Here is a 112492-nt window from a genome sequence, read left to right on the forward strand (position 1 = left end):
CGGGGAACGACAAGGACGGCAGCAACGGCAGGGAGAGCGCCCGGGCCAGGGCCCGAGCCTCGAGCTCAACCGCCGTCAGGACCAGGATCGCGACCAAGCCGGTCGGCGCCGGACGCCGCGGCCCGGAGCGCCCTCTCCTTCTCCTTGCGCTCGACCCAGGCCTTCCAGCTGTTGCCGGCCGCGGGGTCCTTGCCGGTGAACTTGATGGTGGCAATGTCACGGTAGGGGATGGTGAAGGGGCCGTCTCCCTGCTCGTCGAAGAGCTGGATGAAGGCCTCGGGCGCGTCGGCCTCCCGGTTGAAGATGTAGCCGACGATTTCGCCGCCGTCCCTCTTCACGACCGTCGTGTTGCCGCGGTAGTCAAAGGCGAAATCGACCACCTCTCGGAGGGACGTGTAGTCGTTGATCTGCGGCACCCACCCCTCGAAACTCATGGGACTACAGCTTTCCGGAGAGCGTGACCGAGACGGTCTCGGCGAAGCCCTTGAGCGAGCTGAACGTGTGGTCGACCGCGGTCGCCTCGTACCCGCAGTGGACCATGCAGTCGCGGCACTTCTCGTTGCCGCTCTTCTTGCCGTAGTTTTCCCACTTCGTGCCGTCCATCAGCTCCTGGAAGCTGGCGGCATAGCCTTCCTGGAGCAGGTAGCAGGGGCGCTGCCAGCCGAACATATTAAAGGTGGGGTTGCCCCAGGGCGTGCACTCGAAGTCCTTCTTGCCCATGAGGAAGCGCAGGAAGAGCGGCGACTGGTTGAACTTCCAGCGCCGCTTCGGCTTCGAGAGCATCTCGCTGAAGAGCTGATTGGTGCGCGTCTCGTGCAGGAAGTGCTCCTGGTCGGGCGCCTTCGAGTAGCTGTACCCGGGCGAGAGCATCATGCCCTCGACTCCCAGGTCCATCATCTCGTCGAAGAACTCGCGCATCCTGAGCGGCGAGGCGCCGTCGAAGAGCGTCGTGTTCGTCGTCACGCGGAACCCGCGCTGGAGCGCGGCCTTGATTCCCTCGACCGCCTCGTCGAAGACGCCGTCCCGGCAGACCGCCTCGTCGTGCTCCTCCCGCAGCCCGTCCATGTGCACGCTGAACGTCAGATACTTGGACGGCGTGAAGAGGTGGAGCTTCTCCTTGAGCAGGATGGCGTTGGTGCAGAGGTAAATGTACTTCTTGAGCTTGACGAGCTCGGCCACCAGCTTGTCGATGTCGGGGTACATGAGCGGCTCGCCGCCCGGAATGCTCACGATGGGCGCCCCGCACTCCGCCACGGCCGCGAGGCACTGCTCCACGGTCAGGTGCTTCTTCAGGATCTGGGCCGGGTACTGGATCTTCCCGCAGCCCGCGCACGCGAGGTTGCACCGGAACAGGGGCTCGAGCATCAGGACGAATGGGTAGCGCTTCCGGCGGCGGAGCTTCTGCTGGAGGACGTAGCTCGCGACGGTGTACATCTGGGAGACCGGCACGCTCATCTGCTTAGTAACCTCTTTCGTCTATCGTTGTCGTGATCACGGCAGCCCGCTCCCCCGCGGGCCGCTCAACCGTCCAGCCGCGTGTCACCGATATGGCCTTGAGAGCATAGACTAGCAGAAAAACGGCCACATGCACGAGGATTCCGGCCCCCAGCAGGACCCTCTCTCCGATCCAGCCGGTGATCCCGAGGTTGAAGAGGACAACCCCGTAGTAGAGGCCGATACCCCCCAACGGCGAGCCCAGGGCCTGTGGCCGCCTGCCGACCGCCCAGAGGTAGCCGCCGACAATCGCCCAGCCGACAAGGAACCAGCCGGCGAAGTTGGACAGCGGCACCCCGAAGTAGGTGCCCGGCTCGGTATAGTAGAAGATGCGGCCGAGGAACCAGGACTTCCCGCGGACCGCGAGCGGGTCCACCACGACGTCCAACAGCATCATCAGCGCCCCGGTGAGCGCGGCCGGCGCCCAGCCGCGGGCCTGCCCCAGCGCCCAGCGCGCCACGCAGTACGAGGCGTAGGCCAGGAACGGGAAGGACAGCGGGTCGAAGAACGGCACGTTCGAGACGAAGAGCTCACGCCACGCGGTCTCGCCCGTGTAGTGGAAGAGGCCGAACGGGATGCCGATGCGGGTCGACGCGTACTCGGCCGCGAAGGCGACGGCCCAGCCCCAGCCGAGCCACCCGAAGGCCCGGCGCCACCCAAGATCGCGCCCTGCCAGAACGAGGAAGGCGGCGAGAAAGATGAAGACGTACGGGCGCAGCAGAAGCGTCCCCGCGAGCAAAATCGGCCAGCCGGGGGCCTGGTGGGCCATGGCGGCGCCCTTAGCGGACTTCCTGCGGGTTTTCAACGCGTTGCGGGTGCCGACCAGGCGAGGGCTGTGCTAGTATCGGGCGATGTGCGCCACCCACAACTCACGGAGCCAAGCGTGACTCCGCCCACCATCGTCCAGTCCGAGATCGACACCGCCATCGACCGGGCCCAGTCGGCCCTCCTCGCGGCCCAGTCGCCGGACGGCCACTGGCTCGGCGAGCTCGAGGCCAATAGCACCATCACCAGCGAGTACCTGCTCTTCTGCCATCTCCTGGACCGGGTGGACCGCGAGCGGGAAGCCAAGATGGTGCGCTACCTGCGGGAGTGCCAGGTCGCGGACGGCGGGTGGAGTCTCTACGAGGGCGGACCGGCCAATATCTCGGCGACCATCAAGGCCTACTTCGCTATGAAAGTGGCGGGCGTGGGGGTGGACGACCCCGCCATGGCGCGGGCGCGGGCGCTCATCCAGGACTGGGGCGGCCCCGTCGAGGCCGACGTCTTCACCAAGATCCTCCTCGCGCTCTTCGGCGAGTACGACTGGCGCGGCGTGCCGGCCATGCCGGTCGAGATCATGCTGCTGCCCCGCTGGTCCTACTTCAACCTCCACGAGGTCTCCTACTGGTCGCGGACGGTCATCGTCCCGCTCCTGATCCTCATGGACTCCAAGCCCGTCAAGCGGCTGGCCGAGTCCTGCCGGCTCGACGAGCTCTGGCCCGTGCCGCGCGAGCGGGCGAGCCTGCGGCTCAGGCGCATCCCGCGCCCCTTCTCTCCCAAGCGCTTCATCTGGAAGAACCTCTTCATCGGCGTGGACGACGCGCTCAAAGGCTGGGAGCGGCTCGGCCCCCGTCCCTTCCGCGGGCGCGCTATCGAGGCGGCGCGGCGGTGGCTCGAGGAGCGGCTGGCGGTGCCGGGCGGGCTCGGCGGCATCTTCCCGGCCATGACGAACGCGGTCCTGGCCCTCCGTACGCTGGGCTACTCGGACGACCATCCGCTGATCCGCGGCCAGGTCAAGGAGATCGAGAACCTGGGGGTGGAAACCCGGGACGCGCTCCACTACCAGCCGTGCGTGTCGCCCGTCTGGGACACCTCGCTCGCGGTCAACGCGCTCATCGAGTCGGGGCTGCCCGCGGATCACCCGCAGCTCGTGCGGGCCGGCGAGTGGATGATGAACAAGCAGATCATGGTGCCGGGCGATTGGCAGGCCAAGCGGCCCCACGTGCCGCCTGGCGGCTGGCCCTTCCAATACGACAACGACTTCTATCCCGACCTTGACGATTCGGCCATGGTCATGATGGCGCTGGCCAAGACGCACGGGCTCGACCCCGAGCGCAAGGCGCGCTGCATCGACCGGGGCCTGACCTGGTTCCTCGGCATGCAGGGCGGCGACGGCGGCTGGGGCTCCTTCGACGCCGACAACGACCGGCTCATCTTCAACAACATCCCGTTCGCCGACCACGGCGCCCTCCTCGATCCCTCGACCGAGGACCTGACGGGCCGCGGCCTCGAGCTGCTCGGCACCCTCGGCCACGGGCTCGAGCACCCTGCGGCCCAGCGGGCGCTCGGCTTCATCCGGAAGACCCAGCACGAGACGGGGGCCTGGTACGGCCGCTGGGGCGTCAACTACGTCTACGGCACGTGGTCGGTGCTGCGCGGCCTGGGCGCCATCGGCGAGGACTGCTCCAGGGACTACATCCAGCGGGCCGTCGCCTGGCTCGAGACGCGGCAGAACGCCGACGGCGGCTGGGGCGAGACCCTCGCCTCCTACGAGGACGACGATCTGGCCGGCCGCGGCGAGTCGTTGCCGAGCCAGGCGGCCTGGGCGCTCCTGGCCCTCTTCGCCGCCGGGCGCATCGAGGGGCCGGCTGTCGAGAAGGGCATCCGCTACCTGATCGACCGGCAGAACGCCGACGGCACCTGGGAAGACCCGCTCTGGAACGGCACGGGCTTCCCGCGGGTCTTCTACCTCAAGTACCACCTGTACGCGAAGTACTTCCCGCTCTGGGCGCTGGGCGTGTACCGGAGCGCGACCGCGTGACGGACGGGTCGGCCGGCCCTGACACCTGGCCTCTGCCGGCGCGCTGGGTTGAGGCGCTGGGACGTGTCGCACTCTACCTCGTCGAGTCGCTCGGCCGCTTCGGCCGCTTCCTCGGCCAGGCGGTGGCGCTGGTCTTCATCCCGCCGCTCAAGCTCGGCCGCCTGACCGCGCGTGTGTATTTCATCGGCTTCAAGTCGCTCACCATCGTGCTCCTCACCGGCGCCTTCACCGGCATGGCGCTGGGCCTCCAGGTCTTCCTCACGCTGCAGCGGGTAGGCTCCGAGGCCTTCGTGGGACCGGCCGTGGGCATCGCCCTCGTGCGGGAGCTCGGGCCCGTGCTGACCGCGGTCTTCGTCACGGGCCTGGCCGGCTCGGCGCTGACCGCCGAGCTGGGCATCATGCGGATCACGGAGCAGATCGACGCGCTCATGGTCATGGCGCTCAACCCGATGCGCTACCTCGTGGTGCCGGCGATTCTGGCGGGGATCATCACCTTCCCGATGCTCACGGCGATCTTCGACGTCGCCGGCATCTACGGCGGCTACCTGGTCGCCGTCATCCTGCTGGGCATGTCGCCCGGCACCTACTTCGGCCAGATGCAGGCCTTCGCCGAAATGAACGATGTCTGGGTCGGCTTCTGGAAGTCGCTCTGCTTTGGCGCCCTCGTGCCCTGGGTGTGCACGTACAAGGGCTTTCACTGCGGCCACGGCGCCGAGGGCGTGTCGCGTGCGACGACGGAGGCGGTCGTCCTCTCCTGCGTGCTGATCCTCGTCTTCAACTACTTCCTGGGCTCGGTGCTGCCGTGATCCGCATCCAGGGCCTGCAGAAATTCTTCGGCCGGCAGCCTGTGCTGCAGGGCGTGGACCTTGACGTCGCCACCGGCGAGATCATGATCATCATCGGCCGGAGCGGCGGGGGCAAGTCGGTCCTGCTCAAGCACCTGCTGGGGCTCCTGCGCCCGGACGCGGGCGCCGTCCTCGTCGACGGGACGGACATCACCCGGCTCCGGGGCGCCGCGCTCGAGGCGGTGCGCCGGCGCTACGGCGTCGTCTTCCAGGGCGGGGCGCTCTTCGACTCGATGTCGGTGTTCGACAACGTCGCCTTCCCGCTGCGCGAGAAGACGAACCTGGGCGCCGGCGACATCGCCCAGCGCGTCGAGGAGAAGCTCGTCCAGGTCGGGCTCGTGGACATGGGCCACAAGAACCCGGCCGAGATCTCGGGCGGCATGCGCAAGCGGGTCGCCATCGCGCGGGCCCTCGTGACCGAGCCCGAAATCGTCTTCTTCGACGAGCCCACGACGGGCCTCGACCCGATCCTCGTCAACACCATCCACCACCTGATCCAGGATCTGCACCGCAAATTCCGATTCACGGCAATCATGGTCAGTCACGAGATCCCGGAGATCTTCGAGATCGCCGACCGCGTGGCCATGCTGCACGAGGGCGTGATCATCGAGACCGGGGATGCTCGCAACATCCAGAACTCGACGAACCCGATCGTGCAGCAGTTCATCCACGGAGCGGTCGAGGGCGCCAACCATGTCGCGTGAAACGAAGGGGGAAGCCGCATGAAACGTTCGGCGCTGGATCTGGCCGTCGGGGTATTCGTCCTGCTGGGAATTTTGGCCTTGGGTTGGCTTTCGGTTAGACTCGGGAAAGTCGATTTCTTCAGAGGCGAGAGCTATACGGTGACCGCGGATTTCCCCACGACCGCCGGCCTCAAGAATGGGTCGAGCATCGAGATTGCGGGCGTGGAGGTCGGCCGGGTGACTTCGATCCAGCTGGCGAACTACCAGGCCCGCGTGGTCATGTCCATCCGGAACGGCATCAAGCTCACGGAGGACTCGATCGCGTCCATCAAGACCCGCGGGCTCATCGGCGAGAAGTTTCTCCAGATCAGCCCCGGCGGATCGGAGCGGATCATCAAGCCCAACGGCAAGATCACCGAAGTGGAGCCGCCCATCGATCTCGAAGAGCTGCTGTCGAAATACGTCTTCGGGAAAGTCTAATGAGCCCCGAACCAGCGCCCAGAATCAGTGGAGGATCAGCAATGATTGGTCGTCATTTGTGCCGGCTCGCGCTGGCCTGCCGGCCTGCGCCGGCGTGGGGAGTCGCGCTCGCGGGCCTCCTCATTTTGTCAACGGCCCAGGGCGGCTTTGCCGCCACGGCCCAGGAGCAGCTCAAGGGCGCCATCGACCGCGTCGTCAGCACGCTCGATAGCCCCGCGCTCAAGGGCGACGGCAAGGCCGGCGAGCGGCGCAGCGCGGTCCGCAAGATCGCCAACGAGATCTTCGACTTCGCCGAAATCGCCCGCCGGTCGCTGGGCCGCTACTGGCAGCCCCTGACCGAGGCGCAGCGGACCGAGTTCGTCGGGCTCTTCGGCGATCTCCTCGAGCGCTCGTACATCTCCAAGATCGAGCTGTACGGCGGCGAGAAGATCATCTTCAGCGGCGAGCGCGTGGATGGCGATCTCGCCACCGTGAGCACCAAGATCATCACCAAGAACGGCACGGAGGTGCCCGTCGACTACCGGCTCTTCCGGCGGGGCGAGAACTGGATGATCTACGACGTCAACATCGAGGGCATCAGCCTCGTGTCGAACTACCGCACCCAATTCAACAAGATCATCCAGACGAGCGGCTACAACACGCTCGTCGATCGCATGAAGACCAAGCAGACCGAGTTCCTCGAGGAAAGCGGCCGGAAGAAGAAGGTCCAGAACTAGGGCGCCGCCCGCCGCGCCGGCTCCCAGTTTCCGTGGGGCCGGCGCGGCGCCCCGGCCGCCCAGGCCGCAGCCATGACCGGCCACCAATTCGCCGATCTCCTCGACGCACAGGGCTTCGACTTCTTCACCGGCGTCCCCTGCTCGCTCGCCGAGGGCGTCATCGCGGCGCTCGAGCGCCGGCCGCGCGGCCGCCGGACACCCTATGTCCCGGCTGTCCGCGAGGACGTTGCACTCGGGCTCGCCGCTGGCGCCTGGCTCGGCGGCCGCGTGCCGGCCGTGATCATGCAGAATTCAGGGCTCGGCACGAGCGCGAACGCGCTCGTCTCGCTCTCGCTGCTCTACCGGCTGCCGGCGCTCCTGCTCATGACCTGGCGCGGCTTCGAGGGGAAGGACGCTCCTGAGCACATCGTGATGGGCGAGATCACCCGGCCCCTCCTCGACCTCATGGGCGTGCCGCACCGTGTGCTCGCGCGCGGGAGCGAGGAAGCCGACCTCGCCTGGGCCCGCGCCCTAGCCCTGCGCTCGAGCCAGCCCGTGGCCCTCCTGCTCCCGCCGCGCGTGCTGGAGGCAGACACCCCGGAGCCGGCGGCGCCGGCGCCCGTCACGCCCCAGGCCCCCGTCACGACAGCGCCGCCGTCGGCCTTGCCCTCCTCGCTGTCCCGCTTCGAAGCGCTCCGCGCCGCCGTCGGGGCTCTCGGAAGCGAGCCCGTCGTCCACGCCAACGGCTACGTCTGCCGCGAGTCCTTCGCCGTGCGCGACCGGCCGGAGAACTTCTACATGATCGGCTCCATGGGGCTCGCCTCGTCCATCGCTCTGGGGCTCGCGCTGGCCCGCCCGGAGCGGCGCACCGTGGTCTTCGACGGCGACGGCAATCTCCTCATGAACCTGGGCATTCTGCCCATGGTCGGCGGTGGACCGGCGATCGGCCGCGGCCGCCCCGCCAACTTCGTCCACGTCGTCTTCGACAACGGCGTCTACGGTTCGACGGGCGGGCAGCTGTCGCCGTCGCGCGGCGTCGACCTCGCCGCCGTGGCGGCGGCGTGCGGCTATGCGCGGGCCGAGTCCGTCGACTCGACGGCCGGGGTCGAGAGCGCGCTTCGCGGAGCGCTCGAGGCCGACGGCCCGAGCTTCATCCTCGTCCGCGTCAACGCCGAAGAGCACCCGGCGCCACGCATCCCCTACGCCCCCGAGGAGATCCGCGACCGTTTCCGTCGCGCCATCGGGAGCCCGTGAGCGTCAGGCTGCTGCGGCCGCTGCTCCTTGCGGTCGGCCTCGCGGTCGTCGTGTGGCTCGTCTGGGATCTCGGACCGGCGGCTGTGTGGGAAGCCATCCACACCCTGTCCTGGCGGCTCGGGCTGGTCGTGCTCTTCCCGTTCTGCGTGGCCGTCGTCCTCGACACGCTCGGCTGGCGCGTGCTCCTCCCCAAGTGCCGCGTCCCGTGGGGGACGCTCGCCGCGGTGCGCCTGGCGGGGGAAGCGGTAAATCTCCTAACGCCGACGGCCTCGGTCGGCGGCGAGCCGCTCAAGGCCTACCTCGTGCGCGACCGGCTTCCGCTCGACGAGGGGCTTGCCTCCGTGGTCGTGGACAAGACCACCATGGTCATGGGCCAGGCCGCCTTCCTGGCGGCCGGTCTCGGCGTGGCGCTCCTGGCCCTCGAGCCGTCGAGGACGGTGACCATCGCGATGGCCGCTCTGCTCGCTGTCGAGATCGTCGGAGTGGGCGGGTTCGCCATGGTGCAGATCCGTGGAGGCATCGCCGGGGCGGGCCGCATCCTCCACCGGCTGGGTGTGGGACGGGCCGAGAGCCACCAGGAGCTGCTTCGCGAGGTGGACGGACGGCTCGCCCGCCTGTACCGGGAGCGGCGCGCCCGAGTACTGCTGTCCGCGCTGCTCCACATGCTCGGCTGGGCCGTCGGCGGCCTCGAGATCTACGTGGTGTTGACGCTGGCAGACATCCCGGTGAGCCTCGCAACCGCGCTCGTCCTCGAAGCCGTCGGCTGTGCCGTCAGGTTCGCGACCTTCATGATTCCGGGCTCGCTCGGCGCGCTCGAGGGCGGCAACGTCGCCGTCTTCGCCGCCTTCGGGCTGCCGGGAGCGGCGGGACTTTCCTTCTCCCTCGTTCGCCGACTACGCGAGGCGACGTGGGCGCTGATAGGGCTCGGAGCGCTGGCAGCCTTCAAGTCGCGGCCCGAGGGCCCAGCGGTCGGCGGGTCGAGCCCCGCGGGAGGTTCCGGAGGCGCCTGACGCTGTGGTAATATGGCCCGTCCTCATTAACGACCGTCTGGGAGGTCCACGTGGGATCGGTACGCGTCGCCATCGTCGGAGTCGGCAACTGCGCCTCGGCGCTCGTCCAGGGAGTCCATTTCTACAAGAACGCCCCGGACGACGGTTTCATCCCGGGCCTCATGCGGCCCCGCCTCGCCGGGTACCACGTCGGCGACATCGAGTTCTCCGCGGCGTTCGACGTGGATGTCAACAAGGTCGGCCGTGATCTCTCCGAGGCCATCTGGGCCAAGCCCAACAACACCGTGCGCTTCGGCGAGGTGCCGCATCTCGGGGTGCCCGTCCAGCGCGGGATGACGCATGACGGCCTGGGCCACTACCTGTCCCAGGTGATCACGAAGGCGCCCGGCCCCACGGTGGACATCGCGGGCATCCTGCGCGAGACGCGCACCGATGTGGTGGTCAACTACCTGCCCGTCGGCAGCGAGATGGCCACCAAGTGGTACGTGGAGCAGGTGCTCGACGCCGGCTGCGGCTTCGTCAACTGCATCCCGGTCTTCATCGCGCGCGAGGAGTACTGGCGGCGCCGCTTCGAGGAGCACGGCCTGCCGATCGTGGGCGACGACGTCAAGTCGCAGGTGGGCGCGACCATCATCCACCGGGTGCTGACCAAGCTCTTCATGGACCGCGGCGTGCGGATGGAGCACACGAGCCAGCTCAACGTGGGCGGCAACACCGACTTTTTGAACATGCTCGAGCGCTCGCGCCTGGCCTCCAAGAAGATCTCCAAGACCGACGCGGTCCGCTCGCAGCTCGCCCACGACATGATGGACGACGACATCCACATCGGGCCGAGCGACTATGTACCGTGGCTCCAGGACCGCAAGTGGGCGCACATCCGGCTCGAGGGTCGCTCCTTCGGCGACCAGCCCATCAACGTCGAGCTCAAGCTCGAGGTGTGGGACTCGCCCAACTCGGCCGGGGTCGTCATCGACGCGATCCGCTCCTGCAAGATCGCCATGGACCGCGGCCTCAAGGGCGCGCTCTTCGCGCCGTCGGCCTACCTGATGAAGTCTCCGCCCGAGCAGTGGTCGGACGAGACGGCCCGCGTCAAGCTCGAGCGCTTCATCGACGGCGGCGTCTAGCCCGCTCCGCTCGGCGGGCCACGGCCCGCGCAGGGCTCCGCCAAGTCGGGAATCCGCCAAGTCGGGAATCCGATGGTAAACTGGGATAGTCGCCCCGCTACCATGCCATGATCGCCATCTCGAGAACGGGACGTCTGCTACGCCGCCTGGTCCGGCTCTCCTGCCGCCGGCCGCTCCTTACGACGCTCCTCTCGCTCATCCTGGCCGTCGCCGGCGTCACCTACACGCTCCACGCGCTCAGCTTCAAGACCTCCGGCCGGGACCTCCTGCCCAAGGACGCCGGCTACGTCGTGCGCTACAACCAGTACGCGCGGGAGTTCGGCGAGCTCGAGGACATCGTCATCGTCATCGAGGCGCGCACCTTCGAAGCGGCCAAGGACTACGCCGCGCGCCTCGTCCAGGAGCTTCGCGCGTCACCGCTCAAGTTCCCGCGAGTGGCGTACCGCGTGGATCCGAAGCGCTTCGAAGGCCGCCATCTCCTCTATCTCCCGGAGAGGCAGCTCAAGGAGATCCGCGACAGGATCTTCGACCACCAGGAGTTCATGGAGAGCTTCGCCGGCGACCCAAGCCTGGCGCGGCTGATCGAGGGCGCCAACGCGGCAATGGCCTCGGCCTTCGTCTCGAACCTGTTCGACCTCGGGATCGGCCAGGGCAGCGGGGAGGACACGCGCTTCCTGCGCCTGGTGCTCGATCAGATCGCCGGGCGTCTCGAGCACCCGACGCCCTACCGCTCGCCGTGGGGCACGCTCTTCTCCCTGAGCGAGCGCCCCGCCGACGCGGGCTATTTCCTCTCGGACGACAAGAGCCTGCTGTTCGTGCTCGTGGAAACGCCGGAGAGCGAGAAGGGCAGCTTCATGAGCGACCGCCGGGCCATCGAGATCATCCGCAGCGTCATCGCGGACCTCAAGCCGGCGTTCCCCACCGTGCAGGCTGGAGTGACCGGCGGCCCGGCCCTGTCCAACGACGAGATGACGGCGGCCTTCCACGACAGCAGCGTCGCGACCGTGCTCGCCTTCGGGCTGATGCTCCTCGTGATACTGCTGGCCTTCTGGCGGGCCGGCAAGCCCCTCCTGATGCTGGCTGTGCTGGCGGTGACGCTCGCCTGGTCCATGGGGATCATCACGCTGACGGTCGGGCACCTGACCATCTTCTCGGTCATGTTCATCTCCATCGTCATCGGCATCGGGATCGACTACGGCATCTACTTCCTGTTCCGCTACGAGGAGGAGATCTTCCTCGGGCGCAACCTCAAGGAGGCGATCGAGCTGACCGCCGCGCGGGCGGGGCCCGGCATGCTCATCGGCGCGCTGACGGCCGGTGGCACCTTCTACGTCCTCATGCTGACCGATTTCCGCGGCATCCAGGAGCTGGGCTTCATCGCCGGCACCGCCATCCTGATGGCGTGGCTCGGCATGATGACGCTGTTCCCGGCGCTCGTGGTCGTGGTGGACCGCCGCCACGCCGACCGGCCCCGCAACCAGGCGCCGCGGGCGCACGCGCTCGAGCGCATGCACGTTCCTGTGCTCGACCGCCTGACGCGCTACCCAAAGGCGGTGCTCACGATCGCCGGGGTCGCGACGGCCGCCTCGCTCTGGGCCCTTCCGTACGTCGGCTTCGACTACAACCTGCTGAACCTCCAGCCCAAGGGCACGGAGTCCGTGATCTGGGAGAAGCGCATCCTCGCCAACACCGGGCGCTCGGGCTTCAACGGCCTGGCCTCGGCCACGACTCTCGAGGAGCTCCGCCGGAAGCAGGAGGCCTTCGAGAACCTCCCGTCGGTGTCCGAGGTGGACTCGGTTCTTCGCGTCATCCCCGATAACCAGAAGGAGAAGATCGCGATCGTGCGGACCTTCGCGCCTATCGTCGCCCCGGTGCGCGTCGGCCGCTCGAGCCCGGTTGATCTCGACCGGCTGACGCGGGCGCTCGGCGAGCTCAAGCGACGGCTGGACATCTTCGCCGCGGAGGCGGGGGACAAGCTGCCGGATGACCTCAAGCAGTTACGGACCCGGACGATGGCCCTGATCACGGCGCTCCAGTCGACCAGCCGCGAGGTCTCGGAGCCCGCGCTGACCCACCTGCAGTCCCAGCTCTACGGCGACTTCATCACCAACTTCTTCGATCTGCAGCGCAACCTGAACCCTCGACAGATCGGTCTCGCGGACGTGCCCGACGAGCTCCGGCGCAAGTTCATCGGCAAGCGCGGCGACTTCCTGCTGCAGATCCACCCGAAGGTGGACATCTGGGAGCGCGAGGGCGCGCGGCAGTTCGTGCGCGAGCTCAGATCGGTGGACCCGGACGTGACGGGGGCGCCCATCATCACCTACGAGGCCATCGGCTACATGGAGCGGGCGTACTTCCAGGGCACCGCGTACGCGTTCATCCTCGTGGGGCTGCTCTCCGCGCTGTTGATCCGCCGGGTGAAGGAGACCCTGCTGGCGCTCCTCCCGCTGGTGCTGGCACTCCTCTGGACGATCGGCCTGATGCGTGTCTTCCACCTGCAGTTCACCATGGCCAATGTCTGGGGCCTGCCGCTCATCGTCGGCGCGTCAGCCGAGTTCGGGCTCAACGTGATCGTCCGCTACCTCGAGGGGCGCGACCACGGCGGTCCGCTGATCGCGCGCAGCACGATCATGGCGGTGGCGCTCAACGGTGTGACAACGATGGTCGGCTTCGGCAGCCTGATGATCGCCCGGCATCAGGGCATCTTCGGGCTGGGTCTCCTGCTGACGATCGGAGCCTTCTGTGCCCTGCTCGCCTCGCTGGTGGTCCTGCCGGTCATCCTTCGATTGATCGCCCGGCCCGCCGCGGCCACGGCGGCCCCTGTGGTCGCCCGCTCCTCCGCCGCTTAGCCGGCAGCCGCCTGCTAGAACGCGTCGGGGGCGGCTGCGATGTGCTCCAGGTCGGCGTGGGTGTAGGAGCCGAAGCTCCGGAAGTCGAGCTCGGTGTAGTTCTTGATCCAGCGCATGGCGATCTTGACCGCCTTGCGGTAGCGTACCCCGGTCTCCACGTCCTTACTCAGCGACAAGTAGAGGATGTCCTGGACCTCTTCCTTCAGGATCCGCTTCACCATCGGAAAGTCGTGGACCTGCGACGGATCGGTCGAGTCCTTCGCGTGGTGCCGGATGCGCTGGGCGATCTGGGCCACCGACATGCGGCCGGTGGCGAGATCTTCCATCAGCGCCGGATGGATGCCCGGCCTGCCCGCTAGGCTGTCGATGCCCTTCGCGCCGCGGCCGCCGAGCCAGCCCTCGACGTACTCGATCAGCATGCGCGCGTTGCGCCGCGTCCCCTCGACCGTGACGGGCCCGGCCGGCACCTCGATCTTGACGGGGTAGTTGTCGGGATTCGCCATCTCGGGGCTCGGGTTCCAGCCGGAGAGGACGAGGCGCTTGAAGGGATCGCCCGCAGTCTTCATGTGGAAGATATGCGCGACCCACGCGCGGATGAAGCCCTGCTTGGCCTCCCACTCCTTGTCGGCGCGGATCGCCTCCCCGGCGGCCCGGTTGACCTCAGGGTCATTGCTCGGCAGGGCCGTCGCCATGCCGCCGATGGGCACCGCCCCTCGCTTGAGGCAGATCGCCACCAGCCTCCGGAAGATATTGGCGAGGAAGGGCGTGGTTTTGATATCCACGCCGAAGCGGTCCGGCCAGACCGACGCCGGGTCGGCCATGATGAACTCGAAGATCGAGGCCTTGAGGTCCCAGCGCGCGGCATTGAGGCCGGCGGCGTAGGAACCGAGGGCGTAGAGCATCTCCTCCATCAGGTAGACGGCCGGCAGCGACTCGACCAGCGGGATGCCGCGGATGACCGCGTCCTTGAGGGACGGCAGATGCCGGCGGCTCGCGTCGAAGACATCACGATACCAGGCGACCTCCTCCACGGTCTCGACCTTGGGCAGGTAGAAGTAGATGCCTTGTCCGCGCCCCGCCTGGGCGCGCCCCGCGTAGAAGAGCGTCAGCGCCGTGCCGAGGATGGCCGCCGGCACGGGCCGACCGTCCACGGTGACGTCGTGCTCGTCGAGGTGGAGCCCCCGGTCGCGGTGCATGAAGAACGGCAGCTCGCCGGGCGCGATGCGGTACTCCTTGCCGCGCGCCGCGTCCGTGTAGGCCAGCTCGCGGTTGACCGCCGCCAGCCGGTTCTGCGCCGCCCGCACCGTGTCCACGAGCCGGTGTCCGCCGGAATCCTCGTCGTCGTCGAGGTCGCCCTCGGCGCGCTCGCCCTCGGGACCGGGGTTGAGCGCGTTGATGAACATGCTCGTGATCGAGCAGGGCCCGGAAATCTCGATGCCGGGGCGTCTGAGGTCTTCAGGCACCGGCGGCACCTTCCAGTCGCCCGTCGTGGCGGCGGAAACCGGCTGAGGCCCGGGCAGCGTCCCCTGCTCGAGCGCGCGCCTGAGCACCGCATCGCGCTGGCGGCGGAGCGCATGCACGCGCGGCGTGAAGTCATCGTGCACCGTGCAGAGATACTCGCAGAAGTCCGCGGTGAAGAGCTGGGCCGCGCCCTCCACCGGGGCGAAACGGACACGCGTCGTCGCGCTCGTCGGAGTCATTGGGACGCTCCTGTGGGGGACACTCCTGTGCTCCGTGGTTGGCGGTCTACAGCCTGGCGACCTGGACCAGGTTCGAGTGCAGCGCCGGCCCCCCGCCCATGTCCGCGAGCCGGTCGTCGGTGATCACGTTGACGCCGCGACCGCCCGCCTGGTGCTTGGACCACCAGATGCCCTCGATGACGGCGAGGCCGGGGCGGGTGTCGTCCGTGAGCGTCGCGGTGAACCGCGCCTCACCTCGGGCGCTCCGCACCATCACGGCATCTCCGTCCGCGATTCCGCGCGGGCGGGCATCCTCGGGATGGAGGAACACCGAGGCGCCCCGCTGGCGGCGCCTCAGCTTGTCCGACTGGCTGAAGGACGAGTTCAGGAAGAAGCGGTTGGGCGGCACGATGCACTGGAGCGGGTAGCGCCGCGCCGCGGCCTCGTTCTCGGGCCCCTCGACGAGCGGCACGTACGTCGGCAGCGACGGCAGGCCCGCTCGAGCCATCGACTCGGAGACGAACTCGACCTTGCCCGAGGGCGTCGGCGCGCCGACGGCGAACGGCAGGTACGGCCGGCCGACGCTGAGGCGCACCGACCGCTCCGCCTTCAACCGCTCGTACGTGATGCCCGCGACCGAAAGGTCGCCGGACGCCAGCGCCTCCCGGATGAGAGCGGGCTCGTCCTTGGAGAAGTGCGGGTCGGCGAACCCCATCGCGCGAGCGAGCAGCCGGACCACGCGCCAGTTGGAGCGCGACTCCCCGGCCGGCTCGATGACCGGCTCGGCCAGCTGAAGGTAGAGGTGGCCGAAGGACTTGTACAGGTCCACGTGCTCCATCGACGTCGTGGCGGGCAGCACGATGTCGGCGTAGTCCGTCGTGTCGGTCAGGTGCTGCTCGTGGACGACCGTGAAGAGGTCCCCGCGGGCGAGGCCGCGCAGCACCAGCTCCTGGTTCGGCACGACCGAAGCGGGGTTCGAGTTGTAGACGTAGAGCGCTTTGACAGGCGGGCTCATGCCGGGGTCGGTCAGCGCCTGCCCCAAACGGATCATATTGATCGTCCTGGGTAGGCGCGCGGGCATGAGGTCGCGCCGCTCGAGGGCGGACAGGTCGAGCCCGAAAGAGCGCGTGGAGGACAGGAGCGCCCCGCCCGAGGGATGCGCATACGCGCCCGTGAGCGCCGGCAGGCACGCGATCGCGCGGCAGGTGCCGCCGCCGTTGTCGTGCCGAGAGAGCCCGATCCCCACGCGCAGGAACGACGCCTTCGTCGCCCCGTAGCGGCGCGCGAAGCTCACGATCGCCTCCGGCGTGAGCCCCGTGATCGCGGCGACGCGCTCCGGGTCGTACTGCTTGACGTGCTGCGCGAGCGGCCCGTAGCCGAGCGTGGCGCGGTGGATATACTCGTGGTCCACCAAGCCCTCTTCGATGAGCACGTGCATCATCCCCAGTGCCAGCGCGCCGTCCGTGCCCGGCCGAGGCTGGAGATAGAGGTCCGCCGTCTTCGCGGTCTGCGTCCGGTAGGGATCGATGCACACGATGAAGGCGCCGCGCTTCCGCGCCCGCTTCACGAGCGACATGAGGTTGATGTGCGTGTAGCTCGCGTTGATGCCCCACAGGACAACCAGGTCGGAACCGACCATCTGCTCGGCGTCGCTGCCGGCGACAGTGCCGAGCGTGGCCGTCCATCCGGCGTACGCGGTCGTGACGCAGATCGTGCGGTCGAGCTGCGAGGCGCCCAGTGCGTGGAAGAGCGGGTGCCCGGCCCAGTACTGGAGGAGCCCCAGCGTGCCGCCGTAGGAGAACGGCAGGATGGCTTCCCCGCCCCACTGCGAGATCACGCCCCGCCACCGGCGCGCGATCAGGTCGATCGCGGCATCCCAGCCGATGGGCTCGAAACGCCCCTCGCCCTTGGTCCCGACGCGCCTGAGCGGCGTCAGCACTCGCGTCGGGGCGTAGACCCGCTCGGCGTAGTCGTGAACTTTGCCGCAGACCACGCCGCGCGTGAAAGGGTGCGCGGGATCGCCGCCGACGTCGGTGACGCGGCCGTCGTCCACAGTGACGACGAGGGCGCACTGGGACGGGCAATCGTGGGGGCAAACCGACTTCCGAATTTCATGCATGACGCAACAGAGTAGCACACGTTGTATAGTGCTCAAATGCTCGCCCGGCTCAAGGCGCTGCACCCGTTCCAGACGCCGGACGCCAAGCGCCTGGCCGTGCTCTTCGGCATCGTCTACTTTGCCCAAGGCATGTGGTACCTGCCGAACCAGACCATCACGATCTCGCTGAAGGACGGAGGCCTGTCGGCGGGACAGGTCGCCGGCTTTTTCGCCATCACCACGGTGCCGTGGCTGATCAAGCCCGTCTACGGTCTCCTGTCCGACTTCGTGCCGCTCTTCGGCTACCGCCGGAAAAGCTACCTCTTGTTCACATCGGCGACGGCGGCCGCAGCCGGGCTGTTCCTCGGCGTGACGGGAGATCACGCGTACTGGCGGATGGCGGCGTTCGTCACGCTGATGGCGCTGGGGCTCGCCTTCACCGACGTGCTGGTGGACGCGCTGATGGTCGAGAACGGCAAGCCCATGGGTTTGACGGGCGCCTTCCAATCCGTCCAGTGGGGCGCCATCACGACCGCGTCCATCCTCGTGGGCGAGCTCGGCGGGTACCTCGCCGAGCACCGGCGCCTGCACGCCGCCTTCTTCCTCGCCGCCTGCTTTCCTCTGGTCTCGCTCCTGATGGCCGCCTTCTTCGTCCGCGAAGCCCCCGCGCGGGCGGACCGCGAGGCCTTCGCGACCACCTGGGCCGCCATCCGGGACGCCTTGCGCGAGCGAGAGGTCTGGGTGGTCGGAGGCTTCCTTCTCTTCTGGACCTTCAGCCCGTCCTTCGGGCCGGCGATGCTCTACTACCAGACCGACCACCTGCACTTCTCTCAGCAGTTCATCGGCCACCTGGCGGCGATCGCGGCGGTGGGGAGCGTCGCCGGAGCCTTCATCTACGCGCCGCTGTCGCGCCGGGTGCCGCTCACGCGGCTCATCAACTTCTCCATCGGCGCCGCCGTCATCGGGACGCTGGCCTATCTCGTGTACCGCGGCCCCGTCTCGGCCATCATCATCGACGTCGTCTTCGGCTGCGTGGGCATGATCACCCAGCTCGCCTTCCTCGACCTGGCGGCCAAGTCGTGCCCACGCCGCGTCGAGGCGACCTTCTTCTCGCTCCTCATGTCCGTCTACAACGGCGGCAGCCAGATCTCGCAGAATGTCGGGGGCCGGCTCTACGATTCCTTCGGCTTCACCCCGCTCGTCCTGATCTCGACGACGTTCACCGCGGCGGCGTGGCTGCTGGTCCCGCTCGTCAGGATCGACCGCATCGAGGCCAAGGCGAAGCAGGCCCAGGTGTCCGCCTCCTGATGCGGCTGGTTCGCCTGGGCCTGCTCGTCTGCGGCGCCGCGCTCTTCGTGTGGCTGCTCGCCACCATCGGCCCCGGCGCGGTCGTCCAAGCCTTCGCGGATCTGTCGTGGCGGCTCCTGATCATCCTCGTCTTCCCCTTCGGACTCACCACGCTCCTCGACACGCTCGGGTGGCGCTACGCCTTCCGCCGCGACACGGTGCCGTTCAGGGCGCTGCTGGCCTCCCGCCTCGCGGGCGAGGCCTTCAACCTCACGACACCCACGGCCTCGATGGGCGGCGAGGCCGTCAAGGCCTGGCTCGTGAGACCGTGGGCGCCGCTCACCGAGGGCCTGCCGTCCGTGATCGTCGCCAAGACGACCATCACCATCGGGCAGGCGCTCTTCGTCGTGGTCGGGCTCGTCGCGGCCCACGCGGCCCTGCCGTCTGACTCCCTCGTCGTCCGCGGCATGGAGTGGCTGCTCGTGGTCCAGGTGCTGGCCGTAGGCGGCTTCGTCGCCGTCCAGGCCGGCGGAGCCCTCCGCGGCAGCACGCGGTGGCTCCAGAAGCTCGGATGGCTCTCGGGCAGTCGCCTCGAATCGGTCACCCAGGTCAACGACGAGCTGGCCCACTTCTACCGCCGCGAGCCCAAGCGCCTGGCGCTGTCGATCCTCTTCCACTTCCTGGCGTGGCTCATCGGCGCGCTCGAGCCCTGGCTCATCCTGCGCTGGATCGGGCTGCCGGTCTCGCTCGCCGAAGCCACCGCCATCGAGGCCTTCAGCAGCGGCATCCGCTTTGCGGCCTTCCTCGTGCCGGGCTACCTGGGCGCCCTCGAGGCGGGACACGTGGCGATCTTCGCCGCGCTCGGGCTGGGCGCGCCCGCGGGGCTGTCCTTCACGCTGATACGCCGCGTGCGCGAAGCCGCGTGGACGGGGCTGGGCTTTCTCGCGTTGGCGCCGCTAAGGGCCCAAGCTCCCCCAACCGCCGACAAACTCTAGTCCGCGCTGTCCACGGCGAGCGGACCAAGACCGGGCGGGTGGCGTCGGGGGCGGGGGCTGCGCGGCCGGCTTCGTTCCCCCTTCGCAAGTGCCCGCAGCCCGCAGGGCTGCGATTCACGCCAGCGTAGGGTGACGTAGCCGGCCGCGCAGCCCCCGCCCCCGACGACAGGCCCCGCCCGCCTAGCGCGCGGTTAGCTTATGACCGGACTACGCTAGGACGGACGGCCGGCGAGGTGTTCGCTGATTACCCGCAGAGCCGCCTCGACGGCGCGCACGCCGATGGCGGGATCCATGCTCGGCTGGTCGAGCCCCGAGGCGACGACCATCGCGGGCGAGAGCGGGACGTGCATGAAACCGGCGAGCGTCCCGCTCGACGCAGCGCTCACGGCGTGGAGTGTGGCGTAGAGCGTCTGGTTGCAGAGATACGTGCCGGCCGTGTTGGAGAGATACGCGGGGACGCCGTCCCGCGTGAGTGCCTCGAGGATGGCCGCCAGCGGCAGCGTTGCGAGATAGGCCGCCGGGCCGCCCGGCACGCAGGGCTCGCCGCTCGCCTGGTAGCCGGCATTGTCGGCCACCTCGTAGTCCATCATGTTCACGGCCACCCGCTCGAGCGCGATCCGCGCCCGCCCTGCGGCTAGCCCCACATGCAGCACCGCCAGCGGATCGTGCTCATGGAGGAGGCGCCGGGCCGCGATCCCGGCCTCGACGTGGTGCACCGGCAGGATCGCGGCGCGGACGGGCAGGCCTCCGACCACGCGGCCGTCCACGGCCTTTGCGATCTCCTCGGAGGGGTTGGACGGATGTCCGCCGAAGGGCTCGAAGCCCGTGACGAGGATCATGGCTCCTCCCGGTCCTCCCGCTCGACGATCTTCTTTGCCCTCTCGTAGCTCTTCTTGAGCCAGGACATCGCACGCCCCGCGTCCCGCAGCTCCTGGACGTGGCAGATGACCCACCCCTGCCCGCCCAGGCGCGGGTGCGGCGTGAAGACGCCGGAATCCACCGCGCGGCGCTGGTCCTCCGCCGTGAGCCGGATCCAGAGGTCGGTGTCCTTGGTCCGAAGCGGGAAGCAGGCGAAGAGGCGCGGCCCCACGAAGTAGCCCCAGCGCCCGAACATGGGCGTGATCTTCACCCCGGGCCAGCCGCCGAGGATCTCGTTGAGCGCGCCGCCTGTCCCGGTGCCGCCCTTCTCGAGGCTGCGCCGCGTGCTGCGCCCCGCGCCGAGCCCGCGTACTCTCCGCGGAGGCGCTATGGCCAGACCTGTGTGTACGCGAAGCGCGCCCGCTCCGAGACCTTGCCGAACCAGCGGTCGTAGTCTCGCCTGAGCGCCTTCATGTGGCCCGACTTCATCAGCGCGCGGAAGGTCTTCTCGTCCTGGACCTCGTAGACGGCCATGTAGCGGAACTTGTCCTCGCCCATGATGGCCTTGTAGCGCCGCGCGCTCACCGCCCCGGGGTAGCGCAGGAACTGCGGGCAGTGCTTGTAGTTGTACCAGCGGTTGAACGCGGCTTCCTTCTTCCGGGGGATGGTCGCCTTGACGATGAAGAGCACCGTGGCCATGGAGCCTCCTTTTCAGCCCTCGCCTCACCGCTTAGGCACCTCCGGCGGCTCGGCAGCGTTTCGGCTCGAACTTCCTTGGGTTAGCGGTTCACCGCTTGCCGCCCGCGAGCCTGCGGGACTCGGGCAGCGCGCGCAGCCAGAGCATCGAGAGCAGGCCGAGCACGCCGCCCACGCCCAGGACCGAGAAGGCCCAGCCCCATCCGGCGACTGAGGCGCTCCGCCCGCCGTAGAGGTCGAGCACCCATCCGAAGACGAGCGGCGCGACGGCCCCGGCGCCGAAGCCCAACAGGGAACGCACGGCGAGCGCCGAGCCCAGCCGCTCAGGCCTCACCGTCTCGGTGATCCCGGTCGAGTATACCGACGAATCGCCGAGGGCGGAAAAGCCGTAGAGACTGCCGATGGCGACGATGAGAAGCAGCGGCGCCGCCAGCATCCAGCCGAAGCTGAAGGAGCAGGCGGAGCTGACGAGCATCATCGCCGCGATCACGGCAGTGCGGCCCCAGCGGTCGGACAGCGCGCCGCCGACTGCCGAGGCGACGATGCCCATGACGTGGAAGAGGGCCGAGAGCGTCGCCCCGAGGCCCGCGGCGCGCTCGACGCCCGTGCCCTGGACGACCAACGCCGCGGCGACGAAGGCCGGCGTCCACGCCCACATGCCGAGGAGCTCCCACGAATGGAAGACGTAGCCCACGATCATGAGCTGGGCGGGGCGGTTGCCCGAGAGGTCGGCGTCGAGGCTCCACCCCTGGCGCGGGCCCGCGCGCCGCGCACGCGAGCGCTCCCCTCGGAAGAGCGCGAGCGACAGGACGAAGCAGAGCAAGGGCCCCAGCGCCAGCACGCCCAGGGCCGCACGCCACCCCGCCCGCTCCACCATGATGCCGCCGATCACGAGCGCGATCACGTAGCCCATGGAGGAAGCGGCGAGGAACCAACCCACCGCCCGCCCCCGGCGCGCAGGCTCGAAGCGCTCCGCGAGCAGCATGATGCCCGGCGTGTAGATGCCCGAGACCGCGATGGCGACGGCGCCGAAGAGGAGCAGCGCCGAGATGTGCCCTTGGGCCAGGACGGGGATCAGCAGCGACACCACCGCGGTCAGACCCGCCGAGGCGACGAAGACCACGCGCGGGTTCATGTAGTCCGCGAGCGCGGATACCACGACGAGCGCGACGGCAGTGCCGATCTGGTACGCGGAGGAGATGGAGCCCGCGGCCGTCGCCGACAGCCCCCACTCCTTCTGAACGACGGAGAGCACGGCCGGGTAGGCCATGGACATGGTGGAGCCGGTGGCCCGCGCCGCGCAGAGACCCACCAGCCAGAGCGTGTCGCCGAGGGCTCGCGGCCGCGGCGCTGTGTCCGTCTATCTGTCCTTGGGGCGCGAGGCCGGGAGCCCGCCGTCGACGAGCGTGATGGCCCGGTAGAGACCGGTGCCGCCGCCGGTAACCAGCGCAGCCTTGCCCTGGAGAGTCACGGAGAGCTCCCCGATCTAGGGGAAGTGGTAGCGGGAGATGTGGACGTGGACGCTGTTCGCCGCCTCGGGCTTGAGCGTGATCTCGTTCGCCCCGTAGAACATCATGGCGTCCACCTTCTGCAGCCGCTGGACGAGCGGCGCCATCTCGGGCGCGACCATGGAGAGCGCCGCCATGCCGAGCGCGCCGCCCACCTCTGCCGCCGGCACCATCATCAGCGTCCCGCCGCCGGACCAGCCGACCATGCTCCGCGGCCCGTCGTTGACGGCGACCTCGGGCAGCCCGAAGAGCTGCTGGAAGGTCTTCCCCGTCTCCTGCGGATCGCGACAGCCGATGACGAGACGCTTGAAGCGTACGGGTGAGTCCGCGAGGACATCATCATGCTGCGGCGTCGCGAGCTCGACCAGCACGCCGGCGCACGCGGTCGGGCTGAGGAAGACGATGCGCCCCGCCAGCCCCTGCCGCGGCGTCTGGTCGATCAGCGCCACGTTCTGGGCCTTGAGGGTGCCGAGGTCGGTGTCGACGTTCGGCGTCTCGAGGCAGACGTGGTGCAGCCCTTCGCCGTGCTTGGCGAGGAAGCGCGCCACGCCCGTGTCCCTGCGCGTCGGCTCGAGCAGCTCGATCTCGCTGTCACCCGCGGCCAGGAGCGCAGCGCGCACACCCTGGTCGGCGATTTCCGCCTCGCGGACGAGCGGGAGTCCCAAGGCGTCCCGCCAGAAGCGGCTGGCGCGCGCCAGGCTCTCGACCACGACGCCGACGTGATGGATCTTCTTGATCATGCGTTGAGTCATCCGCTGCCGGGCAGCCGGACGATGCGGCTCCGGCGACGACGTACCAACCTAGCCGAGCCACGGTGGAATTTCAAGCGTTTTCCCCGCGCCCGACCCGTCATGCCGGCGCGAAGAACTTCTGGAATTCCGACCAGGGCACGGGCGACACCGCGCACAGGCGCGCGGCCTCGGCGACGTGGGCGAGAGTCTTCATGCCCACGAGCGCCGTGCCCACGCCTGGCGTGGAGCGCACGAACTGCAGCGCCCGCTGCGCGTCGGTGTCAAGGCCCGGGAGGAACCGGGGGATCACCGCCGGAAGGTTCTTCGCGAGCTGGCCCTGGTAGATCGACGCGGAGCTCATGACGTAGACGTCGAGCCGGCGCGCCGACTCGAGCAGCGGGACGGGCTCGCGCCCGGCGCCCTGGTTGGCAAGCGTGAAGGCCTCGGTCATGGCGAGGTTGTACGGCAGCTGGACCACGCGGAACCGGTGCTCCGGCCCTCCGACCTCCTCGGCCAGCGCGACGAGATCCGGCAGCGAGAGGAAATCGCGTGCCGACTGCGGCTGGCGGTACCCGCTCCAGGTCGCCGTGCCGTAGAGCCCGATCCTCCGGTCGCGCGCCGCGCCCTCGAGGAACTCGAAGGCCGCGCGGAGCCGGCGCGTCACCTCGCGCCGCGGCAGCTCGCCCAGCTGAGTTTCCGGGTTGTGGAGGTAGTAGATGTCGATGGTCTCGAGGTCGAGGTTGACCCGGCTGCGCTCGATCTGGTCCTCCAGATAGCGCGGCGTCATGCAGTGGCAGCCGGCGACAAGATCGCCGGACCTCAGCAGCCCCGGCGGCGCGGGCCCGTCGAAGGGCAGGAAGCCGCCCTTGGTCGCGACCACGACGCCCTCGCGCGCCGCGCTGCCGGCGCGCACGAGGCGGCCGAGCGCCCGGCCAACAGCGCGCTCGCTCCGCTGGTGCCGATAGTTGACCGCGGAGTCGACGACATTGATCCCCGACGCGACGGCCTGCTTGACGGCGGCCTCGTACAGCGCGTCCGTGGCGTCGTCGTCAGGGCCCAGGTAGGTCCCGATACCGACCGAGGAGAGCGACAGCCCGCGCCACTCGCGGAAGTGGTCGTCCGCCGCCCCGGCGCCCTGGGCCGCGCGATAGGCCGCAGTGCCCTCGGACGTCGCCCTGCCCTTGAGCATCGGAGAAGTCCGTCGCTACTTCGGCTCGAGCACGGTGAAGCGCAGGGCGCCCTCGGTGATGTGACCGTCGGCCGCCAGAACCTTGTAGCGGACCACGTAGGCGCCGGGGCGGAGCGACCCGAGCGGCAGCACGATCCGGTCCGGCTTCTCGCTGCCGTCGGTCTTGACGACTAAGGGCACCGGCCGGCCGTCTGCGGCGGTGAGCGTAACGTGGCTGAGGCGCTTCTCGATCTTGCTGTTGAAGCGGAGGTAGATGCGCGCGGGCGGCTCGGCGAGCTTCGTGCCTGCCGCGGGCTCGGACTCGAGGATGATGGCATGCGCCCCCGCTGCCCCGGGATCCTGCGCGAGCAGCGCGGCGCAGAGCGCCCAGGCGCGCAGGATCGCGCCCCATCCGCGGATCACCCGCCTCAACGCGCTAGCGCCAGTCGTCGAGCACCAGGTCGTCCGGGTGCTCGTAGTCTTCCTGCTTGCCCCGCTTCATTCGGACCATGGTGAAGTCCGGATGGTAGCCGCGCTCGAGTAGCGTCTGGTACGCGGTCCAGTAGTACGTATAGACCGGCGCCACCACGCGCTGAAGCTGGGCCGCATGCGCCATCTCCTCGACGGCCGCGAGCAGGGCGTGCAGGTTCTCGGGCTTGCGCTGCCGGGAGTCGACCGCGAGGAACTTGACGAAGACGCTGCCGTGCGGGGCCTCGCTGACGCCGGGCATGTGGACGATGGCGAAGCCGATGACGTCGCGCCCCTTCTCCAGCAGCAGGGTGTCGCCGAGCGCCAGGCCGTCGACGATCTCAATCTCTTTGCCCAGGTCCATGCCGCGCCAGATGCCGTTGGTGATGCGCCGCACCCGGAGCATGGCGGCTTTCTTCCTGGCCTCCTCGAGCGAGGAATAGCGACGCACGGCGAGGCCCGGCCTGGGGGGCCGCGTCGCCTGGACGATCTCGCGCCGGTCCATGGGCTTCGCGGCGATCACCACGAGCCCCTTGGGCTTGTATCCGAACTTTTGGTACAGGGTGATGTGCTTCGGGCTGTACGGGTAGGTCGATACGCCTTCGAGTGTCGCCTTGTTCTCGCTGAAGAAGCCCTGGCAGGCCGTGAGCAGCTGTTGGCCGATGTCCTGGTTCTGGTAATTCGTCAGCACGGCGACAGGGCCGACCAGCCCGACCGTGCCCCACATCACCGCCAGCGCCGCGCCGACGATCTTGCCGTCACCCTCCTCGGCGACGAAGCAGCCCCACGGCTCCATGAGCCAGCGGTGATGGACGTACTGGGCGCCGCCGAAGACCTGGCGCGGCCGCGTACCCATCTGCCGCTCGAAGAAGTCGCCGAAGGCCTGCTCGATGACGTCGCGGACCTTTGCGAGGTCGCCCTTGCGCACGCGGCGGATCTTGATAAGCGGCGTGCGTCCCTGGTTGTCGAGCCCCGGCCGATCCACCGTCGCCCTCATGACTGGGCCGGGAGCCCTGCCAGCTCCTCGAGAAGTGTGATCACGCCCGAGTGATCGAGGCCGCCCTTGCCCTTGACTCTCATCGCGTTGAACAGCTCCTGGACGACGGCCGTGCACGGCAGCGGGACGCCGAGCGCCCGCGACGATTCCATGATGAGGCCCAGGTCCTTGAAGTGCAGGTCGATCTTGAAGCCGGGGTTGTAGTTGCCCGAAACGTAGTTCGGACTCTTCTGGTCGAGGCACTTGGAGCCCGCGAGCCCGCCGCCGAGCGCCTTGAGCGTGAGCGCGCGATCGAGGCCGGCCTTCTTTGCCAGCGTGAGCGCCTCGCCGAGCGCCGTCAGGTTGACCGCGACGATGATCTGGTTGGCAAGCTTGGTGAAGCCGCCCGCGCCCAGCGGGCCCAGGAGCGTGATCGTCTTGCCGAGCGCCTGGAAGACGGGCAGCGCCGCGTCGAAGTCGTCCTTCTCGCCGCCCACCATGATGCTGAGCGCGGCGTCGATGGCGCCCTTCTCGCCGCCCGACACCGGCGCGTCGAGCATCCTCACCCCCTTGGCGCCGAGGGCTTTCCCGACCTTCTGCGACACGAGGGGGGAGATCGTGGACATGTCGAGGTAGAGCAGGCCCTTCCTGGCGCCCTCGACTATTCCGTCCCGGCCCAGCGCCACCAACTCCACCTCGGGAGAGTTGGGCAGCATGGTGATCAGCACATCCACCTGCACCGCTACGTCCTTGGGAGAGGCGGCCGCCGTGGCCCCGGCGCCAACCAGCTCCTGCACTGGCCCCTGGCTGCGGCTGTGGACAACCAGTGGGTAGCCAGCCTTGAGGAGGTTCTTGGCCATGGGGCGGCCCATGATTCCAAGCCCAATCATTCCAACGATTTGCGCCATGGTCACCCTCACGGGGGGAAGAGAATGGGGAACAGCGTCGAACCCGCAACGCGTCAAATAACACGGGCCGTCGCGGTGAGTCAAGCCAGAACTGCCAAAAACGCCCGAAAACGCGGGTTTGAGCGCGGGGACTACCCCGCTGAACCGTCCTTCAGGTGGCGCCGGACCCAGTCAGGGTCGAACTCCGTGATCCTCCACGAGCGGTCCGGCTGCTGGCTCATCCTGAACCTGGTCTGTCCGCGGCGCGGGTCCGTGTAGGTCACCCAGGCATCCGCGGCGTTCCGCTCGACGGCGAGCTCGCGGAAAGCCACAACCATGCCGGCAGGCAGCACCAGAACTCCGGGTCCCTGTCCGCCGGTCTCGGCCATCTTCCAGATCTCGCTGCGCACGCGGGCAGCCACCAGGGGCTTCATCGCCTGCCCCGCCACGGAGCGCGCCGCACCCTGCCCAAGGGCCTCGAGGGCGTGCGCCGCCGTGGCATTCGACCGGAGGTACTCCGCGACGATCATGTCGCTGGCGGCAAGGGCGACGCGGTCGACGTCGACGAAACGCTCCGCCGCCGCCGCGTCGTGACCCTGGATCGCGAGTGCGAAGCGGTAGAGCGAGTACTGCGGGGCGCCCATCAGGTAGTACCAGACGAGGAGCGCGGCGAGAACGAGCGTGGCCGCGGCCAGCAGGCCGCGCAGGGCTCTGCTCGACACTAACCGCCCATGAACTGGCCGAGCAGCGTGATGCGGTCGCCGTTCTTCAGCGGGGAGTCGAGCCCGTGCGTGACGCCCAGCACGGCCTCGTTGACCACGACCTCGATATGCTCGCCCAACTCGGTGCGGTCCGGGCTCCAGAGCGCCGCGTCGAGCTCGGGGAAGCGCGCGGAGCAGCGCCGCAGGACATCCCGCACCGTCTCCCCCGGCGCGAAGGCCTCGGTGAAGACCGTGCTGCCGGAGCCGTCACCGCCCACGTGCTTCGTCACCCACGTGGTGACTTCCACGGTGGCGCTGAGCGCGGGCGTCGAGCCTACTTGCGCCACAGATCCTTCGCGATCGAGTCGAGGCCGAGCGACTTGAGCGTCTCGCGCGTGGGCTTGCCGGTCTTGATGTCGTAGCCGACCGTCTCGTACCAGACCTCGCGCATGCGCTCCCACTGGTCCATCACGTTGTGGTCCTTCGCCGGCCCGTCCACGGGCTTGGAGCCGTAGCGCGCCGAGGGGTACTCGACATCCGTGCCGATGCCGCAGCGCAGGTTGAAGGCCCGCAGGATCGCGGCCGTCCGCCGGCCCATCCGCATCGCGTCGGCCAGCGTGTAGGTCCAACCCGTCGCGGCCGAGAGCGCGCGCGCCAGGTTCTCGATCCGCGTGCGGAAGGTGAAGATGCAGCCGCCGAGGGAGTCCTCGAAGTGCTTCCGCCCGAGGATGCCACCGACCATCCGCGCCACTTCCTCGCCGTTGAAGGGGTTGATGCGCCCGGGCAGGCCGATCTCGGTCTGGTGGGTCGCGTTCGCGCTCTCCATGGTGCCGTTGGAGGAGGTACAGGTGTCCAGCATCTCCTCCCAGCGGCCCCGGTGGTCGTGACCCCTCGGAGATGCGCCCTTCTTGGTGTAGACGGCGCACTTTGCGGCCTCGCCGCCGATCTTCTCGGACGCGCGCTTGACGCCCTCCGCCAGCAGGTCGCCGAACCCCTCGCGGTGGCTGATCATCTGGACCAGGCGGTACGCGCCGTCCACGTCGCCCCACGCGAGCCTAAAGCCGACCTGCTTCTCGGTGAGATAACCCTTCTCCATGCACTCCATCACCCAGCCGCAGACCCAGCCGAACTCGTTGACGTCGAGACAGGCCCGGTCGAGGCGCGTGTTGAGCCACGTGATGGCTTCCTTGTCCGTCAGGCCGATCTGCCAGCCGGCGCCGGACCATCCTTCGTATTCCGGCTCATCGACCAACTCGCCGGCCTTCGGCCCCTTGCCGATGACTTGGATGTGGCAGTGGTGCATGCCGCAGGCGTTGCACTGGTGTCCCCGGTGGTCGAAGCCCGCGCGGAGCTTGGCGGGCTCCCACGTCGTCATATCCACCGTCGTCAGGTTCGTCGTGTAGTTCTTGATCGGCAGGATGCCCAGCTTGTACAGGTTGGAGACGCCGGGAAGCGTTCCCCAGCGGTAGAGCGTCGAGGTCGCCGGATCCGTCTTGAGGTCGTGCGCGATATCGTCCGCCGCCTGGACGAGCCCGCGCGGGTCATGGGGCCTGAGCGCCTTGGTACCGCGCACGATGCACACGGCCTTGAGCTTCTTCTTGCCCATGACGGCGCCGCAGCCGTTCTTGGAGGCGACGTGACCGTAGTCGCCCTGGATCGCCGCGAAGCGGACGAGGTTCTCGCCGGCGGGGCCGATCGAGTAGACGGAGAGCCGGTGCCCCGAGAGCGCGTGCTCGGCCTCGAGCGCTTCCTGCGTCTCCCAGGTGTCCTTGCCCTTGAGGTGCGCGGCGTCGCGGATCTCCACGACGTCGTCGTTGATATAGAGGTAGGAGAGCTTCTTGGCCTGACCCTGGACCACGATCGCGTCATAGCCCGAGTACTTGAGCGCGGCGCCGAAGAAGCCGTTGGCCTGGGTCGAGGTCGCGCCGTCGGTCTGCGCGCCTCGCGTGACCACGGTCAGCCCGCCCGTGCCCCAGACCGGCAGCCCCGCCAGCGGGCCCGTGGCCAGGACGAGCCGGTTGTCCGGATGGTCCCAGTGGACCTTGGGGCCGACTTCTTCGTAGAGGATCTTGGCGCCGAGACCGACGCCGCCGAGATACTCGCGCATAGCCGAAGCCCAGGGCTGCGTCCAGATCTTCCCGGTCGAGAGGTTGACCCGCAGCAGCTTGCCCGCATATCCGGGCACCGAGGCGGAAGCGGGCGCGGCCTTCTTGGCGGGACGGGTTGCCGTCGCTGTCGGGCTCATTGGACCATCACCGAGTGGGGAAGCTGGGGTGATTGGGAGGCCCGCCCGAGGACCGTCTGCGGCAGAAGCTTCCCGGCCGTGTGGGTCGCGAGGTAGGCGGGCTTGACGTCGAAGGGGTTTTTCTTCAGGTGCGCCTTCCAGCGGGAGAGGTCCGCGCCCGAGTAGACGAGGCCCTTGAGCATCCCGACGTCGTTCGTGCCCCAGATCTCCTCCGCAGGGCCGCAGATCATGGCGCCGTTGAGCTTGCCGCCGCGGAAGAGGAGCTTGCGGTACTGCGAGCGGTCGGCGTGCGTCACCGTGAAGACGTCGGCCTTCGGATCGTCCCACTGGCCGAAGGAGGCGACGTCGAGATGGCACACCTCGACGATGTTCATGATGAGGCTGCCGCGGTACGCGAGATCGCGGCCGGCCATGTTGGCGCCGACCACTCGTCCATGCTCCTGGGCGGTCGGCTCGATCGCGTGGACCTCGAGGGTGCCCGTGAGCAGGTTCGGTCCGCGCGCGACGTCCCCAGCCGCGTAGACGCTCTTGACGCTCGAGCGCAGATGGTCGTCCACGAGGATGCCGCCGCCGGGCTCGGCCGAGACCTCGATGCCGGAGCCCTCGAGCCACTCGAGGTTGGTCCTGATGCCGGTCGCCATGATGACGACGTCGGCGAAGACCGGCTCGCCCTTCTTGAAGGAGAGCTTCCGCTTGCCCTTCCATTCCTCGATCTTCGTCATCGTGGCGCCGACTCGCAGCGTCACGCCGTGGCGCTCGAGCCAGCCGGCGACGATCCGGGCACAGGCCGGGTCCACCATGCGCGGCAGGATCCGCGGCGCGACCTCGACGATGGTGAGCGAGGCGCCGCGCGCCAGGATGGCGTTCAGGATCGTGAACGAGATGAAGCCTGCGCCGACCATGACGACCTTCGTGCCGGGCTGGACGCCGGCGATGACGGCCCGCGCCTCTTCGAGCGTCCAGAAGGAGTGGACACCGGGCCCCTCGGCGCCCGGGATGGGCGGCCGCACCGCGCGCGAGCCGGTCGCGATCAGGCAGTCGTCGTACTCGACCGCCGACCCGTCGTCGAGCGTCAGCTTCCGGGCCGCGGTATCCAGCGCCTTGGCGCGGCGGCCGAGCGTGGCCTTGACCTTCCACGCGGCGAGCGAGGCGGGCGTGGCGGTGTAGACATGGGACTCGGCGATGGTGGCGCCGAGGTAGTACGGCAGGACCATGCGGGAATAGGGGCGTTCGGCGGACACGAGGGTGATCTCGGAAGCGCCGCCGTCCTCTTCCCGGATGGTCCGGATCGCGTTGAGGCCCGCTGTGCCGCCGCCGATGATCAGATGGCGGGCGGCCATCACACGGCCTCGCGGGCCAGGACGCGCGTGGTCCGCTCGGCGGCGAAGTCGCCGATCCAGTCCGCCGTCTCACCCTCGACAAAGGTGATCGCCTCCGTCGGGCACGCCTCGGCGCAGGCCGGGTGCCCATCGCAGAGGTTGCACTTGTAGGCCTTGGTGGTGTCCGGGTCGTAGAACATCGTCCCGTAGGGACACGCGATCGTGCACAGCTTGCAGCCGACACACTTGTCGTCCACGACGTCCTTGGCGCCCGCGGCGTTGATCCGGATCGCCCCCACCGGGCAGGCCGTCATGCACCAGCCCTCCGCGCACTGCGTGCACGTGTAGGGGGCGTAGGACGTGTAGCCCTCGAAGGGCGAGACGCGGATCACGGACTTGGACGGCTGATAGGTGCCCGTCTGCATGTAGGAGCAGGCCAACTCGCACCGGAGGCAGCCGGTGCACCTGTCGGGGTGAAGCGCGAGGACTCTCATGGTGCGGGATTATAGCAGAAGCAGGGGGAGCCGCAGCCCGCAGGGGGAGCCGCAGCCGGAGGCGAGGCGACCACGCGAACGGCGAGGCGACCACGCGAACGGCGAGACGACCACAATATGAGAGAGGCGAGGGAATTTTGTTGCCTACGCTCGTCTACTCCTCCTCGCCCTCGCCGATGGCGAACTCGACGCCGCCCTCACCGGTGGCGGACCTCTTGGCCGCGCCCCCCGGCAGGCGCTTCTCCTGGATGCCCTCCTTCTTGACCAAGCGCTCCTTCGTCACGGCGAGCCGCTTGTCCTCGAGCTCCTTGACCTTGGCCTCCGGCACGGGCTCGCGGTCCCGCAGGAGCGCGAGCTGGGCATCCGGCGTCGTCGGCAGCTTCTCGCTCGGCAGCCTGACGGCGAAGTAGCCGCGGATGGCCATCACCTGCTCGGCGATGCCCCGCTCCTTCGCGAACTGCTGAACCTTGGCCGCCACCGCTTCGGCCTTGATCGCGTCGAGATCGCCCGGCACCACCACCGGGTGTAGTGTCAGCGCGATATACGGTGTCTGGCGCATGAAATCGGCCACTCGCAGGAGGTGCTGCTCCATCGACGGCGCGAGCACGGCGCTGCCCGCCGGGAAGGTGACGGGGTTGACCTTCGGCTCCTCGAGCTTCTCCTCGCTCGAGAACATCCGCCCGATCAACCGAAACGGCGAGGCCAGCACGTTGACGAGGACTTTCTTGACGGCGGACCAAATGGTCTCGGACAGATCGAACTTGGGATCCTTGAGTGAGCCGGAGACCGGGACCTTCACCACGATGTTGCCGTTGCCGTCCTTGATGAGCGCAACGATGAGGCCGAGCGGCAGCCCGAGCCGCGCCTTGACGTTGTCGTCGGGCCGGCTCGACTTGGCCACGCGCAGCTTCTCCACAAGAACCTCGTTCATGGCGGTGATCTGGTCGTTCTCGATCTTGAGGTTGAACTTGTACTTGAGGTTCCCCTGCTGGATCAGCCATGCCATGGTCTGGTCGGAGTACGGGTTGACGATCGGGAGCTTGAGGTCGCGGATCTCTCCGACGAGGTCCAGATAGAGCGGAGCCCCGATGGCACCCAGATCGCCCCGGATGTCCAGCTTCCCATCAGCGCCGATCAGACTCGTGAAAACGAGCTTCGCGCGCTGGTCGGGCTTGTTCCCCAGCCCCGTCACCTGGAGATCCATGTTCGAGAGGTCCTCGGAGAAAACAGGCTCTGTCGACCGGTCGAGGAAGCGAACGCCGCCCTCTTCGAGACGAATCTCGCCGAATTGGAGATCCATCGTGTCGAGCAGTCCCTTGGGCTTGGGAGCCGGCGCTGGGCCAAGCGTCGGTGCTGGGTCAGAGGCGGACGGCGCGGGCGCCGTCTGAGCGGGAGCGGTTCCCCCGGCCGGCGCCGCCGGGCCACCGAAGAGCTTCACGATGTCGAGGCTGCCGTCCTTGCCGCGCTCGATCTCGGCCTGCAGCCGCCGGAAGCCCACCTTGGCGACCTTCGCGCGATTCGGCCAGTCGAGGTCGATGCTGACAAGCTCCATCCGCTCGATCGTGAGCGAGGGGCGCTCGGCGCCCGGGAATCGCGCCTCGAACTTATCCGCCCAGCTGGTGCCGGTCGACGTGAGGATCATCTTCCCGCCCCTGAGCGCGACGCGGTTCTTGCTGTCGCCGTTGTAGCGGCCCGAAAAGCGGGCCGGTACCGGCATGTAGGACTGATAGGGCTCGATCGGCGCATCACGCACGGTCATGGTCCAGGTCATGTCCAACGGTTGCGGAATCAGCGAGCCCTTGATCTCCACCCGCCCGCTGCCGGGCAGCCCGGCGCCCACCGAGAGCTTGGCGGGGCCGACCACGGGCCAGGCCACACTCTCAAGCGAGAGCGTGAGGTCGCTGAGCGCCAACGTCGTGGGCGGCGACACCATCTCGTCGACGAAGGTGAGCGTCGCCTTGCTGAGCGCCAGCTTCTCGAGCAGGAATTTGAAGGCCGGCCCGGTCCTGTCATCCGGAGCCTGCGGCGCCGGGGGAGCCGGTGGCGCGGGCCGGGCCGCCGTGGGCGGTGGCGCGACGGCAGCCGGCGGGGTCGCGGCGGCCTGGAGCAGATCGATGACGCCGCTCTTGTCTCGCAGCGCCTGCCCCTTCAGTCCCACGATCTCCACGTCGGAGACGACGATAACGCGAGAGATGAGATCGGCCTCCTTGAGGCGCAGGCCCAGGTGCGGCACCGTCATGAACGGCGCCTTGCCCCCGGGGCGGATCAGCTGCAGGTCATCGAGGCTCATGTCCCCCGACACCACCGCTCGCGTGACACCTTCAGCCCCGCGCTCGATGCCGATTTTGATATTGAAGCCGAGACGGCCGCCGTAAGGGCCGGCCGGAGCGGTAGGCGAAACATAGGGCAGGACCTGGATCAGATCGAAATTCTTGATGCCGAGCCCCAGCGACACCGCGCCCGGAGCCAACCGGATCTCGTTCGAGCTCAGCTCGAATGGCGAGTCGCCGACCTTGGATTGGATCGCCAGGCGGCCCGCCGGCTGCCCAGCGCGCGTGGTCAGATCGCCCGCTTCGATGGTCAGCCCCTGAATGCGCCACGTCGCGGGCGGCGAGACGGCCTCGTCGCGGATGACGATATTCCCCAAGACGAGGCCGAGCCGCTCCATGGTGAACGTCCACCGCGACGGCTTGGCCTTGGGATCGGCAGGCGGGATCAGGCCGAGAAGGTCGGAGAAGTTGAACTCGCGCGGACCCGTGCGGGCGAGCTGCACCGCGGGCGAGACCAGTGTGACGTCTTTGAGGCGGATGTGCGCCGCTAGGAGCGACGGCCAGGACCATCGCGCCTCGAGACGCTCGAACTCGACGAAGGCCTTCTGCGGGTCCCGCTCGGCCAGCCGGAAGTTCTTGACGACGAGCCGGCCGGTGAAGAGGTTGAGGTCGATGTCCCCGATGCTCGCGGCGCGGCCGGTAATCTTGGGGATCTGCGTCACAGCCTGGCGGCGGATCAGCTCGGGAAGGGCCCAGAGGAAGGCGCCGCCCAGCACCAGCAGAACCGCGGCGACGACCAGCCAGATCGTGCGGCGCCGGCTCATGAGCCGCCCCTACACCGGCGCCTGGTCGGACGACGGCTTGAGGAAGGTGAAGACGCTGGTGAAATCCTTGCGGCCGAGGCCGTGAGAGGATGCCAGGCGGTAGACCTGCTGGGCCGCGGGAGCCACGAAAAGCGGGATGCGCAGGTTGCGCGCCGCGTCCACCGCGAGCCCGACGTCCTTGCACATGAGGTCGGTCATGAAGCCGGGCGCGTAGCCGTTGGTCGAAGCGGCGCGCGCCACGATGCCCGGCACCGGATGCATCTGCTCCATCAGCCACGTGTTGCCCGATGACTTGGCGATGACCTCGGTGACGACCTTGAGATCGACGCCGAAACCCTCGGCGATGCGAAAGGCCTCGCTCACCGCCACGGCGGCCACGCCGGCGATGAGGTTGTTGCAGAGCTTGGCGACCTCGCCGCTGCCGACGGGGCCGACGTGGATCACGTTGGCGCCCATGGCCTGGAGCACCGGCAGCGCCGCCTTGAAGTCCTCTGCCGAGCCGCCCACCATGATGGCCAGCGTGCCGTCGGTCGCGCGCGGCGTGCCGCCGGAGACCGGCGCGTCGATGAAGCGGATCCCGCGCTCGGCCGCCGCTGCGGCGACGCGGCGCGAAGCGGCCGGGTCGATCGTGGACATGTCCACGCAGAGCGTGCCCTTGCGCACGGCGTTGATCACGCCGCCGTCACCACCGTAGGCGGCTTCGACGTGGGGCGAGGAGGGCAGCATCGTGATCACGAGGTCGGCGCCGGCGACGGCCTCCGCCGCCGAGGCGGCGGCCGTCATGCCCGCGGAGGCCGCCGCCTTGACGGCCTCGGGATTGAGGTCGTAGGCCGTGACCGCGAAGCCCTTCTTGACGAGAGTCGTGGCCATGGGCAGGCCCATGGTGCCGACGCCGATGAAGCCGATCCGGGTCATGTGAGATCTCCTGGTGTGGACCGCAGTTCGATGCCTGCTGCTCCCGTATACTACCGGCGCAATGCTGCTGGGTCTCGTCCTTGTCTGCCTGGCCGCGGTGTCCTGGGGCACCACGGGCTCCGTGATGGCCCTGCTGGCGAGGGAGGGGACGCCAAGCCCCCTCCTGGTCGGCTGGGCGCGCATGGCCGCAGCCGCGCCCTGCCTCCTCGTCGCGCTCGCGCTCGTGCGGCCCGCGGCCGCCGCGCGCGGCGAATGGCGGCCGCGCGATCGGGCGAAGGCCGCGCTCCTCGGCGCCGCCATGGCCGCGTATCAAGTCTGCTACTTCTGGGCCGTGGCGCGCACCGGCGTGGCGCTGACGGCGCTGCTCGCCATCTGCCTAGCACCACTCATGATCGCGGCCGGCGCGGCGCTCACCCTCAAGGAGCGCCCGAGCCCTGCCACGCTCGCGGCGCTGCTGTTGGCCGTCGCGGGCACCGCCATGATCCTGGCGGGCCCGCGTGCGGACGGCGTCGCGCCTCCCGGGTCCACCGCGGGCACCTTCGCTGCGGGCGCGTTCGCCGCGCTCGGCGCCGGGTTATCTTACGCTGTGTACGCGGTCACCGCCAAGGGCCTTCTCCGGCGCGCCGCGCCGCTGCCGCTCGCCGCGCTGACATTCACGCTGGCCGCTCTCCTGCTGACTCCCGTGCTCGCGCTGGAGCGCGGCGCGGCGGCGCAGCTTGTCGCGGGCTGGCCTCTGCTCCTGTACCTCGGCGTCGTCCCGACGGCCGCAGCCTACGTGGTCTTCGGCGAGGGACTCCGCCGCGTGACGGTCACGACCGCGGGCATCGCAACCCTGCTGGAGCCGCTGACCGCGGCGGCGCTCGGCGTCCTGCTCTTCGGCGAGCGCCTGGGCACCGTCGGTTGGGCCGGCGCCGCGCTGCTGCTCGGGGCCCTCGGGCTCCTGGCGTGGGCGGGCTCAGACAGCCCCAGCTCAGACCACCCCAGCTGAGACCGCCAAAGTCGGCAGCCCCGCCGAAAGACGGAAGACACGCACCGGCTCTTCCACGTTCTTGAGCAGCCGCTCGCCCAAGTCCTCTAGGTCGAGCCAGCCGGAGAGCCGCCGGGCGGTCTCAGGCCCGATGAAGACGGAGTCGCCAGCCCCGAGCGCGGCGAGTCGCGCGGCGACGTTGGTCACGGCGCCCGAGGCCGTGTAGGTCCAGCGGGTGCCGGCGGTGCCCTCGATCTTGGTGGCGCCCACCGCGGCCGCCCCGGAGTTCACGCCCACGTGGAGGCGGATGGGCTCGTCGACGGCGCCCGCCTCGCCGTTGATCTCGTCCGTCCGGCGCAGGATGCCGAGCGCCGCATGGGCGGCGTTCCGCGCGTGACGCTCCGGGTCTTCGTCCTGGAAGATCACCATGAGCCCGTCACCCGCGGTCTCGTTCACGTCGCCGCCGTTGCGCAGGACCTCGTCGAGGAAGGCGCCGAAGTAGCGCTCGACGACGAAGTTGAGGCGATCAGGGTCGTGGCGCTCCGACAGCCGCGTGTAGCCGGCGATGTCCACGAAGAGGACGGACACGTCCATCTCGCGCTTGGCGAGCTCCGGCGCCTCCGGCGCCTGCTCGATGAGCTCCTGGACCCGGCGCGGCACGAACTTGGACAGGCTCGTCCGGATGGACTCGAGGATCTCGACGCGGCGGAGCGTGTCGGCGAGCCGCCGGTTGGCGGCCTCGAGCGCCGTGTAGGCCCGGGCGTTCTCGAGCGCGACGGCGCTCTGGTTGACGACGACGCGCAGCAGGCGAAGGTCGTCCGTCGTGTAGGAGGCGCCCGAGCGCTTCTCGCCGAGGGCGAGGAGGCCCGTGACGCGATCGCCGAAGAGCACGGGCATCACCAGCTCGGCGCCGAGGGCACGCATCTGAGCGAGGCAGGTGTCCCGGCAAGAGGCCATGTCCGGGTCGGCTTCGTGCTGGACGCGAGTGAGCGGCTCGCGCTCCTTGCCCAGGTGCAGGGCCAGCGACGACTCGGCGGCGATGAGACCGCCCGCGCCCATCGGCCCGGCGCTGCCGACGACGACGCGGTAGCGCCCCTGCCCCTCGTCGAGCAGCGCGAGCGTCAGCCGCGACGGATGGAAGGCCTCGTCCACCGTCCGGCTGATGAGGCCCGCGATGCGGTCGAGGTCGAGCACGGTCGTCATGGTGCCGGCGAGCCGCTCGATGGAGCGCTGGACGTCGAGGCGCTGGCGGAAGAAGACCCGGTCCACCACACGCTGGGCGCGGACGTAGACGGGGTTGAGGAACAGCACGACGGCGAGCGCCAGCACCACGGCCGTGGCGAGCGGGCTCGCGCCCATCCCGAGCCGGGTGAAGACCACGTCGAGCAGCGTGATGGCTCCCGCGTAGGCCGCGATCACGACACCGGTCACCAGCCCGTAGATGGTGCCGAGGCGGACGACGGCGCGCACGTCGAAGAGGTCGTAGCGCACCATGGCGTATGCCACGGCGACCGGGAAGAGGACGTTGAGCTTCCAGAGCAGGTTGAGGTACGGCACCGCCATGCCCGTCACGGCCTCGAGGGTCGTGCCCATCACGGGAGCGAGCTGGCCCACGGCGAACCCCGCGAGCAGCACCCAGGCGTGCTGGCGGCCAAGAGGGGTCGAGCCGCGCAGCGCCGTCGTCGCGAGCGCCGCGATCAGGAGGACGAGGGACGAGACCCAGTACACGGCGGCCGCGGTCGGGATCAGCACGAACTCGCTCGGCGGGACGCCGGTATGGCGCGTCTGGAGAAGAACGGCCAGGAGCGCCGAGACGCCGTAGGCAAGCAAGATGAGGCGGGGGTGGCGCAGTGACCACGGGCGCCGCTCGGGAAAGCTCTGGGCCAGGTGCAGGTAGAGCGCGGGCGAGAAAGCCCAGGCCGTGACGAAGATGACGTCGAAGCGGTAGGTGCTGACGGCGTCGTGGTAGAGCGCGGCCGTCACGAACCAGATGAGACAGAAGAGCAGGAAGACCCGCGCGTCCGGGGCGCCGGGCTTGAGGACGAGGACGGCGGCGCCCAACCCCAGGAAGAGCAGCCCCGGCAGCAGCCCCTCGAGCAGGAACCGCACGAAGTCGCGGACGGGCTCGACCGTGCTCGTGATGTCCGCCTCGACCAGGCTGCCGCGACGGTTGACGAGGTAGTGGAAGCTCGTGCCCGCCGGGTGGCGGCGGACCTCGTCCTGGATCTGTCTGCCGGAGGCGAGGAGGCGGCCGTCCATGGCACGCACGAAGTCGAAAGGCTCGAGCCCGCCGCGCTCGACCCCGAGCCCCACCAGGAGGTTGTCCATCACCGAGAAGCCCGGATAGGGCTGGCCGACGAGCCGCCAGGCATCGACCGTCGTCCACGCCCCGAGCCCGAGGGCCAGCGTCAGCACCGCCCACCAGAGCCGCCTCTCGCGCAGCGGAGTCCCCTCGTCCCCTAAGGCCGCAGCTCGACGGCCTTGCTCACCGCGCGGCTGAAGGTGCAGTTAGGCACGACGCAGGAGTGCTTGCCCGGGCCGCCGGCGACCATGACGTAGACGTCCTCTGGGGTCGGCACCATCGGCAGGAGCGCCTGCTCGTCGGTGACCTTCTGCATCCAGAGGGGCCAGTCGTGCATACCCCACATGCCGCCGAGCTTGAGCCTGCCTAGCGGGATGCGGGCGTGCTCGAAGACGAAGCGCTGCACGTCCGCGGCCGAGAAGCCGTCGGCCGCGATGGTCTGCGCGTGCTCGGGCCCCAGCACCACCAGGAGCTGACTCTGGGTCATGTACCAGCCGACATTGGAGCCGAGCGTGGCCGCGACGTCCGAGACGTTGTTGAGGATGCCCGCCGCGGTCGTGGAGACGTGGTCGTTGACGTTGTGCGGCGCCTCGCCGCCGAAGACCGTCACCACGCTTTGCTCGGCCGCGAACCCGAGCCGCGCGTGGAGCGGAGGCCAAGGCGAGACGTCCTCCCGCTCGGCGATGGCGTAGGAGAACTTTGCCGGACTGCCCTGGGTCGCCATGTCGTGGCGCCCGGGCCAGCCGCCGCCCACGTTCATGAGGATGAGCCGGATGGCGCGGCCGATGGTCGCGTTGGCGCGAAAGCCGGGACCGAAGAGCCCCGCGCCCGCGTGCATGCCGACGGCGCGCGCGGCGGGGCCGCTGACGATGACGAGCGGTGCGACGGGGTGCGTGGTCGCCTGGACGCCGTAGAGGTTGAAGGCGGGCTCGAGTATGGCCGCGACAGCCGCGAGAACGACCGGGAAGCAGGTGGGCTCGCAGCCGGCCATGACGGCGTTGACGGCGAGCTTTTCGACGCTTGCCTCGCGCCAGAGCGGCGGCATGAGGCCGAGCACCCGAGCCGGATCCTCCCCGCCGGCCGCGACCATCGCCCGCACCCGCTCCGGCGTGGGGGGCACGATGGGCAGCCCGTCGCACCAGTCGCGTTTGACGAATTCCGCGAAGATATCTTCCTCTGGCAGCTGGAGCTCACGAACAGCGGAAGCGGGGTCGGGCACGGCGTCCTCCTGGCGCGAGATGATCGCTTATCGGGGCAGTGTACCTCTCCTGAAACGCTCGAGGGCGCCCCGGAACTCGGCGTTCTGCGGCTCGAGAGCGACCGCCCGCTCGAAGAAGCGCCCGGCCTCGTTCGTCTGCCCGAGCCACCACGACGCGGCCCCGGCCAGGAAGAGCGCCGCCGGCTGCGCGGGCTCCCGCACGAGCGCGCGGCGGGCGAACGCGAACGCGTCGGCGGGCCGGCCCCGAGCTGCAGCGCGGCCGTGCTGGCTCCGAGCGCCGACACGGCATGGGCGGGGTCGAAGGCCAACGCCCGCTCGAACTGGGCGAGAGCGTCGGCCGCGGCGCCGCGCCGCAAGCAGCCGACCCCCACCCAATAGCGGCTATCCGCGCGCTCGATCTCCCGCGCGCTCTCCGGCGTGAACTCGGGCAATGAAGCCCGGCGGAACCAGCCGAGGAGCACGCGGTTCGGCAGCGAGGTGTCGACGTAGGCGGTTTTCGCAAACGGCCCGCGAAGCGGCCGAAGAGGGCGGCTCCTAACGCGAGCCCGGCCATGAAGGCCGCGAGCACCGCGGTGAGCGCGTCCACCGCGTGTCCCACGACCAGGCCGAGCATGCGCAGCCACACAACCTCGTACACGAGCGCGGCGGCGCCCGAGAGGACGGCCGCCTTCAGCGCGAGCCGGAGCGCCGTCGCCGGCATCTACTCCCCGGCCCTGCCCGCCGCCGGCGCGGCCCTGCCCGCCGAGGGCGCGGCCCTGCCCGCCGCAGGCGCGTCGAAGACCGACGCGGGTGGCCTCACGCGGAGCCGAGCAGGCTCGCCAGCTGTTCCACCGCCTGCAGCGCGCGCCTACTCACGGCCTCGGGCTTCTCACCGCCCAGCGGGTGCTGGATCACGATGAGCGGCAGCCCCGTGGCTCCGAGCGCCGCCATCTCGCTCACGGCGAGGTTCTGGAACACCGTGGTCCCGATCAGCCCGGACGGCGTCCCGCGCTTGGCCACCTCCAGCGAGTCGTGGAGACTCCACGACGTGCAGGAGCCTCAGTCGCCTGAGCCGGCGAAGACGAGGTCACAGTCCTTCGCGAGTCCCTCGATGATCTCGTCGGAGGCGGCGGTCGAAGCGTTGGCCTTCTTCCGGTGCACCACGGCCTTGACGCCGAAGCGCTCCTTGAGGAGCACGCCCATCTCCTGCACCAGCAGGTCGAAGTTGTGCTTCGTGTTGTCCACGAACCCCACGGTGAGGCCGCGAAGGTCGGCCGGCAGCGGCGGCACGGCCAGGGTCGCCTGGCGCCGCTCGCCGACCGGAGTCAAGACGGTGATCGTGGCCATCGGGGCTCCTCGTTGAAGGTTAGCGGGTGTACCGCGTGGACCGGGCGAGCAGGCGCTTGAGGGTGCCCGACATCTCCTCGAGCACGCTCCGCTTGATGCGGACCTGCACCTGTTCGACGGGCTCGGCGCTGCCGGCCCGATGGATGACGAACGTTCCGACGAATTCGGCGGCGCGCTCGTCCGTCATGCCGAGCCCGCGCACCGTGAGCAGCTCCCACTCGGGTTCAGCCATACGCTCCTCTCGTCGCCCGGTCGGTGCGAAAACATGCCCCGCGGAAACCGGGGCGTCGAGGAGAATATACCTCACCCATGTGGATCCTCGCGCTGGATGTCGGCACGAGCTCGATCCGGGCCATCGGCTACGATGCCCAGGGACAGCCCCTGCCCGGCGCCGACGCGCGAGTCAGCTGCGAGCCCACCGCCACTCCCGACGGGGGCTCCGAACTGGATCCCGAGGAGCTCGTGGCCGCGACGGCCTTGGCCATCGACCGCTGCGTTGCCTCCGCGCCCGGCCCACCGGAGGCCGTGGGCGCCTCGGTCTTCTGGCACAGCCTGTTGGCGCTCGACGCCGACGGCCGCCCGCTCACCGGCGTCATAACTTGGGCGGACACGCGGAGCGCTGGGGCGGCCAAGGCGCTCCGGGCCCGCCTGGACGAAGCGGCAGTGCACGCCCGCACGGGCGCCCCGCTGCACTCGACCTTCTTCCCGGCCAAGCTCACCTGGCTCCGCGAGGCCAGGCCCGACGTCTTCGCGCGCGCGGCGACGTGGTGCGGCTTCGCCGAATACCTGCTGCTGCGCCTCACCGGCCGCCTGCGCGCGAGCGTGAGCATGGCCTCGGGCACCGGCCTCCTCAATCAGCAGTTCGACGCATGGCAGCGGCCCGGCGCATGGCAGCGGCCCGGCGCATGGGACACCGGCATGCTCGACGCCTGCGGCATAGGACCCGGGCGCCTCCCGCCCATCGACGATGCGCCGCTGATCGGACTGACGCCAGAGTGGCGCGCTCGCTGGCCCACACTTGGTGGTGCACCATGGCTGCCCGCCGCGGGCGACGGCGCGTGCTCCAACCTGGGCACGGACTGCTCGGGCCCCGACCGCATCGCGCTGAATGTCGGCACGTCCGCCGCGCTCCGCCTCGTCACGCCCGCGCCACGCGCCGTGCCGTGGGGACTCTGGCACTACCGGGTGGACGCCCGCCGCCATCTGATAGGCGGCGCGACATCGGAAGGCGGCAACGTGCTCGCCTGGGCACGACGCACACTCGCCCTGCCCGGCGACGACGCGGGGCTCGACGCCGCGCTCGCGGCCGTGGCTCCGGACTCCCACGGCCTCACCGCGTTACCCTTTCTGGCCGGCGAGCGGAGCCCTGGCTGGCGCGGCGACGCGCGGGCGGCGGTGACCGGCATCTCGCTCGCCACAACCGCGCCGCAGATCCTCCGCGCCCTGGTCGAAGCCGTCGCGTATCGCCTCGCGGCTGTCTACGACCGGCTCGCGCCGGTGGCGTCGCCGGGCCACGCGGTCATCGCCTCGGGCGGCGCGCTCGGTCACTCCCGCGTCTTCACACAGGTCCTGGCCGACGCGCTGGGGGTGCCCCTCGAGGTACGCGAGGGCACAGAGGCTTCGAGCCGCGGCGCGGCGCTCCTGGCCCTGGGTGCGCTCGGCCGCCCGGCTCCCCGGCCCGAGCCATCGGGGACTCAGGTGCGTCCCGACCCCCGCCGTCGCGACGTTTACGCCGCCGCGCGAGCTCGCCAGGGCCGCCTGTACGACAGCGTTGTGGGGCCCCGCGTATCTTGAGAGAATAGGAAACCGTCAGGAGACCCCGGACCCATGCGAATCGCGATCGGCTGTGACGACACCGGTTTTCCGCTGAAGGAGCAGGTGGTGGCGGCGCTCGAAGCGAGCGGCCACGACCTCCTCGACCTCGGCACCTTCTCCACCGACCCGGTGGACCATCCGGACTACGCGCGCGCGGTCGGGCAGGCCGTGCTCCGCGGCTTCGTGGACGCGGGCGTGCTGATCTGCGGCAGCGGCGCCGGCGCCTCCATCGCCGCGAACAAGATCCGGGGCGTCCGGGCCTCCCTCTGTCACGACCCGGAGGCGGCGCGTCTCTCCCGCGAGGAGGACGACGCCAACGTCCTGTGCCTGGGCGCCCGCGAGGTGGATGTCGCGCGTGCGGTCGAGATCGCGTCGGCGTGGCTTGCCGCTTCCTTCTCCGGCGAGGAGCGCTTTGTGCGCAAGGTCTCCAAGGTCGCGCTCCTCGAGGGCGGCCTGGCGCCCCCGGAGAGAGGCACGACGCGCCAGCCGGCTCCGTCGCAGCAGGAGCGCCCGCCGGCGGCCGCAGACAAGGGCAAGCCGGCCGCTGCCCGCGCGGCGGCGCCCGGCAAGCGCGACACCTGGGAAGAGGTGCCGGTCGAGGCCATAGCCCGGGCGCTCCAGGAGGCACCGGCCGATGCCCCCAGGGAGCCGGTCACGGCGGGCCCGGTCGAGATGGAGGCGCCGGTGGCCGCGCAGGCGAAGGCGCAGGCGCGCCCAGCGGACGAGACCTTCAAGCTACCGGCCGTCCAGGAGACCCTGGACGCCCTCGAGAGCCAGGACTTCATGGACCGTCTCTGGGTCAAGGACGCGTCCCTGTGGAAGGGCGAAACCGCGGCGATCCGCAACCGTCTCGGATGGCTGACCTCGCCGACCATCATGCGCGGCCACGCCGACGACATCAAAGGCTTCGCGGACGAGATCCGGAGGCTTCAGTTCACGCACGTCGTGCTGCTGGGCATGGGAGGCTCGTCGCTCTGCGGCGACGTCTTCAACCTGACGTTCGGCTCCAAGATGGGCTACCCCGACCTCCTGCTGCTCGACTCGACCGATCCCGCGGCGATCAAGTACACGCTCGACCGGCTCAACCTGACGCGCACGCTCTTCATCGTCGCCACGAAGTCCGGCACCACGACCGAGACCCTGTCCCTGTACCAGTACTTCCGCGGACAGGTCGAGGCCTCCTCGGTGCCGCGCGCGGGTATCCACTTCGTCGCCATCACCGACCCCGGCCGGCCGCTCGACAAGCTCGCAACCGAGTCGGGCTTCCGCCGCACCTTCCTGAACCCGGCCTCGATCGGCGGACGCTACTCGGCCCTGTCCTTCTTCGGCCTCGTGCCCGCGGCGCTGATCGGCATCGACATCAAGGCGCTGCTCGACCGCTCCCACGCCATGGTCGAGGCGTGCGGCAACGCGGTGGGCGCCCGCGACAATGCGGCGGTCCGGCTCGGCGCCGCGCTCGCGGGGCTGGGCAAAGCCGGCCGCGACAAGGTGACGCTCGTGCTCTCGCGCAAGCTCCGCGGTCTCGGCCCCTGGATCGAGCAGCTCCTGGCGGAGTCGCTCGGCAAGGACGGCAAGGGCCTCGTGCCCGTGGACGACGAGCCGCTCGGCCCGCCCGCGGTCTACGGCGAGGATCGCGTCTTCGTGGCCGTCACGCTCGACGGCGACCTTAGCCACGACGCCGCGCTCAACGAGCTCGAGGACGCGGGCCATCCCGTGATCCGCATCGCGCTCCGGGAGCCGCTCGAGGTCGGGGCCGAGTTCTTCCGCTGGGAGCTGGCGACGGCCGCCGCCGGCGCCGCGATGGGCGTCAACCCCTTCGACGAGCCCGACGTCACGCGCGCCAAGGAGAACACGGCGTCGCTGCTCGGGGCGTGGAAGAAGAGCAAGAAGCTGCCGGAATGGCCGGCCGACGCTGAGGAGAACGGCCTCGTGCTCATGACGAACTCAGCCAAGAAGCCGGCCGGAGTGTCGCCGGGGCTCCAGGCCTTTCTGGGGCAGGCCGTGGCGGGCGACTACATCGCCATCCAGGCGTACCTGGCGCCCACGGCGGACACGTGGAGCCGACTGCAGGAGCTCCGGACGCTCCTGCGCGATCGCCTCAAGCTCGCGACCACGGTGGCCTTCGGCCCGCGCTACCTGCACTCGACGGGGCAGCTGCACAAGGGCGGCCGCCCCAACGGCGTGTTCATTCAGATCACGGGCGAGGACAAGGAGGACATGGCCATCCCGGGCGCGGGGTACGGCTTCTCGACGCTCAAAGCCGCCCAGGCCCTGGGCGACCTCCAGGCCCTGCGGGACGCGGGACGCCGGGTGGTGCGCGTGCATCTGACGGGGAAGCAGACGCAAGGCGTCGAGCAGTTGTTCCAGGTGCTGCAGAAGGCGATCAAGAAGAAGTGACCCGCAGCGCGCCCGCGGTCGACCGCCCGGACCCGGGGCCCGGACGGCGCACTGAGCCCGGCCTACTTCGGCTGACCGGTCGGAGTGATCGCCCGGGTGGCGGACAACTCGACCCAGGTGTCGTACCAGCCCTCGTAGATCAGCACCTGCAGCGAGCTGCCGGTCTTCTCGTAGATCTGGGTGATACCCTTGTCGGAGGCAGTCGTGGCCGAGATGTTCCGCCAGCCATTGGCCTCGAGAGTCGTCCGGAAAGCCACGGCCAGGCTTTCGATCTCGACCCGCCCCTTGTAGAACAGGCGGGCGGCCTTGACCGTCGGAGACTCGATGATCGTGGACTTGTTGAGATCAACGGTAAGACCCTTGGGAACGGGAATGTCTTCGAACTCGCTGCGCTGGACGCGAGACGGGTTGGACGCGCAAGCCGCCGCGGCCAGCAGGCAAAGCGACAGAACAAGGATACGACGCATGGCTAATCCCTCCTGGCGGTCATCGTACAACCGGTGGGGGTGGTCTACCAAGTTTTTGGCCTGGACCCTGGTCACGGTCCTACTGGCCGGGTGCGCCTCGACCAGCGTCCCCCCCATGGGCTACCAGGGCAAGCCCTTCCGTCCGGAGTCCGACGAGCGGCAGCTCTGGAGCGACGCCGAGAAGGAGGAGGAGAAGCTCGCCAAGCTCGGCAAGACCTACGACGATCCCCTCCTGGAAGACTACCTGTCCGGCGTTGCGGCCAAGCTCGTGCCCGACGAGGCGCAGAAGGCGGGCGCGCCCGCCCCCCGCATCGCCGTCTTCCGCGACCCGACGCTCAATGCCTTCGCCATGCCGAACGGCAAGGTGTACATCCACACGGGGCTCCTGAGCCGTGTCGAGAACGAAGCGCAGCTGTCCATGATCCTCGGCCACGAGCTGACGCACGTGACAAACCGCCACGCGCTCATGTTCAACCGCGACGCGCAGAACAAGCAGATCTGGTTCACCGCGCTGGCCATCGCCGCCTCGCTCGGGGTCGCGGTCGCGGCCGGCACCCAGGCGGGGAAAGGCAACTACGTCTCGGCCGAGGTGCTGCGGACGACGTCGAACATCTTCCTCGGGCTCGGCCTCCAGCTCGCCTTCATCGCCTCCGTCAACGGCTTCGGGCGTGACCTCGAGCGCGAAGCGGACCGCGAGGGCATGGAGCGCATGGTCAAGGCCGGCTACGACCCGGCCGAGGCGCCGCGCGTGTTCGCGCTCCTCAAGGACGACCACGGCGACGGGAGCAAGCTCGAGAACTTCTTCTTCGGCAACCACCCGCGGCTCGACGAGCGTATCGCCAACACCCAGGATCTCCTGAAGACGAAGTACGCGGCGACGGAGACGGCCGGGGGCGTCCGGAACACGGACGAGTTCGCGATGCGCACCCGCACCGTCGTGCGCGAGAATGCCGCGCTCGACATCCGCGCCGGCCGCTTCGGGCTGGCCAAGGCCCAGCTCGACCGCGTGCTGCCGCTGGCGCCCAAGGACCCGACAACCCATCTCTACTACGGCGACCTCTACCGCCTCCAGGCCCAGCGCGCCAAGAACCCCGCCGACAAGCCGGCGCTCGTCGCCCAGGCGCTAGAGGCCTACGACCGCGCGGCCGCCCTCGACCCGACCTACCCCGACCCGTTCCGGCAGATGGGCTTCCTCTACTACCAGAGCAAGCAGACGGAGAAGTCCAAGGAAGCGTTCCGGAAGTACCTCGCCCTCAAGCCGGACGCGGCGGACGCCCGCAGGATCAAGGAGTACCTGGTCGAGCTGGAGCGGTGACGCCGCGCGCGCGCCGCCGGCTCGCCGTCGCCGCCCTTCTGGCGGCGGCGCTGGTGGTTCTGGCTGTGGCCGCTCACCGGCCGGCCCTCCGCCTGATCGGCCGGGCCCTCGTCGTGGAGGATGCGCTGGCGCCCGCCGACGCCGTCGTCATCGTGGCGGGGGGGATTCCGACCCGCGAGGCCATGGCCGCCGAACTCTACCGCCGGGGCTGGGCGCCCCTCGTCGTCCTCTCCAACAACTTCACGCCCGACCGGGTCCGCGAGCTCATCGCGCTCGGCGCGCGCCGCCTCGACTACCAGGGTGAATCCCGCCTCGTCCTCGAAAAGCATGGCGTGCCGCCCGCGGCAATCGTCCTCCTCGCCACCCAGGTCAAGACCACGGAGGCGGAGCTGAGCGTCGTGGCTGAGACAGCGCGGGCTCGTGGCTGGCGGCGGGTCATCCTGGTCACGTCGCCTCAGCACTCGCGGCGGGTGAAGCTCGTGTGGACGCGAGAAGCCTCCGGAAGCATCGAGGGCCTGATCGCGCTCGTGAAGGAAGATGACTTCCCCGGAGACGGCTGGTGGCGGAAGCGCCGCCAGGCCGAAGCCGTCCTGCACGAGTACCTCGGCCTGGCGGCGATCTATCTCGGAGTGTCGAAGTACCTGAACTAGACGGCTGAAAAGGTCCCATCTGCTTCATTTAGCAAGAGGACTGTTGGGGCGCCCTCGGCCGCACGCTCGTGGCCGTTCGAGCTGAGGGGCGGAGCCCCGAGGCGAGGGCTGAGATGATGGTTCGTATGCCTCGCGTGCGGCCCTTCGGGCGCCGCCTCGCATCTGGACCCTTTTGAGCCGCCTGCGTCATTCTCACCAGGCGGTGGGACGGGATTGAGGAGCCGAAACGCTGCCGAGGAGCCGCAGGCGACGAGAGCGGTGAGGCGACCAGCCGAATGGGTTAGCGCGAACGGGGCCGGGTGACGCCGTCCGCGCGGCCATAGTCGTCGTGGCGGCGGACGATGTCATCCTCCCCGAGATACGGCCCGTGCTGGACCTCGATGATGACCACCGGGCGCCGGCCGGGGTTCTCGATCCGGTGCCAGGCGCCGCGGGGCACGTCGACGGTGGCGCGGGGCTTGAGCCGCCGCGCCCTGCCCTTGATGACGACGCGCGGGGCGCCGGCCACGACCACCCAGTGCTCCGCGCGGAATCGGTGGCGCTGGAGGCTGATGCGGTGGCCCGGCTGGACCACCAGGCGTTTGACCTTGTAGCCCGCGCCCACCTGGAGGGTCTCGAATCCTCCCCACGGGCGCCGCTCGAAGCCGCGCTCGGCGCGGCTCGCGCGGGATCCGGCTCTGGCCCTGGGCGCAGGCTTGGCTGGCATCACGCCTCCAGCCGGATGACGCGGGCGAAGTCGGCCTCGACCGCTTTCGAAACTTCCTCCATGACCTCGGGCGGGACGTCCTCGTCCAGCAGCAGCACGACGATGGCGCGCCCGCGCTTCGTGCGGCGGCCGACGTGCATGGAGGCGATGTTGACGTTGTGGCGGCCCAGGATGGAGCCGATCTTGCCGACCATGCCCGGGCGGTCCTCGTACGAGAGCACGAGGACGTACCCCTCGGGGATGAACTCGATGTGCAGGTCCCGGAGCCGCACGATCCTCGGCGCGCCGTCGAACACGGTGCCGGCGATGATCTTCCGCCCGGCACCGGCCTGGGTGGTGACGGTGACGAGGTTGGTGTAGCCCGACGGCGCGTTCTCGTCGGTCCGGATCACGACCTCGAGCCCGCGCTCCACCGCCACGATGCGCGCGTTGACGAGGTTGACCGCCTGGGTGGTGACGCCGTCGAGGAGGCCCTTGAGCACGGCGCGGCCGATCAGCTCCGGGTCCCGCCTGGCGACCAGCCCCGCGACGTCCACCTCGACGCGCTCGACATTGTCCTTCTCGAGCTGGAGGCAGAAGCGGCCGAGGATCTCCGCCAGCGTCACGAACGGTCGGATCTCGGCCATGCTCTCGCGGTCGCCCACCGGCACGTTGACCGCGTGCTCGATCAGCTCGCCGTCGCGGAACGCCGCCAGCTGCCGCGCCACGTCCACGGCGACGTTGACCTGCGCCTCCTGCGTATTGGCGCCCAGGTGCGGCGTCACGACCACCCGCGGGTGCTGGACCAGGCGCGTGACGAGCGGCGAGACCGGCGGCTCTTCCGTCCAGACATCCATCGCCGCCCCGGCGACGTGCCCCGACTCGAGCGCGGCCAGGAGGTCGGGCTCGCTGACGATGCCGCCGCGCGCGCAGTTGACGATGCGGACGCCCGGCTTCATCAGCGCGATCTCGCGCGCGGCCAGCATGTTCTCCGTCTCGTCCGAGAGCGGCACGTGCACCGTGACGATGTCGGCCTGGGTCAGCAGCGTCTGGAGATCGGTCAGCCGCACGCCCAGGTCCCGCGCGCGGCCCTCGGGGATGTACGGGTCGTACACCAGAACGTCCATGTCGAAGGCGCGCAGTCGCGCGGCAACCCGCGAGCCGACCTTGCCGAGGCCGATCACGCCGGCGGTCTTCCGGAACAGCTCGGAGCCGTAGATGCCGCGGTCCCACTCGAGCCGCTTGAGCGCCTCGTGGGCGGGCGGGATCTTCCGCACGAGGGCCAGGAGCATGCCGACCGTGTGCTCCGCGGCCGACACCACGTTGCCGTAGGGGGCATTGGCGACGACCACGCCCTGGCGGGAGCAGGCCTCGACGTCGATATTGTCCACGCCCACGCCCGCCCGCCCGAGGAAGCGCAGGCGCCGCGCGTGGCCGAGGAACTCGGCATTCACAGTGGTGGACGAGCGGGTGATGATGGCCTCGTAGCCCGCGATCTTCTCGAAGAGCTCCGCCCGCGGGATCTTGGACGAGACCTGCTCGACGTCGAACCCGCGCTCCGCGAGAAAGTTGATTCCCTCCTGCGCGATCGCGTCGATGACCAGGACACGCATGGCCTTATGCTAACACGTGCCTTTCGCACGGCTGGCTTCGCGCGCGGTGCGACGTGCGTGCCCGCGAGGCCGGCGTGGCCGGGGGCCGGGGGTGCCCCTCGTCCGCTCAACCTCCTCGCCTCGCGCGCCTCCTCGCTCGGGCGCCTCCACCTGCCCCCCATCCCCCGAGACGGGGGTGCGCTCGCCGCCCCGCTTCGCGGGGACGGCTCGCGCGGCGGAGGCGCCCTGCGCTTCGGGGCGCGCTACGGCTCGTCGGATTCGCTGCCGATGGGCACCCCCGGCCCCCGGCCACGCCGGGCAGCGGCTGGAGGATGATGCCCAATATGCAAGCGGGAACCGGGGTCCGGCGCGGGACTGGGATTGCTGGTTAGCTGGCGGGGACTTCGGCGCGGTGCTTGCGGAGAAAGCGGAGGAAGTCGCGCCCCTCGGAGAGGCGGCGCCGCATGACGTCGCGGTCGCGCAGCATCTCGGCGCCGAGCGAGATCATCTTGCGCGGGCGGAAGTAGAAGCGCCGGTACACCTCGTCCACCGAGCGGTAGATCTCGGTGCGCGGGAGATGCGGGTAGCCGATGGTGCTCAGCTGCACTCCCGTGTCGTCCACCAGCTCCTCGGCCTCGATCCAGCCGTTGCGCCGCGCCTCGGCATACAGCGACGTCCCCGGATAGGGCGCGGCCAGCGAGACCTGGATGGTGGTCGGGTCGATCTCGCACGCGAAGCGGATGGTCTCCTGGATAGTGTCGCGGGTCTCGCCGGGCAGCCCCAGGATGAAGGTGCCGTGGATGGCGATGCCGAGCGCCTTGCAGTCGCGGGTAAAACGCCGCGCAAGGTCGAGGCGGACACCCTTCTTGATGTTGTTCAGGATCTGCTGGTTGCCGGATTCGTAACCGACGAGCAGGAGCCGGAGCCCGTTGTCCTTCAACACCTTGAGCGTCGCGTACGGGACGTTGGCCTTGGCATTGACCGACCAGGTGATGCCGAGCCTGCCCAGGCGCGCGGCGATGGCCTCGGCCCGCGGCAGGTCGTCGGTGAACGTGTCATCGTCGAAGAAGAACTCCTTGACCTGCGGGAACAGTCGCTGCGCCAGCGCCATCTCCTCGGCGACGTGCCCGACGCTCCGCGTCCGGTAGCGCTGGCCGCCGACCGTCTGGGGCCAGAGGCAGAAGGTGCATTTGGAGCGGCACCCGCGTCCCGTGTAGAGGGAGACGTACGGGTGCTTGAGGTAGCCGATGGCGTAGTGCTCGACCGTGAGGTCGCGCTTGTAGACAGGCGTGACGAACGGCAGGAGATCCATGTTCTCGAGGATGGGCCGGGCGGGCGTATGCGCGACTCGCCCGTTGACGCGGTACGAGAGGCCCTTCACATCCCGGAGCGGGCGCCCAAGGGCCACCTCCTGGATGGTGAAGTCGAACTCGCTGCCCGCCACGAAATCGAGCGCGCCACCGGCCGCGAGGCAGGCCTCGGGCGCCACGGCCACCGCCGCGCCGACCATGCCGATCATCAGGCGCGGGTTCTCGGCCTTGAGCGCCTCGGCGACCGCGATGTCGCCGGGGAAGGACGGCGTGCTCGTGTGCATGACGCAGAGGTCGTACTGGCGCGCCAGCGGGCGGATATCGTCCAGCGTGAGGCCGTCAGGAGCGGCGTCGACCAGTCTCGAGCCGGGGCAGAGCGCCGCCGGCTGGGCGAGCCACGTTGGATACCAGAAGGAGCGGATCTCCCGCTTCGCCTGGTAGCGCGAGCCGGCGCCACCGTCGAAACCCTCGCGCGAGGGCGGGTGGAGGAACAGGGTGCGGAGATAGTCGGCCGCCATGTCCGGCCCACCATAGCAGGACGCGGCCGGACGGACCATCTCTACCTGCGGGCCATCTCGACCTGCGGGCCACCTCCACGTTCGGGCGGTTAGCGCGTCGCCGCGGCGGCAGCCGGAGCCGGGGCATAGAGCCAGCGGCCGTTCTCGGCGCGAAGCAGCCTCACGCGGTCGGAGGGCAGCGTCGAAACGACACTCCGCCGAGGCTCGCGCGACGTCACTAACAGGATGGGGCGGCCCGACAGCCACGCCGCGGCGAGCTCCTCGGCCGTCCAGAAGGTACCCGCGGCATCCGGAAAGGTCGCGCCGATGCCCAGCACGCTGCGCCGCGCGTCCACCAGCACCGGGCGGCGGCCCGAGTAAAACTCGAGCGCGCCCGAGTTCTCGATTGCGCCCTCGTGGGCCAGCAGCGCGCCCTGCGCCGTGAGGCGCCGCACCTCGGCTGCCATGCCCGTCACGGCGCGGGCGCCGGCGACGAGGTCGAGGGCGCGGGTCGCGGCCGGCATCACGGCCAGCATGGTCGCGGCCACGACGGCCCCAGTCCACCGTCCGGCGCGGCGCCACGCGCTCACGGTGAGAACGGCCGCTCCCGCCGCCATGATCAGCGCCGTCCGGGTCACCAGCGGCTGGAGCGCGGACCAGGGCGGCAGCGGAGAAGCCTGGGCGGCGGCAGTCTCCTTGCGCGTATAGACGTCGGTGGCCGAGAAGACTATGTCCAGGAAGCCCTTGCCGTCGCCGGCGGCCACCAGGCCGAGCCCCACGGCGACGAGCGCGAAGAGCCCCGCGTGGACGAGCGCCGGCGCGCGGCCGCGCTCCCCGCGCTCGGTCCACCAGCGCGCCGCCAGCAGCGCGACGGCCGGGTACGCCGGCAGACCGTAGTGGGGCAGCTTGAAGGTTGTCAGCGTGAAGAGGCCCCAGAGCCCGATCACCCACACGGCGAGGGCGACCCAGGGGGTCTCCTCGGGATCGCGCCAGGCCCGCCTGCGGTAGAGCGACACCACCATGAGCCCGGCGGGAAGGACCCACGGAAATGCGCCCAGCGCGGCCACGGCAAGGAACTCCGCGGTGGCAAGCGGGACGTCTTCATCCGGAAAGTGGCGGAGCCCGACCGCATTAAGGATGTGGTTGTCCACAACAGCGTACCAGAGAAAGCCCGGATGCCGGAGCGCGCTCCAGGCATACCAGCCCAGACCCACCAGTAGCATGAGCGTCACTCCCTCCCACGGCAGCCACTGGCGGACAGGCCGCAAGCGCCCACAGGCCGCGAGCGCGACGGCGACGGCAGCCAGGGGCCACATGAGCCCGAGCGGGTCCTTGGCGAGCGACGCAACGCCGAGCGCGGCGCAGCCTGCGACAGCCCAGCGCCTTGCGCGGCGTCCTTCGCCCGTCACGCCCAGCAGGAGGCCCGTCAGGCCGATCTGGATGGCGGCCGCGAAGAGCGTCTCGGGACGGACGTAGCGGCCGAAGACCGCGAAGAGCGCGCAGGACAGGAGCGCGGCGGCGGCGAGGAGCCCGGCGCCCGGACCGAGGAGACGCGCGCCGAGAAACGCCGTCGCGGCGGCGGCGGCCGCCGCGGCCGCGAGCGAGGGCAGCCGCGCGGCCCACTCGGACGGACCCCAGGCGCGGAAATCGAGCGCGATCAGCCAGTACAGGAGCGGCGGCTTGTCGAAGTAGCGGACGCCGTTGAGTCTCAAGTCGAGCAGATCGCCGGAGGCCCAGGCCTCGCGCGCGATCTCGGCATGCTGGCCCTCGCCCGGATCGTCGAACGGCGCTCGCCCGAGGCCGGGCAGGAGGAGCGAGAGCGCCAGGAGCGCCGCAAGGACCGCGACGGCCCATGACGCCGCCGGGCGCGTCACGCTGCGGGCGCGGCGGGCCCCGGCGCGAGGCGGCCGTCGCGGAGCCGCAGCACGCGATCGGCACCGGCCTGCGTCTCGGGACGGTGCGTGACGAGCACTACGGCTGCGCCGCGCGCAGCAGTCGAGGCGCGAAGCTCGGCCAAGATCACCCGCGCGTGCTCGTCGTCGAGGTTGCCGGTCGGCTCGTCGGCCAGCAGCAGCGGCGGGCGATTGAGGATCGCGCGGCAGTAGGCGACGCGCTGCTGCTCCCCGCCCGAGAGCTGGGCCGGGTAGTGGTCCTTGCGGTGCGCGACCCCCATCCGCTCGAGAAGGGCCAGCGCCTCGCGCCGCGCCACGGCGCGGTCCCGGCCGACGTAGCGCGCCGCGAGCACCACGTTATCGAGCGCGGTCAGCCCGGAGAGCAGCAGGAAGGACTGGAACACGTAGCCGATGGAGGAGCCGCGCACCCGCGCCTGGGCGCGGCGGCCGAGGTGGCTCACGCGCTCGTCGCCGAGCCAGACCTCGCCCGCGGACGCCGGCTCGAGCAGCCCCAGGAGATTCAGCAGGGTGGTTTTGCCCGACCCCGACGAACCTGTCACCGCCACGAACTCGCCGCTCCGGACCTCGAGATCGATGTCGTGGAGCACCGGCACGGGAGCGCCGCCCGGGCCGAGAAAGGTCTTGGAGAGCCCCGTCGCCCGCAGCAAGGGGATCAATTCAGCCCTCGCATTCTACTCAGCCCTCGTAGTCTATTCAGCCCTCGGCTCGCGCCTTCGTCGCTTACCTCGAACCGCCACATGCTCGTGCCTGCGGCAGCTCGGCCATGTCTCGGCTCGAACATCAACTGCCGCGCCGGATCGCTTCGGCGGGCGAGAGCCGCGCGATCCGGAGCGTCGCGTAGCCGGCCGCGAGCGCCCCCAGCGCGAGCGAAAAGACAAGGGCGAAGGCGAGGAGGCGCGGGGAGAAGAGGAAGAGCTGCTGCCCGTCGCGGAGCACGCGCGCGTCCACCGCGGTGCCGATGCTCCACGCCAGCAGCACGCCGGCCACCCCGCCCCAGAGGCTCACGCGGATTCCCTCGCCCAACACCTCGCCGAGAAGATCGAGATCCGTGGCGCCCAGCGCGCGCTTGATGCCGAAGTCCCGGATGCGCTCGAAGACGGCCGCCGTCACCGTGTTGGCGAGCGACAGGCCTCCGATGAGAAGCCCAAGGGCGCCGATCCCGAGCAGGAGCGCGGAGAAGAAGGCGGTCGACTGTCGGAGGAGGCGGCTCAGCTCGCCGGGAATCGTGACGTTGAGGCCGGCCACCGTCGCCTGGATGCGGCGGGCCAGAGCGTCCGGGTCCTCGCCGTCGCGCCAACCAACCGCGGCGCCGGTGTTGAGGTCTCCGCGGCGCAGGGAGCCCGAACCGAAGACCTGGACGAGGAGCGGGTCCCGCCGGAGCCACAGCTCGCGCGTGTCCTCGATGGGGACGAGCGCGAAGCGATCGGGGGCCGTGAAGGTCTTCTCGAGGATGCCGACGGCGGTGAAGTCCTGGCCGCCGAGCGTCACGGAGGCGCCGGCGCTGAGATGCCGCGAGGCGGCGAAGTCCGCACCCAGCACCGTGGCCCGCCGATCGCCCGGGCGGAGCGGCCGCCCCGCGGCAACCGGCAGCTCGCGGTAGTGGCGGTTGGGGATGGGCACGCTCACGTCCATGCCCATGATGAGCTCCTGGGTCAGCGTGAGAAAGTGCGACGTGCTGGTATTGAGCGGCAGCATCACCTGCGCCTGGACGCCGGAGACTCCGGGCACGGCGGCGATCTCGCGGATCTTGGCCGCGGAGAGGAGCCCGCCGGCGGTGAAGCCCGTACCCATGCCCATCCCCTCGCCCGCGACGGAGATCTGGCCCAGCACGAAGCGGTCGCCGCCCTCGATGAAGCGCGTGATGCGCTCGGCCATGGCGCCCAGCGACACCAGTCCCGCCACCCCAACGGCGATGCCGACGACCGTAAAGGAGTAGCCCCGGGGCAAAAACTCCCGGAGCCTCACCAGCCGAGCCTCGACTCCACGGGCCGGCCGCGCCAGCGGCGCAGCCACCGGGTGACGCGCACGATCGCGAAGAAGACGGTGAGCGAACCCCGCATGCGAAGCCGCATGCGCAGAAAGGCGCCGCCCGCCAGGACTCCCAGGACGCTGTCGAGGATCCCCAGCCGGTTGCGCGGCTGGAGAAAGACCTCGAGGAAGGCGGGCTCGTAGTAGCGGCGGATGAAGCGGACGAACGGGCTGACGCCGCGATGGACGCGCCGCACGTACCCGTTGAAGCGCCGCGCCTCGAAGCGGTCCTCGGCGAAGGCGGCGAGGATCTCCGCGGCCGCCATCTCGCCCGTCTGCATGGCGATGTAGACGCCCGAGGAGAAAATGGGATCCACGAAGGCCAGCGAGTCGCCGACGCAGAGGAAGCGGTCGCCCGCCACCGGGTGTGTCAGGTAGGAGAAGTTCGCCGCGCTCCGCACGGGTGTGACGCGGCGGGCCCCGCGGAGCCCCTCCGCGACCCGGCGGCAGCGGAAGATCATCTCCTCGTACAGCGCCTCGAGCGTGCCCTCCCGCCCCCGCGCCGTCTTCGCGTGGAGGACGCAGCCGATGCTCGTCAGGCCGCCCGCGAACGGGATCCACCAGAACCAGCCGTCCTCGAAGATGTAGAGACGGATCAACCCCTCGTCGCGCCCCTGCCAGCGCGGCGCGCCCTCGTAATGGGCGAAGAGGGCGACCTTGCCGAGGCCCGGGATGGGAGCGCGCCGGCCCACGCGGCGCGAGGCGAGAAAGCCGTCCCGGCCGCTGGCGTCGACGACGAAGCGCGCGCGAAGCGCCCGCGACTCGCCGCCCTCGCGGATCCCGACGGTCGCGCCGTCCGCGTCGAACTCCACCCGCTCCACCGTGGCCGGCTGAAGCACGCTCGCGCCCGGCTCCTTGGCGGCGTGCTCGAAGAGGATCTGGTCGAACTCCGCCCGAGGCACCTCGTAGCTGTAGTTCGGCCACGGCTGGCCCTCGCGGAAGTAAAAGCGGTACTCGAGATCGGACTCCTGGTCGTGGAAGGCCGCCCCGTACTTGACGAGGAAGCCGTGCCGTTCGATCCGCTCGCGGACACCGAGCCGGTCGAGCAGCGGCATCATGGCCGGCAGGAGCGATTCGCCGACGTGAAAGCGCGGGAAGACCTCGCGCTCCGCGATCGCCACGCGCAGGCCCCCGCGGGCGAGGAAGGTCGCGGCCGTCGAGCCGGCCGGCCCGCCACCCACGACAAGGACATCATAGTCCGCCGGCGGTGACTCGGGCCGCGCGGCGCCGGGCAGCGACGCGGCCAGCCGTTCCTGTGAAAATATCCGCCGTACGAGGGGCGAGACAAGGTTGGGACCCGGACGCCGTCCGAGCCCGAGCGCCCCCTGCACCGCCGCTGCCGCCGCCAGCACGGGCAGCGCCGCGGTTGCCAGGGCCGCGCGGCGCATGACGCAGGCCCGCGGGTCCCACCACCAACCCCGCCAGCTTTGGGCGATGCGGTCGAGCATGAAGGCTCCCATCGCCATCGCGTAGGCTCCGTAGTTGTAGCGGTACGGCGCCGCGAAGCGGTGCATCTCGCGGTGACGCTGCTTGAGGCGCGCGGGCGTGAGCGGCCTCAGGAGCACCGCCGCGACGATCCCCGCATCCCGGACCCAGCGCCGGATGCCGCGGGCTATGAGATACGTCGCCACGGCGGTGCCGTCGCGGAGCGGCCGGAAGTGGCTCGGCCGTCCCGCCCCGAGCCCCGGCGTCACCGGGACTTCGCGGATGGCGAAGCCCGCCGCGGCGGCCCGCAAGAGCATCTCGCTCTCGAGCACGAAGCCGCCGCGCCGCGGCCTCACCGCCTCGAGCAGCTTCCGCGGGTAGACGCGGAACCCGGACTGCGTGTCGGCGACGGCCTGCCCGGTCAGCCAGTTGATGAAGAAGCCGGCCACCCGCTGCGCGTTCAGGCGGGCGGGCTCCATGGAGGCGCCGCCATCGGAGAGCCGGCTCCCGATGACGAGCGTTCCCGGCAGGGCGGCGGACGCCGCGAGAAGCTGCGGAATGTCATCGGGATCGTGCTGCCCGTCTCCGTCGAGCGTGAGCACACGCTCGGCGCCGCGGGAGAGCGCCTCGGCGAAGCCCGCGCGCAGCGCCCCGCCCTTGCCGCAGCGACCGGCGAGGCGGAGCACGGCGGCGCCCGCGGCCGCGGCCGCGTCGGCGCTGCCGTCGGAGGAGCCGTCGTCCACGACGAGGACGGGGCCATGGCGCACCGCGCGCGCCACGAGAGCGCCGATCGTCGGGGCCTCGTTGAAGACCGGGATGACGGCGACGTGGTCACTCATGCCGCTTGCCCGACGACAAGGGCCGTACGGCAGCCGCCGCGGGCGATCCCGTGCACCAGCGCGGGCGCGCGCCCCGCGCGCGCGTCGAGCGCTGCGGCGGCGACACGGAGGGCGCCGAGTCCTCCATGCTGGCCGAAGAGCGGCGCCAGCGACACCGGATCCCGCACGCCGTCGGCCGCGAGCAGCCGCAGCTCCCAGTCATCGAGCGCCGGGTCGCCGTTGCCCGAGCCGTAGCAGCGCGCCAGAGACGCGGCCTCGACGCCCGCCTGGTCCAACGCCCGGCGCGCGATGGCGCGCGCGTCGCGCCGGCCGGCAGGGGCCGTGTGCGGAGCCACCGGGATGCCGCCCCAGGCGGCACCCAGGACTTCGGCATGGATCGCGGCGCCGCGCGCCCGCGCCGCCTCCCTCTCCTCCAGCACCAGGAAGGTGGCGCCTTCGCCGAGCACGGGCCCGTTGTGGTCGTGAGCAAAGGGGCGGCAGCCTTCGGGAGCACCGCCGCCCATCGGAGAGAGCGCCCCCAATCGGGCCAGGTTCCGGTAGACGTCGCTGAAGAGCTCGTCCACGCCGCCGGCGACCACGGCCTCCGCCCGCCCGTCGGCGATGAGCGCGGCCGCCCGCGCCACGGCCAGATCGCCGGCCACCGTCGCCTGGTTGAGCGTCACGGAGGACGCCTTGGCGCCGATGGCGATGGCCGCCACTGCCGCCATGCTGTTCATCACCGTGCTCGGGAACACCATCGGCGAGAGCCCCGCCGGCCCGCGGCGGAGGAAGCCGTCGAAGAACTCCGCGCCCGAGCGGAAGTCGCCGAATTCGCTGCCGACGACGAGCCCCAGCCGCGGGCCGCCCTCGAGCCCGGCCTCCTCGACGGCCAGGCGGCAGGCGGCCAGGGTCATGCGGCAGATCCGCGAGAGCCGGCGCACGCTGTCGGAGTCAAGCAGCGCCATGAGCCGCGCGTCGCTAACCTCGGCAGCCAGGCGGCTCGCGCACCCGTCCAGGGTGAAGGCTTTGAGTGGCGCAATGGTGGCCCTCCGCCGCTCGAGCGCCTGGGCCACGGCCGCTGTGCCGCCGGCCCCGGCCGCGCTGACCGAGCCCATCCCCGTGATCACGACCCGGCGCCCGGACATTATCGGCCGAAGATCAGGCTCACGTTGTGGCCGCCGAAGCCGAAGGAGTTGGACAGCGCGGCGTGCAGCTCGACGGGGCGCGCCGTCTGAGCGACGCAGTCGAAGGGCACGTCCGGGTCCGGATCGGTCAGATTGGCGGTCGGCGGAATCAGCCCGTGCTGCAGCGCGAGGAGGGTCGCCACCGCCTCGACGCTGCCCGCCGCCGCCATGGTGTGGCCGACGAGCGACTTGGTCGAACTCACCAGCACGCGGCCCTCCCCGAAGACGCGCGCCATGGCCAGGGCCTCGACACGGTCGTTCTGCGGCGTCCCCGTGCCGTGCGCGTTGACGTAGCCGATGTCGCCCGGCTCGCGCCCGGCCGCGTCGAGCGCATCGGACATGGCGCGGATCATCCCCTCGCCCTCCGGGTGCGGCGCCGTGACGTGGTGGGCGTCCGTGGTGACGCCGGCGCCCAGGAGCTCGCCGAGCACGCGCCCGCCGCGCCGGCGGCAGTGCTCGGAGTCTTCGAGCACGACAAACGCGGCTGCTTCGCCGATGGACATGCCGCGCCGCCCGCGGTCGAAGGGCCGGCACGGCTCGGGGTCGAGCAGCTTGAGCGCATTGAAGCCCATGAAGCAGATGCGCGTGATGGCATCCACGCCCCCCGCGAGCGCCAGCGGGGTCGCGCCGGAGCGGATGAGGTCGGCGCCGAAGGCTATGGAGGCCGCGCCGGAGGCGCAGGCCATGACCACGGTCTCCCTGGGCCCGCCGAGCCCCAGCCGCCAGCCGAGCATCTCCGCGTGGCTCGCCGGCAGGATGGAGCGGAGCGCCCCGATCCTTGGCGAGGGCCGCAGGCGAAGCGCCTCTTCACAGTACCAACCCTCGCCCTCGAGCATGCCGCCGCCCACGGCGCCGACGAAGAGCGCCATGTCCGTCCGGTCCCGCGGCGCGAGGTCGGCGTCGGCCACGGCCTCGCGGGCCGCGGCAAGGGCCAGGCGGTCGGCGCGCGAGCGCCGGCGAGAGACGCCGAGGGCGCCGACGACGTCGGCGGGCACCTCCGCCGCGATGCGCGACCGAAAACCCTCCGTGTCGATGACGGTCAGCGGCCGGATGGCGCACTGGCCCGAGGCCAGGCCGGCCCAGAAGGTCTTAACACCGGCGCCGTAGGGGCTGACGACGCCGAGGCCGCTGACGACGACGCGCGTCATTTCAACTTGGAGAGGACGAAGCGGGACAGGGTGTCGAGGGAAAGAAAATCGTCGGCCAGGCTCTCGGTCTCGTCGATGACGATGCCGAAGCGCTCCTCCATCGCGACGGAGAGCTCGATGAAGTCCAGCGAGTCGAGGCCGAGCGAGCCCTCGACGCCCTTGGGCAGCGTGGTTTCGAGCGTCATCTCGGCCGCGCGGCCCGGATCGAACTTCAGGCGCTCGACGATCAGCGTTTTGAGCTCGTCCAGGATCTCCTTCTGCGTCATGCGATCCGCCTCCGCCGGGGCCGCGCCGCCCCGCGCATCTGGTATGGGCTCTGGCTCCACGCGAGCCGCGCCGACTCGCCCCGCCATGCGCCCTGTAAGCGTAGCGGTCCCGTGGCGCCGCCGTCGCGCGCGAGGGCCAGGACCGCCACGGGCTCGCAAGCCAGCATCTCGCCGAGGCGCTGCCGCACGCCTCCCGTCTCCCGCCGCCCGCCACGCCTCTGATCGAAGCTGAGCGTGCCCTCGCCCGGCTCGAGCCAGAGGCAGCCGGCCGCCTCCACCAGCGGCCGCGCGAGCCGCCCCCGCGCTCGCGCGAAGAGATTTTCGCACTCCTCGAAGATCTCGACAGCCAGGACCAGCGCGCGGTCGCAGGCTCCAGATTCCAGGAGCGCCGCCGCGCGCGCGATGGCTCTCATCGTCGCCGTGGGCCCGCCGATCAGGATCTCGTACGGGCCTGTGAGCCCGAACTCGATGGCGACCTCGGCCGGCACCGCGGCGGCCGCCGTGTAGGGGAAATACATGCCGCCGATCCGCGCCTCGATGAACTCGCGGTTGGAGGCCGCATACGCGGCAGCGGTGGCGAAGAGAAGCCCTGTCCGCTCGCCCGCGATGATCTCGGCCCCTACCCCAGCATCTTCCAGCATGGCGCCCACAGCCGCAACCCCCAGGAGAGATTCGCGCCGCGAGCGCCGGAAGCGCTCGTGGGTGAAGGCGGGCCGCTCGATGCTCAGGACGGCGCGTCCCACGGCGGCCCGTGCGGCGTCCGAGGGCACGGCCGCCGCGCCAGGTCCCCAGCCCGACAGCAGCCCCACGGCCCGGATCGCCGGAGCGCGCATCAGGCGCTCTCGATCACGAGGGCCGCGTTGCAGCCGCCGAAGCCGAGCGACGTGGACAAGCTCACGCGCGGCCGTACGGCGCGCGGCGAGCCCTGGACGCAGTCGATGTCGCAGGCCGGGTCGCGTTCTTCGAGGCCGAGCGTGGCCGGCACCTGGCCGTAGCGCCCCGCGAGGAGGCAGACGATGGCTTCGAGCGCCGCCGCCGCTCCCATGGTGTGGCCGAGCGCGCCCTTGATCGAGTTGACAGGCACCTCGCCTCCGCGAGCGCCGAGCACGCGCCGGAGCGCGGCCGCCTCGATTGGATCGTTCAGCGGCGTCGCGGTGCCGTGGGCGCTGACGAAGTCGATAGCGTCAGGTCCGACCCCGGCGTCCGCCAGCGCCCTACGCATGGCGCGCTCGATGCCGCGGCCGTCCGGGTCGGGCGCCGCGATGTGGGCGCCGTCGCTGGCGCTGCCGTAGCCGAGGAGCGTGCCGAGCCGGCGCGCGCCGGCCTCTCGCTCCCGCCGAAGCAGGAGCAGCCCCGCAGCCTCGCCCAGAAGGAGCCCGCTCCGGCGCCGGTCGAAGGGCCGCACGCGCTCCCGCGTGAGCGAGCGGAGGCCGTCGAAACCGCGCATCACGAAGCGGCAGAGGATGTCGTAGCCGCCGGCGACGACGGCGTCGGCCTCGCCGCGGCGGAGCATGTCGGCCCCGATAGCGAGCGCGGTGGCGCCCGAGGCGCAGGCCGTCGAGACCGTGACGGCGGGACCACGGGCGCCCAACCAGCGCGCGAGCCGGTGCGCCGGCGCGTCATAGAGCGCGGCGCGGAGACGCCTCGCCGATCCGCCGCACAGGGCGCGCTCGCCCTCTTCCACCCCGCCGAGCGCCGTGCCCACGACGACCGCGAGGCGCTCGGGTTCGACGTCCAGCGGCCGCTCGCCGGCCTGCACGCAGAGATCGTCGGCGGCCGAGACGAGCAGCCGTGTCGCGCGGCAGTCGGGGACGCGCCGCCAGTCCACCGCGCGCGTGAGCTTCTTGATCTCGCCGCCGCGCCCCACGCGGAGATCCGCCACCGGAAAACGCTCCACGGCCGAGGTGCCGTCGGCGCCCGTGAGCAGCCCCGACCAGAAGGTGTCGAGGTCCTGTCCAATGGGCGTGACCACACCGGCGGCCACGATGGCGATGCGCTCGGCTGGCATATTAAAGGAAGGGGGAGTAGTACATGCGGAAGGCACGTATCGCGCCGGGCTCGGTGTCGTAAACGCCGGAGGCGAAGAAGCTGCGCTCGGCCCGATCGAAGGCGACCCGGCCCGGCTCTTCGGGCTCGTTGGGGTCGTAGACGATGAACTCGATGAACCGGCCCTCGTAGATCCGGTAGTCGTAGGCGATGACGGTGTGGTTCAGCTCGACCTTGGGCAGGTTGGTCACGAGAAGCTGGACCATGCGCCCCGCGTCGAGCTCGGCCAGAGTCTCCCGCGCCACGCGCTCCTGCTGCCCGCCCGTTACGGGGAAGACCACGCGCCAGTTGGTCCACTGGATAAAGGTCCAGACGAACCCGCCGAGGCCGGCCTTCACGGCCGCCTCCTGCGCCGCGGAGAATTCGTAGAGCGAAGCGTAGCCGGGAATCACGACCCGTTCCGCGGGAGGGAGCGGATCCTCCCACGGCGCCCGCGCCACGACCTCGCTGACGAGGCGGGTGTAGACGGGAGGCTCGACGCGCGGCAGCTCCGGAGCGAAGCGCGCGAAGCGATGGAACTGCGTGACAGCGCGCGCCATGACAAAGCAGTAATTGGCGTACATGTCGGTCTTGCCCGGATTCTTCCAGCGGATGTCGTTGCGGAACGCGAACGTATCCACCCCGAACCGGAGGGCGGCGCCCGACGTGGGCCGCGGCGCGCTCCGTTCGATCGGGGGCGCGGTCGCGCAGCCGGCGAGAACCAGCATCAGGCAGAGCAAGCGGGCAACATGGCGCATCATCGTTAAGCGAGTTTACCCCGTCAGCCCTGGATGGAATAGCCCCCATCAACCGGGATGGCCGCTCCGGTGATGAAATCGGACGCGGGACTGGCAAGAAAGACGGCCACGCCGGCCATGTCCTGCTCCACACCCCAGCGCTTCGCCGGCGTGCGCCTGAGCACGCTCTCGTGCAGCCCCTCGATCTGCTGGCGCGCCCGCTGCGTGAGCTCCGTGTCGATCCAGCCGGGCAGCACCGCGTTGACCTGGATGTTGTCCGCCGCCCACCCGGCGGCCATGGCCTTGGTCAGCTGGACCATGCCGCCCTTGGAGGCCGCGTAGGCCGGCGCGAACGAGGCGCCGAAGATGGACATCATGGAGCCGATGTTGATGACCTTGCCGCCGCCCTGCTTCTTCATCACGGGGTGGCAGGCGCGGCTCGCGAGGAAGGCGCTGGTCAGGTTGACGTCGATGACCTGGCGCCACTCGCCGAGCGCGAGGCTCTCGACGGGCTTGCGGATGTTCATGCCGGCGTTGTTGACGAGGATATCGAGCCTGCCGAAGCGCGCCACGGTCGCCTTGACGAGCGCTTCGACCGAGCCCTCATCGGCGACGTCCACCTCGATGGCCTCCGCCTCGCCACCGAGTCCACGCAGCTCAGCGACGGCCCGCGCGCTCTTCTCGCGATTGCGCGCCGCCACCACGACGGCCGCGCCCGCCTCCGCGAGCCCGCGCCCCATGCCGAGCCCGATGCCGCCGTTACCGCCCGTGACCACCGCCACGCGACCCTTCAGATCGAAAGCGCCCACGGTCGGGTTCCCCCTTGGAGTCGACGGATGTGCTAAAGGTGAGGGGCAGTGTACCCGCTCGAGGGGCTCCTGTGAAGCGCTCCCGCTGGACCGCCCGCTTGATTCAGGGGGCCGCCTCGTTTAGCATGGCGGCCATGTGGCAGGGGTCGGTGGTCTCGATCCACATCACTTCCGCGGCGGGCCAGCCGATGGAAACCGTGCCGGAGGCGCGCGCCGTCGCCGGCCGCGGCCTCGAGGGTGACCGCTACTTCGCCGGCACCGGCTACTACTCGGACAAGCCCGGTGAGGGCGGACGCGAGCTGACGCTGATCGAGACGGAGACCCTCGAGGCGCTTCCCGCCCTCGGCGTCAAGCTCTCGGCGGCCGAGAGCCGCCGCAACATCGAGACCGCGGGCGTTCCGCTCAACCACCTGGTCGGCCGCGAGTTCCGGGTCGGCGCGGTCCGGCTTCGCGGCACCCGGCTCTGCGAGCCGTGCAGGTACCTCGACGGCCTCACGCAGCAGGGCGCCATGGCGGCCCTGATTCATCGCGGGGGCCTGCGGGCGCAGATCCTCATCGACGGCCTCATCCGTGTCGGCGACACCATCACGCTGGCCTAACCACTACAGGAGAACACCATGGAGATGGAACGGCGCGACTTCCTCAAGCTCGGCGCGGGAGCCCTCACCTTCAGCCTGGCCGCCGAAGCGGCGTGGGCGCAGACTAACAAGATCGAGGTCCAGTGGCTCGGGCAGGCGACGACCAAGATCACGACGCTGACGGGCAAGGTGATCGTCATCGACCCGTTCATGGTCAACAACCCCAAGACGCCGGTGGGATGGAAGAACCTCGACGCCCTCGGCAAGGTGGACGTGATCCTCGTGACGCACGGCCACGGCGACCACACGGGCGACGTGGCGGAGCTGGCGAAGCGCACCGGGGCGACGGTGCTGGGGGACGGCGGGCTCATGCAGACCCTCGTGGACCTGGGCTGGGTGCCGGCCGACAAGGCCGTCCGCTTCGGCAAGGGCGGCAAGGTCCAGCCCGCGGGGCCGCAGATCACGATCACCCAGACGCACGCCGAACACTCCTCGGAGGTGACGGTCACCGACCCGGCGACGAAGAAGAGCACGACCTACCCCGCCGGCCAGCCCGCGGGCTTCATCGTCGAGATGGAGAACGGCTTCAAGCTCTACCACATGGGCGACACGGGGCTCTTCGGCGACATGCGGCTCATCGGCGAGTACTACAAGCCCGATCTCATCATGATCCCGATCGGCGGACACTTCGTGATGGACCCGAAGGACGCGGCGTACGCGACCAATCAGATGCTCAAGCCGAAGTACTCGATCCCGTTCCACTACGGCACGTTCCCCGTGCTCAAGGGCACGCCGCAGGAGTACCAGGCGGCGCTCGGCCAGACAACCACTCAAGTGTTCCCGATCAGCCCGGGAGACAAGCTCCAGTTTTAAGTAGGTCTATGAAAGAAGATGAAGCCAAAGACGTTGAGGCAGAGGGGCAGGACTATCTGCCACACCGAGTACGCCTTCCAGGATTCATCCTTGATGAAGATGCGGGTCTCGGATTATGAGGAGAGTAACCATGGAACAAAACGAAGTGAAACAACAATCAGCCAACCAAGCTGCGGCGGGTCACGATGTCGCCGCGATGACGCCAGCCCAAGAGTATGTTGCTATGCCACCACCGGCTGAGGAGGCACCTTGCCCAACTTGCTCAGGCGGGGCGGCTTCTATGCCTATGTCCTACGTCCATGCCCTTGGCCGGATCGAAGCACGATTTCCGCGCCTATCGATTGAGAAAGAGTTTGCCCAGGTTGCGGGTCGCTCTGAAACCGCTGGAATGACCGATCGCAAAGTATTTCATGCCATCCTGTCAAAACGCGAAAACCGTTATCTAGCGCGCCAAATGTGCTGGGTGCTGACCATTCAGGGCCTAGAGACCTATATTTTGCACCCGCGCGACCCAGTAGACTTCGAGCGTTTAGTGGAAGCCATTCGCCCGATGCCCAGCCCAAATGACATTGATGTGGTGATTGGGATAAAAGGCCCCATCGCTCCACCAGAGCTATGCAACGGGCTTATGGTTCCGATTGTCGCGTTCGACCAGATCTATTCCTTCGACCGCGATACGCTCATCAAAGCCATTCCGAGCCCTGAGAAGGTCAAACCAGAGACGTTTAGACCCGCAGCGGAGGAAGTGTTCAATAGGATCATGCAGATGACGGACAACACCGGCGCGACGGGTGAGCATCGGGCGCTGAATTATCTGGTCGTGCGCTATCCCGCCATCTATACAAAAGCGGCCGAAGAGTTCACACGAGACTTCTCGCTGACGGCGGTGAAAGTTCGTTCCTCACCCCTTAGCAGCACACGCAACATCGTCGAGGTCATTTTCTCCTACACCAACCGCAACACCGATTTCACCGAGAAGTTTTTTGTGCGCGTCGACGTGACCGAGGAGTTTCCATTCCTGGTCACCAAACTGTCGCCATACTTTGACCGTTAAACCCAAACACTGAAAGGAGGGTACCAAATGAACATGCTTAGATTTACCGCAGAGGCCTCGCTGTACAAGACCAGCGGGCGATACCAAACCGGTAGACATGCGACCAATTTACCCACTCAAATGATTAGCGCGATCAACCCGATTTTAACAGGCTGCTCAAAAGGGTCCAGATGCGAGGCGGCGCCCGACGGCCGCAGGCGAAGCGTAATTCTGTCTCAGCCCTCGCCTCGGGGCTGAGCCCCTCAGCTCGAACGTCCACGTACGTTGAGCCTGCGGCCGAGGGCACCCCAACAGTCTTCTTGCTAAATGGCGCAGATGGGCTCTTTTCAGCAGCCTGCTAGGACTTCTTGTCTTTGTCGGAGTAGCTGACGGCCAGTCCCGCCCCGGCGTCGCCCTGGATGCCGTAGGGCGGGACCGGATAGCGGAGCCCGTTCTTCGACAGCGCCGCCAAGCCGTCGACCATCTTCGGCAGGTAGCGCGGCGGCAGCGCCATCAAGAGCTCATCGTCGGCCACTCCGCCGTAGCGCCGCTCGGCGTAGCAGGGAATCGTCAGCGCGGGCTCGCCGGTCTTGAGCGCCTTGCCCCACGAGTCGGCGCAGGCCGATTCGCCCACCGACGTGAAGGACATCTTCTTGTAGCCCGACCACTGAAGCCCGTTGATCATGAAGATCATCTGTCCCGGCGTGCCGTACAGCAGGCAGATGTCGGGCGGGTCGAGCCTGCCCGACGCGAGCGGCGCCACCGCCATCGCGCTGTAGCGGCCGAACGGCACGCAGTCCATCGCGTGCTGGTGCAGGCTCGCGTCCTCCTGCGTCTTGAACCACACGCCGGCCATGCGATGCCCCGAGAGCCATTCCTCATTCTGGGGATGGAGCCCGATCACAGCGCCGCACTGCGCGCCGACCAGGTCCTCCATGGTGATGCCCACGGTCCAGCCGAGCTGGCGCGCCTGCGCGACGATCTGGTCCGTCGTGTGCTTGACCTTCGGCCGCCTGATCTTGGGGATCGCCTCCATGTCGGCGGCGCTCTCGAAGAGCTTCATGCCGATCGGGATGCTGCGCAGCCGGAGATACTGGTTCAACCCGCTGATGATCGCGTCCCAGTCGTAGGTCTCAGTGGTCACGCTCGTCTCCTTGCGCGTGGCGTCGCTACCCTAGCCGCGGCGAGCGTACCATGCCTCTCCGCCCTCAGCCTCCCCTCGGTCATGGCCGGGTGTAGCTCTGGCCTAGCGGCCCTATTGAACCAGGGCGGCGTGCGGCACAGGATGAGACGGGGTGGGCTGCGCTACTAGGCGCGACCACCCCCGCCGTCAGGCGCGGGAGGTCTCAACGCTGGCTTCAGACGCCGCCGAAAGCCGAAGCGACGTAGGAGCGGAGGCTATTGGCGGTCGCCTGCAAGCCGGGGTTAGGTGGCCCCGCTCTTCTGCGACCTTGCAAGTCCATCAATGAAGCGATCGATCTCAGCGCGGTTGGCAAAAAAACCTTGAAACCCTTCGTAATCTGGACCAGCGGTCTCGTAGTAGATCCATGGATCGCGGCGCGGCGGCAGCATCGCCAGGTCGGCGTCCTCCGACAGGTTCAAAAAGGAGCGGAGCCGGAGGGAGTAGAGCTGAAACCGGAGTCCGTCACTCGCGTTGCTCTCTTGCGGGATGAGGCTGACGACAGTCTTTTTGCCCCCGTTGAAAACACCAGTGAAGCCGATGGAGCTTCGGGTCGTGTGCTTCTGGAAATAGCGCTCTAAATTGGCTACCGCGTGGCGGTATGGCTCCTGCACCCCCTTCTCTGCCGCTATCGCGTCCAACTCCTCGTAGGTGAGGTTCGGACGGCGCTTCGACGCGCCCTTCGTACGACTCTGCAGCTCTACCTGGGCCGGCTCAATCAAGAAAACGCGGGCGAGAAGTTCTGGCCCGTTCTGCTCTTTGAAGTACTGGAAGGTTGCGGCGTTGATGTTGACGCCGTACGTGTCTGAGAGGTACTTGATAATTCGCTCTGAGCTCGCGTGGATTTGCGAAGCGACGATAAGGAGGCGGTGATTCTCGTTCAGGGTCTCGGGAAGATCTGCGTCGAACCGACCTTTGAACGCTTCTTCGAGCTTACCCTGACCGAGGTAGGCTTCGCCTATGGCCGTGATCCGTTCGTTCGACAGGTCCTTGACCCAGGACCCGTAGTCGAGAATCTGCGCGGTGATCTCGCGCGGGGTCTTGTCTCGCTTCAGCTCAACCACCACTACATCTCCTGCGTGGTCGAGGCAGAGCAGGTCAATGAAGCCACCGAAGTCCGTCTCGACCTGGCGGCCTATAACCAGCAGGCCCGGGCTGAGCACGGAGATGTCACGCTCCAGCCAATCTTCGAGCCGGGCTTCGAGATCGAGCGGGGATCGAGCGATCTCGCGCAGGGTATCGCTGCCTTGGATCCTCCAGAGTCGCACTTCCTCAGGCATGTTCGATTCTCTTCTCTAGACCACCTAAGAATTGGACGGAACCATCTAGAAACAGTGACGCAGCGCGCGTTGCATCATAGCAGGGACGGAGGCCACGGACAGGAGCAGCGAGATCAGCGCGGAACATCGACACGTTGCGGCGTCCCGTGGTGTGGAGGACGTCCGTGCTATGCGGAACTTTCGAGTCCATTCCGAGGCGGCGCTTTCGCGGCGAAGAGTCAAGCGCGTCATGCCTGGAAAATTCGGGCCCCTTATGCTCGGTCAGGCCTTTGCGAACGCGCAGCGAATCACGCCGGGCGACAGCCGACGCCCCGCTCGCGCCAGCCGCCGTCCATATCAGGTCACTCGTGGGCGTGCAGGAACTCCCGCCACGCCACGCGGTGCCCGCGCAGGAAGTAGCCCAGCATGACGCCGGACGCCAGGAGATTGCCCGCGAGGATGGTCCACCACGTGATGGCCTCGAGCAGCCACTGGGCGAGCGCCGCGATCATGGCGAACGTGAACACCTCGAAGCAGCAGAAGAGCATGATGAAGGCGAAGAGTAGGGTCGGCTCTCTGTCGGCCAGCGTGAGCAGTGAGGCCGCGATCCAGCCGAAGAAGACGAAGGCCAGGCCGTGGAAGGCCGTGTACTCGGCGACGAGCGGCATGCTGATCACGAGCGCCGACGGGTCACGCAGGCCGTGGAAGAGCGCGGCGCCCAGGAGCGCGGGCGTGCGGAGCGGCACGCCCGCCGCGACGTCGTAGAGGAGAAACCACACCGCGACCACCCCCGCCCCGAGCATCCCCGACACGAGCCCCTCGCGGGCGATGCGGGTCCAGGGGCCGAGCAGCATCCGGCCGAGCGAACGGTACCCCACGAAGAAGTAGACGAGCATGCCTCCCGCGGCGAGCGCGTTCGCGGCGAGAATCGCCCACCATCCGAGCTCGGTCACCACCGGGTGCGCCCACCATGTGAGCACGGCCAGAAAAGCGACCTCGAAGGACATGAGCGCGATGAACACCATGAGCAGGCGGCTCGGCTGGCTCTGCGCGGAGACGATCAGGTAGGCGATCAGGACGCCGAAGAGCGCGAAGATCACGCCGTGGAGCACGGTGTACTGCACGACCAGCCCCGGCGAGACCGTGACGGCCGACGGATCGCGGAGGCCCTGCAGCGCCGCCGCGCCGAGCAGCGCCGGCGTGCGGAGCGGCTGGCCGCGCGCGGCGTCGTAGATGAGAAACCAGGCGGCAACGATGGCCGCCCCGATGAGGCCGGCGATGATGCCTTCGCGGAAATAGCGGGATCGGGAACCCATGGGAAGCCTCCTCTGGAGAGCGGTCGGGCCCGGGCCTGTGGATCCTTGATCCCGGGTGTACCACCGTCCCGGCTGGAGAACAACCGGGAGGTGCGCCGGTGCGCTACCTCGGACCAGAGGCCGGGGGGTCGGGGGCCAGGCGCACGACCATCTTGCCCAGGTTGTCGCCGGAGAAGAGGCCGAGGAAGGCCTTGGGCGCGTTCTCGATGCCCTCGACTACGGTCTCTTCCCGCTTGATGCGCCCGGCCTTGAGCCAGCCGCCCACCTCGCCGACGAATTCTCCGTAGCGGTCGAAGTGGTCGGAGATGATGAAGCCCTGCATGAGGGTGCGGTTGGCGATCATGGAGAAGAGGTAGCGCGGGCCGGGGTCGGGGATCTCCAGGTTGTACTGCGAGATCATGCCGCAGAGGGGGATGCGGGAGAGCGGGTTGAGCAGGCGCAGCACGGCGTCGAGGATCGGCCCGCCCACGTTCTCGAAGTAGACGTCGACGCCCTTGGGGCAGGCCTGGCGGAGCGCGTCGACGCAGTCACCGGCCGTCTTGTAGTTGATGGCGGCGTCCGCCCCCAGCTCGCGCCTGACATAGGCGCACTTCTCGTCGGTGCCGGCCGTGCCCACGACGCGGCAGCCCAGGATCTTGCCCATCTGGACGACGAGCGAGCCCGTCGCTCCGGCGGCGCCGGAGACCACGAGCGTCTCGCCGGCCTTGGGCTTGCCGATCTCCTTGAGCCCGTACCAGCCCGTGAAACCGGGGACACCGAGGACGCCAAGGTAGGCCGGCAGCGGCAGCGAGGCATCGACCGGCGTGATGCCCTCGCCCGCCGAGACGAAGTACTCGCGCCAGCCCTGCATGTTGCTGACGACCGCGCCTTCCTTGAGCTTGGGATGATTCGACTTCAGCACCTGCCCCACGGCGCGCCCGTCGAGCGGCTTGCCGACTTCGAAGGGCGGCGAGTACGACTTGCGGTCGTTCATGCGGCCTCGCATATACGGGTCCACCGACATCCAGATGTTGCGCACGAGGATCTGGCCTGGCCCCGGCTCGGGCACGGGCGTCGTCTCGAGCCTGAAGTCGGTGGCCTTCGGCATGCCCGCGGGGCGGGCAGCGAGGACGATCTGCCGGTTCACGAGTGCGGTCATTCGAGCCTCCTCAAGAGATCGGCGCCGAAGAGCTCGGCGCGCCAGCGCCCGACACCTTCCACGCGCGCGAGGGCATCGAGGTCGCGCGGCGGATCATGGGCCAGCCTGTCGATCAGGCGCTGCGGGAAAATCACGCCCGCGTCGAGCTCCACGAGCTTGGCGGCCTCGACGCGCCAGGCGCGGAGCGCCTCGCTCCGCCGCTGGACGGCGCCGGAGGCGCGGGGCCGCGGGTTCGGGCGCCGCACGGGCAGCTCGGCGTCCAGCACGGTCAGGCCGCGCTCGACGGCCGCCAGGATCGCCTCGCCCGCTCGGCGCACCACGTTGATCGTGCACCCCTTGACCGTGAGGATCGAGTTGCTGTCCCGAGGCTTGAGCACCGCCAGCGCCACCAGCACCTCGTTGCCCAGAATCATGAAGGGCGGGCGGTCGAGCTTGATCGCCAGCGTCTCGCGCGCCTGGTGGAGCTCGCGCAGCACGGCGAGCCCGCGGCCGTCGAGGTCCTTGGCGGCCTTGAGCTTCATGTAGGCGTCGGGGTCGGCAGCCTTCTCGGGAGCGGGCATGGCGGCGATCAACGCGCACTCCTCCTCGACCCAGAGCTCGCGCCCCTTGGCGCGCAAAGCCTCCAACAGCTTCTGCCGCAAAGGTATCAGGTGGAGCACGTCGTTGAGCGCGTAGGTCTCCTGGGCCGGGCTCAGCGGGCGCTTGGACCAGTCGTCTTTCTGGCGCGAGGGACCCGGGTCCACGCCGATGAAGTCGCGCAGGAGCCCGTCGAGCGACAGCGACGTCACGCCGAGAAAGCGCGCGGCGATGGCCGTGTCGAAGATGTTGGCGACGGAGAACCCGTAGAGCCGCTTGAGATAGCCGAGATCGTTGTCGGCTGCGTGCAGCACCTTGACCACGCCCGCGTCCGCGAAGAAGGGTCCGAGCGGCTGGAGCGTGGGTAGCGCGAGCGGATCTATTAGGTGTCCCCGGCCCCGGTCGTCGGCCACCTGCACCAGGCAGAGCTTGACCGGATGGTGGTGGAGGCCGTCGGCCTCGGTGTCGATGCAGAGCGTCTTGGCCCCCCGCAGGGACACGACGAGCGCGTCGAGCTCCTCGGGGGTCCGTATCCAGAGTGGGGCGGCCATGGGTCTCGGTTATACTACCGCGGCAGTCGAGACCCCTGCCGAGGAGGATTCAATCGATGAAGATCGCGGGATCCGTTGCGGTGATCACGGGCGGCGCGTCGGGGCTGGGCCGGGCGACGGCCGAGCGGCTGCTCGCGGGCGGCGGCAAGGTCGCGCTCCTCGACCTGCCCAAGTCCGCCGGCGTCGAGGTGGCCAAGCAGATGGGGGGCAATGCCTTCTTCGCGGCCTGCGACGTCACCAGCGCCGACGAGGTGACGGCGGCGCTCGAAGCCGCCGCGGCGAAGTTGGGCGCCGTCCACGTGCTGGTCAACTGTGCCGGCATCGGCGCGGCCGAGAAGGCCTACGGCAAGCGCGGCCCGGCTGATCTCGGGGTATTTACGCGAGTCATCCAGGTCAACCTAATCGGCACCTTCAACTGCATCAGGCTGGCCGCCGCGCACATGGCCAAGAACCAACCCAACGAGGAGGGCGAGCGGGGCGTGGTGGTCAACACCGCCTCCGTCGCCGCCTTCGATGGCCAGATCGGCCAGGCGGCCTACTCGGCCTCCAAGGGCGGCATCGTCGGCATGACGCTGCCCATCGCCCGCGACCTTGCGGACCTGGGCATCCGCGTCTGCACCATCGCGCCCGGGCTCTTCGACACCCCGCTCCTGGCGGGGCTGCCGGAGCCCGCGCGCGTGTCGCTCGGCAAGCAGGTCCCGTTCCCCCCTCGCCTCGGGCGCCCGGCCGAGTACGGCGCCCTCGCAGCCCACATCGTCGAGAACACCATGCTCAACGGCGAGACCATCAGGCTGGACGGGGCGATCAGAATGCAGCCCCGCTAGTGTCCTGAGTGAGAAACTCGTTGGCAATCTGCCGGGCGGGGAGCCGGGTGGGGCAGGGGGCCCTCCCCTGCTGACCTCGCTGACCGGAAACTGTCAAGAAGAACGAGACACCGGGTTCGCGAGATCAGTGTAGGAGCGCCCTCCCGTCGCTCGGGTCTGGCGTGTCTGGAGGCCGAGGAGGGCGATAAGCGCAGCGACTCACATGCCGGGGATCACTGGTTCAAGTCCAGTGTCGTCCACCATTTTCGGCGCGGGGTTGCAACCCACCCCGCGCTGTTGCTTTTCTGCCGGTGCCGAAATAGTGCCACTTGAGCTCCGGTCACGCGATCGCGGACGCGCTCTCGTTGTCCGGTACCGCGGCCTTGACGGGGTGCGGCTCCAGGGCTCGAATGGCGTCGCGGAGATGCCCCGGCGAGAGGTGCTGATAACGCATCGTCATCCGCGGATCGCGGTGGCCGAGAATCTCCATGATGCTTCGCTGAGGGACGCCGGCCATAGTGAGCATGCTGCCCGCGTGATGGCGGAGGTCGTGGAATCGGAGGTTGGGCATCTCGAGGTCGGCCACCAGGCGCGCGAAGCCGCGGGAGATCACTTTAGGCTCGCGCTCAGGAAGGACGGGCGCCTCCGGTGAGAGCGGGCGGGGGAGCGCGGCGAAGGTTTCACGCAGCGTGTCCGTCATCGGAACCGAGCGTGCGTACCCGTTCTTGGTGTGCCGGAAGGTGATGGTCCGCGCCCGCATGTCCACGTCAGCCCATCGGAGGCGCACGAGCTCGCTTCGCCGAGCCCCTGTGTGGAGCGCGGCCAATATGTAGAGTCGGAGCGCGGAGTTGGGCGCCTGTCGCGCCGTCCATATCCGCCCGTTGTTCGCCTTCACCGTCACGTCGGCGCCGTTCAAGAGCTTCTCGTACTCCTCGGGCGAGAGATACCGGACCCGCCCTGGCGCTTCCTTCGCCTTCTTGAGCGCCCGCGCCGGGCTCGCCTTGAGATACCCCCACGTGACGGCGCGGCCGAGCAGATGCTTGAGCCGGGCCAGCTCCTTGTTGGCGGTGGTGGGAGAGACCTGGCCGAGCCGCTCGGCGTACCACGTCTCCATGCCCTCCTGCCGGAGGCTGGAGAGCTTCATGTCGCCGAAGCGCGGGAGGATGTATCGGAAATCCCGGTTGACAACACCTCATCGGCCATGCAAGCGTAGTGGCCCTGCGGCGGCCGGAGTCGCGGGCGGGCAAACGCAAAGGAGGTCCACGATGTCCAGGGCGAAGAGCGTGCTCAGCGGTATCCTCGTGCTCGCGGTGGTCGGCGGGCTGGCGTCAGGGGCGATGTCGGCCGATCCCATCCGGGTGGCCTACGTCGATCCGCTTTCGGGGCCGTTCGCGGCGACCGGCGAGAACGGACTCAAGCAGTTCCGCTTCGCCGCGGACCAGATCAATCGCGCGGGCGGCGTGCTCGGCCGGCAGATCGAGATCGTGCCCTTCGACAACAAGGTCAGCCCGCAGGAGAGCCTGATCCAGCTCAAGAAGGTCATCGGTGACGGGATCCCCTTCGTCTTCCAGGGCAACAGCTCGGGCGTGGCCCACGCCATCTCGGACGCGGTCCTCAAGCACAACGAGCGCAATCCGGGCAGCCGCGTCCTCTATCTGAACTACTCAGCCGTCGACCCCGCGCTCACGAACGAGAAGTGCCACTACTGGCACTTCCGCTTTGACGCCCACGCCGACATGAAGATGGCGGCGCTGACCGACGTCATCAAGGCCAAGACCAAGATCAAGAAGATCTACGTCATCGGCCAGGACTACTCGTTCGGGAAGGCGGTGGCCGAAGCCGCCGTCAGCATGCTCAAGGCCAAGCGGCCCGACATCCAGATCGTCGGCAACGAGCTGCACCCGATCGGCAAGGTGCTGGACTTCTCGCCGTACGTACAGAAAATCCTCGCCTCCGGCGCCGACGCCGTCATCACCGGCAACTGGGGCGCCGACATGGTGAACCTGGCCAAGGCCGCCAACGACGGTGGGTTGAAGGTGCCTTTCTACACCTACTACGCGGCCTCCGACGGCGTCACCGCCGCCATCGGCGCCGCCGGCATCGACCGCATCCGGCTCGTCCACGAGACCAACCCCGGCAACCCGAGCGCGCCCAAGGCGTTGGGCGACTACATCACGGGGTACAAGAAGGTGAACCACGAGGGCGACGTCAACCAGCCCCGCATCAACACGGGCGTCAACATGCTCGCCCTGGCCATCAAGAAGGCGGGCACCGTGGACGTCGACAAGGTGGCCGCCGCCCTCGAGGGCATGGAGTGGACCACGCTGGGCGGCGATCAGGTCGTCATGCGACGCGAGGATCACCAGCTCCAGATGCCCATCTACATCTCCGTGCACACCAACAAGGGCATCACCTACGACTTCGACAACTCCGGCTTTGGGCTGTCGCTCGAGAGCAAGATCGATCGTGCGAAGGCCACGCAGCCCACGACCTGTAAGATGGCGCGGCCGGGCTAGCCCCGGTCGGGCGGAGCCCGCTGGCCCGGCCGGCGGGCTCCGCACAGCGCGCCACGATGTTCGAGCTCGTCTTCTTCTCCCTGCTGAACGGCCTCGTCTTCGGCCTGCTCCTGTTCATGCTGTCGAGCGGGCTCACGCTCATCTTCGGCATGATGGGGGTGCTGAACTTCGCCCACGCCGGCTTCTACATGCTGGGGGCCTACTTCGGGTACGCGTTCGGCCGCGCCGTGGGCTTCGGGCCGGCGCTGGTGATCGCGCCGCTGCTGGTGGGCGCCCTGGGGGTGCTCGTCGAGCGCTACGGGCTGCGCCGCGTGCATCGGTTCGGGCACGTGCCCGAGCTGATCTTCACGTTCGGCGTCGCCATCGTCATCGAGGAGCTGGTGCCGCTCGTCTGGGGACGGCCCGCCAAGAGTTACGAAATCCCCAAGGCCCTCGACTTCGCGCTGTTCCACCTCTTCCACGGCAGCTTCCCGGCCTACAAGGCGTTCATGCTCGCCGTGTCCGTCGCGATCTTCCTGTTCCTCTTCGCGGCCTTCATGCGCACGCGGGCCGGCCTCATCATCCAGGCCTCGCTCACGCATCCTGGGATGGTGGCCATGCTCGGGCACAACGTCCCCCGCGTCTTCATGGTCGTCTTCGGCATCGGCTCGGCGCTCGCCGGACTGGCCGGCGTCATCGCCGGCCCCGTGCTGGGCACGTTCCCAGGTATGGCGCAGGTGCTCGGCAGCATCGTGTTCGTGGTGGTGGTGGTCGGCGGCCTCGGCTCGCTCACCGGCGCGCTGGTGGCCTCGCTACTCATCGGTATTCTTCAAACCTTCGCGGTGGCGCTCAACGTCTCGGTGGGCAGCGCGCTGATCGCGCTGGGCGTGCCGATCGACGCGGGCGGGGCGCTGCACGACCTGTGGCGTATCACGGTCGCCCAGGTGGCGCCGATCATGCCGTATTTCCTGCTGGTGTTCATCCTCATCGTGCGGCCCACCGGGCTCTTCGGGACGCGGGAGACGTGAGCGTCCCCGCCACCGCGCGTCCGCTCGAGGCGATGGCGCCCGCGCGGACCCGATGGATGCGCCGCTCCGCGGTCTGGCTGGCCGCGGCCGCGCTGCTGGCGGCGCTTCCCCACGTCGTGCGGACCTCCGCGGCCGTGCCCGTGATGAACCAGATGGGCATCGCGATCGTGTTCGCCCTGAGCTACAACATGCTCCTCGGCCAGGGCGGCATGTTATCTTTTGGTCACGCCGTGTACTTCGGGCTCGGCGGCTTCATCGCCGCGCACGTCCTCAATCTGGCCGGCCAGGGCGTCGTGTACCTCCCCGTGCCGCTGCTGCCGCTGGTCGGCGGGCTCGGCGGCCTCTGCTTCGCCGCGCTCTACGGCAGCTTCTCGACTCGAAGGGCCGGCACCGTCTTCGCGATGATCTCGCTCGGGGTGGGCGAGATGATGGCCGCCTCCGCGCTCATCTTCGACAAGTTCTTCGGCGGCGAGGAGGGGATCACGGCCAACCGGACGAAGGCGCCGCTGCTCCTGGGCCTGCACTTTTCGACCGATCGCCAAGTGTACTACCTGATCGCCTTCTGGGTGCTTGTGGCCGCCGCGCTGATGTACGCGTTCTCGCGGACGCCGGTGGGGCGCATGGCCAACGCCGTGCGCGACAATCCGGAGCGCGCGGAGTTCGTCGGCTACAGCGCGCAAACCGTCCGCTTCATCGCGTTCTGTGCCGCCGGCTTCTTCGCCGGCGTGGCGGGCGGGCTCTTCGCGGTGAACTACGAGATCCTCACCGCGGCGAACATGGGCCTCGCGGCCTCGGGCGCCGTGCTGCTCATGACGTATATCGGCGGCATCGGCTCTTTCGTCGGCCCCATCCTCGGCGCGATACTCTTCACGTTCCTCCAGTCGATGCTGAGCGACTACACGGGGATCTGGCTCCTCTACCTCGGCCTCCTGTTCCTAGCCACCGTCCTCTTCGTGCCGGCGGGGCTGGCGGGGGCGCTGATGATGCACGCGCCCGCGTGGCGGGCCGGCCGCCTGCGGCGCCTCGTCGGCCCGTACCTCGTCGCCGCGCTCGCCGCGCTCGTGGCCGCCGTGGGCGTCATCGGGCTCCTCGAGATGGTGCACTTCCTCGTCACCGCGTCACCGGCCATCACCACCAAGCGCCTGTTCTGGACGGCCGTCCCCGTGCGCACGCTCTTGCCCTGGCTCGCCTTCGTCGCGCTCACCGCGGCGGGGGCGCTGGCGCTGCGGTGGGCGGCCCCCCGTGCCGCCAACGCGCTCGCCGAGGCGAGCCGCCCGGCGCCCGCATCCGCAGGAGGAGGTGAGCGGCGGCCGTGAGCGCCTCGCGAGCGCGCCGCGAGCCGACGCTTCAACGGCCCGGAACACCGCCGGCGATCGAGCTGGTCGACGTCCGCAAGGCCTTCGGTCCCACGCTGATCATCCGCGGCGTGAGCCTCGCCATCGAGGCGGGCACGCGGCAGGCCCTCATCGGTCCTAACGGCGCTGGTAAATCGACGCTCTTCAACTTGATCACCGGCAAGTACCCCGTCTCGGGCGGGCGCATCCGGCTCAGGGGCGAGGACATCACCGGGCGGCGTCCCTACGAGGTCAACCGCCGGGGACTGAGCCGCTCCTTCCAGGTGACGAACATTTTCCCCTGGCTGAGCGTCTTCGAGAACGTGCGGTGCAGCGTGCTGTGGTCGCTGGGCTACCGCTATTCGTTCTGGCACTGGGTGGACGCGGCGCGCGAGGTGCGGGAACGCACCGAGACGGTGCTCGAACAGCTCAACCTCGCGGCGCGGCGTCACATACCGGCCGGCCTCCTGTCCTACGCCGAGCAGCGCGCGCTGGAGATCGGCATCACCATCGCGGGTGGCGCCGACGTGATCCTGCTCGACGAGCCGACCTCGGGCATGAGCCGCAGCGAGACCGAGCAGGTCGTCCAGCTCATCCGCCAGGTGACGGCGGGCAAGACGCTGCTCATGGTGGAGCACGACATGAGCGTCGTCTTCGACCTCGCCGACCGGATCGCCGTGCTCGTGTACGGCGAGGTCATCGCGCACGACACGCCCGCGCGCATCCGCGCGAGCGCGGCCGTGCAGGAGGCATACCTCGGCGTGCCCCAGGGCGCGGGCTGATGCTGGCCGTCAGCGACCTGCACGCTTTCTACGGCAAGAGCCACATCCTGCACGGCGTGAGCCTGTGTGTTGACGAGGGCGAGATCGTGAGCCTGCTCGGCCGCAACGGCGTCGGCCGCTCGACGACCATCAAGGCAATCATGGGCGACGTCCGGGCGCAGGGCTCCGTGCGCTTCCGCGACGAGGAGCTGGTCGGGCTGCCGCCGCACGTGATCGCCCGGAAGGGCCTGGGCTACGTGCCCGAGAACCGGGACATTTTCCCCGGACTCACCGTGCGAGAGAATCTCCTCCTCGGCAGGAAGTCCACGAAGCAGACCGGGCGGTGGAGCTACGACGACGTCTTCGAGCTCTTCCCGCTCCTGCGGGAGCGCGCCGACGTGCTGGGCGGCGTGCTCTCGGGCGGCGAGCAGCAGATGCTGACCATCTGCCGGACACTGATGGGCGATCCCGAGCTCATCATGATCGACGAGCCCACCGAGGGCCTCGCGCCCCGATTGGTGGAGCTCGTCAGCGGCCTGCTCGAGCGCATCGCCGCGCGGGGCGTCTCCATCCTGCTGGTCGAGCAGAAGCTCACGATCGCGCTCCGTATCAGCCGCCGGCTCTACGTGATGGGCCACGGCCGCATTGTCTTCGAAGGCACGCCGGAGGACCTGCGCGCCAACGCGGCGGTGCGCAAGGAATGGCTCGAGGTCTGACGGCGGGCCTGCTTCGGCAGCCGCTAGAAGCGGCCGAGCCTCAAGTCGGCGATGTCGAGGCTGGTGCGCCCCGTCGTGAGGAGCTCGGCGACCATCTCGCCGGCCGCGGGCGAGTGCTGGAAGCCGTGGCCGCAAAAGCCGATGGCGAGATAGAGCCCCTCGATGCCCGGCGCCCAGTCGAGGATGCCGCGGCCGTCGGGCGTGAGCGGCCGCAGTCCCGCCCAAGCATGGCGGATCTGGGCGTGCTCGAGCGCCGGCATGCGGCGCACCGCCTTCTCCACCGTCTCCTCCAGCACGCCCCAGTCCACGCTCGCCGTGTACTCCGTGTGCGCCCCGATGTCGCCCGGGCTCATCAGGATCGCGCCCTGCTCGCTCCGGCAGTAGAAGCCCGACGTGATGTCGGTCACGAGCGGCATCGGGTGTCTAATCTCCGTGAAACTGTCGGTGACGAAGATGTGGCGTTTCCGGGGGTCGACCGGCAGATCCAGCCCCACCATCTTCCCGACCAGCGGCGCTTGCGGCCCGGCGGCGTTGATCACGAGCCGCGTCTCGATCCGTCCCGCCGGCGTCACGACCGCGCCGACCTTCCTGCCGTCGTCGAGTTCGATCCCCGTCACCGGCGTTTCCTCGAAGAACCTGACCCCGCCCGCCCGGGCGCGGGCCGCGTAGGCCTGGACCACGTCGTTGGGCGAGGCGTAGCCGTCCGTCGGGCCCCAGACGGCCGCGACCGCGTCGTCCACGCGAAGGCCAGGCACGATGGCCTTCGCGTCATCGGGAGCGATCATTCTCACGTCGGCGCCCATGCTTTGCTGGAGCGCTACGTTGGTGCGAAAGCGCGCGACGTCCTTCTCGCTCGACAGGATGAAGAGGTAGCCCTCCTGGCGGAAGTCGCACGGCACGCCCATCTCGTCCTCGAAGCGCTTGAAGAAGGCGATGCCCCGCAGGGAGAACTCGATCTCGACGCGCGTGGCGAACTGCACCCGGATACCGCCCGCGGCCTTGCTCGTCGAGCCCGAGCCGATCGCCTCGCGCTCGAGCACCACGACGTCGCCGGCGCCGCGCTTCGAGAGGTGGTAGGCGATGCTCGAGCCGATGGCGCCCGCGCCGATGATGACGATGTCGGCCGTCCGCGGCAGCATGGTGTTTCAGTATACGGACGTCGCCGGTCTGGGGCGCGTGCTATTATCCCGCCCGCCGAGGCCGCCGCTCTCGGCCAGGGGGACAGCGACCATGCGCATCCTCGGCATCGACCACATCGGCATCGCGTCGGGGGATCTCGGGAAGCACATCGAGATCTTCGGCGACAAGCTCGGCCTCGAGATCCACGGCTTCGAAGAGAAGGACCCCTACGGAGGGCTGCGCGCGGCCTTCGCGCGCGTGGGCGATACCGACTTCGAGATCCTCGAGGACCGCGTGCCCGACGGCGACCAGAAGGTGATCGACCAGCGCGACATCGCGAAGTTCGTCGCCCGGCGCGGCCAGGGCCTCCACCACATCGCACTCCGCGTGGCCGACATCGAAGAGGCCATGCGTGACGCCAGGGCCGCGGGTCTCACTGTCATCGACGAGACGCCGCGTCCCGGCGCGCGAGGCTCGAAGATCGCCTTCCTCCATCCGAAGTCCACGGGCGGCATCCTCATCCATTTCGTGGAACGTCCCGATCGTGGCTGACGCACCGATGCCGCCCGGGCGCATCGAAGGCCCGTCGGCCTGGCGCGGCCCCGACATGGCCAAGTCGGAGGAATGGCTCTACCGGCTCTCCACGGACGAGATCGCCGAGCTCGACCAGGCGCTCGAGCGCACCCGCACGCGCGGCCTCGACATCATCGGGATCACGCGCGAGGACTTCCCCCTGCCCCGACTGGGCCCAGTCCTCGACGGCATCCACCGCGAGCTGCTCCACGGCCGCGGCTTCGTCCTGCTCCGCGGCGTGCCCGTCGGGCGCTACTCGATCGCCGAAGCCGCGACGGTCTACTGGGGCATCGGCACGTACTTCGGCCGCGCGCTCTCGCAGAACGCCAAGGGCCACGTCCTCGGCCACGTGCGCGACCTCGGCTACAACCCAGACGACCCCAACGTCCGCATCTACCAGACGACGGAGCGCCAGTACTTCCACACGGATTCGTGCGACCTCGTGGGCCTCCTCTGCCTGCGCCAGGCGCGCTCCGGTGGACTCTCCGCCATCATCAGCTCGGTCAGCGTCTTCAACGTGATGCTGGCGCGCCGTCCCGACCTCCTGCCCGTCCTCTTCGAACCCTTCGAGACAGACAGACGCGGGGAAGTCCCGGCGGGCATGAAGCCCTACTTCGCGGTGCCCGTCTTCAACTGGCACGCGGGGCGCTTGTCCACCATCTACGTGCGGCGCTACATCGAGTCCGCCCGGCGTTTCCCCGAGGTGCCGCCGCTCACCGCGCGCCAGGTCGAAGCGCTCGATGTATTCGACTCGCTGCTGGAAGACCGCGATCTCAACCTCTTCATGGACTTCGAGCCGGGCGACATCCAGCTGCTGCACAACCACCAGATCCTCCACGACCGGACGGGTTACGTCGACTGGCCCGAGCCCGCGCGCAAGCGCCACCTCCTGCGCCTCTGGCTCTGCCCGCCCGACGGCCGCCCGCTGCCGGACTGCTTCGCGCCGCGCTACGGCAGCGTCGAGATCAGCCGTCGCGGGGGCATCCTCGTCCCCGGCACCACGCTCAGCGTGCCCCTCGAGCCCTGCTAGACTGGAGAGATCACAATGGACGAGACCAAGCTGCACGCGTTCATGGGCAAGTTCGTCACCGACATGGGCGGCGCCCTCATGATGGCCGTGGTCCTGATCGGCGAGGAGCTCGGGCTGTACAAGGCCATGGCCGACGGCCGGGCGGTCAGCGCCGACGCGCTGGCCGCCCGGTGCCGCTGCAATCCCCGCCTCGTGCGCGAGTGGCTCGACGCCAACGCGGCCGCCGGCTACCTGGAGCACGCGGACGGCGGCTACCGCCTTCCGCCGGAGCAGGCGATGGCCCTCGCCAACGAGAACTCTCCGGTCTTCGTCGCCCCCGGGACCAACGTCGTCGGCGCCTGCTTCACCGACATCGACAAGGTGCTCGACGCGTTCCGGGGAGACGGCGGCCTGCCCTGGGGCCAGCACCACCACCGGCTGTTTCACGGGACAGAGAAGTTCTTCAGGCCGGGGTACAAGGCCCGCCTGACCACCGCGTGGCTGCCGGCCCTGGACGGGATCGTGGTCAAGCTCGAGGCCGGCGCCAAGGTCGCCGACGTCGGCTGCGGCCACGGGGCGTCGACGATCATCATGGCAGGGGCGTACCCGAAGTCGCGCTTCTTCGGCTTCGACATCCACGCGCCGTCCGTCGAGGTGGCCCGCACCCGCGCGGCGGAAGCCGGCGTCGCAGACCGTGTCACATTCACGGCCGCCGCGGCCAAGGGCTACGCCGAGCGGGGATTCGACCTGATCTGCTTCTTCGACTGCCTGCACGACATGGGCGATCCGGTCGGCGCCGCCCGCCACGCCCGCCAGGCCCTCAGCGACGACGGCACGATCATGCTGGTCGAGCCGTTCGCCGGCGACAGCGTGGCGGACAACTCGAATCCCGTGGGGCGGCTGTACTACGCCGTGTCCAGCATGATCTGCACGCCCAATTCCCTGTCGCAGGAGGTCGGGCTCGGCCTCGGCGCGCAGGCCGGTGAGCGCCGCCTCGCCGCGGTCATGGCCGAGGCCGGCTTCAGCCGCTTTCGCCGGGCGACAGAGACCCCGTTCAACCTGATCCTCGAGGCGCGCAAGTAACGGAGGAGGTCACGAGAGCCGATGGCAACTTCTCGATGGAAGCACCGCCCGGAAGGATCCACCTGGGGAGACTTCGGCCCCGACGACCAGATCGGGCGCTTGAATCTGATCACGCCCGAGAAGGTCAAGCAGGGCGTGGCCGAGGTGCGCGAGGGCCGCACGTTCTGTCTCAGCCTCCCGCTCGACTACCCGGGCGGCGCCGTGCTCAACCCGCGGCGCACCCCGCCCGTCCTCTCGGCGACGGGCACCGAAGAGAGACCGCGCTACAACATGCCGCTGTCCGTCTACAACCCGCTGCACACCGACGTGGTCTGTGACGACCGCGTGCTGCTGACGCTCCAGTATTCCACGCAGTGGGACAGCCTCTGCCACGTCGGCGCCCACTTCGACGCCGACGGCGATGGTAAGGCCGAGCCGCTGTTCTACAACGGCCACCGCGCCAACGTGGACGTGGTCGGTCCCATCGACTACCGCACGGGCGAGAAGACGACGGAGCCCATCGGCGCGCGCCGGCTGGGCGTCGAGAACATGGCGGCGCACGGCATCCAGGGGCGCGGCGTCTTGGTGGACCTTCACGCCCACTTCGGCGCCGAGCGGAAGATGGTGAGCCGCGACGACCTGCTGCGCGTCATGGACCAGGACAAGGTGGTCGTCGAGAAGGGCGATATGCTGCTGCTTCACTCGGGGTTCAGCCAGGCCATCCTCGACATGAAGCGGAATCCCGACGGCGAGAAGCTCGCCTCGTCCTACGCCGTGCTCGACGGCCGCGACGATGCGCTCCTGCAATGGATCACCGACAGCGGCATCGCGTCCCTCATCGCCGACAACTACGGCGTCGAGGCCGTGCCGTCGCGCCCCGGCGGCCCCGCGCCGCACGCGGGACTGCCCCTCCACCAGCACTGCCTCTTCAAGCTCGGGGTCAACCTCGGCGAGATGTTCTACCTGACGGAACTCGCGGCCTGGCTCCGCCAGCACAAGCGCAGCCGCTTCCTCCTGACCGCGCCGCCGCTCCGGCTTCCCGGCGCCGTCGGATCACCCGCGACGCCCATCGCGACGGTCTGAGAAGGAGCGCCTAGCCCAGATCGGGCTCGATGCGGAGGCCGTTGTTGAAGCGGTTGGTGAAGTTCGCCATGCAGGTCACCAGGGCCAACTCGACGATCTGGTCTTCTGTGAAGTGCCGCTTGAGCTCGCCGACCGCCATGTCGCGCAGGCCGGCGCCCGCCGCACGCGTCATCCGCTCGGCGTAGAGCAGTACGGCTTTCTCCTTCTCGTCGAAGAGCGGACTCCGCTCGTAGAACGTCAGGGCCCCGATCTGCTCGCCGGTAATCCCGGCCCGCTTCACCGCCGGCGTGTGCGCGCGGGAGCAGTACTCGCAGCCGTTCAGGTGCGAGGTCTTGAGATAGGCCAGCTCCTTGTATCGGGCTTCGAGGGTGCCCTCGTTCATCACCGAGGCATAGAGCGGCAGGAAGTTCTTCAGCGCTCGGGGATGGTGAGCCATGACGCCGTAGAAGTCCGGCACGCGCCCGGCCCGCTTCGTCAAGCCGTCGTACACGGCCTGCAACTCGGCAGGCGCCTTCTCCCTGGGGATCGGATCTACGACGGCCATGCAGAGCCTCCTCTGTCAGTACAGCCCGTCGCGGACCCGTTTGTCCAGGTCGCGGGCGTAGTCGGTGACCGACGCCGCGCTGCGCGCGGTCGGCACCTGGTCCCAGAGCATCTGGGCGAAGGACGGGAGCTTCTGCGGCTCGGCCCAGGTTGACGGGTCCCACAGGCTCGAGCGGAGGAAGGCCTTGGGACAGTGGAGATACGCCTCCTCGACCACGACGCCGAGCGCGACCCTGGGGAGCTTGCCATGCATGGCCAGGCGCGCCAGGATCTCCTCGTCGCGGATGATCGAGGCTCTTCCGTTGACGCGCAGCGTGTCCCCGCGCCCGGGCACGAGGAAGAGCATCCCGATATGCGGGTTCTCGAGGATGTTGGTCATTCCATCGGTGCGGTTGTTGCCGGGGCGGTCGGGCACGACCAGATGCGTGTCGTCCAGGACCCGCACGAAGCCCGGCGCGTCGCCCTTGGGGGAGACGTCGCACTGCCCCGCGGCGTTGGAGGTCGCGAGCAGCACGAAGGGCGAGGCCGCGATGAACGCGCGCGAGTGCTCGTCGAGGGACGAGTGGCACTTGAGGACGGCCCGCTCGCTCGGCTCGCCGAAGATGGCGCGCAGCTCCTGCTTCGAAGTCACGACGTCCTTGAACATGTTCCCACCTCCTGTCGCGATGCTAGCACGGCCGGTCGGGCGTCGTCAGTAGAGCTCCCACCAGGAGTCCTGCGCGGCCAGGAGCTCGGCGGCCGGCTTCTCGAGCACGATGCGCCCCGATTTCATCACGTAGGCGCGGCCCGCCATGCCGAGCGCCGTCTTGATGTTCTGCTCAACCAGCACGATGGCCGTGCCGAAGCGCCGGTTGATCTGGACCGCCGTCTCCAGCACGCGCCGGACGAGCACCGGCGCGAGCCCGATGGACGGCTCGTCCATCATCATGAGACGCGGTCGCTGCATGAGGGCCGTGCCCACGGCGACCATCTGCTGCTGGCCGCCCGACATGGTGCCCACGCGCTGGCCGCGGCGCTCGGCGAGCATCGGGAAGAGCTCGAGGACCTCGTCCATGCGCTGGAGGGCGCCGGTCCGGTCGCCCTGGGTGTAGGCGCCCAGCATGAGGTTCTCGACCACGCTCAGGTCGGGGAAGACGCCGCGTCCCTGCGGCACGAGCGCCAGCCCGCGCTTCACGTTGGCGGCGGGGTCGCCGTTGCCCCACTCCTCGCCGGCGAAGCGCACGCTGCCCGCCCGCGCGGGCAGGAGGCCCAGCACCGTCTTGAGCGTGGTGGACTTGCCGGCGCCGTTGTGGCCGAGGAGGGCGACGATCTCGCCCTCGCCCACGCGGAAGGACACGCCGTGCAGCACGGTCTTCTTCCCGTAGCCGGCTTCGAGGTCGCGGACGTCGAGCAGCGTCTCGGTCACGATCACGCCCCGAAGTAGATCTCGGTCAACGCCGGGTCGCGCGTGATCTGCTCGGCCCGGCCCCGCGCCATGACGCGCCCCTGGTGGAGGAAGACGACTTCGTCCGACAGCTGCGAGATCAGCTCCATGTTGTGCTCGATGAGGAGCACGGTCTTGCCGTGCTCGACAAGGCGGCGAACCATCGGCACGATCTTCTGGAGGGAGTCGGTATCGAGCCCCGAGGTGGGCTCGTCGAGCAGCAGGATCTCGGCGTTGGTGGCGAAGATGCGCGCCATCGAGAGAAGCTTCTGCTCGGGGTAGGCCAGGTCCTCGGCCAGCTCGTGGGCGCGGCCGGCCAGGGCGAAGAAATGCAGCACCTCCATGGCGCGCTCGCGCGCGGCGGCCTCCTCGGCGCGCACGCGCCCCGGGCGCAGGAAGAGCGTCAAGACGTTCTCTCCGAGCGGCGTCCGGCAGCCCAGCAGCACGTTCTCGAGCACGGTCATCTTGCCCCAGAGCCTGAGGTGCTGGAAGGTGCGCACGACGCCGCGCGCCTCGACCTGGTGGGGGGCGAGCCCCAGGAGCTCCTCGCCCTTGTAGCGGATCGAGCCGCCGTCGGCGCGCAGGAAGCCGGTGATCAGGTTGAACACCGTGGTCTTCCCCGCCCCGTTCGGGCCGATGAGGCCCGTGATCAGGCCGGGCGGCACTTCGAAGCTGCACTCCTCCACGGCGTGGATACCGCCGAAGGCCTTGGACACCTTCTCGATCGTCATGATGGGCGCGGCCATGGGCGGCCTCAGGCGCTCTTGGCCCGCGCGCGGCCCAGGATGCCCTCGGGGCGCACGAACATGAAGAGGATGAGGAGCCCGCCGTAGAGGATCTGGCGCATGGGCGCCGCCACCGTGTCGGGAATGGCCAGGAACTTGAGCGCCTCCGGCACGGCCAGCAGGATGAAAGCGCCCACGACAGGCCCGGCCAGACGCTCGGTGCCGCCCAGGATAACGAGGGACATGATGAAGATGGACTCGTCGAGGGTGAACGAGCTCGGGTTGATATAGGTGATGTAGTGCGCGTAGAGGCTGCCGCCCAGCGCCCCCAGCGCCGAGGAGATGGTGGTGATGACGATCTTGACGAGCACCACGTTTTTGCCCGTGGCCTGCGCGGCGATCTCGTCCTCGCGCACGGCGCGCAGCGTCCGGCCGAAGGCCGAGCCGGTCAGCCGGCGGCAGATGGCGTACGTCAGCGCCGCCAGCGCCAGCGAGAGGACCACGTACTTGAACGGGTTGTCGATCACGAGCCCGAAGACGCGCGGCCGCGGGATGCCGGCCAGCCCCGCATGTCCGTTGGTCAGGTCGGTCCAGTTCATGAACACGGTCAGGATCACGACCTGGAGGCCGAACGAGGCGACGATGTAGTAGTCGCCCGCGACGCGGAGCGACGGGATGCCCACGAGCGCCGCTGCGCAGGCGCCCGCGACGGCGGCGACCACGAGCCCACCCCAGAAGCCCAGCCCCAGCTTGAGGGCCACGAGCGCCGAGGCGTAGGCCCCGATGCCGTAGACGGCCGCGTGCGCCAGCGAGAAAATGCCCGCGTAGCCCACCAGCAGGTTGAGCGAGACGGCGAGGATCGTGTAGATGCCCACCATCACGAGATAGTGGGCGACGTAGGCCGCCACGTCAGATCTCCGCAGAGTGGATCGTGCGGCCGAAGAAGCCGCGCGGCCGTACGAGGATGAAGACGAGGAAGACGCCGAAGCTGATGGCCGACTGCCACTCCGACGGCAGCTTCCATATGCCGAGGTTCTCCAGCAGGCCCAGGAAGAGGCCGCCGAGCATCGCCCCCGGGATCGAGCCGATGCCGCCCATGATGACGCCCACCGAGGCCAGCAGCACGAACCGCGTGCCGCGGAACGGCTCGGCGCCCACGTCCATGGCGACCAGGATGCCGGCGGGCGCGGAGATGGCCGAGCCGATGGCGTAGGTGAGGAGGTGGACCTTCCCCAGGTTGATGCCCACGGTGCGCGCCATCTCCGGGCTGCTCGACACGGCACGGATGGCCTGGCCCCACCGGGACCACTTGAGGAAGGCCGCCAACAGCCCGTAGCCGGCGACGACGAGGACGACCGTCAGGATGTGCAGGTAGGTGAGGAAGACGGGCCCGATGATGACGGCGGTGCTGAGCGAGCCGATGTCCATCCGCATGGGATCGGGCGTGAAGACGATGGCAAGCACGTTCTCCAGCACGATCAGGAGCCCCAGCGAGGAGATGAAGATGCTCGTGCGGAATGCGCCGCGCTTCTCGAGCTGCTGGTAGACGAGAAGGTCGATCAGGAGCCCGGTGGCGGCCGCCGCCAGGACGGCGGCGGCGACCGCCGCGAGCAGGGGCAGGTGCAGGAGCTTCTGCCCGACGTAGGCGTAGTAGGCCGCCAGCGCGAAGACCGCGCCGTGGGCCACATGGAAGTGCAGCGTCGTCCCGTAGATCAGCCCCCAGCCGAGCGCGCAGAGGGCGTAGAGGCTGCCCACCACGAGCCCGGTGGCGAGGAGCTGGAGGACGAGGTCCACGGCGCGGCCGGCCTCCCGCGCCTAGGGGTTGGCCTTGAGGGTCTTCTCCACCTCGACCTTCCCGCCCTTGAGCACGCCCACCTCGATGTCCATGATGGCGGCGTGGTTGGGCTGGAAGACGAGCTTGCCCGAAATCGTGTCGAAGGCCTTGAGCGACTCGATGGCGTTCTTGACCCCCTCGCCGTCGAGCTTGCCGCCGCTCTTCTTCATCGCCTCCTCGGCCGCGCGGGCGAAGATCTTCGTGCCGCTGTAGTACTGGACCGCGAAGAAGCCCGCGTCGGTCTTGTACCTGTCCTTGAACTTGCGGGCGAAGGGCGAGTCGGGATTGAAGGGCAGGCGTGTGACCAGCATCCCTTCCGCGCCCTTGGACTTGAACACCTCCGGAATCAGGATCCAGGAGGTCGCTGCCATGGGGAGCGTGATGCCGAGCTCGCGGGCCTGATCCGCGATGATGGCCACGTTGCGCCCGTAGGAGGAGATGAACAGGAGGTCGCCGCCCGCGGCCTTGAGCTTGGCCAGCTGGGCGCGGAAGTCGTTGCCGTCGAGCGCCACCTGCTCCTCGGCCAGCACGCGGCCGCCGTCCGCGGTGAACTTCCCGCGGAAGGTCTTCGCCGCGTTGCGGCCTGCCTCGTCGTTGGCCACGATCACGACCGCCGCCTTGAACTTCTTCTCCTTGGTCAGCCAGTCGGCCAGCACGCCGACCTCGTTGGAGACAACGGGGATGTTGTTGTAGAGGTACTCCTTGTTGGCCAGGTTGTCGGACTGGCCGCCGCCGTTCATCATCACGACTTTGTTCTGGGCGCCGATGGGCTGGATCGCCAGCGTGGGCGCGGAGTACGAGGTGAGCGTGAAGGGGACCTTCTCGACCTCGACGAGGCGCCGCATGCCGTTGACGGCCTTGGAGGCGTCGGCCGCGTGGTCCTCGTAGATCACCTCGAGCTTCCGGCCGCCGATCCCGCCGGCCGCGTTGATCTCCTCCGTGGCCATCTCGGCGCCGCCCTTCATCCAGACGCCGTACGAGGCGCCCGAGCCGGTGAGCGGCAGGATGGCGCCGATCTTGACGGGCGGCTGCTGCGCATGGGCGGCCGCTGCCAGGGCAAGGGCAAGGGCAAGAACAGCGGTGAGGACGGGCACACGCTTGAGCATCGCAGGAGCCTCCTTGTTCACATGGCAGAACGGTTGGTCACGCCGCGGCAGCCGGAGCCTAGCGGCTCGGCCGGGGAAAGTCAAACCACTGGCGCCCGAGGAGGGCTGTCACCCGTCTAAACCACGCTCGCCATGCCGCCGTCGAAGTTGATGGCCGTGCCGGTGATGAACGCGGCGCGCGCCGAGACCAGGAAGGCCACGAGGTCGGCGAATTCTTCGGCTTCGCCAACGCGCCCGATGGGCACGCGCTTGGCGATGTCCTTGTAGAAGGCGTCGAGGTCGCCCTTGGCGCGGCGCTCCCACTGGGCGCTCTTGACCAGCCCGATACAGATCGTGTTCACGAGGATCTTGTCCGCCGCGTACTCGTTGGCGAGGGACTTGGTCAGGTTGATCCCGGCCGCGCGAGAGACGCTGGTCGGCAGCCCGCGGGCGGCCGGGGTCTTCGCGCCCAGGTTGGTGACGTTGATGATGCGCCCGCCGCCGCGCTTCTTCATGTGCGGGATGGAGAGCCGGCACAGGCGCACCGCCGACAACAGCTTGAGCTCCAGGTCGTGCACCCAGGCGTCGTCGTCCACCGCCTCGAAGGACGCGGCGGCCGAGGTGCCGGCGTTGTTGACGAGGATGTCCACCCCGCCCCACTCGCGCACGACCTCGCCGACGAATTTCTCGATCTGGTCCGCCTGGGTGACATCGACCGAGCGTGCCAGCACCTGCCCGCCCGCCGCGCGTATGCCCACCGCCGTGCTCTCGAGCACGTCGGGCCGCCGCGCGCAGATGGCCACGCGCGCCCCTTCGGCGGCGAGTCTCTGGGCGGCCGCGCGCCCGAGCCCTTCGCTTCCGCCCGTGATGATGGCCACCTTGCCGCCGAGTCCGAGATCGAGCATTGGGGTCTCCTTACTCTGTAGGCACATCCGGTGTCGCCGCCATGCCGGGCCCCTATGGGTCGTACCAGGGGGCCGTCCCGGAGGCGGTCACGCCTGCCACGAGCGCGATTATCCTACACGTTCTCATTTCTTGCTGGCGGCAGAGGCGGGGGCTATCCTGTTTGCCTCGATCCAACCGAGGAGAGCCCTCCCATGAAGCTGCGGCTGACTTTCGGCATCTTCCCCAAGCTCCTGCTGACCATGCTTGTGGTGACGCTGATCCCGCTGGGCGCCATCTGGTACCTCGACTACCGCGCCGAATCGGAGAGCCTCTCGCGTCAGATCGAGCAGCGCCTGAGCAGCCAGGCGGACACCATGGTCGGCTACGTGGATGCGTGGGTGGACATGAACGTGCGCATGCTGCGACAGAACGCGGCCCTCGACGACATGTCCTCGATGGACGCGAAGAAGCAGAAACCGCTCCTGCGCGCCATCGTCGCCGAGTACAAGTGGGTCTACCTCGCCTTCACCATCGCCCCCGACGGCAACAACATCGGGCGGAACGACGAGGAGGCGCCGCGCTTCTACGGCGACCGGGGCTACTTCAAGCAGGCCATCGAGGGGCGCCAGGTGGGCCAGGAGGTCGTCATCAGCCGCACGACGGGACAGCCCGCCGCCATCCTCTCGGTGCCGGTCTGGCGGCTCGACAAGGTCGTGGGCGTGCTCGCGGCGGGCACGAGCGTCACCGACGTCAGCACCACCATCACCAACGTGAAGATCGGCCAAAGCGGCTTCGTCTTCCTCGTGGACGACCAGGGCAAGGTCATCGCGCACCCGAGCGCGCGCGACAGCCTCAAGGCCCACCCCGCCGTCGCGGGGCTGGGCGCGGAGCCCAAGAGGCAGATCATCTTCGCGGAAGCCTCGCGCAAGCGGGTCATCGCCGTCGCCGAGAAGACGAAGTACGGCTGGACGCTCGTCGCCCTGCAGGACTACGACGAAGCCTACGCGCCTCTCGCCCTGGCCAACCGCAACGCGCTGATCCTGCTCGGCATCACGGTGCTCTTCGTTCTCCTGGTCTCCTACGCGCTGGCTAGCGGGCTGACCCAGCCCATCCGGAGGCTGACGCAGATCGCCGACGGGATCAGCCGCGGCAACCTGGGCGCCCGCATCGTCGAGACCAAGCGCTCAGACGAAATCGGCAGCCTCGCCCGTGCCATCGAGCGCCTGCGGGCGAGCGTCAAGCTGGCCGTGGAGCGGCTCGGCACCCGGTAGGCCGCAGGCGGCGCGATGAGCCCCACGCAGGCACCCATGTCCTACCGCCAGCTGATGACCGAGCTGGGCGCGCTGTGCGCCGCGAAGCGCACGGGCACCATGTTCATCGCCACCACGGACAACCACTCGGCGCGCATCGGATTGAGGCAGGGCGACATCGTCTCGCTGGTCTTCCGCACTCAGCGGGGTCTCGAAGCGCTCGACCACATCCGCAAGATCACGGCGGGACGCTTCAGCTTCTCCGATGCGGTGGTGGACAAGGGAACGTACGCCGACCTGCCCCACACGGCCGACCTGCTCGCGCTGCTGGTAGGCGAGGAGTCGCCGCTGCCTCCGCCGGCCCCCGCTCCCCCGCTTGCCGCCGCGCCGCGCGCTCCCGCGCCCGCCGCCGCGCAGCCGATCGACAACCCGCAGCTGGCGAGGGCGCAGGCGGTGATCGAGTCGGAGCTGACCGAGTTCGTCGGCCCCATCGCGCCACTGCTCTGCCGCGAGCACATCGCGCGTGCGGCCGCGGCGGGGCCGCCCTGGGACTGGGGCGAGCTGGTGGAGGCCGTGGCGCGCGAGATCGGCGACCGCGGCAAGGAAGACCGCTTCAAGCAGCAGGCGCTAGCGCGCCTCCGCGACCGCTAGCAGGCCTCTGGCTACGGCCGAAGGCGGCTGAGAAGGGTCCAGATGCGAGGCGGCGCCCGAAGGCCGCACGCGAGGCGTACTCCCTGTACGTTGAGCGTGCGGCCGAGGGCACCAACGAAGCAGATGGGCCCTTATCGGCCGCCTGCTAACGGGTGAGAGGTTTGTAGCGGAGGCGGTGGGGCTGGTCGGCGGCGGTGCCGAGGCGCTTCTTCCGGTCGGCTTCGTAGTCCTGGTAATTGCCCTCGAACCACTCCACGCGGCTGTCGCCCTCGAAGGCCAGCATGTGCGTAGCGATCCTGTCGAGGAACCAGCGGTCGTGGCTGATGACGACCGCGCAACCCGCGAAGGACAGGAGCGCGTCTTCCAGCGCCCGGAGCGTGTCGACGTCCAAATCGTTCGTGGGCTCGTCGAGGAGCAGCAGGTTGCCGCCCGCCTGGAGCAGCTTCGCCATGTGGACCCGGTTGCGCTCGCCGCCCGAGAGGTCGCCCACCTTCTTCTGCTGGTCGGCGCCCTTGAAGTTGAAGGAGGCGACGTAGGCGCGCGAGGCCATCTGCCGGCCGCCCAGCTGGAGCTGCTCGGCGCCGCCCGAGATCTCCTCCCACACGTTCTTCTTCCCGTCGAGCGAGTCCCGGCTCTGGTCCACGTAGGCGAGCCGCACCGTCTCTCCCACGCGGAGCTCGCCCTTGTCGGGCTTCTCCTGCCCCGTGATCATGCGGAAGAGCGTGGTCTTGCCCGCGCCGTTGGCCCCGATGACGCCGACGATGCCGCCGCGCGGCAGGCTGAAGGTCAAATCCTCGATCAGGAGCCGGTCGCCGTACCCCTTGAAGAGGTGCTCGGCCTGGACGACCACGTCGCCCAGGCGCGGCCCCGGCGGGATGATGATCTCCGCGGCTCCGTCCCGGTCCTTGCCCCCCTCGGCGAGCAGGGTCTCGTAGGCCTGCAGCCGCGCCTTGGACTTGGCCTGACGCGCGCGGGGCGACATGCGCACCCACTCGAGCTCGTGCTCGAGCGTGCGCTGGCGCGCTGATTCCTGCTTCTCCTCCGTTGCCAGGCGCTGCCTCTTCTGCTCGAGCCACGAGGAGTAGTTGCCTTCCCACGGGATGCCTGCGCCGCGGTCGAGCTCGAGGATCCAGCCGGCGACGTTGTCGAGGAAGTAGCGGTCGTGGGTGATGGCCACGACCGTGCCCGGGTAGTCCTTGAGGAAGCGCTCGAGCCAGGCGACGCTCTCCGCGTCGAGGTGGTTGGTCGGCTCGTCGAGCAGCAGCAGGTCGGGCTTCTGGAGCAGGAGGCGGCAGAGCGCCACGCGCCTGACCTCGCCGCCCGAGAGCGTCGTCACGTCCGCCTCGCCCGGTGGGCAGCGGAGCGCGTCCATGGCGATCTCCACCGTGCGGTCGAGGTCCCAGCCGTTCGCGGCCTCGATCGCGTCCTGCACTCGCGATTGCTCCTCGAGGACCTTCTCCATCTCCGCGGGATCCAGGGGCTCGCCCAGCTTGGCGTTGATCTCGTCGAAGCGGGTGAGGAACCCACGCACCTCGGCCACGCCGTCTTCCACGTTGCCGCGCACGTCCTTCGCCGCGTCGAGGTGCGGCTCCTGAGGCAGGTAGCCGGTACGCACGCCGTCGGCGGGCTTGGCCTCGCCCAGGAAATCCTGATCCACCCCCGCCATGATCTTGAGCAAGGTGCTCTTGCCCGCGCCGTTGGCTCCGAGCACGCCGATCTTGGCACCGGGGTAGAACGACAGCCAGATGCCCTTGAGGATCTCGCGCTTGGGCGGGACGATCTTTCGCAGATCCTTCATCGTGAAAATGAACTGGTGGGCCATAGGGTCTGGATTATACCGGGCGCCCCGTGGTTTTCATTGACAAACCGCCCCGGCCCCTCTATAAACAGGCCCCAACCCATGCATCCCCTGGAGCAATGACGCCACCTTCGAACCCGCCCAGCTTGGCAAGCCCGTCCATCCTGGCCGTCCGGGACGTCACCATGCGCTTCGGCGGCATCGTGGCGCTCGACGACGTGTCCTTCGACATGACGGCCGGCCAGATCGTGGGCCTGATCGGCCCCAACGGCGCCGGCAAGACCACGCTCTTCAACTGCCTGAGTCGCCTCTACTCGCCAACCCGCGGTGACATTTTCTTCGAGGGGCGCTCGATGCTGCGCGGCAACCCGCACCAGATCGCGGCACGAGGCGTCGGGCGCACCTTCCAGAACCTGGCCCTGTTCCCGACAATGACCGTGCTCCAGAACGTCATGGTCGGCGTCCACAGCCGCACGCGAAGCGACTTCCTGAGCAACGCGCTCCGGCTGCCGTGGGTCACTGCCGAGGAGCGTGCCATACGCAACGCCGCCATGGAGGTGATCGCCTTCCTCGACCTCGAGGATGTGGCCCAGCACCCCGCCGGGGGCCTGCCCTTCGGGACACTCAAGCGCGTCGAGCTTGCGCGGGCGCTCGCCGGCCGGCCCAAGCTCCTGCTCCTCGACGAGCCGGCGAGCGGGCTCAACCACGAAGAGGTTGCCGCGCTCGCCGAGCTCCTGCGGGCGATCCGCGATGCCCGGGGCGTCACCGTGCTGCTGGTCGAGCACCACATGGGCCTTGTCATGCAGGTCTCGGACAAGGTCGTCGTGCTCGATTTCGGCCGGAAGATCGCCGAGGGCTCACCGGCCAAGGTGCAGAAGAACACCGATGTGATCAAGGCCTACCTCGGGAGCGATGACTGATGCCCGCCCTGCTCGACGCCGAGGGCCTAGAGGCCTCGTACGGCTCGACCACGGTCCTTCACGGCATCGCCTTCGCCGTGGAGACCGGGGGCATCACGACCATCCTGGGCGCCAATGGCGCCGGCAAGACAACGACTCTGCGGGCGGTCTGCGGCATGGTCAAGACCGCCGGCGCCATCCGCTTCGACGGGCAGTCCATCCAGGGCAAGGCGACCGAGGACATCGTCCGGCTGGGGATCGCGCACGTGCCGGAAGGCCGGGGCACCTTCATGGCGCTGACCGTGGAGGAGAACCTGCGCCTGGGTGCCTATACCCGGCGGGACGCGGGCGGCCTGGCCGCCGAGTTCGAGCGCGTCTACGGCTACTTCCCCGTGCTCTCCGAGCGCCGGCGGCAGGCGGCGGGCACGCTCTCGGGCGGCGAGCAGCAGATGCTGGCAGTGGCGCGCGCGCTCATGTCCGGCCCGCGACTCCTGCTCCTCGATGAACCTTCGCTGGGGCTGGCGCCGCTGGTCACGCGGGAGATCTTCCGGATCGTCCGCACGATCAACCGCGAGGCGGGCGTCTCCGTGCTGCTGGTCGAGCAGAACGCCTCGATCGCCCTCGACCTGGCCGACCACGCCTACCTGATCGAGACAGGGCGCGTGGTCCTGTCCGGACCGGCCGGGGAGCTCCGGAAGGACGAGAACATTCGCCGGGCGTACCTCGGCTACTGACGGGAACCGGAGACCGCATGGACACGTTTCTTCAGCAGGTGGTGTCGGGGCTCGCGACGGGTGGCATCTATGCCAGCCTGGCCCTGGCTCTCGTCATGATCTACCAGGCGACCGACGTAGTGAACTACGCACAAGGTGAGATGGCCATGTTCAGCACCTACCTCGCGTGGTCGATGCTGAACCACGGGGTGCCCTACTGGGCCGCCTTCTTCGCGACGGTGGCGCTCGCTTTCCTGGGGGGCCTCCTGATCCACCGAATCGTCATCCGCCCGGTCCAGAATGCTCCCGTGCTCACCATCGTCATCGTCTGCATCGGGCTCCTGACCATCTTCAACAGCCTCGCCGGCTGGATCTACTCCTACATCATCCAGCCCTTCCCGAGCCCCTTCCCCAAGGAGCCGATCAAACTCGGGCGCATCGTCTTCAGCCCGCACGAACTGGGCGCCATCGGCGTCACCTTGATCATGCTCTTTCTCATCTGGGTCTTCTTCCGCTTCACCACGCTGGGGCTCGCCATGCGCGCCGCCGCCCAGAACCCGGCCTCGAGCCGCCTCTGTGGCATCCGCGTGTCCTGGATGCTGGCGCTCGGCTGGGGGCTGGCGGCCCTCGTGGGCGCGGTCGCCGGCATGATGGTGGCGCCCGTCATCTTCCTCGAACCCAACATGATGGGCGGCATCCTGATCTACGCCTTCGCCTCGGCGACGCTCGGCGGCTTCACGAGCCCGGTCGGCGCGGTGATCGGCGGCTTCCTGGTCGGCGTCATGGAGAATCTGGCGGGCACCTACATCTCCTTCATCGGCACGAGCCTGAAGCTCACCGTCGCGCTCGCGCTCATCATCGTCGTGCTGCTCGTTCGGCCGAGCGGACTCCTCGGCCGCGCCGTGATCCACCGGGTCTAGGGCATGCCTGACACGGCGGGCGCGGCGGGGGTGACGGTGGTCAAGGCGGCGACCGCGGCCGAGCGCCGCCCGAGTACCAGCCGGCTGGTCGGCCTGGGGCTCCTGCTGGCGGCCGCCTGCCTCCTGCCCTTCTCGCTGAGCCCCTTTCTCGTGTTCCAGTTCACCCAGGTGCTCGTCTACGCGATGGCGCTGCTCGGACTCAACATGCTGACGGGCTACAACGGCCAGATCTCGCTCGGGCACGGCGCCTTCTTCGCGCTCGGCGCCTATACGACGGCCATCATGATCGACCGCTGGCACGTGCCCTATGGCTGGACGCTGCCGGTGGCGGGGGTGATCTGCCTCGTCGTGGGCTTCCTCTTCGGCATCCCGGCGCTCCGACTGGAAGGACTTTATCTGGCGCTCGCCACCTTCGCGCTGGCGCTGGCCGTGCCCCAGATCCTCAAGTACTTCGACGGATGGACCGGGGGCTCGCAGGGGATCGTCCTCTCCAAGCCCAAGGCGCCGTGGGGCCTGCGGCTCAACCCCGACCAGTGGCTCTACTTCCTTGCGCTCTTCGTGGCTGTCGTCCTCTTCGCGCTCGCGTGGAACCTCCTGCGCGGGCGCATCGGGCGGGCCATCGTCGCCATCCGCGACAACCCCATCGCCGCGGAGGCGATGGGCATCAACAGCGCGCTCTACAAGTCGCTGATCTTCGGCGTGAGCGCGGCCTACACCGGCATCGCCGGCGCAATAAGCGCGCTGGCGGTCGCCTTCGTCGCCCCCGATACCTACAACGTGTTCCTGTCTATCACGTTCCTCGTCGGCATCGTGATCGGGGGGCTCGCCTCGATCTCGGGAGCGATCTACGGCGGCTTCTTCACCCAGTTCGTCCCGAACTACGCACAGACCATCTCCAAGGCCGCGCCGTGGGCCATCTACGGCGTCGTGCTCATCGCCTGCATGTACGTCATGCCGCGCGGGGTCGCCGGCACACTCCGGCTGCTCTGGGCGCGCATGCGGCAGCGCGGGCGGGGCTAACCACACAGCAACAGGAGGACACCATGAAGAGACTCGCACTGATTCTGGCGCTCCTGGCAGCGCTCGGGCTGCCGGCCTCGCAGGCGCAGGCGGCCGACCCCGGCGTGACCGCGACGGAGATCAAGATCGGCCACACCAACCCGTACAGCGGCGGCGCCTCGGCGTACGGCACCATCGGCAAGGCCATCGGCGCCTACTTCAAGAAGGTCAACGAGGAGGGCGGCATCAACGGGCGCAAGATCAACTTCATCAGCTACGACGACGGCTACAGCCCGCCCAAGACCGTGGAGATGGTGCGCAAGCTGGTCGAGCAGGACCAGGTGCTGTTGGTCTTCCAGCCGCTTGGCACGCCGTCAAACACGGCTATCCAGAAGTACCTGAACGAGCAGAACGTGCCCCATCTCTTCGTGGCCACGGGCGCCACCAAGTGGGGCAACCCGAAGGACTTCCCGTGGACCATGGGCTGGCAGCCGAACTACCAGACCGAGGGAAAGATCTACGCGGCCTACCTGCTCAAGAACATCCCCAACGCAAAGGTCGGCATCCTCCTCCAGAACGACGACTACGGCAAGGACTACGTCAAGGGCTTCAAGGACGGGCTGGGCGACGCCGCCAAGAAGCTCATCGTGATGGAGCAGACCTACGAGGTGACGGACCCCACGGTGGACTCCCAGATCGTCAACCTCAAGGGCAGCGGCGCCAACGTCTTCTTCAACGTGACGACACCAAAGTTCGCGGCGCAGGCCATCAAGAAGGCGCACGAGATCGGCTGGAAGCCGGTGCACTTCGTAAACAACGTGTCGGCCTCGGTGGGCGCCGTGCTCAAGCCGGCCGGGCTCGACGCCTCCAAGGACCTGATCACGGTCCTGTACTTCAAGGATCCGACCGATCCCCAGTGGAAGAACGACAAGGGCTACAAGGACTGGCTCGCCTTCATGCAGAAGTACTACCCGGACGGGAACGTGACGGACGGCTTCAACGTCTACGGCTACTTAGTGGCGCAGACCCTGGTCCACGTGCTCAAGCAGAGCGGCAACGACCTCTCGCGGGCCAACGTGATGAAGCAGGCCGCGAGCATCAAGAACCTCGAGCTACCGATGCTGCTGCCGGGCATCAAGGTCAACACGAGCCCGACGGACTTCTACCCGATCGAGCAGGAGCAGCTCGCGAAGTTCAACGGCGAAATCTGGCAGCTCTTCGGCGAGATCTACGACGCCAGCAAGAAGTAAGCGGTCAGCCTGGACCTGAAGCGCGACGGCCGGCGGGGATACCCCCGCCGGCCGTTGTGTTCTTTGGATCTAAAAGGCTACTGGCCCTGGGCCAGACCTGGAGTCAGGCTCGGGCCAGGCGAGTCGACCGGCTGAAGGTCGGGCGCCGGCGCTGACTTGGCCCCGGTGGGCAGATCGGGCGAGCCCTCGAAGCCGCCGGCGTGAGGCTGCCAGCAGATCTGGGGCACCCCGTCCACGATCCCGCAGGGAGTTCCATAGGGCAGCGCGATGCCCGTCTTCGTATCGCTGCCCACGCCGATGGCGATCGCGCTGATGGCACCGGTAATGAGCTGGAAGCCGCCGATCATAAGGCTCAGCGTCATGGGATCGAGCTGGGCGCGGGCGGGCACGGCCAGGGACAGCAGGAACGCCGCCCCGACCACGAAGCCCACCAGCCGGCGAAGGGTACCCAGACGCTTCATGCGCCTACTATACCCCCATCCCCCCAATAAAGGCTACAAGGCCAAGACGGACAGGCCGCCCGCATCCAGTCTTAGCGGCCCACGCCGGCCGGCAATCCGAAGCGGGGGCGCGAGGCGCGGCGAGCGGCTCGTGCCTCCCGGAGCGCTTGCGGTGGGCCGGGCTACGGCCTATCCTCGGCGCACGCATGGTCAAGGTGATCACGTTCCTCAAGCGGAAGGCCGGCATGCCGGTGGAGGAGTTCCAGAGCTACTGGCGGACGCGCCACCCCGAGGTGGTGACCCGGCTCCCGGGCGTGCGCCGCTACGTCCAGTCCCACGCGCTTCTCTCGGTCTACGGACACAACGAGCCCATCTACGACGGGATCGCAGAGGTCTGGGCCGACGACACCGACGCCCTCCGCGCGATGACCGGGAGCCCGGCGCACGCAGCCCTCCAAGCCGACGAGGCGCGCTTCATCGACCGCGCCAGCATGGGCGTGATCATCACCGAGGATCATGTGATCAAGGACGGCCCGGTGCCGCTGGACGCCGTGAAGAGCGTCGCGTTCCTCACGCGCAAGCCGGGTCTCCCCGTCGAGGCGTTCCAGCGGCACTGGCTCGAGGCGCACGGGCCCATCGCGGCGGCGCTGCCCGGCCTCAGGCGCTACGTGCAGAGCCACACGCGGCGCTCCGCGTACGACGCGGGCCGCGTCCCCGCCTACGACGGCGTGGTCCTCACGTGGTTCGACTCGACGGACGCGGTCCGCGGCGCGGCAGCCGCCCCCGAATACGCCCGCGTGCTCGCCGACGCCGGGAACTTTCTGGTCCCCGGCCAGACACCGTCCATCCTCACCCGCGAGCACATCATCGTCGCGTAGCGCCGACTGCCCGCCGCTCAGGCGGGCCGCGGGCTCACGATCCCCCGACGGCTGGTCCTGCACCCTCTGCGCTGAAGCGCGCATCTGAGGGCGGCCCAGACGCTCCGCTGAGGCGGATGGAGCGACGCCAACACAACCCGCCGGGCTGCGTCGGCGCGGAGGTCGGCCAGCCGTGCCTTCGCGATCACTTCCAACGCGTAGAGGTTGATATCCACGGATCTCTCCTTCTCTCTCAGGCGGCCAGCGGTGTGTCGGTCGCGGCCTGCCGGGGAGCGTCGAGCTGCTGGGGCAGCGGCCGAGCGCCGAACGCGCCGGGTCTGAACACGATCTCCAGGCGCTCCGCCGCCTTCTCCGCGGCGAAGTGGCGCGCGGTCACGCGCAGGAGGGCCGCCACCAGTGCCGGCCGGTCGATGGGCACGGCCATGGACACCCGCCAGCCGCCACCGCGCCGCCGGCTCACTACTGGCGCCGCCACGGCGCCGAGCTCCCAGTGGATCGCGTCGGTGAGCATGATCTGCTGGTCCCGCTGGAGATCCCGACGATCCTGCAGCCGCTCGGCGAGTCTGAGCAGCGCGCTCACTGCAACGAACGGAATCGCTACGATTACAAGAATCGCGACCAGGGCTGTCATGGGCTCCCTCCTTGTGCCCACTAAGACACCGGAGGGCCGCGCGCGTGAAACGCGCCGAGCGCGACCGACCAGCCGAGACCAGCAGGATGTTGAAAAACCGCGCAGGCTGCTCAAAAGGGTCCAGATGCGAGGCGGCGCCCGACGGCCGCACGCGAGGCGTACTCCCCGTACGTTGAGCGTGCGGCCGAGGGCGCCAACGAAGCAGATGGGCCCTTTTCAGCAGCCTGCTACGCGGAGAGCGGGTGGAGATCCGGCCGGCAGGCCGCGCAGGGAGTGAGACCGACAGCCTCGGCGTGCCGGCGCGCGCCGAACAGCGTGAGCTGGGCCATCGGCTCCCGTGATAGGGAGCCGCACGTCGGCAGGCAATACTCCGCGTACCCCTCGAACAGGACGTACATGTGGCCGCGCTCGATCCTGTGGGCGCGGAGACCCACCGGGACGCCCTCGAGCGAGAGCAGCTGCTCCTTGAGCCCGATCCTGCTTCCGGCATAGCCGGTCAGGTCCCCGCTGCTGCCGATCACGCGATGGCACGGGATGGCGATGGGTATGGGATTGTGCCGGAGCGCCTGGGCGACGGCGCGCACCGACGCAGGCGCGCCGATGCGCCGTGCGATCCCGGCGTAGGACGTGATGGCACCATAGGGCAGCTCGGCCGTGGCGGCGAGCACGCGCCGCTGGAAGTCGCTCCCCGCCCACCGGAGGTCGAGCGGCCAGCTGAGCCGGGTGCTCCGGGCGCTCAGGTAGTCGAGGAGCTCCCGGTACGTCGCCTCGACTGCCGCCTTGTCTTCCACCGCGTCGTCCCCGGCCAGGCGGGCCAGGTACGACCGAGCCGAGCGCTCCGAATCGATGTACCTGACCATCGAGACGCCCAGCTCAGAGCGGGCGATGAGGATCTTGCCCAGCGGCGACGAAAAGATGCCGTAGGCGACCATGCGGGACCGGATGTCGGCCAGCCGGGACTCGAGCTCGGCGCGCGCCAGCGTGGGTTCGGCCCCGGCCACGGGCGCGCGGCGAAGATCCGCCACCATGCCCTCGAGCACGCGATAGCGCTCGAGCTCGTCGCGGCAGCCACGGCAGACGGCCACGTGCCGCTCGACGCCTCGCGCAGCGGAAGCTCCGGCCTCGCCCGCGGCCACGGCCACCAGATCGGGTTCGATGTCACGGCAGGTCGAGTTCTCGGGGTTCATGGCTGTCGCTCCGTGTGGACGGCGTCGAGATCATCCAGTCCCCGGCGGATCTTCCGCAGGGCTTGAAAGACATGGGCCCTGGCGCTCTCGGCCGAGCAGTCGAGGCTCTCACCGATGGCGTCGTAGTCGAGCTCGTGGACCTTCCGCATGGTAAAGGCCAGGCGCTGCTTGAACGGGAGCGCGGTGACGATCCGGTCGATCCGGGCGCCCGCCTGGCTGGCGATGGCTTCCCCCTCGGGCCAGGACGACCCTCGCTCCGAGGCGCCGGCCGCCGCCATGACCATGGCCTGGCGCCGCCGCCCCTCCGCCCGGAAGTGATTGCGGAAGAGGTTGGTGGCGATGGTGAAGAGCCACGCCCTGACGTTGGCGTCCGGGGGCAGCGACCGATAGGCTTTGTAGGCTCGCACGAAGGTCTCCTGGGACAGATCGTCGGCATCGCTCGGGCGAGAGGTCGCCCGCGCGAGGTAGCGGTGTATCTCGGCATGGTGCGCGGCCACGACAGTCTCGAAGGGGTCCTCGGTCATGTCCCTGACCATGAGACACCGTAGCCCGGCGGATGTGAAATGGCCAGGTGCTCTATCATGAGGTCGGCGGCCCGAGCCCCCCTTTTCGCCCAGACACCGAGAGGCCCCATGAGGACTTACTTGCTGGCCTTGGTCATCGGAATTGGAATGGTCGCGATGCCCGCCTCAGCGCAGGTAGACCAACTCCTCAAGGGCATGGGCATTGGCCAGCAGAGCGGGCTGTCCGAGGGCACCGTCAGCGCCGGGTTGAAGGAGGCCCTCCAGGTCGCCACGGAAAAATCGGTCAGCCTCACCGGGCGTCCCAACGGCTATTTCAGCAATGTGGCGATCAAGATCCTGATGCCCGAGAAGCTCCGGAGCGTGGAGCAGGGCCTGCGGGCGGTCGGCTACGGCCCGCAGGTGGACGAGTTCGTGCTGAGCATGAATCGGGCGGCGGAGCAGGCTGCGCCGGCGGCCAAGCAGATCTTCGTGGACGCGATCACCAGCATGACCTTTGACGACGCGAAGAAGATCCTCAGCGGCGGCGACACCGCCGCCACCGAGTTCTTCAAGGCCAAGACGACGGACACGCTCACGGCGGCGTTCAGGCCCGTGGTCGACAAAACCATGGGGGAAGTCGGGGTGATACGCCAGTACCAGGCGCTGATGGGACGGTTCGAGGCCATCCCCTTCGCGAAGTCTCAGACGTTCGACATCGACGGATACGTGACCATCAAGGCGCTTGACGGCCTCTTCCACGTCGTCGGCGAGCAGGAAAAGCTGATCCGCACGAACCCGGCGGCACGGACCACGGCCCTGCTGCAGGAGGTCTTCACCAGGAAGTGATCCCCCAGCCGGAGCTTCGCGCGGGGGGTCACCGGCGGATGGCGCTTGCCGCCCTAGGGCGTCCCCATGGTGGCCTTGTGGACGATCAGCAGGGAGTGCGGGGGCGCCAGATCCACTCCGTCCGGGGTGTTGAGCAGGCCGGGCTCGCGTCCCTTCCTGCCCGTCTGCCCGTACTGCCACACGATCCGGCTCGTCTTCGGATCGACGACGATGACCCGGTGGTTGGCATCGTCGTTCGCGATGACCATGCCGTTTGGCAGCACCTTCGCCATCGAGGGATGGTCGAGCGCGTCCTTCCCCGCGGGCTTGTAGCGCCACAACACCTTGCCGCCACCGTCGAACATCAGGATCTGGCCGGGCTTGGAGTAGTCGGCGGTGATGTAGCGCCCCGGCTCGACTTCGTTGCTGTCGGACGGGTAGCGCGCGCCGGGTACCTGGAAGCTCCGGATCACGGTTCCCGTCTTGAGGTCGAACTCGCTGTGCCACGCCCCCTGGATCTCCGTGACGAGGTAGTGACCGTTGCGCATCGGAAAGGCGCCGTTGGGACTGCCGAAGATGCGCGGCGGGTCGTGCTTGCAGCCGCCCGGAGGCCGGCGGGCGGCGCCATAGACCCGCTCGGGCGTCTGCGTCCCCTGGGCGACCAGCAGGATGCGGCAGTTCTTGATGTCCGGAATGAGGACGTGCCCATCGGGGAGAACCAAGGCATCATCCGGGTTCCAGAGCTGGTTCGGCCCATGGCCGTGGACCCCCGGCGTGCCGTAGCGCCAGACGATGCGGCGGCTGGCGATGTCCACCAGCGAGACGGCGAAATTCTCTTCGTGCGTGACGATGATCTGCTTGCCGTCGGCCGTATAGAAGGCGTCGTCCGGTGATTTGAACGTCTCCCCGAGGCGCAGATCGCCGGGCTCAGGGAAGGTCCAGACGACGCGGCCCTGGGGATCCACGAGGATGATCCGGTCATTGTCCTCGTCGGCGATGAGGACCGGCCCGGGCAGTACGGACGGGTCCGACCCCGGCTGCAGATGCCCCTCCTGCTGAGACAAGGCCGGGGCGACAGCCAGCAGCAGGCCCATCGCCGCCACGATGACGTATCTCATGGTCCCTCCCGCTGCGCTCCGCGTTCGCGGCGCATGTGCACTCTGCTCCGCACCGAACCTACGCTAAAGGAACGCGCGCATCACTCGCAATAGTTCAAATGAGGTATGCGGGTGAAGCTGGACGTCGATGTCCACACTGCGGGGAGAACCTCGTTAGAACATCGCGATCGGGTTGACGGGCGAGCCGGTGACGTTCTTCAAGCGCAGGGGCGCGACGGTGAGCAGGAACTCCCAGCGCGTGCGCTCGGTTGCCGCGCGCGCCACGTCTTCGAGGTTCATGTTGTCGATGAGCCAGAGCCCCATGGCGACGAGCGCGACGACGTGGAAGGAGTTGCCGAGGGCGGGGTACGGCAGGGGCGCGAGGTCGTTGTGCGTGTCCGTGCCGATCATGGCGACGCCGCGCTCGCGGAGCCACGGGCAGCAGGCGACGTGAAGCGCCGGCGTCCCGGCCGCCATCGGGTTGACGGGCCCCTCGGCGAGCCGCCGCGCGTAGTAGCCCGTCCGGACCAGCAGGATGTCGCCCGACTCCACGCGCACGCCCTGCGCCTTCTCCGCGGCTTCGAGGTCCTCGGGCATCACGCCTTCGCCCGGGCCCATCCAGCTCACGCTCTTGGCCCGAGCGACATCCAGCAGCACTCCCCTGCTCACCACGCCGTCGCGCAGCACCTCGACCGAGTTGACCGTGGCGCCCTCGCGGGAGGTGACGAGATTGGACGAGCGGCCGTTGTAGAACTGCCCCTGCCAGAAGTAGTGCGGCGGGGCGTCCACGTGAGTGATGGCGTACCCGTGGAAGACCATGCCGATGAACTCGGCGGCGCCGCGGCGCTGGAGGATGCGGTCGTTGGAGTCGTGGTCCCGACCCTCGCCGGAGTCCACCATGAAGCGCATGGGCTGGACGGTCGTCTCGGGGGTGATCTCGGTAGACCAGGGGCGCGCGCAGGTGACGCTGACGCCGTCCTTGACGAGCGTCGCCGCCGCGGCGCGCTTCGCGGGGGTGATCAGGTTGATCGTGCCGAGCTCGTCGTCCTTGCCCCAGCGCCCCCAGTTGGACAGGGTGCGCATGTACTCGCGCACCTGCGCTTCGGTCGGAGCGGTCGCCACGGGGCCGTTACTTCAATTCGCCCGAGTAGATCTTCATCACCGTCGACAGGAACTCGAGCGCGCGCGGCTTCTGGCGCTGGAACGAGTTCCGCCCGATGATGGAGCCGAAGCCGCCGCCGTCGCGGATGGCCCGGCACTCGTCGAAGATCGCCTCGTCGTTCTCCTTGGTGGCGCCGCCCGAGAAGATGACGACGCGCCGGCCGTCGAAGGCCGACTGGACGACGTGGCGCACGCGCTCGGACAGCGTCGAGATCGGCACGCCGGTCTTTTCGTAGACCTTCTTCGCCTCCGGCTGCTCGATGTGCTGGGTGGGCGGCTTGACCTTGATGACATGCGCCCCCAGCTGCGCGGCGATCTGCACGGCGTACGCCACGACGTCGATCGCGGTCTCCCCCTCCTTGCTGATCGACGAGCCGCGCGGGTAGGACCAGACCACCGCGACGAGGCCGTTGGCCTTGGCCTCGGCGATCATCTCGCGGCACTGCTGGTACATGGTCTGCGCGTTGGCCGAGCCCGGGTAGATCGTGAAGCCCACGGCGACGCAGCCCAGCCGGAGCGCGTCCTTGACCGAGCCCGTCACGGCGGAGAGCGGGTCCTTCTCGTCGTTGAGCACGTCATGGTTGTTGATCTTGAGAATCAGCGGGATCTCGCCCGCGAACTCGGACACGCCCGCCTCGATGAAGCCCAGCGGCGCCGCGTACGCGTTGCAGCCCGCCTCGAGGGCGAGGCGGAAGTGGTACGCGGGGTCGTAAGCCGGCGGGTTGACGGCGAAGCTCCGCGCCGGGCCGTGCTCGAAGCCCTGGTCCACCGGCAGGATGACGAGGCGGCCGGTGCCGGCCAGGCGCCCGTGGGTGAGCAGGCGGGCCAGGTTGGTGCGGGTGCCCGGGTTGTCGCTCGAATACCAGGAGAGGATCTCGCGAACGCGCGCTTCCATGGCCGTCCCGTCCTTTCTCTCGGTCACCGACGGTAGAACTCTTCGGCGAGCGCAACGTCGTCGGGGCTGCCGACGATGATCGCCGCCCGCTGGTGGTACTCCGTGGCCTTGAGGTCGAGCACGCGCTCGGTGCCTGTGCTGGCGCGTCCGCCCGCCTGCTCGACGATCATGCCCATGGGCGCCACCTCGTAGAGGAGCCGCAGCTTGCCCTTGGGCTTGGCGGGGTCGCGCATGTCGGCGGGGTACATGAAGAGCCCGCCTTCCAGCAGCGTCCGGTGCACGTCGGCGACCATGGCGCCGGAATAGCGTAGCGAATAGGGGCGTCCGGTCGCCTTGTCGGGCGTCCGCAGGTATTCCACGAAGGCGCGCTGCCCCGGGTGCCAGGTCGAGAAGTTGCCCTCGTTGATGCCGTAGACCTTGCCCTTCTTCGGGATGCGGATGTCCGGGTGCGTCAGGAAGAACTCGCCCGTGGCGCGGTTCATCGTGAAGCCGTGCGTGCCGTTGCCGGCCGTGTACACGAGCGTGGTCGCGGGCCCGTACATGACGTAGCCCGCGGCGATCTGCTCCGTGCCCGGGCCGAGTGCCGCGGGCCCCGCCGGATCCCACCCGCGGCTCGGGCGCAGGGAAAAGATCGTGCCGACCGTGCCGTTGACGTCGAGGTTGGAGGAGCCGTCCACCGGGTCGCAGGCGACCACGAGGCCGGTCGATCCCTTGCCCTCGTGCATCTCGATGGGCTCGGGCGCCTCCTCGGAGACGAGCGCGGCGCACGCCCCGCTCTTGCGGAGCGCAGCCGCCATGATGTCGTGGCCCCAGAGGTCGAGCTTCTTGACCTGGTCGCCCGTGAGGTTGGTGCCGCCCGCGTAGCCCAGCTGGTCCCGCAGCGCCGCGTGCGCCAGCTCCTGGGCGATGACGGCCGCGACGCTGCCGATGCGGCTGACGACCAGGGCCATACCGCGGGCCTGGTCCGAGGCGAGCGGGGCCTGCTGCAGGGCAAGGTGCTCGTCGAGCGTCATCTTTGACGGGGCCACGTTTCGGATGCTAGGCGAAGGCCGGCGTTTAGTCAACCCGCCGAACGATGGTATTCTCGGTGGCGCCATGACGAGCCGCATGCGCTGTCTTTCGGGGTGCCTGGCGGTGTTGTTCCTCGTCGCCGGGTGCGCCGGCCAGGTCCCGAGGTACGTCGTCTCCCCCGCCAAGGGCCAGACGTCCCAGCAGATGGACAACGACAAGTTCGACTGCAACCTCCAGGCGCAGAAGCAGACCGACTACAACCCCGACAAGGCGCTGACCGAGGGCGCCCTGGTGGGCCTGCTCGTCGGCGGGGCGGCAGGGGCGGGTCTCGGCGCTGCGGCGGGCGCGGCCGGCGGCATCGTCGGCACGGGCGCCTCCGTGGGCGCCATCGCGGGCGGCGGAATCGGCGCCACACTCGGCGGGTCGTACCTCTACGACAAGGACCTGAACCAGACCCAGCGGGCCTTCTACGCGTGTCTCGAGACGCGCGGCTACACCCTCACCAAGTAGCCGGCGTGGCCGACCCCGCCCAGGGACGCTGGCGGGCGCTCTTCTTCCTCTCCCTGGCCGAGCTGGGCGCGCTGTCGCTCTGGTTCAGCGCCGCCGCCGTGCTTCCCGCGCTCTCACGCGAATGGCATCTCGGCGACGGCGGGCGCGCGGGGCTCACCATCGCCGTTCAGGCGGGCTTCATCCTCGGCACGCTGGGCTCGGCTCTCGCCAACCTGCCCGATATCGTCTCGCCCCGCCTGCTCATGCTCTGGAGCGCCGTGGCGGGCGCCGCGCTCAACGGCGCGCTCGCACTCTGGATCGAGAGCCTCACGCCTGCACTCGTCCTTCGCTTCGCGACGGGCCTCTGCATGGCGGGCGCGTATCCGCCGGCCATGAAGATCGTCGCCACATGGTTCCGCGAGGGGCGCGGGCTCGCCATCGGTATCCTCGTGGGCGCGCTCACCGTGGGCTCGGCCGCGCCGCATCTGATCCGCGGCCTCACCGACCTGCCCTGGCGCGGAACCTTGCTCGCGGCCTCGGGGCTTTCGCTCGCGGCGGCGGCGCTCGTCTGGCTCTGCGTCACCGAGGGCCCCGACCGCTTCCCGCCCGCGCGCTTCGATCTGCGCATGGCGGGCGCCGTCTTTCGCGGGCGCGGACCGCGGCTGGCGTGCTTCGGCTACTTCGGTCACATGTGGGAGCTCTACCCGATGTGGGCCTGGCTCGGCGTCTTCCTGGCGGCGAGCCTCGAGGCCCGCGGCGGCGGCAGCTACCTGGGACTCAACGCCCCGGCGGCGACCTTCGCCGCCATGGGGCTGGGCGGCGCGCTCGGCGCCTATGCGGGCGGCGCGCTCGCCGACCGCTGGGGCAGGACCGCGCTCACGATGGCGGCCATGGCGCTCTCGAGCCTCTGCGCGGCAACGATCGGTCTCTCGTTCGGCGGGCCGCCGGTGCTCACGTTCGCTCTCGCCGTGTTCTGGGGCATCACGGTGATCGCCGACTCGGCCCAGTTCTCGACGGCGGTGACGGAGCTCTCCCCGCCCACCTACGTCGGCACCGCCCTCACGGCGCAGACCTGCGTGGGCTTCGCGCTGACCATGGTCTCCATCTGGCTCATCCCGCCGGTGGTGCGCGTGGTCGGGTGGAGCTGGGCCTTCGCCATGCTGGCCCCGGGGCCGGCCTTGGGCGTGCTCGCCATGGCCCGGCTTCGCGCCTCACCCGAGTCCCTGCGCATGGCAGGCGGCCGCCGCTAGCAGGCCGGCGAGAAGGGTCCAGATGCGAGGCGGGGCCCGACGGCGGCACGCGAGGCGTACGACCGTCTCAGCCCTCGCCTCGGGGCTCCGCCCCTCAGCTCGAACGGCCACGAGCGTGCGGCCGAGGGCGCCCCAACAGTCTTCTTGCTAAATGGCGCAGATGGGCCCTTATCGCAGGTCTGCGGCCCTCGGGCTTGCCGAGTCGCGCGGCACGCGCTGGCATCAACGAGGATGCTCACAACGCCGCTGCCGAGCGATCTCCTCGTCCCCATCTTCCGCGACGCGCGCGACATGCTCCTGCTCACGGGAGCGGGGGCTGCGCGGCCTCCTCGAGCGCGTATCTCGGCATCCTCGACTACCTGCGCGAAATCACGCGCCACTCCCGGCTCATCGCCCGCCGCATCGCCCCGCGCCCCGCTCCGGGCGAGGGGCCTTCCCCCCGCATCTAGCCTGTCGGCGGAACCTTTCGGTCCGCTCCGCGCTTCTAATGGGCGTGGAGGTCTCCATGGTCAGATCACGGATGACGATCGGCGCGGCGCTTCTGGCCTGCGTCCTGTCACTGGGCGCGGGCTCAGCGCATGCGGAGAGGAGCACCATCTCGGGCAACGCGGGCACGATCACTCTCGACTGGCAGGCAATCCAGGACAAGGCCGGCCGCCCCCTCATCGTCGGCCACATGATCACCTACGGAGCCAAGTCCGGCTGCTGCATCCCCCGCCTCCTCGTGGAGACTCTCGACGCAGAGGGCCGGGTCGTCGCCCAGAACACGGGCTTCATTCCCGGCTACGTGGGCGGCTACGACAATGTCTACTTCGAGGAACCCATCCGGGCGCCGGGTGCGGGTTACCGCGTCAGCATCCCTTCCTGGAACAATTGTGCCGGCGGCCAGTAGTGGGGTCAGGTCTTGCATTCCGACATCACAGACCGGGTGCGGTGAATCAGTGTGGCAAGACTCGCGCGGAAATGTCGGAATGCAAGACCTGACCCCACTCAGGCGATCTTGTCGTAGACCCCGGGGGGGATGATGCGGTAGACGTTCAGCGGCTGCGAAACGTTCTTGAAGCTCTTCTCGCCGAGGTTCTCGAGCACGAAGACGCCCCGGACGCGCTCGGCGGTCATGGGGCCGACGACGATCTCATCGCCCTGCGCCGAGCCCGCGAAGCGCGCGGCCAGGTTGGTGGTGGGCCCCGTGGCGGTGAAGGTCCAGCGCTGGGCGCCCGCGCCGCCGATCTTCGTGGCGCCCACCCAGGCCTCGCCCGTGTTGATGCCCATGTGCAGGGCCACGGACGGAAAGACGCCGGCGTGCTCTTCGTTCAGCTCCACGGTGCGCTGGCGGATCGCGAGGGCCGCGCGCGCGGCGTTGAGCGCGTGGTCCACGGGGCCGCGGCCGGGCTCGCGGCTCTTGGACTGGAAGATCACCATGAGCCCGTCGCCCGCGGTCTCGTTCACGTCGCCCTGGTGCTTGCGGATGATCTCGAGGAATGCCGAGAAGTACGTCTGCACGAGCTGGTTCAGCCGCTTGGCTTCGACCTGCTCGGAGAGACGCGTGTAGCCCGCGATGTCGAGGAAGAGGACGGAGACCTCCTCCTGGTGCTTCTCCAGCTGGGTCGCCGACGGGTCGCGCTCGAGCAGCTCCTTGACGGCGTCGGGCACGAACTTGGACAACTCGCCCTTGAGCTGCTCGAGCACTTCGAGCCGCTGGCGCGAGGCCTGGAGCTCGTCGAGCGTGGTCGCGAGCTCGCGGTTGCGGGTTTCGAGGCTCTGCTGGGCCGTAGACAGACGCTCGGTCATGGCGTTGAAGGCCGAGCCCAGCCCCGCCAGCTCGTCGCCCGACGTCGTGCGGGCGCGCGCGGCGAAGTCGCCCTCGCCGATCTTGTGGGCCACCTGCGCCAGCTCCTGGATGGGCCGCACCACCACGCGCCTCATGACCAGCGCGAGGACGCCGGCGGCAGCGAAGATGGTCAGGAACGCCACCAGCATCTGCCGGTTGCGCTGCTCGCGCACGGCCACCAACACGGGCTCCATGGACGTGGCCACGCGCACGACGGCGCGGACCTTGTGGTCGGTGCCGTGGCAGCCCTGGCAGCGCTCCTGGTTGGCGACGGGCTGGTGTAGCGTGAAGAGCATCTGCCCGTTGACGCTGTCGATGGACTCCTGGGTCTTGAGCGTGTCGACGGCCCGCTGGAAGAGCGGCCCGGTCATCGGCGGCCCCGCCGGCCGCGCCATCTTCTCGATGCTCGCCATGACGCCCTTCGGCAGGTCGGCCTCCTTCGCGACCTGCCGGAGCGTGGCCGTGTCGGTGAAGGCCTCGACGCCGTTGCGCCGGTAAACGGTCAGCCCCTCGACAGGCGTGTTCTTCTGCATCTCCATGATCTGCATGCGGGCGATGTCGGGCCGCTCCTGGAGCATGGC

General features: G+C 69.3%; 108 protein-coding genes (1 of these 108 cut by a window edge). 41 read left to right on the forward strand and 67 right to left on the reverse strand.

What is annotated here, in order from left to right:
• Positions 1-65: 65 nt before the first annotated feature.
• The 3 genes from Q7W02_24765 to Q7W02_24775 are packed head-to-tail and all read right to left on the reverse strand — an operon-like array spanning position 66 to position 2263.
• Positions 66-434, reverse strand: coding sequence for a hypothetical protein (locus Q7W02_24765; protein MDO8479342.1), 369 nt, complete (start codon positions 432-434; stop codon positions 66-68).
• Between the two features lie 4 nt (positions 435-438).
• Positions 439-1455: an adenosyl-hopene transferase HpnH gene (gene hpnH, locus Q7W02_24770; protein ID MDO8479343.1), complete on the reverse strand. Its 1017-nt coding sequence runs from the start codon at positions 1453-1455 to the stop codon at positions 439-441.
• A 4-nt stretch (positions 1456-1459) separates the two neighbouring features.
• Positions 1460-2263 carry a carotenoid biosynthesis protein gene (locus Q7W02_24775; protein ID MDO8479344.1) on the reverse strand — a complete coding sequence of 268 codons (804 nt, stop codon included), beginning with the start codon at positions 2261-2263 and terminating at the stop codon, positions 1460-1462.
• Positions 2264-2377: 114 nt separating this feature from the next.
• On the opposite strand from Q7W02_24775, the gene shc reads away from it, so the two are divergent.
• From shc to Q7W02_24820, 9 genes are all read left to right on the forward strand, one after another.
• The gene (gene shc / locus Q7W02_24780) at positions 2378-4297 is read left to right on the forward strand and encodes a squalene--hopene cyclase (GenBank protein ID MDO8479345.1); all 1920 of its coding nucleotides are present in this window, start codon (positions 2378-2380) and stop codon (positions 4295-4297) included.
• Entirely contained in the window at positions 4294-5103 is an 810-nt protein-coding gene (locus Q7W02_24785; protein ID MDO8479346.1) for an ABC transporter permease, read from the forward strand. The genes shc and Q7W02_24785 overlap by 4 nt, the downstream gene beginning before the upstream one ends.
• Positions 5100-5846 (forward strand): ATP-binding cassette domain-containing protein, encoded by a 747-nt coding sequence (locus Q7W02_24790; protein ID MDO8479347.1) that lies wholly within the window; start codon positions 5100-5102, stop codon positions 5844-5846. Before Q7W02_24785 ends, Q7W02_24790 begins: the two co-directional genes overlap by 4 nt.
• Positions 5847-5864: 18 nt before the next feature.
• Positions 5865-6305, forward strand: a complete 441-nt coding sequence (gene mlaD / locus Q7W02_24795; protein ID MDO8479348.1) for an outer membrane lipid asymmetry maintenance protein MlaD — start codon at positions 5865-5867, stop codon at positions 6303-6305.
• Between the two features lie 41 nt (positions 6306-6346).
• Entirely contained in the window at positions 6347-7021 is a 675-nt protein-coding gene (locus tag Q7W02_24800) for an ABC transporter substrate-binding protein (GenBank protein ID MDO8479349.1), read from the forward strand.
• Positions 7022-7093: 72 nt separating this feature from the next.
• Positions 7094-8254 carry a thiamine pyrophosphate-dependent enzyme gene (locus Q7W02_24805; protein ID MDO8479350.1) on the forward strand — a complete coding sequence of 387 codons (1161 nt, stop codon included), beginning with the start codon at positions 7094-7096 and terminating at the stop codon, positions 8252-8254.
• Positions 8251-9264, forward strand: coding sequence for a flippase-like domain-containing protein (locus Q7W02_24810; GenBank protein ID MDO8479351.1), 1014 nt, complete (start codon positions 8251-8253; stop codon positions 9262-9264). Before Q7W02_24805 ends, Q7W02_24810 begins: the two co-directional genes overlap by 4 nt.
• Before the next feature lie 50 nt (positions 9265-9314).
• A complete protein-coding gene (locus Q7W02_24815; GenBank protein ID MDO8479352.1) occupies positions 9315-10388 on the forward strand; it encodes an inositol-3-phosphate synthase in 1074 nt (357 codons plus the stop codon).
• 107 nt (positions 10389-10495) lie between these two features.
• On the forward strand, positions 10496-13237 hold the full coding sequence (locus tag Q7W02_24820; protein MDO8479353.1) for an MMPL family transporter: 2742 nt from the start codon (positions 10496-10498) through the stop codon (positions 13235-13237).
• 14 nt (positions 13238-13251) lie between these two features.
• Here the strand turns inward: Q7W02_24820 and Q7W02_24825 are convergent, their stop codons facing one another.
• Both Q7W02_24825 and Q7W02_24830 read right to left on the reverse strand, forming a co-directional pair.
• On the reverse strand, positions 13252-14937 hold the full coding sequence (locus tag Q7W02_24825) for a hypothetical protein (GenBank protein MDO8479354.1): 1686 nt from the start codon (positions 14935-14937) through the stop codon (positions 13252-13254).
• A 46-nt stretch (positions 14938-14983) separates the two neighbouring features.
• The gene (locus Q7W02_24830; protein ID MDO8479355.1) at positions 14984-17035 is read right to left on the reverse strand and encodes a molybdopterin oxidoreductase family protein; all 2052 of its coding nucleotides are present in this window, start codon (positions 17033-17035) and stop codon (positions 14984-14986) included.
• A gap of 36 nt (positions 17036-17071) precedes the next feature.
• Between Q7W02_24830 and Q7W02_24835 the strand changes: the two genes are divergently transcribed.
• Positions 17072-18322, forward strand: a complete 1251-nt coding sequence (locus Q7W02_24835; protein MDO8479356.1) for a folate/biopterin family MFS transporter — start codon at positions 17072-17074, stop codon at positions 18320-18322.
• Positions 18322-19296: a flippase-like domain-containing protein gene (locus Q7W02_24840; GenBank protein MDO8479357.1), complete on the forward strand. Its 975-nt coding sequence runs from the start codon at positions 18322-18324 to the stop codon at positions 19294-19296. The genes Q7W02_24835 and Q7W02_24840 overlap by 1 nt, the downstream gene beginning before the upstream one ends.
• A 212-nt stretch (positions 19297-19508) precedes the next feature.
• Here Q7W02_24840 and pcp read toward each other — a convergent pair whose 3' ends face one another.
• The 16 genes from pcp to mmsB all read right to left on the reverse strand — a co-directional run bounded on the left by pcp (position 19509) and on the right by mmsB (position 35356).
• Positions 19509-20135: a pyroglutamyl-peptidase I gene (pcp, locus tag Q7W02_24845; protein ID MDO8479358.1), complete on the reverse strand. Its 627-nt coding sequence runs from the start codon at positions 20133-20135 to the stop codon at positions 19509-19511.
• On the reverse strand, positions 20132-20599 hold the full coding sequence (locus Q7W02_24850; protein MDO8479359.1) for a DUF5519 family protein: 468 nt from the start codon (positions 20597-20599) through the stop codon (positions 20132-20134). The genes pcp and Q7W02_24850 overlap by 4 nt, the downstream gene beginning before the upstream one ends.
• The gene (locus tag Q7W02_24855) at positions 20542-20853 is read right to left on the reverse strand and encodes a hypothetical protein (GenBank protein MDO8479360.1); all 312 of its coding nucleotides are present in this window, start codon (positions 20851-20853) and stop codon (positions 20542-20544) included. The genes Q7W02_24850 and Q7W02_24855 overlap by 58 nt, the downstream gene beginning before the upstream one ends.
• 88 nt (positions 20854-20941) lie before the next feature.
• Positions 20942-22162: an MFS transporter gene (locus Q7W02_24860; GenBank protein ID MDO8479361.1), complete on the reverse strand. Its 1221-nt coding sequence runs from the start codon at positions 22160-22162 to the stop codon at positions 20942-20944.
• A gap of 174 nt (positions 22163-22336) precedes the next feature.
• Positions 22337-23098, reverse strand: a complete 762-nt coding sequence (gene mce, locus Q7W02_24865) for a methylmalonyl-CoA epimerase (protein ID MDO8479362.1) — start codon at positions 23096-23098, stop codon at positions 22337-22339.
• Positions 23099-23207: 109 nt separating this feature from the next.
• Positions 23208-24278, reverse strand: coding sequence for an aldo/keto reductase (locus Q7W02_24870; protein ID MDO8479363.1), 1071 nt, complete (start codon positions 24276-24278; stop codon positions 23208-23210).
• 15 nt (positions 24279-24293) lie between these two features.
• Positions 24294-24680, reverse strand: a complete 387-nt coding sequence (locus tag Q7W02_24875; protein ID MDO8479364.1) for a copper resistance protein CopC — start codon at positions 24678-24680, stop codon at positions 24294-24296.
• A gap of 13 nt (positions 24681-24693) precedes the next feature.
• On the reverse strand, positions 24694-25710 hold the full coding sequence (locus Q7W02_24880; protein ID MDO8479365.1) for a GNAT family N-acetyltransferase: 1017 nt from the start codon (positions 25708-25710) through the stop codon (positions 24694-24696).
• 8 nt (positions 25711-25718) lie between these two features.
• Positions 25719-26609: a 2-hydroxy-3-oxopropionate reductase gene (locus Q7W02_24885; protein MDO8479366.1), complete on the reverse strand. Its 891-nt coding sequence runs from the start codon at positions 26607-26609 to the stop codon at positions 25719-25721.
• Positions 26610-26740: 131 nt separating this feature from the next.
• Positions 26741-27310, reverse strand: a complete 570-nt coding sequence (locus Q7W02_24890) for a DUF2939 domain-containing protein (GenBank protein MDO8479367.1) — start codon at positions 27308-27310, stop codon at positions 26741-26743.
• The gene (locus tag Q7W02_24895) at positions 27310-27636 is read right to left on the reverse strand and encodes a MoaD/ThiS family protein (GenBank protein MDO8479368.1); all 327 of its coding nucleotides are present in this window, start codon (positions 27634-27636) and stop codon (positions 27310-27312) included. Before Q7W02_24895 ends, Q7W02_24890 begins: the two co-directional genes overlap by 1 nt.
• Positions 27624-29534 (reverse strand): aldehyde ferredoxin oxidoreductase C-terminal domain-containing protein, encoded by a 1911-nt coding sequence (locus Q7W02_24900; protein MDO8479369.1) that lies wholly within the window; start codon positions 29532-29534, stop codon positions 27624-27626. Before Q7W02_24900 ends, Q7W02_24895 begins: the two co-directional genes overlap by 13 nt.
• Positions 29531-30874 (reverse strand): FAD-dependent oxidoreductase, encoded by a 1344-nt coding sequence (locus tag Q7W02_24905; protein MDO8479370.1) that lies wholly within the window; start codon positions 30872-30874, stop codon positions 29531-29533. Before Q7W02_24905 ends, Q7W02_24900 begins: the two co-directional genes overlap by 4 nt.
• Entirely contained in the window at positions 30874-31347 is a 474-nt protein-coding gene (locus tag Q7W02_24910; protein ID MDO8479371.1) for a 4Fe-4S dicluster domain-containing protein, read from the reverse strand. The genes Q7W02_24905 and Q7W02_24910 overlap by 1 nt, the downstream gene beginning before the upstream one ends.
• A gap of 154 nt (positions 31348-31501) precedes the next feature.
• Entirely contained in the window at positions 31502-34441 is a 2940-nt protein-coding gene (locus Q7W02_24915) for a DUF748 domain-containing protein (protein MDO8479372.1), read from the reverse strand.
• 9 nt (positions 34442-34450) lie between these two features.
• Positions 34451-35356, reverse strand: coding sequence for a 3-hydroxyisobutyrate dehydrogenase (gene mmsB / locus Q7W02_24920; GenBank protein ID MDO8479373.1), 906 nt, complete (start codon positions 35354-35356; stop codon positions 34451-34453).
• 13 nt (positions 35357-35369) lie between these two features.
• On the opposite strand from mmsB, the gene Q7W02_24925 reads away from it, so the two are divergent.
• Positions 35370-36344: an EamA family transporter gene (locus Q7W02_24925; protein ID MDO8479374.1), complete on the forward strand. Its 975-nt coding sequence runs from the start codon at positions 35370-35372 to the stop codon at positions 36342-36344.
• Here Q7W02_24925 and Q7W02_24930 read toward each other — a convergent pair.
• From Q7W02_24930 to Q7W02_24955, 6 genes are all read right to left on the reverse strand, one after another.
• Entirely contained in the window at positions 36327-38738 is a 2412-nt protein-coding gene (locus Q7W02_24930) for an adenylate/guanylate cyclase domain-containing protein (GenBank protein ID MDO8479375.1), read from the reverse strand. The two genes, Q7W02_24925 and Q7W02_24930, sit on opposite strands and share 18 nt — an antisense overlap.
• Positions 38739-38782: 44 nt before the next feature.
• On the reverse strand, positions 38783-39844 hold the full coding sequence (locus Q7W02_24935; GenBank protein MDO8479376.1) for a hypothetical protein: 1062 nt from the start codon (positions 39842-39844) through the stop codon (positions 38783-38785).
• 27 nt (positions 39845-39871) lie between these two features.
• A complete protein-coding gene (locus tag Q7W02_24940) occupies positions 39872-40045 on the reverse strand; it encodes a hypothetical protein (GenBank protein MDO8479377.1) in 174 nt (57 codons plus the stop codon).
• 594 nt (positions 40046-40639) lie between these two features.
• Positions 40640-40843 carry a hypothetical protein gene (locus Q7W02_24945; protein ID MDO8479378.1) on the reverse strand — a complete coding sequence of 68 codons (204 nt, stop codon included), beginning with the start codon at positions 40841-40843 and terminating at the stop codon, positions 40640-40642.
• 39 nt (positions 40844-40882) lie between these two features.
• Positions 40883-41170 carry a hypothetical protein gene (locus Q7W02_24950; GenBank protein ID MDO8479379.1) on the reverse strand — a complete coding sequence of 96 codons (288 nt, stop codon included), beginning with the start codon at positions 41168-41170 and terminating at the stop codon, positions 40883-40885.
• A 19-nt stretch (positions 41171-41189) separates the two neighbouring features.
• Positions 41190-41402: a hypothetical protein gene (locus Q7W02_24955; protein MDO8479380.1), complete on the reverse strand. Its 213-nt coding sequence runs from the start codon at positions 41400-41402 to the stop codon at positions 41190-41192.
• A gap of 77 nt (positions 41403-41479) precedes the next feature.
• Here Q7W02_24955 and Q7W02_24960 point away from each other — a divergent pair, with 77 nt between their 5' ends.
• Together Q7W02_24960 and rpiB are read left to right on the forward strand one after the other, a co-directional pair.
• Positions 41480-42964 (forward strand): gluconokinase, encoded by a 1485-nt coding sequence (locus Q7W02_24960; protein MDO8479381.1) that lies wholly within the window; start codon positions 41480-41482, stop codon positions 42962-42964.
• A 33-nt stretch (positions 42965-42997) separates the two neighbouring features.
• The gene (gene rpiB / locus Q7W02_24965) at positions 42998-45382 is read left to right on the forward strand and encodes a ribose 5-phosphate isomerase B (protein ID MDO8479382.1); all 2385 of its coding nucleotides are present in this window, start codon (positions 42998-43000) and stop codon (positions 45380-45382) included.
• 62 nt (positions 45383-45444) lie between these two features.
• On the opposite strand, the gene Q7W02_24970 is transcribed toward rpiB, so the two are convergent.
• Positions 45445-45849, reverse strand: a complete 405-nt coding sequence (locus Q7W02_24970; protein ID MDO8479383.1) for a hypothetical protein — start codon at positions 45847-45849, stop codon at positions 45445-45447.
• Between Q7W02_24970 and Q7W02_24975 the strand changes: the two genes are divergently transcribed.
• Together Q7W02_24975 and Q7W02_24980 are read left to right on the forward strand one after the other, a co-directional pair.
• Positions 45848-47164 (forward strand): tetratricopeptide repeat protein, encoded by a 1317-nt coding sequence (locus Q7W02_24975; protein ID MDO8479384.1) that lies wholly within the window; start codon positions 45848-45850, stop codon positions 47162-47164. The two genes, Q7W02_24970 and Q7W02_24975, sit on opposite strands and share 2 nt — an antisense overlap.
• Positions 47161-47814, forward strand: coding sequence for a YdcF family protein (locus Q7W02_24980; protein ID MDO8479385.1), 654 nt, complete (start codon positions 47161-47163; stop codon positions 47812-47814). The genes Q7W02_24975 and Q7W02_24980 overlap by 4 nt, the downstream gene beginning before the upstream one ends.
• Positions 47815-48094: 280 nt before the next feature.
• On the opposite strand, the gene Q7W02_24985 is transcribed toward Q7W02_24980, so the two are convergent.
• The 14 genes from Q7W02_24985 to Q7W02_25050 all read right to left on the reverse strand — a co-directional run bounded on the left by Q7W02_24985 (position 48095) and on the right by Q7W02_25050 (position 64251).
• Positions 48095-48520, reverse strand: a complete 426-nt coding sequence (locus Q7W02_24985; protein ID MDO8479386.1) for a phosphomannose isomerase type II C-terminal cupin domain — start codon at positions 48518-48520, stop codon at positions 48095-48097.
• Positions 48520-50112 carry a phosphoglycerate dehydrogenase gene (gene serA / locus Q7W02_24990; protein MDO8479387.1) on the reverse strand — a complete coding sequence of 531 codons (1593 nt, stop codon included), beginning with the start codon at positions 50110-50112 and terminating at the stop codon, positions 48520-48522. Before serA ends, Q7W02_24985 begins: the two co-directional genes overlap by 1 nt.
• Before the next feature lie 367 nt (positions 50113-50479).
• Entirely contained in the window at positions 50480-51958 is a 1479-nt protein-coding gene (gene hpnJ / locus Q7W02_24995; protein MDO8479388.1) for a hopanoid biosynthesis associated radical SAM protein HpnJ, read from the reverse strand.
• 50 nt (positions 51959-52008) lie between these two features.
• The gene (locus tag Q7W02_25000) at positions 52009-53772 is read right to left on the reverse strand and encodes a glycosyltransferase family 39 protein (GenBank protein ID MDO8479389.1); all 1764 of its coding nucleotides are present in this window, start codon (positions 53770-53772) and stop codon (positions 52009-52011) included.
• Positions 53769-54467, reverse strand: coding sequence for an ABC transporter ATP-binding protein (locus Q7W02_25005; protein MDO8479390.1), 699 nt, complete (start codon positions 54465-54467; stop codon positions 53769-53771). Before Q7W02_25005 ends, Q7W02_25000 begins: the two co-directional genes overlap by 4 nt.
• Positions 54468-54591: 124 nt before the next feature.
• Positions 54592-55776: an ABC transporter permease gene (locus Q7W02_25010; protein ID MDO8479391.1), complete on the reverse strand. Its 1185-nt coding sequence runs from the start codon at positions 55774-55776 to the stop codon at positions 54592-54594.
• The gene (locus Q7W02_25015) at positions 55773-58103 is read right to left on the reverse strand and encodes a tryptophan 7-halogenase (protein MDO8479392.1); all 2331 of its coding nucleotides are present in this window, start codon (positions 58101-58103) and stop codon (positions 55773-55775) included. Before Q7W02_25015 ends, Q7W02_25010 begins: the two co-directional genes overlap by 4 nt.
• Positions 58100-59227, reverse strand: a complete 1128-nt coding sequence (locus Q7W02_25020; GenBank protein MDO8479393.1) for a beta-ketoacyl synthase N-terminal-like domain-containing protein — start codon at positions 59225-59227, stop codon at positions 58100-58102. The genes Q7W02_25015 and Q7W02_25020 overlap by 4 nt, the downstream gene beginning before the upstream one ends.
• The gene (locus tag Q7W02_25025; protein MDO8479394.1) at positions 59227-60414 is read right to left on the reverse strand and encodes a beta-ketoacyl-[acyl-carrier-protein] synthase family protein; all 1188 of its coding nucleotides are present in this window, start codon (positions 60412-60414) and stop codon (positions 59227-59229) included. Before Q7W02_25025 ends, Q7W02_25020 begins: the two co-directional genes overlap by 1 nt.
• The gene (locus Q7W02_25030; protein ID MDO8479395.1) at positions 60411-60680 is read right to left on the reverse strand and encodes an acyl carrier protein; all 270 of its coding nucleotides are present in this window, start codon (positions 60678-60680) and stop codon (positions 60411-60413) included. Before Q7W02_25030 ends, Q7W02_25025 begins: the two co-directional genes overlap by 4 nt.
• Positions 60677-61513 (reverse strand): beta-ketoacyl synthase N-terminal-like domain-containing protein, encoded by an 837-nt coding sequence (locus Q7W02_25035; GenBank protein ID MDO8479396.1) that lies wholly within the window; start codon positions 61511-61513, stop codon positions 60677-60679. The genes Q7W02_25030 and Q7W02_25035 overlap by 4 nt, the downstream gene beginning before the upstream one ends.
• Positions 61513-62688 (reverse strand): beta-ketoacyl-[acyl-carrier-protein] synthase family protein, encoded by a 1176-nt coding sequence (locus Q7W02_25040; protein ID MDO8479397.1) that lies wholly within the window; start codon positions 62686-62688, stop codon positions 61513-61515. Before Q7W02_25040 ends, Q7W02_25035 begins: the two co-directional genes overlap by 1 nt.
• Position 62689: 1 nt before the next feature.
• A complete protein-coding gene (locus Q7W02_25045) occupies positions 62690-63466 on the reverse strand; it encodes a hypothetical protein (protein ID MDO8479398.1) in 777 nt (258 codons plus the stop codon).
• A gap of 20 nt (positions 63467-63486) precedes the next feature.
• Positions 63487-64251, reverse strand: coding sequence for a glucose 1-dehydrogenase (locus Q7W02_25050; GenBank protein ID MDO8479399.1), 765 nt, complete (start codon positions 64249-64251; stop codon positions 63487-63489).
• 125 nt (positions 64252-64376) lie between these two features.
• Between Q7W02_25050 and Q7W02_25055 the strand changes: the two genes are divergently transcribed.
• The 3 genes from Q7W02_25055 to Q7W02_25065 all read left to right on the forward strand — a co-directional run bounded on the left by Q7W02_25055 (position 64377) and on the right by Q7W02_25065 (position 66756).
• Positions 64377-64850, forward strand: a complete 474-nt coding sequence (locus Q7W02_25055; protein ID MDO8479400.1) for an MOSC domain-containing protein — start codon at positions 64377-64379, stop codon at positions 64848-64850.
• A gap of 18 nt (positions 64851-64868) precedes the next feature.
• Positions 64869-65702: a metal-dependent hydrolase gene (locus Q7W02_25060; protein MDO8479401.1), complete on the forward strand. Its 834-nt coding sequence runs from the start codon at positions 64869-64871 to the stop codon at positions 65700-65702.
• Between the two features lie 130 nt (positions 65703-65832).
• Positions 65833-66756 (forward strand): hypothetical protein, encoded by a 924-nt coding sequence (locus tag Q7W02_25065; protein MDO8479402.1) that lies wholly within the window; start codon positions 65833-65835, stop codon positions 66754-66756.
• Positions 66757-67093: 337 nt separating this feature from the next.
• Here Q7W02_25065 and Q7W02_25070 read toward each other — a convergent pair whose 3' ends face one another.
• The 5 genes from Q7W02_25070 to Q7W02_25090 all read right to left on the reverse strand — a co-directional run bounded on the left by Q7W02_25070 (position 67094) and on the right by Q7W02_25090 (position 72755).
• On the reverse strand, positions 67094-67879 hold the full coding sequence (locus tag Q7W02_25070; GenBank protein ID MDO8479403.1) for a DUF169 domain-containing protein: 786 nt from the start codon (positions 67877-67879) through the stop codon (positions 67094-67096).
• Positions 67880-68160: 281 nt separating this feature from the next.
• On the reverse strand, positions 68161-69195 hold the full coding sequence (locus Q7W02_25075; GenBank protein MDO8479404.1) for an endonuclease NucS: 1035 nt from the start codon (positions 69193-69195) through the stop codon (positions 68161-68163).
• Positions 69196-69536: 341 nt separating this feature from the next.
• Complete coding sequence (locus Q7W02_25080; protein ID MDO8479405.1) at positions 69537-70490, reverse strand: hypothetical protein; 954 nt, start codon at positions 70488-70490, stop codon at positions 69537-69539.
• Between the two features lie 103 nt (positions 70491-70593).
• Positions 70594-71628, reverse strand: a complete 1035-nt coding sequence (locus Q7W02_25085) for an NADP-dependent oxidoreductase (GenBank protein MDO8479406.1) — start codon at positions 71626-71628, stop codon at positions 70594-70596.
• Positions 71625-72755 (reverse strand): HRDC domain-containing protein, encoded by a 1131-nt coding sequence (locus Q7W02_25090; GenBank protein ID MDO8479407.1) that lies wholly within the window; start codon positions 72753-72755, stop codon positions 71625-71627. The genes Q7W02_25085 and Q7W02_25090 overlap by 4 nt, the downstream gene beginning before the upstream one ends.
• A gap of 56 nt (positions 72756-72811) precedes the next feature.
• Here Q7W02_25090 and Q7W02_25095 point away from each other — a divergent pair, with 56 nt between their 5' ends.
• Positions 72812-73579 carry a 3-hydroxyacyl-CoA dehydrogenase gene (locus Q7W02_25095; GenBank protein MDO8479408.1) on the forward strand — a complete coding sequence of 256 codons (768 nt, stop codon included), beginning with the start codon at positions 72812-72814 and terminating at the stop codon, positions 73577-73579.
• A gap of 319 nt (positions 73580-73898) precedes the next feature.
• Here Q7W02_25095 and Q7W02_25100 read toward each other — a convergent pair whose 3' ends face one another.
• Positions 73899-74672, reverse strand: coding sequence for a site-specific integrase (locus Q7W02_25100; protein MDO8479409.1), 774 nt, complete (start codon positions 74670-74672; stop codon positions 73899-73901).
• A 151-nt stretch (positions 74673-74823) separates the two neighbouring features.
• On the opposite strand from Q7W02_25100, the gene Q7W02_25105 reads away from it, so the two are divergent.
• The 5 genes from Q7W02_25105 to Q7W02_25125 are packed head-to-tail and all read left to right on the forward strand — an operon-like array spanning position 74824 to position 79892.
• Positions 74824-76074 (forward strand): branched-chain amino acid ABC transporter substrate-binding protein, encoded by a 1251-nt coding sequence (locus Q7W02_25105; GenBank protein MDO8479410.1) that lies wholly within the window; start codon positions 74824-74826, stop codon positions 76072-76074.
• 56 nt (positions 76075-76130) lie between these two features.
• Positions 76131-77081: a branched-chain amino acid ABC transporter permease gene (locus tag Q7W02_25110; GenBank protein MDO8479411.1), complete on the forward strand. Its 951-nt coding sequence runs from the start codon at positions 76131-76133 to the stop codon at positions 77079-77081.
• Positions 77078-78397 (forward strand): branched-chain amino acid ABC transporter permease, encoded by a 1320-nt coding sequence (locus Q7W02_25115; GenBank protein ID MDO8479412.1) that lies wholly within the window; start codon positions 77078-77080, stop codon positions 78395-78397. The genes Q7W02_25110 and Q7W02_25115 overlap by 4 nt, the downstream gene beginning before the upstream one ends.
• Positions 78394-79197 carry an ABC transporter ATP-binding protein gene (locus Q7W02_25120; GenBank protein ID MDO8479413.1) on the forward strand — a complete coding sequence of 268 codons (804 nt, stop codon included), beginning with the start codon at positions 78394-78396 and terminating at the stop codon, positions 79195-79197. The genes Q7W02_25115 and Q7W02_25120 overlap by 4 nt, the downstream gene beginning before the upstream one ends.
• Complete coding sequence (locus Q7W02_25125) at positions 79197-79892, forward strand: ABC transporter ATP-binding protein (protein ID MDO8479414.1); 696 nt, start codon at positions 79197-79199, stop codon at positions 79890-79892. Before Q7W02_25120 ends, Q7W02_25125 begins: the two co-directional genes overlap by 1 nt.
• A gap of 23 nt (positions 79893-79915) precedes the next feature.
• Here the strand turns inward: Q7W02_25125 and Q7W02_25130 are convergent, their stop codons facing one another.
• Positions 79916-81031: an FAD-binding oxidoreductase gene (locus Q7W02_25130; GenBank protein ID MDO8479415.1), complete on the reverse strand. Its 1116-nt coding sequence runs from the start codon at positions 81029-81031 to the stop codon at positions 79916-79918.
• Between the two features lie 91 nt (positions 81032-81122).
• On the opposite strand from Q7W02_25130, the gene Q7W02_25135 reads away from it, so the two are divergent.
• Genes Q7W02_25135 through Q7W02_25150 form a run of 4 tightly spaced genes read left to right on the forward strand, consistent with a single transcriptional unit; the run spans position 81123 to position 84738 of the window.
• Complete coding sequence (locus Q7W02_25135; protein ID MDO8479416.1) at positions 81123-81563, forward strand: VOC family protein; 441 nt, start codon at positions 81123-81125, stop codon at positions 81561-81563.
• Positions 81564-81570: 7 nt separating this feature from the next.
• The gene (locus Q7W02_25140) at positions 81571-82614 is read left to right on the forward strand and encodes a TauD/TfdA family dioxygenase (GenBank protein ID MDO8479417.1); all 1044 of its coding nucleotides are present in this window, start codon (positions 81571-81573) and stop codon (positions 82612-82614) included.
• A 15-nt stretch (positions 82615-82629) separates the two neighbouring features.
• Positions 82630-83676, forward strand: coding sequence for a methyltransferase domain-containing protein (locus Q7W02_25145; protein MDO8479418.1), 1047 nt, complete (start codon positions 82630-82632; stop codon positions 83674-83676).
• 21 nt (positions 83677-83697) lie between these two features.
• Positions 83698-84738, forward strand: a complete 1041-nt coding sequence (locus tag Q7W02_25150) for a cyclase family protein (protein MDO8479419.1) — start codon at positions 83698-83700, stop codon at positions 84736-84738.
• A 10-nt stretch (positions 84739-84748) separates the two neighbouring features.
• On the opposite strand, the gene Q7W02_25155 is transcribed toward Q7W02_25150, so the two are convergent.
• The 8 genes from Q7W02_25155 to Q7W02_25190 form a co-directional block, all read right to left on the reverse strand.
• Entirely contained in the window at positions 84749-85282 is a 534-nt protein-coding gene (locus Q7W02_25155; protein ID MDO8479420.1) for a carboxymuconolactone decarboxylase family protein, read from the reverse strand.
• A 15-nt stretch (positions 85283-85297) separates the two neighbouring features.
• On the reverse strand, positions 85298-85927 hold the full coding sequence (locus Q7W02_25160; GenBank protein MDO8479421.1) for a pyridoxamine 5'-phosphate oxidase family protein: 630 nt from the start codon (positions 85925-85927) through the stop codon (positions 85298-85300).
• Between the two features lie 45 nt (positions 85928-85972).
• A complete protein-coding gene (locus tag Q7W02_25165; GenBank protein ID MDO8479422.1) occupies positions 85973-86686 on the reverse strand; it encodes an ABC transporter ATP-binding protein in 714 nt (237 codons plus the stop codon).
• Between the two features lie 2 nt (positions 86687-86688).
• The gene (locus Q7W02_25170; GenBank protein ID MDO8479423.1) at positions 86689-87450 is read right to left on the reverse strand and encodes an ABC transporter ATP-binding protein; all 762 of its coding nucleotides are present in this window, start codon (positions 87448-87450) and stop codon (positions 86689-86691) included.
• 8 nt (positions 87451-87458) lie between these two features.
• The gene (locus Q7W02_25175; protein ID MDO8479424.1) at positions 87459-88337 is read right to left on the reverse strand and encodes a branched-chain amino acid ABC transporter permease; all 879 of its coding nucleotides are present in this window, start codon (positions 88335-88337) and stop codon (positions 87459-87461) included.
• A 1-nt stretch (position 88338) separates the two neighbouring features.
• On the reverse strand, positions 88339-89223 hold the full coding sequence (locus tag Q7W02_25180) for a branched-chain amino acid ABC transporter permease (GenBank protein MDO8479425.1): 885 nt from the start codon (positions 89221-89223) through the stop codon (positions 88339-88341).
• 21 nt (positions 89224-89244) lie between these two features.
• Positions 89245-90369, reverse strand: coding sequence for an ABC transporter substrate-binding protein (locus Q7W02_25185; protein MDO8479426.1), 1125 nt, complete (start codon positions 90367-90369; stop codon positions 89245-89247).
• 116 nt (positions 90370-90485) lie between these two features.
• The gene (locus tag Q7W02_25190) at positions 90486-91253 is read right to left on the reverse strand and encodes an SDR family oxidoreductase (GenBank protein ID MDO8479427.1); all 768 of its coding nucleotides are present in this window, start codon (positions 91251-91253) and stop codon (positions 90486-90488) included.
• A gap of 192 nt (positions 91254-91445) precedes the next feature.
• Between Q7W02_25190 and Q7W02_25195 the strand changes: the two genes are divergently transcribed.
• Both Q7W02_25195 and Q7W02_25200 read left to right on the forward strand, forming a co-directional pair.
• On the forward strand, positions 91446-92504 hold the full coding sequence (locus tag Q7W02_25195; protein ID MDO8479428.1) for a cache domain-containing protein: 1059 nt from the start codon (positions 91446-91448) through the stop codon (positions 92502-92504).
• 15 nt (positions 92505-92519) lie between these two features.
• Entirely contained in the window at positions 92520-93134 is a 615-nt protein-coding gene (locus Q7W02_25200; protein MDO8479429.1) for a hypothetical protein, read from the forward strand.
• Positions 93135-93279: 145 nt separating this feature from the next.
• Here Q7W02_25200 and ettA read toward each other — a convergent pair whose 3' ends face one another.
• Positions 93280-94956: an energy-dependent translational throttle protein EttA gene (ettA, locus tag Q7W02_25205; GenBank protein ID MDO8479430.1), complete on the reverse strand. Its 1677-nt coding sequence runs from the start codon at positions 94954-94956 to the stop codon at positions 93280-93282.
• Positions 94957-95051: 95 nt separating this feature from the next.
• Between ettA and Q7W02_25210 the strand changes: the two genes are divergently transcribed.
• From Q7W02_25210 to Q7W02_25230, 5 genes are read left to right on the forward strand one after another with little or no spacing between them, the layout of a single operon-like run.
• Positions 95052-95852 (forward strand): ABC transporter ATP-binding protein, encoded by an 801-nt coding sequence (locus Q7W02_25210; GenBank protein ID MDO8479431.1) that lies wholly within the window; start codon positions 95052-95054, stop codon positions 95850-95852.
• Positions 95852-96565 carry an ABC transporter ATP-binding protein gene (locus tag Q7W02_25215; protein MDO8479432.1) on the forward strand — a complete coding sequence of 238 codons (714 nt, stop codon included), beginning with the start codon at positions 95852-95854 and terminating at the stop codon, positions 96563-96565. The genes Q7W02_25210 and Q7W02_25215 overlap by 1 nt, the downstream gene beginning before the upstream one ends.
• A gap of 17 nt (positions 96566-96582) precedes the next feature.
• On the forward strand, positions 96583-97464 hold the full coding sequence (locus Q7W02_25220; GenBank protein ID MDO8479433.1) for a branched-chain amino acid ABC transporter permease: 882 nt from the start codon (positions 96583-96585) through the stop codon (positions 97462-97464).
• 3 nt (positions 97465-97467) lie between these two features.
• Positions 97468-98484: a branched-chain amino acid ABC transporter permease gene (locus Q7W02_25225; protein MDO8479434.1), complete on the forward strand. Its 1017-nt coding sequence runs from the start codon at positions 97468-97470 to the stop codon at positions 98482-98484.
• A gap of 23 nt (positions 98485-98507) precedes the next feature.
• Positions 98508-99713, forward strand: coding sequence for an ABC transporter substrate-binding protein (locus tag Q7W02_25230; GenBank protein MDO8479435.1), 1206 nt, complete (start codon positions 98508-98510; stop codon positions 99711-99713).
• A 77-nt stretch (positions 99714-99790) separates the two neighbouring features.
• Here Q7W02_25230 and Q7W02_25235 read toward each other — a convergent pair whose 3' ends face one another.
• Positions 99791-100174, reverse strand: coding sequence for a hypothetical protein (locus tag Q7W02_25235; protein ID MDO8479436.1), 384 nt, complete (start codon positions 100172-100174; stop codon positions 99791-99793).
• Between the two features lie 185 nt (positions 100175-100359).
• Between Q7W02_25235 and Q7W02_25240 the strand changes: the two genes are divergently transcribed.
• Positions 100360-101031: an EthD domain-containing protein gene (locus Q7W02_25240; protein ID MDO8479437.1), complete on the forward strand. Its 672-nt coding sequence runs from the start codon at positions 100360-100362 to the stop codon at positions 101029-101031.
• A gap of 232 nt (positions 101032-101263) precedes the next feature.
• On the opposite strand, the gene Q7W02_25245 is transcribed toward Q7W02_25240, so the two are convergent.
• The 3 genes from Q7W02_25245 to Q7W02_25255 all read right to left on the reverse strand — a co-directional run bounded on the left by Q7W02_25245 (position 101264) and on the right by Q7W02_25255 (position 103373).
• On the reverse strand, positions 101264-101662 hold the full coding sequence (locus tag Q7W02_25245) for a hypothetical protein (GenBank protein ID MDO8479438.1): 399 nt from the start codon (positions 101660-101662) through the stop codon (positions 101264-101266).
• A gap of 227 nt (positions 101663-101889) precedes the next feature.
• Positions 101890-102849, reverse strand: a complete 960-nt coding sequence (locus Q7W02_25250) for a methylated-DNA--[protein]-cysteine S-methyltransferase (protein MDO8479439.1) — start codon at positions 102847-102849, stop codon at positions 101890-101892.
• Positions 102846-103373, reverse strand: coding sequence for an RNA polymerase sigma factor (locus tag Q7W02_25255; GenBank protein MDO8479440.1), 528 nt, complete (start codon positions 103371-103373; stop codon positions 102846-102848). The genes Q7W02_25250 and Q7W02_25255 overlap by 4 nt, the downstream gene beginning before the upstream one ends.
• Positions 103374-103481: 108 nt before the next feature.
• Between Q7W02_25255 and Q7W02_25260 the strand changes: the two genes are divergently transcribed.
• A complete protein-coding gene (locus Q7W02_25260) occupies positions 103482-104198 on the forward strand; it encodes a DUF4197 domain-containing protein (GenBank protein MDO8479441.1) in 717 nt (238 codons plus the stop codon).
• 53 nt (positions 104199-104251) lie between these two features.
• On the opposite strand, the gene Q7W02_25265 is transcribed toward Q7W02_25260, so the two are convergent.
• The 4 genes from Q7W02_25265 to Q7W02_25280 form a co-directional block, all read right to left on the reverse strand.
• Positions 104252-105295 (reverse strand): hypothetical protein, encoded by a 1044-nt coding sequence (locus Q7W02_25265; GenBank protein MDO8479442.1) that lies wholly within the window; start codon positions 105293-105295, stop codon positions 104252-104254.
• A 153-nt stretch (positions 105296-105448) separates the two neighbouring features.
• Entirely contained in the window at positions 105449-106396 is a 948-nt protein-coding gene (locus Q7W02_25270; protein MDO8479443.1) for a cyclase family protein, read from the reverse strand.
• Between the two features lie 7 nt (positions 106397-106403).
• Positions 106404-107330 carry a class I fructose-bisphosphate aldolase gene (locus Q7W02_25275; GenBank protein MDO8479444.1) on the reverse strand — a complete coding sequence of 309 codons (927 nt, stop codon included), beginning with the start codon at positions 107328-107330 and terminating at the stop codon, positions 106404-106406.
• Between the two features lie 23 nt (positions 107331-107353).
• Positions 107354-108358, reverse strand: coding sequence for a class 1 fructose-bisphosphatase (locus Q7W02_25280; GenBank protein MDO8479445.1), 1005 nt, complete (start codon positions 108356-108358; stop codon positions 107354-107356).
• Between the two features lie 79 nt (positions 108359-108437).
• Between Q7W02_25280 and Q7W02_25285 the strand changes: the two genes are divergently transcribed.
• The 3 genes from Q7W02_25285 to Q7W02_25295 all read left to right on the forward strand — a co-directional run bounded on the left by Q7W02_25285 (position 108438) and on the right by Q7W02_25295 (position 110972).
• The gene (locus Q7W02_25285; protein MDO8479446.1) at positions 108438-108851 is read left to right on the forward strand and encodes a hypothetical protein; all 414 of its coding nucleotides are present in this window, start codon (positions 108438-108440) and stop codon (positions 108849-108851) included.
• A 5-nt stretch (positions 108852-108856) separates the two neighbouring features.
• Positions 108857-110080 (forward strand): MFS transporter, encoded by a 1224-nt coding sequence (locus Q7W02_25290; protein ID MDO8479447.1) that lies wholly within the window; start codon positions 108857-108859, stop codon positions 110078-110080.
• Between the two features lie 505 nt (positions 110081-110585).
• Entirely contained in the window at positions 110586-110972 is a 387-nt protein-coding gene (locus Q7W02_25295) for a hypothetical protein (GenBank protein ID MDO8479448.1), read from the forward strand.
• Positions 110973-111070: 98 nt separating this feature from the next.
• Here the strand turns inward: Q7W02_25295 and Q7W02_25300 are convergent, their stop codons facing one another.
• A protein-coding gene (locus Q7W02_25300; GenBank protein ID MDO8479449.1) for an adenylate/guanylate cyclase domain-containing protein crosses the window boundary here: on the reverse strand, positions 111071-112492 show its 3' portion. The gene runs 180 nt beyond the window's last position; only the last 1422 of its 1602 coding nucleotides appear in the window; its start codon lies off the right edge, out of view; it ends in the stop codon at positions 111071-111073.

Source organism: Candidatus Rokuibacteriota bacterium (assembly GCA_030647435.1).
Classification (GTDB): domain Bacteria; phylum Methylomirabilota; class Methylomirabilia; order Rokubacteriales; family CSP1-6; genus AR37.

Excerpts from the sequence above, each read along its gene's own strand:
- Q7W02_24765 (MDO8479342.1), bottom strand. The coding sequence starts at position 434 with ATGAGTTTCGAGGGGTGGGTGCCGCAGATCAACGACTACACGTCCCTC.
- hpnH (MDO8479343.1), bottom strand. The coding sequence starts at position 1,455 with ATGAGCGTGCCGGTCTCCCAGATGTACACCGTCGCGAGCTACGTCCTC.
- Q7W02_24775 (MDO8479344.1), bottom strand. The coding sequence starts at position 2,263 with ATGGCCCACCAGGCCCCCGGCTGGCCGATTTTGCTCGCGGGGACGCTT.
- mlaD (MDO8479348.1), top strand. The coding sequence starts at position 5,865 with ATGAAACGTTCGGCGCTGGATCTGGCCGTCGGGGTATTCGTCCTGCTG.
- Q7W02_24800 (MDO8479349.1), top strand. The coding sequence starts at position 6,347 with ATGATTGGTCGTCATTTGTGCCGGCTCGCGCTGGCCTGCCGGCCTGCG.
- Q7W02_24805 (MDO8479350.1), top strand. The coding sequence starts at position 7,094 with ATGACCGGCCACCAATTCGCCGATCTCCTCGACGCACAGGGCTTCGAC.
- Q7W02_24820 (MDO8479353.1), top strand. The coding sequence starts at position 10,496 with ATGATCGCCATCTCGAGAACGGGACGTCTGCTACGCCGCCTGGTCCGG.
- Q7W02_24825 (MDO8479354.1), bottom strand. The coding sequence starts at position 14,937 with ATGACTCCGACGAGCGCGACGACGCGTGTCCGTTTCGCCCCGGTGGAG.
- Q7W02_24830 (MDO8479355.1), bottom strand. The coding sequence starts at position 17,035 with ATGCATGAAATTCGGAAGTCGGTTTGCCCCCACGATTGCCCGTCCCAG.
- Q7W02_24835 (MDO8479356.1), top strand. The coding sequence starts at position 17,072 with ATGCTCGCCCGGCTCAAGGCGCTGCACCCGTTCCAGACGCCGGACGCC.
- Q7W02_24840 (MDO8479357.1), top strand. The coding sequence starts at position 18,322 with ATGCGGCTGGTTCGCCTGGGCCTGCTCGTCTGCGGCGCCGCGCTCTTC.
- pcp (MDO8479358.1), bottom strand. The coding sequence starts at position 20,135 with ATGATCCTCGTCACGGGCTTCGAGCCCTTCGGCGGACATCCGTCCAAC.
- Q7W02_24855 (MDO8479360.1), bottom strand. The coding sequence starts at position 20,853 with ATGGCCACGGTGCTCTTCATCGTCAAGGCGACCATCCCCCGGAAGAAG.
- mce (MDO8479362.1), bottom strand. The coding sequence starts at position 23,098 with ATGATCAAGAAGATCCATCACGTCGGCGTCGTGGTCGAGAGCCTGGCG.
- Q7W02_24870 (MDO8479363.1), bottom strand. The coding sequence starts at position 24,278 with ATGCTCAAGGGCAGGGCGACGTCCGAGGGCACTGCGGCCTATCGCGCG.
- Q7W02_24885 (MDO8479366.1), bottom strand. The coding sequence starts at position 26,609 with ATGGCGCAAATCGTTGGAATGATTGGGCTTGGAATCATGGGCCGCCCC.
- Q7W02_24900 (MDO8479369.1), bottom strand. The coding sequence starts at position 29,534 with ATGAGCCCGACAGCGACGGCAACCCGTCCCGCCAAGAAGGCCGCGCCC.
- Q7W02_24905 (MDO8479370.1), bottom strand. The coding sequence starts at position 30,874 with ATGGCCGCCCGCCATCTGATCATCGGCGGCGGCACAGCGGGCCTCAAC.
- Q7W02_24910 (MDO8479371.1), bottom strand. The coding sequence starts at position 31,347 with ATGAGAGTCCTCGCGCTTCACCCCGACAGGTGCACCGGCTGCCTCCGG.
- Q7W02_24915 (MDO8479372.1), bottom strand. The coding sequence starts at position 34,441 with ATGAGCCGGCGCCGCACGATCTGGCTGGTCGTCGCCGCGGTTCTGCTG.
- mmsB (MDO8479373.1), bottom strand. The coding sequence starts at position 35,356 with ATGACCCGGATCGGCTTCATCGGCGTCGGCACCATGGGCCTGCCCATG.
- Q7W02_24950 (MDO8479379.1), bottom strand. The coding sequence starts at position 41,170 with ATGGCCACGATCACCGTCTTGACTCCGGTCGGCGAGCGGCGCCAGGCG.
- Q7W02_24955 (MDO8479380.1), bottom strand. The coding sequence starts at position 41,402 with ATGGCTGAACCCGAGTGGGAGCTGCTCACGGTGCGCGGGCTCGGCATG.
- Q7W02_24960 (MDO8479381.1), top strand. The coding sequence starts at position 41,480 with ATGTGGATCCTCGCGCTGGATGTCGGCACGAGCTCGATCCGGGCCATC.
- rpiB (MDO8479382.1), top strand. The coding sequence starts at position 42,998 with ATGCGAATCGCGATCGGCTGTGACGACACCGGTTTTCCGCTGAAGGAG.
- Q7W02_24975 (MDO8479384.1), top strand. The coding sequence starts at position 45,848 with ATGGCTAATCCCTCCTGGCGGTCATCGTACAACCGGTGGGGGTGGTCT.
- Q7W02_24970 (MDO8479383.1), bottom strand. The coding sequence starts at position 45,849 with ATGCGTCGTATCCTTGTTCTGTCGCTTTGCCTGCTGGCCGCGGCGGCT.
- Q7W02_24985 (MDO8479386.1), bottom strand. The coding sequence starts at position 48,520 with ATGCCAGCCAAGCCTGCGCCCAGGGCCAGAGCCGGATCCCGCGCGAGC.
- serA (MDO8479387.1), bottom strand. The coding sequence starts at position 50,112 with ATGCGTGTCCTGGTCATCGACGCGATCGCGCAGGAGGGAATCAACTTT.
- hpnJ (MDO8479388.1), bottom strand. The coding sequence starts at position 51,958 with ATGGTCCGTCCGGCCGCGTCCTGCTATGGTGGGCCGGACATGGCGGCC.
- Q7W02_25015 (MDO8479392.1), bottom strand. The coding sequence starts at position 58,103 with ATGAGTGACCACGTCGCCGTCATCCCGGTCTTCAACGAGGCCCCGACG.
- Q7W02_25020 (MDO8479393.1), bottom strand. The coding sequence starts at position 59,227 with ATGTCCGGGCGCCGGGTCGTGATCACGGGGATGGGCTCGGTCAGCGCG.
- Q7W02_25025 (MDO8479394.1), bottom strand. The coding sequence starts at position 60,414 with ATGACGCGCGTCGTCGTCAGCGGCCTCGGCGTCGTCAGCCCCTACGGC.
- Q7W02_25030 (MDO8479395.1), bottom strand. The coding sequence starts at position 60,680 with ATGACGCAGAAGGAGATCCTGGACGAGCTCAAAACGCTGATCGTCGAG.
- Q7W02_25035 (MDO8479396.1), bottom strand. The coding sequence starts at position 61,513 with ATGCGCGCTCCGGCGATCCGGGCCGTGGGGCTGCTGTCGGGCTGGGGA.
- Q7W02_25040 (MDO8479397.1), bottom strand. The coding sequence starts at position 62,688 with ATGCCAGCCGAGCGCATCGCCATCGTGGCCGCCGGTGTGGTCACGCCC.
- Q7W02_25045 (MDO8479398.1), bottom strand. The coding sequence starts at position 63,466 with ATGATGCGCCATGTTGCCCGCTTGCTCTGCCTGATGCTGGTTCTCGCC.
- Q7W02_25055 (MDO8479400.1), top strand. The coding sequence starts at position 64,377 with ATGGCGGCCATGTGGCAGGGGTCGGTGGTCTCGATCCACATCACTTCC.
- Q7W02_25060 (MDO8479401.1), top strand. The coding sequence starts at position 64,869 with ATGGAGATGGAACGGCGCGACTTCCTCAAGCTCGGCGCGGGAGCCCTC.
- Q7W02_25065 (MDO8479402.1), top strand. The coding sequence starts at position 65,833 with ATGGAACAAAACGAAGTGAAACAACAATCAGCCAACCAAGCTGCGGCG.
- Q7W02_25075 (MDO8479404.1), bottom strand. The coding sequence starts at position 69,195 with ATGCCTGAGGAAGTGCGACTCTGGAGGATCCAAGGCAGCGATACCCTG.
- Q7W02_25080 (MDO8479405.1), bottom strand. The coding sequence starts at position 70,490 with ATGGGTTCCCGATCCCGCTATTTCCGCGAAGGCATCATCGCCGGCCTC.
- Q7W02_25085 (MDO8479406.1), bottom strand. The coding sequence starts at position 71,628 with ATGACCGCACTCGTGAACCGGCAGATCGTCCTCGCTGCCCGCCCCGCG.
- Q7W02_25090 (MDO8479407.1), bottom strand. The coding sequence starts at position 72,755 with ATGGCCGCCCCACTCTGGATACGGACCCCCGAGGAGCTCGACGCGCTC.
- Q7W02_25095 (MDO8479408.1), top strand. The coding sequence starts at position 72,812 with ATGAAGATCGCGGGATCCGTTGCGGTGATCACGGGCGGCGCGTCGGGG.
- Q7W02_25100 (MDO8479409.1), bottom strand. The coding sequence starts at position 74,672 with ATGGAGACGTGGTACGCCGAGCGGCTCGGCCAGGTCTCTCCCACCACC.
- Q7W02_25105 (MDO8479410.1), top strand. The coding sequence starts at position 74,824 with ATGTCCAGGGCGAAGAGCGTGCTCAGCGGTATCCTCGTGCTCGCGGTG.
- Q7W02_25110 (MDO8479411.1), top strand. The coding sequence starts at position 76,131 with ATGTTCGAGCTCGTCTTCTTCTCCCTGCTGAACGGCCTCGTCTTCGGC.
- Q7W02_25125 (MDO8479414.1), top strand. The coding sequence starts at position 79,197 with ATGCTGGCCGTCAGCGACCTGCACGCTTTCTACGGCAAGAGCCACATC.
- Q7W02_25130 (MDO8479415.1), bottom strand. The coding sequence starts at position 81,031 with ATGCTGCCGCGGACGGCCGACATCGTCATCATCGGCGCGGGCGCCATC.
- Q7W02_25135 (MDO8479416.1), top strand. The coding sequence starts at position 81,123 with ATGCGCATCCTCGGCATCGACCACATCGGCATCGCGTCGGGGGATCTC.
- Q7W02_25140 (MDO8479417.1), top strand. The coding sequence starts at position 81,571 with ATGCCGCCCGGGCGCATCGAAGGCCCGTCGGCCTGGCGCGGCCCCGAC.
- Q7W02_25145 (MDO8479418.1), top strand. The coding sequence starts at position 82,630 with ATGGACGAGACCAAGCTGCACGCGTTCATGGGCAAGTTCGTCACCGAC.
- Q7W02_25150 (MDO8479419.1), top strand. The coding sequence starts at position 83,698 with ATGGCAACTTCTCGATGGAAGCACCGCCCGGAAGGATCCACCTGGGGA.
- Q7W02_25155 (MDO8479420.1), bottom strand. The coding sequence starts at position 85,282 with ATGGCCGTCGTAGATCCGATCCCCAGGGAGAAGGCGCCTGCCGAGTTG.
- Q7W02_25160 (MDO8479421.1), bottom strand. The coding sequence starts at position 85,927 with ATGTTCAAGGACGTCGTGACTTCGAAGCAGGAGCTGCGCGCCATCTTC.
- Q7W02_25170 (MDO8479423.1), bottom strand. The coding sequence starts at position 87,450 with ATGGCCGCGCCCATCATGACGATCGAGAAGGTGTCCAAGGCCTTCGGC.
- Q7W02_25185 (MDO8479426.1), bottom strand. The coding sequence starts at position 90,369 with ATGCTCAAGCGTGTGCCCGTCCTCACCGCTGTTCTTGCCCTTGCCCTT.
- Q7W02_25190 (MDO8479427.1), bottom strand. The coding sequence starts at position 91,253 with ATGCTCGATCTCGGACTCGGCGGCAAGGTGGCCATCATCACGGGCGGA.
- Q7W02_25195 (MDO8479428.1), top strand. The coding sequence starts at position 91,446 with ATGAAGCTGCGGCTGACTTTCGGCATCTTCCCCAAGCTCCTGCTGACC.
- Q7W02_25200 (MDO8479429.1), top strand. The coding sequence starts at position 92,520 with ATGAGCCCCACGCAGGCACCCATGTCCTACCGCCAGCTGATGACCGAG.
- ettA (MDO8479430.1), bottom strand. The coding sequence starts at position 94,956 with ATGGCCCACCAGTTCATTTTCACGATGAAGGATCTGCGAAAGATCGTC.
- Q7W02_25210 (MDO8479431.1), top strand. The coding sequence starts at position 95,052 with ATGACGCCACCTTCGAACCCGCCCAGCTTGGCAAGCCCGTCCATCCTG.
- Q7W02_25215 (MDO8479432.1), top strand. The coding sequence starts at position 95,852 with ATGCCCGCCCTGCTCGACGCCGAGGGCCTAGAGGCCTCGTACGGCTCG.
- Q7W02_25220 (MDO8479433.1), top strand. The coding sequence starts at position 96,583 with ATGGACACGTTTCTTCAGCAGGTGGTGTCGGGGCTCGCGACGGGTGGC.
- Q7W02_25225 (MDO8479434.1), top strand. The coding sequence starts at position 97,468 with ATGCCTGACACGGCGGGCGCGGCGGGGGTGACGGTGGTCAAGGCGGCG.
- Q7W02_25230 (MDO8479435.1), top strand. The coding sequence starts at position 98,508 with ATGAAGAGACTCGCACTGATTCTGGCGCTCCTGGCAGCGCTCGGGCTG.
- Q7W02_25235 (MDO8479436.1), bottom strand. The coding sequence starts at position 100,174 with ATGAAGCGTCTGGGTACCCTTCGCCGGCTGGTGGGCTTCGTGGTCGGG.
- Q7W02_25240 (MDO8479437.1), top strand. The coding sequence starts at position 100,360 with ATGGTCAAGGTGATCACGTTCCTCAAGCGGAAGGCCGGCATGCCGGTG.
- Q7W02_25245 (MDO8479438.1), bottom strand. The coding sequence starts at position 101,662 with ATGACAGCCCTGGTCGCGATTCTTGTAATCGTAGCGATTCCGTTCGTT.
- Q7W02_25250 (MDO8479439.1), bottom strand. The coding sequence starts at position 102,849 with ATGAACCCCGAGAACTCGACCTGCCGTGACATCGAACCCGATCTGGTG.
- Q7W02_25255 (MDO8479440.1), bottom strand. The coding sequence starts at position 103,373 with ATGACCGAGGACCCCTTCGAGACTGTCGTGGCCGCGCACCATGCCGAG.
- Q7W02_25260 (MDO8479441.1), top strand. The coding sequence starts at position 103,482 with ATGAGGACTTACTTGCTGGCCTTGGTCATCGGAATTGGAATGGTCGCG.
- Q7W02_25265 (MDO8479442.1), bottom strand. The coding sequence starts at position 105,295 with ATGAGATACGTCATCGTGGCGGCGATGGGCCTGCTGCTGGCTGTCGCC.
- Q7W02_25275 (MDO8479444.1), bottom strand. The coding sequence starts at position 107,330 with ATGGAAGCGCGCGTTCGCGAGATCCTCTCCTGGTATTCGAGCGACAAC.
- Q7W02_25285 (MDO8479446.1), top strand. The coding sequence starts at position 108,438 with ATGCGCTGTCTTTCGGGGTGCCTGGCGGTGTTGTTCCTCGTCGCCGGG.
- Q7W02_25295 (MDO8479448.1), top strand. The coding sequence starts at position 110,586 with ATGGTCAGATCACGGATGACGATCGGCGCGGCGCTTCTGGCCTGCGTC.